Annotated in this window: 106 protein-coding genes, 1 tRNA gene and 6 pseudogenes (1 of these 113 cut by a window edge); 56 read left to right on the top strand and 57 right to left on the bottom strand. The window is 72.0% G+C overall.

All coding sequences use genetic code 11. The features are described from left to right. Together ACIQ6R_RS32110 and ACIQ6R_RS32115 are read left to right on the top strand one after the other, a co-directional pair. Positions 1-160, top strand: a 160-nt coding sequence (locus ACIQ6R_RS32110; protein ID WP_404225417.1) for a glycerophosphodiester phosphodiesterase, incomplete at its 5' end; no start/stop codon positions are given. Positions 161-286: 126 nt separating this feature from the next. Beyond that, complete coding sequence (locus ACIQ6R_RS32115) at positions 287-631, top strand: hypothetical protein (protein ID WP_404225419.1); 345 nt, start codon at positions 287-289, stop codon at positions 629-631. 114 nt (positions 632-745) lie between these two features. On the opposite strand, the gene ACIQ6R_RS32120 is transcribed toward ACIQ6R_RS32115, so the two are convergent. Beyond that, positions 746-1,714, bottom strand: a complete 969-nt coding sequence (locus ACIQ6R_RS32120; protein ID WP_404225189.1) for a Ku protein — start codon at positions 1,712-1,714, stop codon at positions 746-748. A 194-nt stretch (positions 1,715-1,908) separates the two neighbouring features. On the opposite strand from ACIQ6R_RS32120, the gene ACIQ6R_RS32125 reads away from it, so the two are divergent. The 3 genes from ACIQ6R_RS32125 to ACIQ6R_RS32135 all read left to right on the top strand — a co-directional run bounded on the left by ACIQ6R_RS32125 (position 1,909) and on the right by ACIQ6R_RS32135 (position 5,019). Next, complete coding sequence (locus tag ACIQ6R_RS32125; RefSeq protein ID WP_404225192.1) at positions 1,909-3,972, top strand: SpoIIE family protein phosphatase; 2,064 nt, start codon at positions 1,909-1,911, stop codon at positions 3,970-3,972. A gap of 95 nt (positions 3,973-4,067) precedes the next feature. Then, positions 4,068-4,739, top strand: a complete 672-nt coding sequence (locus tag ACIQ6R_RS32130; protein WP_404225195.1) for a CBS domain-containing protein — start codon at positions 4,068-4,070, stop codon at positions 4,737-4,739. Between the two features lie 124 nt (positions 4,740-4,863). Continuing rightward, entirely contained in the window at positions 4,864-5,019 is a 156-nt protein-coding gene (locus ACIQ6R_RS32135; RefSeq protein WP_404225197.1) for a hypothetical protein, read from the top strand. Positions 5,020-5,031: 12 nt separating this feature from the next. Here ACIQ6R_RS32135 and ACIQ6R_RS32140 read toward each other — a convergent pair whose 3' ends face one another. Further along, positions 5,032-5,979, bottom strand: coding sequence for a LysR family transcriptional regulator (locus ACIQ6R_RS32140; protein ID WP_404225199.1), 948 nt, complete (start codon positions 5,977-5,979; stop codon positions 5,032-5,034). A gap of 79 nt (positions 5,980-6,058) precedes the next feature. On the opposite strand from ACIQ6R_RS32140, the gene ACIQ6R_RS32145 reads away from it, so the two are divergent. Next, positions 6,059-7,372, top strand: a complete 1,314-nt coding sequence (locus ACIQ6R_RS32145) for an aspartate aminotransferase family protein (RefSeq protein WP_404225201.1) — start codon at positions 6,059-6,061, stop codon at positions 7,370-7,372. Positions 7,373-7,402: 30 nt separating this feature from the next. Here ACIQ6R_RS32145 and ACIQ6R_RS32150 read toward each other — a convergent pair. From ACIQ6R_RS32150 to ACIQ6R_RS32165, 4 genes and pseudogenes are all read right to left on the bottom strand, one after another. Further along, a pseudogene (locus tag ACIQ6R_RS32150) lies at positions 7,403-7,803 on the bottom strand (hydroxylase); the annotation flags it as partial. Between the two features lie 90 nt (positions 7,804-7,893). Next, positions 7,894-10,113 carry an MMPL family transporter gene (locus ACIQ6R_RS32155; protein ID WP_404225204.1) on the bottom strand — a complete coding sequence of 740 codons (2,220 nt, stop codon included), beginning with the start codon at positions 10,111-10,113 and terminating at the stop codon, positions 7,894-7,896. Positions 10,114-10,672: 559 nt separating this feature from the next. Continuing rightward, a complete protein-coding gene (locus ACIQ6R_RS32160) occupies positions 10,673-11,773 on the bottom strand; it encodes a winged helix DNA-binding domain-containing protein (RefSeq protein WP_404225207.1) in 1,101 nt (366 codons plus the stop codon). 178 nt (positions 11,774-11,951) lie between these two features. Next, positions 11,952-12,377 (bottom strand): VOC family protein, encoded by a 426-nt coding sequence (locus ACIQ6R_RS32165; protein WP_404225210.1) that lies wholly within the window; start codon positions 12,375-12,377, stop codon positions 11,952-11,954. A 141-nt stretch (positions 12,378-12,518) separates the two neighbouring features. On the opposite strand from ACIQ6R_RS32165, the gene ACIQ6R_RS32170 reads away from it, so the two are divergent. Next, positions 12,519-13,547: a helix-turn-helix transcriptional regulator gene (locus ACIQ6R_RS32170; protein WP_404225211.1), complete on the top strand. Its 1,029-nt coding sequence runs from the start codon at positions 12,519-12,521 to the stop codon at positions 13,545-13,547. A gap of 77 nt (positions 13,548-13,624) precedes the next feature. Here ACIQ6R_RS32170 and ACIQ6R_RS32175 read toward each other — a convergent pair whose 3' ends face one another. Beyond that, complete coding sequence (locus ACIQ6R_RS32175) at positions 13,625-14,194, bottom strand: TetR/AcrR family transcriptional regulator (protein WP_404225214.1); 570 nt, start codon at positions 14,192-14,194, stop codon at positions 13,625-13,627. Between the two features lie 93 nt (positions 14,195-14,287). Between ACIQ6R_RS32175 and ACIQ6R_RS32180 the strand changes: the two genes are divergently transcribed. Beyond that, entirely contained in the window at positions 14,288-15,154 is an 867-nt protein-coding gene (locus ACIQ6R_RS32180; protein WP_404225216.1) for a hypothetical protein, read from the top strand. A 51-nt stretch (positions 15,155-15,205) separates the two neighbouring features. On the opposite strand, the gene ACIQ6R_RS32185 is transcribed toward ACIQ6R_RS32180, so the two are convergent. Further along, positions 15,206-15,280, bottom strand: a tRNA-Leu gene (locus tag ACIQ6R_RS32185). Between the two features lie 43 nt (positions 15,281-15,323). Further along, complete coding sequence (locus tag ACIQ6R_RS32190) at positions 15,324-16,532, bottom strand: Cmx/CmrA family chloramphenicol efflux MFS transporter (protein WP_404182911.1); 1,209 nt, start codon at positions 16,530-16,532, stop codon at positions 15,324-15,326. A 418-nt stretch (positions 16,533-16,950) separates the two neighbouring features. Between ACIQ6R_RS32190 and ACIQ6R_RS32195 the strand changes: the two genes are divergently transcribed. From ACIQ6R_RS32195 to ACIQ6R_RS32205, 3 genes are read left to right on the top strand one after another with little or no spacing between them, the layout of a single operon-like run. Further along, complete coding sequence (locus tag ACIQ6R_RS32195; protein ID WP_404225218.1) at positions 16,951-18,297, top strand: enolase C-terminal domain-like protein; 1,347 nt, start codon at positions 16,951-16,953, stop codon at positions 18,295-18,297. Further along, positions 18,294-19,049, top strand: a complete 756-nt coding sequence (locus tag ACIQ6R_RS32200; protein WP_404225221.1) for an SDR family NAD(P)-dependent oxidoreductase — start codon at positions 18,294-18,296, stop codon at positions 19,047-19,049. The genes ACIQ6R_RS32195 and ACIQ6R_RS32200 overlap by 4 nt, the downstream gene beginning before the upstream one ends. 32 nt (positions 19,050-19,081) lie before the next feature. Further along, positions 19,082-20,074: an aldo/keto reductase gene (locus ACIQ6R_RS32205; RefSeq protein WP_404225421.1), complete on the top strand. Its 993-nt coding sequence runs from the start codon at positions 19,082-19,084 to the stop codon at positions 20,072-20,074. Between the two features lie 8 nt (positions 20,075-20,082). Here the strand turns inward: ACIQ6R_RS32205 and ACIQ6R_RS32210 are convergent. Next, positions 20,083-20,235 (bottom strand): annotated as a pseudogene (locus ACIQ6R_RS32210) (GntR family transcriptional regulator); the annotation flags it as partial. 74 nt (positions 20,236-20,309) lie between these two features. Beyond that, positions 20,310-20,702, bottom strand: a pseudogene (locus tag ACIQ6R_RS32215) (CatB-related O-acetyltransferase); the annotation flags it as partial. 110 nt (positions 20,703-20,812) lie between these two features. On the opposite strand from ACIQ6R_RS32215, the gene ACIQ6R_RS32220 reads away from it, so the two are divergent. Genes ACIQ6R_RS32220 through ACIQ6R_RS32230 form a run of 3 tightly spaced genes read left to right on the top strand, consistent with a single transcriptional unit; the run spans position 20,813 to position 23,208 of the window. After that, a complete protein-coding gene (locus tag ACIQ6R_RS32220) occupies positions 20,813-22,021 on the top strand; it encodes an MFS transporter (protein WP_404225223.1) in 1,209 nt (402 codons plus the stop codon). A gap of 37 nt (positions 22,022-22,058) precedes the next feature. Continuing rightward, positions 22,059-22,640: a sugar O-acetyltransferase gene (locus tag ACIQ6R_RS32225; protein ID WP_404225226.1), complete on the top strand. Its 582-nt coding sequence runs from the start codon at positions 22,059-22,061 to the stop codon at positions 22,638-22,640. 10 nt (positions 22,641-22,650) lie between these two features. After that, complete coding sequence (locus ACIQ6R_RS32230) at positions 22,651-23,208, top strand: TetR/AcrR family transcriptional regulator (RefSeq protein ID WP_404225229.1); 558 nt, start codon at positions 22,651-22,653, stop codon at positions 23,206-23,208. A gap of 51 nt (positions 23,209-23,259) precedes the next feature. Here ACIQ6R_RS32230 and ACIQ6R_RS32235 read toward each other — a convergent pair whose 3' ends face one another. The 3 genes from ACIQ6R_RS32235 to ACIQ6R_RS32245 all read right to left on the bottom strand — a co-directional run bounded on the left by ACIQ6R_RS32235 (position 23,260) and on the right by ACIQ6R_RS32245 (position 26,355). Continuing rightward, positions 23,260-23,502, bottom strand: coding sequence for a hypothetical protein (locus ACIQ6R_RS32235; protein ID WP_404225231.1), 243 nt, complete (start codon positions 23,500-23,502; stop codon positions 23,260-23,262). A gap of 122 nt (positions 23,503-23,624) precedes the next feature. Next, a complete protein-coding gene (htpG, locus tag ACIQ6R_RS32240; RefSeq protein ID WP_404182455.1) occupies positions 23,625-25,526 on the bottom strand; it encodes a molecular chaperone HtpG in 1,902 nt (633 codons plus the stop codon). Positions 25,527-25,755: 229 nt separating this feature from the next. Then, the gene (locus ACIQ6R_RS32245; protein WP_404225232.1) at positions 25,756-26,355 is read right to left on the bottom strand and encodes a GNAT family N-acetyltransferase; all 600 of its coding nucleotides are present in this window, start codon (positions 26,353-26,355) and stop codon (positions 25,756-25,758) included. Between the two features lie 297 nt (positions 26,356-26,652). On the opposite strand from ACIQ6R_RS32245, the gene ACIQ6R_RS32250 reads away from it, so the two are divergent. The 7 genes from ACIQ6R_RS32250 to ACIQ6R_RS32280 all read left to right on the top strand — a co-directional run bounded on the left by ACIQ6R_RS32250 (position 26,653) and on the right by ACIQ6R_RS32280 (position 33,952). Further along, entirely contained in the window at positions 26,653-27,525 is an 873-nt protein-coding gene (locus tag ACIQ6R_RS32250) for an SGNH/GDSL hydrolase family protein (RefSeq protein WP_404182461.1), read from the top strand. A gap of 30 nt (positions 27,526-27,555) precedes the next feature. Further along, positions 27,556-28,512 (top strand): GlxA family transcriptional regulator, encoded by a 957-nt coding sequence (locus tag ACIQ6R_RS32255; RefSeq protein WP_404182464.1) that lies wholly within the window; start codon positions 27,556-27,558, stop codon positions 28,510-28,512. 157 nt (positions 28,513-28,669) lie between these two features. Beyond that, positions 28,670-29,668, top strand: coding sequence for a type I glyceraldehyde-3-phosphate dehydrogenase (gap, locus tag ACIQ6R_RS32260; protein ID WP_404182467.1), 999 nt, complete (start codon positions 28,670-28,672; stop codon positions 29,666-29,668). Between the two features lie 49 nt (positions 29,669-29,717). Beyond that, positions 29,718-30,215: a peptidylprolyl isomerase gene (locus ACIQ6R_RS32265; RefSeq protein WP_404182470.1), complete on the top strand. Its 498-nt coding sequence runs from the start codon at positions 29,718-29,720 to the stop codon at positions 30,213-30,215. 149 nt (positions 30,216-30,364) lie between these two features. Further along, complete coding sequence (locus ACIQ6R_RS32270; RefSeq protein WP_404182473.1) at positions 30,365-31,843, top strand: glutamate-cysteine ligase family protein; 1,479 nt, start codon at positions 30,365-30,367, stop codon at positions 31,841-31,843. 50 nt (positions 31,844-31,893) lie between these two features. Beyond that, positions 31,894-32,736: a class II glutamine amidotransferase gene (locus ACIQ6R_RS32275; protein WP_404182476.1), complete on the top strand. Its 843-nt coding sequence runs from the start codon at positions 31,894-31,896 to the stop codon at positions 32,734-32,736. 277 nt (positions 32,737-33,013) lie between these two features. Beyond that, a complete protein-coding gene (locus ACIQ6R_RS32280) occupies positions 33,014-33,952 on the top strand; it encodes a TauD/TfdA dioxygenase family protein (protein ID WP_404225234.1) in 939 nt (312 codons plus the stop codon). Between the two features lie 53 nt (positions 33,953-34,005). Here the strand turns inward: ACIQ6R_RS32280 and ACIQ6R_RS32285 are convergent, their stop codons facing one another. From ACIQ6R_RS32285 to ACIQ6R_RS32300, 4 genes are all read right to left on the bottom strand, one after another. After that, the gene (locus ACIQ6R_RS32285; protein ID WP_404225236.1) at positions 34,006-35,829 is read right to left on the bottom strand and encodes a glycoside hydrolase family 2 protein; all 1,824 of its coding nucleotides are present in this window, start codon (positions 35,827-35,829) and stop codon (positions 34,006-34,008) included. A gap of 70 nt (positions 35,830-35,899) precedes the next feature. After that, positions 35,900-36,799, bottom strand: coding sequence for a carbohydrate ABC transporter permease (locus tag ACIQ6R_RS32290; RefSeq protein WP_404225238.1), 900 nt, complete (start codon positions 36,797-36,799; stop codon positions 35,900-35,902). A gap of 2 nt (positions 36,800-36,801) precedes the next feature. Beyond that, complete coding sequence (locus tag ACIQ6R_RS32295) at positions 36,802-37,752, bottom strand: carbohydrate ABC transporter permease (protein ID WP_404182488.1); 951 nt, start codon at positions 37,750-37,752, stop codon at positions 36,802-36,804. Positions 37,753-37,773: 21 nt separating this feature from the next. Continuing rightward, the gene (locus ACIQ6R_RS32300) at positions 37,774-39,147 is read right to left on the bottom strand and encodes an extracellular solute-binding protein (protein WP_404225239.1); all 1,374 of its coding nucleotides are present in this window, start codon (positions 39,145-39,147) and stop codon (positions 37,774-37,776) included. A gap of 201 nt (positions 39,148-39,348) precedes the next feature. On the opposite strand from ACIQ6R_RS32300, the gene ACIQ6R_RS32305 reads away from it, so the two are divergent. From ACIQ6R_RS32305 to ACIQ6R_RS32325, 5 genes are all read left to right on the top strand, one after another. Further along, a complete protein-coding gene (locus tag ACIQ6R_RS32305) occupies positions 39,349-40,404 on the top strand; it encodes a LacI family DNA-binding transcriptional regulator (protein ID WP_404182494.1) in 1,056 nt (351 codons plus the stop codon). Between the two features lie 224 nt (positions 40,405-40,628). After that, the gene (locus ACIQ6R_RS32310) at positions 40,629-42,116 is read left to right on the top strand and encodes an NCS1 family nucleobase:cation symporter-1 (RefSeq protein ID WP_404225240.1); all 1,488 of its coding nucleotides are present in this window, start codon (positions 40,629-40,631) and stop codon (positions 42,114-42,116) included. 46 nt (positions 42,117-42,162) lie between these two features. After that, complete coding sequence (locus ACIQ6R_RS32315; protein WP_404182500.1) at positions 42,163-42,888, top strand: aspartate/glutamate racemase family protein; 726 nt, start codon at positions 42,163-42,165, stop codon at positions 42,886-42,888. Between the two features lie 193 nt (positions 42,889-43,081). Then, positions 43,082-43,750 carry a GntR family transcriptional regulator gene (locus ACIQ6R_RS32320; protein ID WP_404225242.1) on the top strand — a complete coding sequence of 223 codons (669 nt, stop codon included), beginning with the start codon at positions 43,082-43,084 and terminating at the stop codon, positions 43,748-43,750. Between the two features lie 76 nt (positions 43,751-43,826). Continuing rightward, positions 43,827-44,267, top strand: a complete 441-nt coding sequence (locus ACIQ6R_RS32325; protein ID WP_404225243.1) for a hypothetical protein — start codon at positions 43,827-43,829, stop codon at positions 44,265-44,267. A 46-nt stretch (positions 44,268-44,313) separates the two neighbouring features. Here ACIQ6R_RS32325 and ACIQ6R_RS32330 read toward each other — a convergent pair whose 3' ends face one another. Genes ACIQ6R_RS32330 through ACIQ6R_RS32345 form a run of 4 tightly spaced genes read right to left on the bottom strand, consistent with a single transcriptional unit; the run spans position 44,314 to position 49,520 of the window. Continuing rightward, positions 44,314-46,290, bottom strand: coding sequence for a glycogen debranching N-terminal domain-containing protein (locus ACIQ6R_RS32330; RefSeq protein ID WP_404225245.1), 1,977 nt, complete (start codon positions 46,288-46,290; stop codon positions 44,314-44,316). Then, complete coding sequence (locus ACIQ6R_RS32335) at positions 46,287-47,651, bottom strand: MGH1-like glycoside hydrolase domain-containing protein (RefSeq protein WP_404225246.1); 1,365 nt, start codon at positions 47,649-47,651, stop codon at positions 46,287-46,289. Before ACIQ6R_RS32335 ends, ACIQ6R_RS32330 begins: the two co-directional genes overlap by 4 nt. Beyond that, entirely contained in the window at positions 47,648-48,448 is an 801-nt protein-coding gene (locus tag ACIQ6R_RS32340; protein ID WP_404225248.1) for a sugar phosphate isomerase/epimerase family protein, read from the bottom strand. Before ACIQ6R_RS32340 ends, ACIQ6R_RS32335 begins: the two co-directional genes overlap by 4 nt. A gap of 25 nt (positions 48,449-48,473) precedes the next feature. Continuing rightward, the gene (locus tag ACIQ6R_RS32345) at positions 48,474-49,520 is read right to left on the bottom strand and encodes a zinc-binding alcohol dehydrogenase (protein ID WP_404225423.1); all 1,047 of its coding nucleotides are present in this window, start codon (positions 49,518-49,520) and stop codon (positions 48,474-48,476) included. 175 nt (positions 49,521-49,695) lie between these two features. Here ACIQ6R_RS32345 and ACIQ6R_RS32350 point away from each other — a divergent pair, with 175 nt between their 5' ends. From ACIQ6R_RS32350 to ACIQ6R_RS32370, 5 genes are read left to right on the top strand one after another with little or no spacing between them, the layout of a single operon-like run. Further along, positions 49,696-51,099, top strand: coding sequence for an ABC transporter substrate-binding protein (locus ACIQ6R_RS32350; protein ID WP_404225250.1), 1,404 nt, complete (start codon positions 49,696-49,698; stop codon positions 51,097-51,099). A gap of 30 nt (positions 51,100-51,129) precedes the next feature. Beyond that, positions 51,130-52,146, top strand: a complete 1,017-nt coding sequence (locus ACIQ6R_RS32355) for a carbohydrate ABC transporter permease (protein WP_404225251.1) — start codon at positions 51,130-51,132, stop codon at positions 52,144-52,146. Beyond that, a complete protein-coding gene (locus ACIQ6R_RS32360) occupies positions 52,143-53,027 on the top strand; it encodes a carbohydrate ABC transporter permease (protein ID WP_404225253.1) in 885 nt (294 codons plus the stop codon). The genes ACIQ6R_RS32355 and ACIQ6R_RS32360 overlap by 4 nt, the downstream gene beginning before the upstream one ends. Positions 53,028-53,044: 17 nt before the next feature. Then, a complete protein-coding gene (locus ACIQ6R_RS32365; protein WP_404225425.1) occupies positions 53,045-54,244 on the top strand; it encodes an ROK family protein in 1,200 nt (399 codons plus the stop codon). A gap of 56 nt (positions 54,245-54,300) precedes the next feature. Then, positions 54,301-55,194, top strand: a complete 894-nt coding sequence (locus ACIQ6R_RS32370; RefSeq protein WP_404225254.1) for a Gfo/Idh/MocA family protein — start codon at positions 54,301-54,303, stop codon at positions 55,192-55,194. Between the two features lie 24 nt (positions 55,195-55,218). Here the strand turns inward: ACIQ6R_RS32370 and ACIQ6R_RS32375 are convergent, their stop codons facing one another. Next, positions 55,219-56,100 carry an SDR family oxidoreductase gene (locus ACIQ6R_RS32375; protein WP_404225256.1) on the bottom strand — a complete coding sequence of 294 codons (882 nt, stop codon included), beginning with the start codon at positions 56,098-56,100 and terminating at the stop codon, positions 55,219-55,221. 149 nt (positions 56,101-56,249) lie between these two features. Further along, on the bottom strand, positions 56,250-56,657 hold the full coding sequence (locus tag ACIQ6R_RS32380; RefSeq protein WP_404225258.1) for a RidA family protein: 408 nt from the start codon (positions 56,655-56,657) through the stop codon (positions 56,250-56,252). A gap of 100 nt (positions 56,658-56,757) precedes the next feature. On the opposite strand from ACIQ6R_RS32380, the pseudogene ACIQ6R_RS32385 reads away from it, so the two are divergent. Then, a pseudogene (locus tag ACIQ6R_RS32385) lies at positions 56,758-57,137 on the top strand (winged helix-turn-helix transcriptional regulator). A gap of 15 nt (positions 57,138-57,152) precedes the next feature. On the opposite strand, the gene ACIQ6R_RS32390 reads toward ACIQ6R_RS32385, so the two are convergent. Then, positions 57,153-57,629, bottom strand: a complete 477-nt coding sequence (locus ACIQ6R_RS32390) for a GtrA family protein (RefSeq protein WP_404225260.1) — start codon at positions 57,627-57,629, stop codon at positions 57,153-57,155. A gap of 198 nt (positions 57,630-57,827) precedes the next feature. Between ACIQ6R_RS32390 and ACIQ6R_RS32395 the strand changes: the two genes are divergently transcribed. Both ACIQ6R_RS32395 and ACIQ6R_RS32400 read left to right on the top strand, forming a co-directional pair. Then, a complete protein-coding gene (locus tag ACIQ6R_RS32395) occupies positions 57,828-58,412 on the top strand; it encodes a tellurite resistance TerB family protein (RefSeq protein WP_404182916.1) in 585 nt (194 codons plus the stop codon). Positions 58,413-58,471: 59 nt separating this feature from the next. Further along, positions 58,472-59,386 (top strand): aminoglycoside phosphotransferase family protein, encoded by a 915-nt coding sequence (locus ACIQ6R_RS32400; protein ID WP_404225262.1) that lies wholly within the window; start codon positions 58,472-58,474, stop codon positions 59,384-59,386. Positions 59,387-59,413: 27 nt separating this feature from the next. Here ACIQ6R_RS32400 and ACIQ6R_RS32405 read toward each other — a convergent pair whose 3' ends face one another. From ACIQ6R_RS32405 to paaA, 6 genes are all read right to left on the bottom strand, one after another. Then, positions 59,414-60,874, bottom strand: a complete 1,461-nt coding sequence (locus ACIQ6R_RS32405) for a hypothetical protein (protein WP_404225264.1) — start codon at positions 60,872-60,874, stop codon at positions 59,414-59,416. A gap of 135 nt (positions 60,875-61,009) precedes the next feature. Next, the gene (gene paaE, locus ACIQ6R_RS32410; protein WP_404225266.1) at positions 61,010-62,134 is read right to left on the bottom strand and encodes a 1,2-phenylacetyl-CoA epoxidase subunit PaaE; all 1,125 of its coding nucleotides are present in this window, start codon (positions 62,132-62,134) and stop codon (positions 61,010-61,012) included. Next, positions 62,134-62,649 (bottom strand): 1,2-phenylacetyl-CoA epoxidase subunit PaaD, encoded by a 516-nt coding sequence (gene paaD, locus ACIQ6R_RS32415; RefSeq protein ID WP_404225268.1) that lies wholly within the window; start codon positions 62,647-62,649, stop codon positions 62,134-62,136. The genes paaE and paaD overlap by 1 nt, the downstream gene beginning before the upstream one ends. Continuing rightward, on the bottom strand, positions 62,643-63,470 hold the full coding sequence (gene paaC, locus ACIQ6R_RS32420; protein ID WP_404225269.1) for a 1,2-phenylacetyl-CoA epoxidase subunit PaaC: 828 nt from the start codon (positions 63,468-63,470) through the stop codon (positions 62,643-62,645). The genes paaD and paaC overlap by 7 nt, the downstream gene beginning before the upstream one ends. Positions 63,471-63,479: 9 nt before the next feature. Then, positions 63,480-63,773 carry a 1,2-phenylacetyl-CoA epoxidase subunit PaaB gene (gene paaB / locus ACIQ6R_RS32425; RefSeq protein ID WP_404182535.1) on the bottom strand — a complete coding sequence of 98 codons (294 nt, stop codon included), beginning with the start codon at positions 63,771-63,773 and terminating at the stop codon, positions 63,480-63,482. Further along, positions 63,770-64,747, bottom strand: coding sequence for a 1,2-phenylacetyl-CoA epoxidase subunit PaaA (paaA, locus tag ACIQ6R_RS32430; protein WP_404182538.1), 978 nt, complete (start codon positions 64,745-64,747; stop codon positions 63,770-63,772). The genes paaB and paaA overlap by 4 nt, the downstream gene beginning before the upstream one ends. Positions 64,748-64,973: 226 nt before the next feature. On the opposite strand from paaA, the gene paaI reads away from it, so the two are divergent. From paaI to ACIQ6R_RS32445, 3 genes are all read left to right on the top strand, one after another. Continuing rightward, the gene (gene paaI, locus ACIQ6R_RS32435; protein ID WP_404182919.1) at positions 64,974-65,387 is read left to right on the top strand and encodes a hydroxyphenylacetyl-CoA thioesterase PaaI; all 414 of its coding nucleotides are present in this window, start codon (positions 64,974-64,976) and stop codon (positions 65,385-65,387) included. After that, a complete protein-coding gene (gene paaK, locus ACIQ6R_RS32440; RefSeq protein WP_404182541.1) occupies positions 65,384-66,730 on the top strand; it encodes a phenylacetate--CoA ligase PaaK in 1,347 nt (448 codons plus the stop codon). Before paaI ends, paaK begins: the two co-directional genes overlap by 4 nt. Before the next feature lie 133 nt (positions 66,731-66,863). Continuing rightward, a complete protein-coding gene (locus tag ACIQ6R_RS32445; protein WP_404225271.1) occupies positions 66,864-68,162 on the top strand; it encodes a flavin-containing monooxygenase in 1,299 nt (432 codons plus the stop codon). Positions 68,163-68,338: 176 nt separating this feature from the next. Here ACIQ6R_RS32445 and ACIQ6R_RS32450 read toward each other — a convergent pair whose 3' ends face one another. The 6 genes from ACIQ6R_RS32450 to ACIQ6R_RS32475 all read right to left on the bottom strand — a co-directional run bounded on the left by ACIQ6R_RS32450 (position 68,339) and on the right by ACIQ6R_RS32475 (position 73,548). Further along, positions 68,339-69,466 (bottom strand): tryptophan dimethylallyltransferase family protein, encoded by a 1,128-nt coding sequence (locus ACIQ6R_RS32450; RefSeq protein ID WP_404182547.1) that lies wholly within the window; start codon positions 69,464-69,466, stop codon positions 68,339-68,341. Between the two features lie 207 nt (positions 69,467-69,673). Then, positions 69,674-71,020, bottom strand: a complete 1,347-nt coding sequence (locus ACIQ6R_RS32455; RefSeq protein ID WP_404182550.1) for a cytochrome P450 — start codon at positions 71,018-71,020, stop codon at positions 69,674-69,676. 15 nt (positions 71,021-71,035) lie between these two features. Beyond that, on the bottom strand, positions 71,036-71,629 hold the full coding sequence (locus tag ACIQ6R_RS32460; RefSeq protein WP_404225272.1) for a GTP-binding protein: 594 nt from the start codon (positions 71,627-71,629) through the stop codon (positions 71,036-71,038). Next, complete coding sequence (locus ACIQ6R_RS32465; RefSeq protein WP_404182555.1) at positions 71,604-71,981, bottom strand: DUF742 domain-containing protein; 378 nt, start codon at positions 71,979-71,981, stop codon at positions 71,604-71,606. Before ACIQ6R_RS32465 ends, ACIQ6R_RS32460 begins: the two co-directional genes overlap by 26 nt. Continuing rightward, a complete protein-coding gene (locus ACIQ6R_RS32470) occupies positions 71,978-72,379 on the bottom strand; it encodes a roadblock/LC7 domain-containing protein (RefSeq protein ID WP_161164406.1) in 402 nt (133 codons plus the stop codon). The genes ACIQ6R_RS32465 and ACIQ6R_RS32470 overlap by 4 nt, the downstream gene beginning before the upstream one ends. After that, positions 72,376-73,548, bottom strand: a complete 1,173-nt coding sequence (locus ACIQ6R_RS32475; RefSeq protein ID WP_404182558.1) for an ATP-binding protein — start codon at positions 73,546-73,548, stop codon at positions 72,376-72,378. Before ACIQ6R_RS32475 ends, ACIQ6R_RS32470 begins: the two co-directional genes overlap by 4 nt. A 330-nt stretch (positions 73,549-73,878) precedes the next feature. On the opposite strand from ACIQ6R_RS32475, the gene ACIQ6R_RS32480 reads away from it, so the two are divergent. The 5 genes from ACIQ6R_RS32480 (at position 73,879) to ACIQ6R_RS32500 (ending at position 79,642) form a co-directional block, all read left to right on the top strand. Beyond that, a complete protein-coding gene (locus ACIQ6R_RS32480) occupies positions 73,879-74,631 on the top strand; it encodes a sulfite exporter TauE/SafE family protein (protein WP_404225426.1) in 753 nt (250 codons plus the stop codon). A gap of 188 nt (positions 74,632-74,819) precedes the next feature. Further along, entirely contained in the window at positions 74,820-76,229 is a 1,410-nt protein-coding gene (locus tag ACIQ6R_RS32485) for a cytochrome P450 (protein ID WP_404225274.1), read from the top strand. Between the two features lie 167 nt (positions 76,230-76,396). Beyond that, positions 76,397-77,125, top strand: coding sequence for a S1 family peptidase (locus ACIQ6R_RS32490; protein ID WP_404182564.1), 729 nt, complete (start codon positions 76,397-76,399; stop codon positions 77,123-77,125). Between the two features lie 126 nt (positions 77,126-77,251). Continuing rightward, on the top strand, positions 77,252-78,088 hold the full coding sequence (locus ACIQ6R_RS32495; RefSeq protein ID WP_404225276.1) for an ABC transporter ATP-binding protein: 837 nt from the start codon (positions 77,252-77,254) through the stop codon (positions 78,086-78,088). A gap of 588 nt (positions 78,089-78,676) precedes the next feature. Next, the gene (locus tag ACIQ6R_RS32500; RefSeq protein WP_404225278.1) at positions 78,677-79,642 is read left to right on the top strand and encodes a YihY/virulence factor BrkB family protein; all 966 of its coding nucleotides are present in this window, start codon (positions 78,677-78,679) and stop codon (positions 79,640-79,642) included. A gap of 45 nt (positions 79,643-79,687) precedes the next feature. Here ACIQ6R_RS32500 and ACIQ6R_RS32505 read toward each other — a convergent pair whose 3' ends face one another. The 4 genes and pseudogenes from ACIQ6R_RS32505 to ACIQ6R_RS32520 all read right to left on the bottom strand — a co-directional run bounded on the left by ACIQ6R_RS32505 (position 79,688) and on the right by ACIQ6R_RS32520 (position 82,629). After that, on the bottom strand, positions 79,688-80,563 hold the full coding sequence (locus tag ACIQ6R_RS32505) for an oxygenase MpaB family protein (protein WP_404225279.1): 876 nt from the start codon (positions 80,561-80,563) through the stop codon (positions 79,688-79,690). An 80-nt stretch (positions 80,564-80,643) separates the two neighbouring features. Then, the gene (locus ACIQ6R_RS32510; protein ID WP_404182576.1) at positions 80,644-81,009 is read right to left on the bottom strand and encodes a transglycosylase family protein; all 366 of its coding nucleotides are present in this window, start codon (positions 81,007-81,009) and stop codon (positions 80,644-80,646) included. Positions 81,010-81,280: 271 nt separating this feature from the next. Continuing rightward, positions 81,281-81,611 (bottom strand): annotated as a pseudogene (locus tag ACIQ6R_RS32515) (MFS transporter); the annotation flags it as partial. An 88-nt stretch (positions 81,612-81,699) separates the two neighbouring features. Continuing rightward, on the bottom strand, positions 81,700-82,629 hold the full coding sequence (locus tag ACIQ6R_RS32520; protein WP_404182579.1) for a dihydrodipicolinate synthase family protein: 930 nt from the start codon (positions 82,627-82,629) through the stop codon (positions 81,700-81,702). 220 nt (positions 82,630-82,849) lie between these two features. On the opposite strand from ACIQ6R_RS32520, the gene ACIQ6R_RS32525 reads away from it, so the two are divergent. Together ACIQ6R_RS32525 and ACIQ6R_RS32530 are read left to right on the top strand one after the other, a co-directional pair. Continuing rightward, entirely contained in the window at positions 82,850-83,056 is a 207-nt protein-coding gene (locus ACIQ6R_RS32525; protein WP_404225281.1) for a hypothetical protein, read from the top strand. Between the two features lie 98 nt (positions 83,057-83,154). Continuing rightward, complete coding sequence (locus tag ACIQ6R_RS32530) at positions 83,155-83,643, top strand: DUF5949 family protein (protein WP_404225283.1); 489 nt, start codon at positions 83,155-83,157, stop codon at positions 83,641-83,643. 86 nt (positions 83,644-83,729) lie between these two features. On the opposite strand, the gene ACIQ6R_RS32535 is transcribed toward ACIQ6R_RS32530, so the two are convergent. Together ACIQ6R_RS32535 and ACIQ6R_RS32540 are read right to left on the bottom strand one after the other, a co-directional pair. Next, positions 83,730-84,266, bottom strand: coding sequence for an isochorismatase family cysteine hydrolase (locus ACIQ6R_RS32535; RefSeq protein ID WP_404182588.1), 537 nt, complete (start codon positions 84,264-84,266; stop codon positions 83,730-83,732). 75 nt (positions 84,267-84,341) lie between these two features. Beyond that, entirely contained in the window at positions 84,342-85,166 is an 825-nt protein-coding gene (locus ACIQ6R_RS32540) for a restriction endonuclease (RefSeq protein ID WP_404225428.1), read from the bottom strand. A 143-nt stretch (positions 85,167-85,309) separates the two neighbouring features. Here ACIQ6R_RS32540 and ACIQ6R_RS32545 point away from each other — a divergent pair, with 143 nt between their 5' ends. Together ACIQ6R_RS32545 and ACIQ6R_RS32550 are read left to right on the top strand one after the other, a co-directional pair. Beyond that, on the top strand, positions 85,310-86,380 hold the full coding sequence (locus ACIQ6R_RS32545; protein WP_404182591.1) for a nitrous oxide reductase family maturation protein NosD: 1,071 nt from the start codon (positions 85,310-85,312) through the stop codon (positions 86,378-86,380). A 59-nt stretch (positions 86,381-86,439) separates the two neighbouring features. After that, complete coding sequence (locus ACIQ6R_RS32550) at positions 86,440-87,468, top strand: methyltransferase (protein WP_404182594.1); 1,029 nt, start codon at positions 86,440-86,442, stop codon at positions 87,466-87,468. Between the two features lie 85 nt (positions 87,469-87,553). Here the strand turns inward: ACIQ6R_RS32550 and ACIQ6R_RS32555 are convergent, their stop codons facing one another. The 4 genes from ACIQ6R_RS32555 to ACIQ6R_RS32570 form a co-directional block, all read right to left on the bottom strand. Then, positions 87,554-88,714: a SchA/CurD-like domain-containing protein gene (locus ACIQ6R_RS32555; protein ID WP_404182597.1), complete on the bottom strand. Its 1,161-nt coding sequence runs from the start codon at positions 88,712-88,714 to the stop codon at positions 87,554-87,556. 169 nt (positions 88,715-88,883) lie between these two features. Continuing rightward, positions 88,884-89,543, bottom strand: coding sequence for a class F sortase (locus tag ACIQ6R_RS32560; protein ID WP_404182600.1), 660 nt, complete (start codon positions 89,541-89,543; stop codon positions 88,884-88,886). 105 nt (positions 89,544-89,648) lie between these two features. Next, the gene (locus tag ACIQ6R_RS32565; RefSeq protein ID WP_404182602.1) at positions 89,649-90,218 is read right to left on the bottom strand and encodes a hypothetical protein; all 570 of its coding nucleotides are present in this window, start codon (positions 90,216-90,218) and stop codon (positions 89,649-89,651) included. Between the two features lie 490 nt (positions 90,219-90,708). Then, positions 90,709-92,604 (bottom strand): SpoIIE family protein phosphatase, encoded by a 1,896-nt coding sequence (locus ACIQ6R_RS32570; protein WP_404225285.1) that lies wholly within the window; start codon positions 92,602-92,604, stop codon positions 90,709-90,711. Positions 92,605-92,734: 130 nt separating this feature from the next. On the opposite strand from ACIQ6R_RS32570, the gene ACIQ6R_RS32575 reads away from it, so the two are divergent. After that, entirely contained in the window at positions 92,735-93,451 is a 717-nt protein-coding gene (locus ACIQ6R_RS32575) for a hypothetical protein (RefSeq protein ID WP_404225287.1), read from the top strand. 74 nt (positions 93,452-93,525) lie between these two features. Continuing rightward, positions 93,526-94,005 carry a GNAT family N-acetyltransferase gene (locus ACIQ6R_RS32580; protein WP_404182928.1) on the top strand — a complete coding sequence of 160 codons (480 nt, stop codon included), beginning with the start codon at positions 93,526-93,528 and terminating at the stop codon, positions 94,003-94,005. Between the two features lie 79 nt (positions 94,006-94,084). Here ACIQ6R_RS32580 and ACIQ6R_RS32585 read toward each other — a convergent pair whose 3' ends face one another. Then, entirely contained in the window at positions 94,085-94,525 is a 441-nt protein-coding gene (locus ACIQ6R_RS32585; protein WP_404182611.1) for an ATP-binding protein, read from the bottom strand. 439 nt (positions 94,526-94,964) lie between these two features. On the opposite strand from ACIQ6R_RS32585, the gene ACIQ6R_RS32590 reads away from it, so the two are divergent. Continuing rightward, entirely contained in the window at positions 94,965-95,933 is a 969-nt protein-coding gene (locus ACIQ6R_RS32590; protein WP_404225289.1) for a LysR family transcriptional regulator, read from the top strand. A gap of 29 nt (positions 95,934-95,962) precedes the next feature. Then, positions 95,963-96,199, top strand: a pseudogene (locus ACIQ6R_RS32595) (cytochrome P450); the annotation flags it as partial. Between the two features lie 43 nt (positions 96,200-96,242). On the opposite strand, the gene pgm reads toward ACIQ6R_RS32595, so the two are convergent. The 4 genes from pgm to ACIQ6R_RS32615 all read right to left on the bottom strand — a co-directional run bounded on the left by pgm (position 96,243) and on the right by ACIQ6R_RS32615 (position 100,322). Further along, positions 96,243-97,883, bottom strand: a complete 1,641-nt coding sequence (gene pgm, locus ACIQ6R_RS32600; RefSeq protein ID WP_404225291.1) for a phosphoglucomutase (alpha-D-glucose-1,6-bisphosphate-dependent) — start codon at positions 97,881-97,883, stop codon at positions 96,243-96,245. A gap of 195 nt (positions 97,884-98,078) precedes the next feature. Beyond that, positions 98,079-98,507, bottom strand: coding sequence for a hypothetical protein (locus ACIQ6R_RS32605; RefSeq protein ID WP_404182620.1), 429 nt, complete (start codon positions 98,505-98,507; stop codon positions 98,079-98,081). A 95-nt stretch (positions 98,508-98,602) separates the two neighbouring features. Then, positions 98,603-99,340: a Type 1 glutamine amidotransferase-like domain-containing protein gene (locus ACIQ6R_RS32610; protein WP_404225294.1), complete on the bottom strand. Its 738-nt coding sequence runs from the start codon at positions 99,338-99,340 to the stop codon at positions 98,603-98,605. 46 nt (positions 99,341-99,386) lie between these two features. Continuing rightward, the gene (locus ACIQ6R_RS32615) at positions 99,387-100,322 is read right to left on the bottom strand and encodes a LysR substrate-binding domain-containing protein (RefSeq protein ID WP_404182626.1); all 936 of its coding nucleotides are present in this window, start codon (positions 100,320-100,322) and stop codon (positions 99,387-99,389) included. 94 nt (positions 100,323-100,416) lie between these two features. Here ACIQ6R_RS32615 and mdlC point away from each other — a divergent pair, with 94 nt between their 5' ends. From mdlC to ACIQ6R_RS32630, 3 genes are all read left to right on the top strand, one after another. Continuing rightward, on the top strand, positions 100,417-101,997 hold the full coding sequence (mdlC, locus tag ACIQ6R_RS32620; RefSeq protein WP_404225296.1) for a benzoylformate decarboxylase: 1,581 nt from the start codon (positions 100,417-100,419) through the stop codon (positions 101,995-101,997). 76 nt (positions 101,998-102,073) lie between these two features. Beyond that, the gene (locus tag ACIQ6R_RS32625) at positions 102,074-103,528 is read left to right on the top strand and encodes a benzaldehyde dehydrogenase (protein ID WP_404225298.1); all 1,455 of its coding nucleotides are present in this window, start codon (positions 102,074-102,076) and stop codon (positions 103,526-103,528) included. A gap of 86 nt (positions 103,529-103,614) precedes the next feature. Beyond that, positions 103,615-104,868: an MFS transporter gene (locus ACIQ6R_RS32630; protein WP_404225300.1), complete on the top strand. Its 1,254-nt coding sequence runs from the start codon at positions 103,615-103,617 to the stop codon at positions 104,866-104,868. Between the two features lie 100 nt (positions 104,869-104,968). Here the strand turns inward: ACIQ6R_RS32630 and ACIQ6R_RS32635 are convergent, their stop codons facing one another. Further along, positions 104,969-105,724 (bottom strand): PepSY domain-containing protein, encoded by a 756-nt coding sequence (locus ACIQ6R_RS32635; protein WP_404225302.1) that lies wholly within the window; start codon positions 105,722-105,724, stop codon positions 104,969-104,971. Between the two features lie 74 nt (positions 105,725-105,798). Then, a complete protein-coding gene (locus ACIQ6R_RS32640; RefSeq protein WP_404182641.1) occupies positions 105,799-106,746 on the bottom strand; it encodes a LysR substrate-binding domain-containing protein in 948 nt (315 codons plus the stop codon). 230 nt (positions 106,747-106,976) lie between these two features. Between ACIQ6R_RS32640 and snpA the strand changes: the two genes are divergently transcribed. Next, positions 106,977-107,660, top strand: a complete 684-nt coding sequence (gene snpA / locus ACIQ6R_RS32645; RefSeq protein WP_404225303.1) for a snapalysin — start codon at positions 106,977-106,979, stop codon at positions 107,658-107,660. A gap of 159 nt (positions 107,661-107,819) precedes the next feature. Next, positions 107,820-108,080 carry a hypothetical protein gene (locus ACIQ6R_RS32650; protein ID WP_404225305.1) on the top strand — a complete coding sequence of 87 codons (261 nt, stop codon included), beginning with the start codon at positions 107,820-107,822 and terminating at the stop codon, positions 108,078-108,080. 11 nt (positions 108,081-108,091) lie between these two features. Here ACIQ6R_RS32650 and ACIQ6R_RS32655 read toward each other — a convergent pair whose 3' ends face one another. Continuing rightward, entirely contained in the window at positions 108,092-108,775 is a 684-nt protein-coding gene (locus ACIQ6R_RS32655; protein ID WP_404225307.1) for an adenosylcobinamide amidohydrolase, read from the bottom strand. Positions 108,776-108,952: 177 nt separating this feature from the next. On the opposite strand from ACIQ6R_RS32655, the gene ACIQ6R_RS32660 reads away from it, so the two are divergent. Next, complete coding sequence (locus ACIQ6R_RS32660; protein ID WP_404182653.1) at positions 108,953-109,303, top strand: hypothetical protein; 351 nt, start codon at positions 108,953-108,955, stop codon at positions 109,301-109,303. Between the two features lie 61 nt (positions 109,304-109,364). On the opposite strand, the gene ACIQ6R_RS32665 is transcribed toward ACIQ6R_RS32660, so the two are convergent. Together ACIQ6R_RS32665 and nsrR are read right to left on the bottom strand one after the other, a co-directional pair. Further along, complete coding sequence (locus ACIQ6R_RS32665) at positions 109,365-110,561, bottom strand: globin domain-containing protein (protein WP_404225309.1); 1,197 nt, start codon at positions 110,559-110,561, stop codon at positions 109,365-109,367. 108 nt (positions 110,562-110,669) lie between these two features. Further along, positions 110,670-111,082, bottom strand: the 3' portion of a protein-coding gene (nsrR, locus tag ACIQ6R_RS32670; RefSeq protein ID WP_404182659.1) for a nitric oxide-sensing transcriptional repressor NsrR. It continues 34 nt past the right edge of the window; the window shows 413 of its 447 coding nt (coding positions 35-447); the start codon falls outside the window, past its right edge; the stop codon is at positions 110,670-110,672.

Consider the following 111,082-nt stretch of genomic DNA (forward strand, 5'->3'; position numbering starts at 1 on the left):
GCACACCGTCACCGACCAGAACCTCGTCGACCGCATCCACCAACTCGGCATGGACATCAACGTCTGGACCGTCGACGAACCCGGCGCCATACGCGCAATGACCACCCTCGGCGTCGACGGCATCATCACCGACTACCCCCAAACCCTCACCCAGCGCTGACCGGGGCGTCCGGAAGTCACCGCGTTGACACACACCGCCATCGGGCGTTGACTACCAGTACGGCGCACAGCCAGGCCGCTCCGGGGAACCGGTGATCCAGACAACCCAGGAAAGCGGCACTCGATGATGTACGACCAGACGCGCGCACAGCAGCCGTCGGACCAGCCCTCGCGCCATGCCGAGCACCGGGCCGCGGCACCGGACGCGCTCCTGCCGTCGGACGAGCGGAACGCGGTCCTCCAGCGTCTGCGTCAGGCCATCAACACCTTCGCCGACGCCCCGCGTCAGGCGCTGGAGGAAGCGGAGGGCGCCTTCGACGACGCCGCCGCCCACCTCGCGGACGCCCTCGCGGAACGACGCCGTGTCCTTCATGAGAGCTGGCAGGACCGCGACCCCGAGACGCAGGACGAGGAACTCCGGATCGCGCTGCGGCAGTACCGGGAGATCACCCAACGGCTGCTGCGCACCTAGAGAGTCCGAGGTCTCCCACCGAGGGCCTGGCAGCGGTGTTCGCGGCCGACTGCGGGGCCACGGAACATCTCAGCTCTCAACTCCGCTCCCAGCTCCCAGCGCCCACGGCGAAAGCTAGGCACTCCTCGGTTTGCGGGCCGTCGTCTTCCTCGCGCTCGTCTTCCTCGCGCTCGCCTTCTTCGCGCTCGTCGCCTTCGACGCGGTCTTCTTCGCCCCCGTCTTTCCGGCGGGCGCCTTTCCCGCCGCGGCCTTCTTCTTCGGCCCGGGTAGCTCGTGCACCTCGGCGTGCCCGTCCTCGCCCCGGGACTCCTTCGCCTGCGACACGGACTCCTGCAGGGCGGCCATCAGGTCCAGCACCTGACCCGGCCGCTCCTCCTGCTCGGGCGCCGCCGGCGGCGCCCTGTGCTCGCGCTTCGCCTCGATCAGTTCCGCGACGGCGTCCGTGTAGGTGTCCCGGAACTCGTCGCCCTCCAGGCCGTCGCGGGTCATCGTGTCCATCAGCGCGAGCGCTCCCTCGATCTCCTCCTCGGCCACCTCGACCGGGGGCGGTGTGAGCGAGGAGGGGTCGCGGACCTCGTCGGGCCAGCGCATGGCGTGCAGCACGATCGCCTCGTCCCGCACCCGCAGCAGGCCCAGCCGTTCCCGGCCCGACCACGCGTACTTCGCCACCGCCACCTTCGACGACCGTGCAAGGGCCTGCCGCAGCAGCTCGTAGGGCTTCGCCGCGACCTGTCCGTCCGGCTGCAGGTAGTAGCCGTCGCCGATCCTGATCGGATCCACGGACCCCAGCGGGACGAACGCCACGATCTCGATGGCCTTCGCGGTCGGCAGCGGCAGGTCCCGCAGGTCCTCGTCGGTGACGGGAACGATCTGCGTCCTGGTCAGCTCGTACCCCTTGCCGATCTCGTCGGAGCGGACCTCCCGGTCCTCCAGCTCGCAGACCTTCCGGGTCCGGATCCTCCCCTGGTCCGCCAGGTGGTACCGGTGGAACCGGATGCTGTGGTCCTCGGTCGCGCCGACCACATGGATCGGCACAGTGACCAATCCGAACGAGATGGCACCGCTCCAGATCGACCGGGGCATGGACAAGCCTCTCCACGAAGAGTCCCCGAGCAGCACCAGAGTAGGAGGGACGCGGCGGGCCCGCACTCGCGCCACCGGCGCCGGCCGCGGCCCGAGGCCTCACGTGCCGTCACGGCAGGACGGGCGTAGTGTCCTCATATGCGTGATGCTCGGTGTGGTCGGCGTCGAGCAGCCCTGCCGGAGCCGGACTTCTGATGGACACCGCGATGGCCGCCGTGGTGCGGGAGAGCGGTGCGTTCGGAGGGCTGTTGTACGTGCTGCCGCCCGGCGACAACGCCCTGTGGCAGATTCTGGTGGCGGGCGTCCCCCAGGAGATCGCCGCTCCGTGGAGGCGGGTCGCGCTGACCGATCCGATGCCGGTGGCGGACGCCGTCCGCGAACGGCGCCTGGTATGGGTCGGCGGTCGGGAGGAGATGGCGCGCCGGTATCCCCGGCCGGCGCTGGTCCTGCCGTACGACTTCGCGCTGGCGGCCACCCCGCTCGCCTCGGGCACCACCGTCCGGGGCGGGCTGGTGCTGCTGTGGTCCGGGACTCATCCGGAGCGGCTGAGCCCCGAGGAGCGCGACGTCGTCCAGGACGGCTGTCGCCACCTGGGCGGGCTCCTTCAGCAGGCGGCGGACCGCGGCGACCCGCTGCTGCCCGCGGACGGGCCACGGACCCTGCCGCCGCCGGCCGGGCGCACCCCCTCCCCCGCCGAGGCGACCGCGGTGTCGGCCTTCGTCGACCGCCTGCCGGGCGGGTCCTGCGCACTGGACATGCACGGACGCATCACCTTCATCACCCCGGCCGGGGCCGACCTGGTCGGTGCCGACCGGGCGGACCTGGTGGGTGCCCTGCCGTGGGAGGCGCTGCCGTGGATGGACGTACCCCATGTCGAGGACCGTTACCGGGCCGCGCTGGTCAGCCGCCGGCCGCAGAAATTCAGCGTCCTGCGTCCCCCGGAGACCTGGCTGGCCTTCGAGCTGTACCCGGACGCCACCGGTATCAGCGTCCGCATCACCCCCGGTGGCCCGGCCGAGGGCGCTCCCCCGTCGCCGTCCGTGCCGACCGCCGGCCCCAGCCGCGCCACCGTTCTCTACCACCTGATGCACCTGGCCTCCACCCTGACCGAGGCCGTCGGTGTGCAGGACGTGGTCGAGCAGACCGCCGACCAGTTGCTGCCCGCTCTGGGTGCGCAGGCGATGGTGCTGATGACCGCGGAGAACGGCCGCCTGAAGATCCTCGGCTACCGCGGCTACCGCGCCGAACTCATGGACCGCTTCGACGCCGTCCCCCTCAGCTCGGACATTCCCGGCGCCCACGTCCTGGCCTGCGGTGTCCCGGACTTCTTCGCCTCCTTCGCCGAACTGCGGCACGCCTACCCCACCACCGAGCACGAGGACGGGATGGCCGCGTGGGCGGTCCTGCCGTTGATCGCGTCCGGTCGGCCGATCGGCTCCCTCCTCCTCGCCTACAAACGGCCGCACGTCTTCCCGCCCGGCGAACGAGCCGCTCTCACCTCACTGGCCGGCCTGGTCGGGCAGGCCCTGGACCGCGCCCGTCTCTACGACGCCAAACACCACCTCGCCCACCGCCTGCAGTCCGCCCTGCTCCCGCACACCCTCCCCCACGTGCCCGGCCTGCGGGTCGCCGCCCGCTACCTTCCGGCGGCCCGGGGCCTGGGTATCGGCGGCGACTTCTACGACCTCATCCGCCTGGACGAGCACACGGCCAGCGCCACCATCGGCGACGTGCAGGGCCACAACGTCGACGCCGCCGCGCTGATGGGGCAGGTCCGCACCGCCGTGCACGCCCACGCCACCGTGGGTGCGACCCCCGACGACGTCCTGGCCCGCACCAACCGCCTGCTCACCGACCTCGACCCCGGCCTGTTCACCAGCTGTGTCTACGTCCACCTCGACCTCGCCACGCACCGCGTCTGCCTGGCCACCGCAGGCCACCCGCCGCCGCTCGTGCGCCATGCCGACGGACGCGTCGAACTCCTCCAGGTGCCGCCCGGCCTCCTGCTCGGTATCGAGCCGGACGCCCGCTACTCGGTGCTGGAATGCGACCTGCCGCCCGGCAGTGTGCTCGCCCTGTACACCGACGGACTCGTCGAAGCCCCCGGAGTCGACCCCGACGACGCCACCGCGGCCCTCGCCGGGCTTCTCGAACAGGCCGATCCCACCGACCTCGACGCGATGGCCGACACCCTCATCCGGCACGCGCCCAGCCCCGGCGACGACATCGCCCTGCTCCTCCTCAGTACCCGTGCCTGACGCATGGGGCACTCCCACGACCGATAGATCGTTTACACAGGCAAGCAGGACTGACGCCGGTCGCCACAGGCCGGCAGCGGAGGAGAAGAACCTCGATGAAGCACCAGAAGGTGTGCGATCTGATGAGCGACGCCGTGGTCCGCGTCCAGCGCGGCACACCGTTCAAGGAGATCGCCCACCTGCTGCAGGAGTACGACATCACAGCGGTGCCCGTCGTGGACGAGGAGAACCGTCCCGTGGGAGTGGTGTCCGAGGCGGACCTCCTGCAGAAGATGTGGGGTGGCGACCCCGGCCGTTCCACGGACGACGGGGAGCGGTCCCGGCCGGACGTGGGCAAGGCGTCCGCCACGGACGCCGCCGGGCTCATGACCTCTCCCGCGGTCTGCGCGCGGGAGAGCTGGAGCGTGGTGGACGCCGCCCGGGTGATGGCCCGGCACGGCATCAAGCGGCTCCTGGTCGTCGACGAGGGAGGGCGGCTGATCGGAGTCGTCAGCAGAAGCGACCTGCTGAGGGTCTTCCTCCGCAAGGACCGGGAGATCCGCACCGAGATCATCGAGGAGGCCTTGGTCGGGTCCCTCGGTCTGGCTCCCTCGTCGATGCAGGTGGATGTGACACACGGTCATGTCGTCCTCAGCGGCCGCCTCCCCGGCGACGTGTCCGTCGCCGTGCTGGAGGAGCTGTGCCGGCGCGTCGACGGTGTCGTCGCCGTGGAGTTCAGGTCGGCGGGTGAGGCCGGCGCCGAGGGACCGGCTTCCGTCGGCCTCTGACCGGCCGCGCGGCTCCCTCGTACGGCCGTCGACCGGTCGGCCCGTGCCCGCCTCCGGGGAACATTTGGAACGCCTGCCCGCGAACGCACAGGGAGACCTACCGCCACCCGCGGTCTCCCTCTTCATGAGCGCGTGGGGGAACCTGCACAGCCTCCTCGTCCTGGAGGTCTTCGGGCACACCTCCTTCCTGGGCGACCATGAGGCCGAGATCTTCCGCACGTCCGTGCGGATCATGCTCAAGGACCTCCAGCGCCGGATTCCCGGGCCTGCCGCCGGCTGAGGGACATGGCCTTCACGGTTGTCGGGCGTCGTCCCGGGGCTCGGCCAGCGCCGGGATCTCCGGGTGCTCGCGCAGTGCGGCGATGACCGCGTTGACCGCGGCGCGCTGCGTGGTGCCGCGCCGCACGACGACGGCGACGTTGCGGTGCACCGGCGGGCTGAGCTCCCGGGTGACGACGGCGTGGTCCGGCGTGACGGCCAGGGCGGGCAGCAGGGCGATCGACCCGGAGGTCTCCACATGGCGCAGCAGCATCAGGTAGTTGCTGAAGCGGCATGCCACCCGGGGTTCGAACCCCGACTCGCGGCACAGCCGCACGGTCAGGTCCGCCATGTACGACTGCGGTCGGTCACAGGCCCAGGTCTCCTCCTTGCAGGCCGCGAGGTTCACCGCCGTCCGGGAGGCGAGCGGATGACCACGCGGCAGCACCAGCACGACCGGGTCGGTCCCCAATGACATGACCTCGAGGTCCGCGCCCCAGGAAAGGCCGGCGTAGTCGGTGGTGGTGACGATGACGTCCGCCTCCCCCGAGCGCAGGGCCGGTCCGCTCTCGTGCGGCTCCATCTCGACCAGTTCGACGTGCAGGTGCGGGTGGGTGGTGGCCAGGCGCGTCGCCGCCGGGACCGCGAGGGTGAAGATCGCGCTCTGGAACACCCCGAGCCGGACGGTGCCGATGGGCTCGTCGTTCAGGGCACGCAGTTCGGCCTCGGCCTCGGCCATCAGGTCCAGGATCTCCCGGCCCCGACGGGCCAGCACGAGACCGGCCGGGGTCAGCCGCACCCGCCGTCCGGTCCGCTCGATCAGCCGACATCGGGTCTCCGTCTCCAGCACCGCCAGTTGCTGGGAGACCGTCGAGGCGCTCAGATGCAGCGTCTCGGCGACCGCGCGGACGGTACCGAGGGTGTCCAGCAGGCTGAGCAGATGCAGCCGTCCCGAGTTGAGCACGTTCTCGACTGTACCCATCCGTGTACGGTTCTGCCGAACAGCGTCGTCGGTTCTGTGCGATGGACACGCGCAGGGGCGCGTCCCTAACGTCGGTCGCATGCCTTCCGAGACAGCCTTCGCCGACCCAGAGCGCCACCTCGTCCGCTACTCCGGCCACGCCCCCTTCTCGCCCGAGGTCATCCTCCGCGCCGCGGGCACCTCGGTGTTCACCGAGGGCGGCCGTGAGCTGCTCGACTTCACGTCCGGTCAGATGAGTGCGATCCTCGGGCACTCCCACCCGGCGATCGTCTCGACGGTGCGCGAGCAGGTCGCGCACCTCGATCACCTCCACAGCGGCATGCTGAGCCGTCCGGTCGTCGAGCTCGCGCGCCGGCTGGCCGGTACCCTCCCCGATCCTCTGGACAAGGCACTGCTCCTGACCACCGGTGCTGAGGCGAACGAGGCCGCGGTGAGGATGGCGAAGCTCGTCACCGGCCGCCACGAGACAGTCTCCTTCGCCCGGTCATGGCACGGCATGACCCAGGCCGCCGCGAACGCCACCTACAGTGCCGGGCGCAAGGGCTACGGCCCCGCCGCGCCGGGCAACTTCGCGCTTCCGGTGCCGGACCGCTACCGCCCCTCCGTCGTCGGCTCCGACGGCGCGCTCGACTGGCGTCGCCAGCTGGACCTGGGCTTCGAGCTGATCGACGCCCAGTCGGTCGGCAGCCTGGCCGCGTGCCTGGTCGAGCCGATCCTCAGCTCGGGCGGGGTCGTCGAGCTTCCGCCGGGCTATCTCGCGGCACTGGCGCAGAAGTGCCGGGAGCGCGGCATGCTGCTGATCCTCGACGAGGCCCAGACCGGGCTGTGCCGCACCGGCGACTGGTACGCCTTCCAGCACGAGGGGGTCGTACCGGACATCCTCACGCTGTCCAAGACGCTCGGCGCGGGGCTGCCGCTGGCCGCCGTACTGACCAGTGCGGAGATCGAGCAGCAGGCTCACGACCGGGGGTTCCTCTTCTTCACCACCCACGTCAACGACCCGCTGCCGGCCGCCGTGGGCAACACCGTCCTCGACGTCCTGGTCCGCGACCGTCTCGACGAGCGCGCGCGCCGGCTCGGCACGGCCCTGCGCGGTCGTCTCGACGGGCTCGCCGCCCGCCACGACGTCGTCGGGGACGTCCGCGGCCGCGGGCTGCTCCTGGGTGTGGAGCTGGTCGGGGACCAGGTCCTGGGCGACGGCGGCGCCGACCGTCTCGGCGCCGCCGTCACCCGGCGCTGCTTCGAGCTCGGGCTGCACATGAACATCGTCCAGCTGCCCGGAATGGGGGGCATCTTCCGCATCGCGCCCCCGCTGACCGCGAGCGACGACGAGATCGCCCGGGGCGTCGCCATCCTCGACGAAGCGCTCACCGACGCGGCTCGGGACCTCTGAGGACTCCGTCCCCGTCCAGCCCACCGCTGCCGCGGGGAAGGCGTCCGCGTGGTCGGCGGCCCACGGGGCGAAGGTGCGGGCCGGGCGGCCGGTGATCTTCTCGACGGTGTGGACGACCGTGCGTCCCACCTCGGGGGTGTCGCCGTACGCCGTCGAGCAGGAGGCCGATGACCTCCTGCGGGTGTCCCGCCGCCCGCCACTGCGCGACGGCCTGCTCCTCGGTGAGCACGACCGCCGCGACAGCGCCGATGTCGCCCTCGTGGAGGCGCTGAGCCAGGAGGCGAACGGCTCGTGCACTGCGCCCGATGCCGCGATCCGGTCCGCCCAATCCTGGGCGTTGGCCATGAACTCGACGGGCATGAGGACGGTCCAGTGCACCCGTCGTCGCCACGCACCGCGTCCTCCAGGAGCGGCGGTCCGCCGCCGTGCAGGGGGTCGGGGCTGTGCGACGGGGCCCGGTCCGGCCCGCGAAGGCCCCGGTGACCTGGCGGACCAGGTCACCGGGGCCTTACGCGTGGGTGTCAGACGCCGGCCGTCTCCGGCTCGCGCGCGGACTCCTCGGGTGCGGCGGTGTCACCGAGTTCCTTGTGCAGCTTCTCGCCCTCGACGTCGACGTTCGGCAGCAGGCGGTCCAGCCACTTGGGCAGCCACCACGCCTTGGTGCCGAGCAGGGCCAGTACGGCGGGCACGATGGCCATGCGGACCACGAAGGCGTCGAAGAGGACGGCGATCGCGAGGCCGAAGCCCATCATCTTGATCATGTCGTCGTTCTCCATGATGAAGCCGGAGAAGACGCTGATCATGATGATGGCGGCCGCCGCGACGACCCGGCCGCCGTGGGTGAAGCCCGTGGTGACGGACTCGGCGGCGGACGATCCGTGGACGTAGGCCTCCCGCATGCGCGTCACGAGGAAGACCTCGTAGTCCATGGCCAGACCGAAGACCACGCCGATCATGAAGATGGGCATCATCGACATGATCGGGCCCGGCTGGGCCACACCGAAGAGGTCGGCGAGCCAGCCCCACTGGAAGACCGCGACCACCGCGCCGAGCGCCGCGGCCACCGAGAGCAGGAAGCCCAGGGCCGCCTTCAGCGGGACGAGGATGGAGCGGAAGACCAGCATCAGGAGCAGGAAGGCGAGGCCGACGACCAGGGCCAGGTACGGAATGAGCGCGTCGTCCAGGGTCTGGGAGAAGTCGATGGTCATCGCGGTCGCGCCGGTGACCAGCATGGTCGCGCCGGTCTCGGCCTCGATGTCGCCGGACAGCGAGCGGATGTCCTTCACCAGCGACTCGGTGGCCGCCTCGCTCGGTCCCGTCTTGGGCACGACCGTGAGGAGGGCGGTGTCGCCCGCCTCGTTGAAGTTGGCCGGGGTGACGGCCGCGGCCTCGCCGAGGCCGGTGATCTCCTTGCCGACGGTGTCGGCGGCGGCCTTCGCGTCGTCCGCGTCCCGGGTGTCGATGGTGACCATCAGCGGGCCGTTGAACCCGGCACCGAAGGACTCCGACAGCATGTCGTAGGCCTTGCGCTGCGTGGTGTCGGGCGCGGAGCTGCCCTCGTCGGGCAGACCGAGCTCCATGCTCGCGGCCGGCACGGCGACGGCGCCGAGGCCGAGCACCGCGGTCAGCAGCACGGTCAACGGACGCCGCAGTACGAACTGCGCCCAGCGGGTGCCGAGCTTCGGCTTGGCGGACGCGGCCCGCTGTCCGGCGGGCGCCTTGCGGTCCTTGCGGCTGAGCGCCTTCTTGCCGGCGAAGCCGAGCAGTGCCGGGGTGAGGGTGAGCGCGATCAGTACGGCGATGCCGACCGTGGCCGCCGCGGCCAGGCCCATCTTGGTGAGGATCGGGATGTTGACCACCGCGAGGCCCGCCAGGGCCACGATGACGGTGAGGCCCGCGAAGACGACCGCGGAGCCCGCTGTGCCGACCGCGCGGCCCGCGGCGTCCTCGGGGGTGCGTCCCTCGGCGATCTCCGCGCGGTAGCGGGAGACGATGAACAGGGCGTAGTCGATGGCGACCGCGAGGCCGATCATCATGGCGAGCGTCGAGGTCGTGGCGGAGAGTTCGAGCGTGCTGCCGAGCGCCCCGATGGCGGAGATGCCGATGCCGACACCGATGATCGCCGAGAGCAGCGGCATGCCGGCGGCGACGAGTGAGCCGAAGGTCAGCAGGAGGACGATCGCGGCGACACCGATGCCGATCAGCTCGGCGGTGCCGCCCATCTCCTGTTCGGCCATGACCGCGTCGCCGCCGGTCTCGACGGTGAAGCCGTCGCCGCGCGCCTCGTCGGTCGCGGCGGTGAGCGAGTCGCGGGCCTGGTCGGTCAGCTCCATGGCGTTGACCTTGTACGTCACCGAGGCGTACGCGGTCGTACCGTCCTCGCTGACGGCGTCCGCCTTGAACGGGTCGGCCACCGAGGCGACCTGCGGGCCGTCGCCGAGGGCCGTGACCAGTTCCTCGACCTTGGCCTTGCCCGCCGGATCCGAGATCTTCCCGCCGTCGGGGGCGCGGATCACGACGCGTGCGGTGGCGCCCTCGGCACTGGCGGCCGGGAAGCGCTCGTCGAGGAGGTCGAATGCCTTCTGGGACTCGGTGCCGGGCATCGAGAAGGAATCTTCGGGCGGGGCGGGCGCCGTGGACGCGGCGACGCCGGCGCCCACGAGTATGGCCACCCAGAGCAGGGCGACGAGGCCGCGGCGCCGGAACGCGCGTCGGCCGAGTCGGTAGAGGAACGTAGCCACCTGGGACCAATCCGTCGGATGTCGGGCAGGACGAAGACCCGGCACATGGGGGGAAGGCAGAGGCGCTGACCGGGATACCTTTCCATGCTCACCCGGTCTCTCCCGCATTTGATCCGACCCTGGGGCTGGACTGACGTACTGCATCGGGTGTAGTGCGGCCCCGTGCTCCTCTCCCCCGGGTGTAGATCACGGCGATGGGTGTACGCCGCACTTCGTTGCCGCGGGCAGCCGACGCCGCGCGCATCCGGCCAGGGCTGCGTCTGCGTGGGGCCGGCCGCTGACCATCGGGGCGCTCGCGAAGGCGTCCAGGCTCGCGCCGAAGGCAATGCGCCTCTACGACGAACTGAGCGCCTGCTGACGCCCCCACCTGCGGGAGGACCGGTACCCGCGCCGCTCCGACGGCCTGTCGTCCGTGGTGCCGAGTCGAACCGGCAACAACGTCACGAAGATCGGGCTCCCGCGCATCCCGCACGGAGCCCGGAGCGCTCCCTCGCTGAACACGGCGCCCTAGGGGTGACTGCGCCGTCGTGGCCGGACCGGACCGCCGCTGGTGCGCCACTCAGCCGGTCGACGCGACGATCCGGACCCGGTCGCTGTCCCGGTCGGAGAGGAAGGACGCCAGCGCCCGCCCCTCCTCGGCGACACCGGCGCGGTCGGCCCGGGAGAGGCGGCGCAGCGGGGTGACGGTCACCGTGCTGGCCTCGACGCTCCAGGTCGCGGAGACCCGGCCGTCGACCAGGACGACACGAGCGCCGGCCACCGACAGACCTCGGTGGGCGTCGTCGATGATCCGGCTCCGGTCGTGGTAGCCGAGGATCGCGTTGTCGAACGCCGGCAGGAACCGCACCGGGGCGGGGCTGTCGGGGCCGGGGCGCGGCGCGTCGGGCAGGTCCAGCAGTTCCCGGCCGCGCTCGTCCCGGAAGGCGACCAGTTCCTCGCGTACCGCGGCGACCGCGGCGGGCAGTCCGGCGAGGCCGCACCAGGCGCGCAGGTCCGCCGAGGCGGCGGGTCCGAACGCGGCGAGGTAGCGCCGTACCAGGGCTTCGCCGACCGGATCGGAGCCGTGCGGGGCCGGCGGGTCGATCTCGCGGCCCAGCCATGAGGACAGCGGGACGTTGCGCACACCGGCCCTGGTGCGCCACAGCCCACGCGGTGGCAGCTGCACCATCGGGATCAGCGCGGCGACCAGCATCTCTCCCAGTGCCCGCGGCTCCGGCGCCGGCCAGCGATCGGCGAGCGCCCGCGCCAGCTCGCTCATCGAGCGGGGCTCGCCGTCGGCCATGACCGCCCGGCCCGCCGCGGCGAGTTCGTCGAGGTCCACGCCTTCGAGTTGGCGGCGGTAGGTGCCGAGGACCCGGCCGCGCAGCATGGCGTCGTGACGGGCCCGCCAGGCCAGGACGTCGTCGGCGGTGACGAGATGGACGGTCCGGCGCATGAGGTGGGTACGGACCACGCGCCGCCCCGTCAGCAGTCCCGACAGCGCGGACGGCTCGAAGCCACGCAGCCGCGACCAGAGGCCGACGAACGGTTCCTGGGGCTCCTGAGCCTGCATCCCGCCGAGGTGCGCGACGGCGTCGAGGACCGGCACGCCGGCACGGTCGAGCAGCAACTGCCGGGCCAGGGTCGCGCGATTGAGTGCCCGGGCGTCGAGAACGGTCATCGGGCCGAGACCTCGGGGGCGGTCGGCGAGGCGGGGTGGTGGTGCCGGTGCGGGTGGGTGGGGCGGTTCACTGTGGTCCTCTCTTCGTTCGGGTGGCGGACGGTGGCGGTCGGTGGCGGGCGTCCGCCGCCCGGCCGGGTGGTCGGTGGCGGGCGTCCACCACCCGGCCCTTCGGCGGTCAGGACGCGTCGTACTCGCTCATCACGTCCAGGACCCAGGTGACGCCGAACCGGTCCCGCAGCATGCCGTAGAGCGGCGCCCACTGAGCGGCCGCCAGCGGCTGCAGGACGGTCGCGCCGTCGGACAGCTTCTCCCAGTACGCGGTGATCTCCTCGGCCCCGTCCCCGCGGACCGAGACGAAGAACGCGTTCTCGCCCTGATTCCACGGCATGTGCGAGGGCACGTCGTAGGCCATCACGCACAGACCGCTACCGGCGGACAGCCGGCCCCACATCACCTGGTCGGCCTCGGAGGCGTCCCGGACGTTGCCCGCGTCCTGGTACGTCACCACGGCCACGTCCCCGCCGAACACGGACCGGTAGAACGTGAGTGCCGCGAGGGCGTCTCCGCGGAAGTTCAGGTGGGTCACGGCTTTGACGGTCACGACGGGCTCCTCGCCTCTGGATACGACCGGACAGCCCGGGGTGGGAGAGTCCGGCCGCGGGACCGCTCTCGGCCCCGCGGTTCCCACGGTGTCCCAGGTAGCGGTCAGGTTGTGGCCGCTACTCGGGGCAGCATGGGCGGCATGCGAAAGACCTCGGCACGGCTGCTCTCGCTGCTCTCGCTGCTCCAGGCACGCCGAGTCTGGCCAGGTGCACCCCTGGCCCGGCGGCTGGACGTGAGCCCGCGCACCCTGCGCCGCGATGTCGACCGGCTTCGCGAACTCGGCTACCCCGTCGTGGCCGTCAAGGGGCCCGACGGCGGATACCGGCTCGACGCCGGCAGTCAGTTGCCCCCGCTGCTGTTCGACGACGAGCAGGCCGTGGCCCTGGCCGTCGCGCTGCGGACCGTATCCGCCTCCGGCGCGGGCGTCGAGGACGGCGCGGCGCGCGCGCTGACCACCCTCCGACAGGTCATGCCCGCCCATCTGCGCCACCGGATCGACGCCCTCCAGGTCACCGCCGTCGATCCGTCCACGCCCCGGGCCGACAGCGGAGTCCTCATGGCCCTCAGCGCCGCCGTCCGCGCCCACGAGGTCCTGCGCTTCGGCTACGCGCCGCCGTATCCGGCGGACACCGGCGAAGACGCCGTGCCGCCGCGCCGGGTGCAGCCCCACCATCTGGTCACCCACGGCGGACGCTGGTATCTCGTCGCCTGGGACCTCGACCGGGACGACTGGCGCGTCTTCCGCGCCGACCGGATCACCCCGCGCACCCCCACCGGGCCCCGTTTCACGCCGCGGGAACTGCCCGGAGGAGATGTGGCCGCCTTCGTGACCGGCAGGTTCCGCGGCTCCGAGGGCTCCTCCGAATGGCCCTGCCGCGGGGAGGTCGTGCTCCACCTGTCCGCCGCCGACGTGTCCCCCTACGTCCTCGCCGGAACCGTCGAGGAGCTCGGCCCGGACCGCTGCCGGCTCACCCTCGGCTCCTGGTCGTGGACGGCCCTCGCCGCCACCGTCGGCGTCTTCGACACCGACATCGAGGTCATCGGCCCGCCCGCGCTCAAGGAGGCCTTCGCTCGCCTGGCCCAGCGTTGCGCCGACGCCGCGAGGAGTGCACCCGGCGCACCTCCCACGCCGCCGGAGGGCGTTCCACCCGACCGTCGAGCGCCGTGAACGGGCGTCCTTCGCCCCGTCGTCCCCGCGGGTGCGGCACGTCCGCGGACGCGTGAGCTCGCCCGCGTGCATACGGCTCAGCCCGTCGCGGGGTCCCCGGCCGTCCGGACCGTGCCACCCGCCAGCGCCCGGAAGGTCTCTTCGGGGTCGCTCCCGCTCAGCAGTCCGTCGAGGTTGCGGGAGAGCAGCAGCGTCGCGAAGCCGTGGGCCATCGACCAGGCCGCCATGAATCCGAGGGCCGGATCGGCGCCGTGGCCCTCCACGGCCGTGCGAAGCCGGGTCCGCGTCCGCTCGCGCGCGGCGAGGAGCTCCGGGTCGTCCGTGCGCAGCAGTTCCGGCCGGAACATGACCTGGAAGTGCGCCGGGTGCGCGGTGGCGAAGCGCACGTACCGGACGCCCAGGTCACGCAGGTCCTCCGCCTCGCCGAGTGCGGCGGCCAGAAGGTCGTGCCCCTCGGCCGCGATGGCCGTGAGGAGGCCCGCGCGGTCCTTGAAGTGATGTGCGGGCGCGGCATGGGAGACGCCCGCCCGGCGGGCCAGGTCCCGCAGGGACAGGGCGGCCGGCCCCTCGGTGGCGATGACGTCCAGGGCCGCGGCGAGCACGGCCCGCCGCAGGTCTCCGTGATGGTAGGCGCGTTCGGGGGTCATGAGAGCAGGCTAACGCAATCTAGTCATTGACAAGACGGTGCGTCGACCAGCAATCTAGTCGATGTCAAGATGCGACGCGGGCAGAGGGACGACATGGATATCGACAACGGACGCGTACGGCAGATGTGGCACCTTCTGGAGCCGCTGCACGCCGTCGTCTACTACGCGCCGCAGGTCTTCGAGGAGACCCGCTCGCTCGGTTACGACACCCACGAGCGCTGGCCGAGTTACTTCCCCTTGCGGGCGGCGCCGCTCGGGGCGCCGGAGACCCGTCTGGTGACATCGGCGTTCTACAGCTTCAGCCCGCGCATGGTGGCCGAGCACATCCCGGCCGCCTGGGAGGTCGCCGCACCGGACAAGGTGCTCGCCGCCCGCGCGCGCGGCGTCGACCGGGCGTACACCGCGCTCATCGGGGATCGGACGGGCAGTCCCGATCTCTCTGAGGCCGCCGCGCTGGCCCGCCGGGCGGCGGAGGCCGCGCCCACCGGAGGCCGGCCGCTCGCCGCCGCCAATGCCGGGCTGCCTTGGCCCCATGAGCCGCATCTCGTGCTGTGGCAGGCCGCGACCATCCTGCGCGAGCACCGCGGCGACGGCCATCTCGCCGCTCTACTGACCGCGGGCCTCGACCCCGTGGAGGCGCTGGTGTCCTTCGCGGCGATCGGCGCGGCACCGGCCGGCGTCTTCGCGAGCCGCGGCTGGAGCGAGCACGAGTGGGCGGCGGCCCGCGAACGGATCTGCGCGAAAGGCCTGTTGGAGGCGGACGGCACCGCGACCGACGCGGGCCGCGCCTTGCGCGCCGAGGTCGAGCGCCGTACCGACGAACTGGCCGCCGCTCCCTGGCAGGCGCTCGGTGCCGAGGACACCGCGCGGCTCGCCGAACTCCTCGGCCCGGTCTGGCTGGACGTGCTGGGCTCCGGCTGGCTGCCCCGCGAGAACACCCTCGGCATCGGGAAGGTCTGACCGGGGCGGCGAGAAGGGGCGGGGAGACGAAAGGACCGGGCGGCGAAAAGGGGCGGGGCGGCCGGATTCGAACCGGCGTCCTCCGAGATGCTGTCGCGGCGCACTACCTCTGTGCTACGACCCCGCCTTGTCGATGATGATAATGAACGCTTCCGCGCTTCGGTAGGTGTCACACCCGCTGGGTCCGCTCCGCACCCGCGGGCTCGGTGGCCATGCCTCCCATGACGATGCGCGACCGGCTGTGCAACCGCAGCGAGACCGCGACGAAGGCGATAGCGACCAGAGTCATCGCCGCGCCCGCCCAGGCGGTGGCGGCGTAGCCGAGGCCCGCGTCGATCACCGTGCCGCCGAGCCACGGGCCGCCGGTGTTGCCCAGGTTGAAGGCGGCGGTCGTCGTCGCGCCGGCGAGGGTGGGCGCGGCGCCCGCGACGTTGAACATGCGGGCGTTGAGCGCCGGTGCCGTGTAGAAGGCCGAGACGCCGAGGAGCAGGGAGAGGGCGATCACGACGGCGGGGCTCGACGCGAACAGCGCCAGCGCGGCCAGCAGCACGGTCGAAGCGGTGATGCCGGAGAGCAGCACGCCGAACAGGTGGGCGTCCGCGACCCGGCCGCCGATCGTCGTGCCGATCAGCGCGCCGAGGCCGAACAGGGCCAGCACGGTCGGCACCCAGCCGTCCGCCAGCCCGGCCACGTCGGTGAGCAGCGGCGCGAGGTACGAGAAGGCACAGAACACGCCGCCGGCGGCGAGTGCGGTCGCGACGATGGACAGCCATACCTGGCGGTCGCGGTAGATCGCCAGCTCGCCCTTGAGCCGGGGGCGCCGCTCGGGCAGGGGGATGCGTGGGATCAGGGTCACCACGCCCACGAGCGCGACGGCGGACGCGGCGCCCACCGCCCAGAACGCGGACCGCCATCCCAGGTGCTCGCCGAGGAAGGCGCCCGCCGGGACACCGAGGACGTTGGCGATCGACAGTCCGCCGATCATCACGGCCATCGCCCGGGCGCGTGCGGTCCTCGGCACCATGGCGATGGCGACGGCGGCGCCCACCGCCCAGAATCCGGCACACGCCAGCGCGCTCACCACACGCGAGACGAAGAGCACCTCGTACGTCGTCGCCAGCGCGCCCGCGACCTGGCCGAGGCCGAACACCGAGATCAGCGCGACCAGCGTGATCTTCCGTGGCAGCCGCAGGGTCGCGACCGCGAGCAGGGGCGCGCCGACCACCATGCCGATCGCGAAGGCCGATATCAGCAGCCCGGCTCGGGGTATCGACACGTCCATGTCGTCGGCGATGGGCGGCAGCAGCCCGGAGAGCATGAACTCGCTCGTGCCGAGGGCGAATACGGACAGGCCGAGGATGTATACGGCGAGCGGCATGCGGGATGCCGGGGGCCGTGCGGAAGAGTCGGGCATGACAGGTGTCAACGAAGCGCTTCTTCCCGCCATTCCCGCACGGAGGCTCGTCTCACGATGCGGCGGGTCCGTGGCCGGGGTCGTGGCCGGACCCGTCGCCGGGACCGTGGGCCAATGCCGAACAGCCCGGCGTCCGCCTCGCCACCCCCGACGAGTTCGCCACCCTCGTCGCCGGTCTCCTGGAGCGGGCCGAGCACGAGTGATGGTCCACGCCACCTGACGCATCCTGGGGGATCCGTCGGCCCTGCGACTGGAAGTCGATCGACGCAAGCGTCTTGACGAGGTGATCGAAACAGCCAGACCATCAGGAGCGACAAGGTCCTACAAGATCCTATTGGATTTCAGCTCTCCGGTATTCCGATACTCCAGTGGGGATCCGACCATGGCCGCGGCGCGCATCACCGACGTCGACGTGATCGACATCCGATTCCCCACCTCACGCGAGTTCGACGGCTCCGACGCGATGAACCCCGACCCCGACTACTCGGCCGCGTACGTGGTCCTGCGGACCGACGCGGGTGACGGGCTGGAGGGCCATGCCTTCACGTTCACCATCGGGCGCGGCAACGACGTGCAGGCCGCGGCGACGGCGGCGCTGCGCGACCACGTCCTTGGCCTGTCTGTCGAAGCGGTGTGCGCCGATCCCGGGTCGGTCGGCCGGGCCCTGACCGGCGACAGCCAACTGCGCTGGCTCAGCCCGGAGAAGGGCGTGATGCACATGTCGATCGGCGCCGTGGTCAACGCGGTGTGGGACCTGGCGGCCAAGCGGGCGGGCAAACCGGTGTGGAAGCTGCTCGCCGACGCCGAACCGGAATGGCTCGCGGACCAGGTGGACTTCCGCTACATCGAGGACGCGCTCACCCGCGAGGAGGCCGTGGCGCTGCTCCGGCGGGGCAGGGCCGGTGCCGTCGAGCGTGAAGCCCGCCTGCTGGCGATCGGCTACCCGGCGTACACCACCTCCCCCGGCTGGCTCGGCTACTCCGACGAGAAGCTGGTCCGGCTCGCCGAGCAGGCGGTCGCCGACGGTTTCACGCAGATCAAGCTGAAGGTCGGTGCCGACCTCGTCGACGACGTCCGCAGGCTGCGCGCGGCGCGCGCGGCCGTCGGTCCCGACGTCAGGATCGCCGTCGACGCCAATCAGCGCTGGAACGTCGCGGAGGCCGTCGAGTGGACCAACGCACTGGCCCACCTGGCCCCGTACTGGGTCGAGGAGCCCACCAGCCCCGACGACATCCTCGGGCACGCGACCGTACGCAGGGGGGTCGCCCCGGTCAAGGTCGCCACCGGTGAGCACGTCCAGAACCGCGTCGTGTTCAAGCAACTGCTGCAGGCGGAGGCGATCGACGTGCTGCAGATCGACGCGACCCGGGTGGGCGGCGTCAACGAGAACCTGGCGATCCTGCTCCTCGCCGCCAAGTACGGCGTCCCGGTCTGCCCGCACGCCGGCGGCGTCGGCCTGTGCGAGCTGGTGCGCCATCTGTCGATGTTCGACTACGTGGCGCTGACCGGGACGACCGAGGACCGCATGATCGAGTACGTGGACCACCTGCACGAGCACTTCAAGGATCCCGTCACCGTCGCGAACGGGCACTACTCGGCGCCCACGGCACCCGGCTTCTCCTCGGAGATGCACGCCGCGTCGATCGCCGCCCATCGGTATCCGGACGGTTCCTTCTGGGTCGACGACGCCACCGATCTCGCCGAACGGCGGAAGGGTACGACCCGATGAGCGAACTCTCCGGGCTCAAAGCCCTGGTGACCGGCGGCGCGTCCGGCATCGGCAGGACCGCCGCCGCCCTGTTGGCCGCCCGCGGCGCCGACGTCGCCGTGCTGGACGTCGACCCGTCGGCCGTAGGCGAGCCCCTGCGCGGTTACCTCGCGGACGTGTCCGACGACGCCTCCGTGCGGTCCGCCGTCGCCACCGCCGCCGAGGACCTGGGCGGCGTCGACATCCTGGTCAACAACGCCGGCATCGGCGCGGTGGGAACGGTCGGGGACAACGACGACGCCGAGTGGCACCGGGTCCTCGACGTGAACGTCCTCGGCGTGGTCCGCACCACCCGCGCGGCACTGACCCATCTGCGTGCCTCCGCGCATGCCGCCGTCGTCAACACCTGCTCGATCGCGGCCACGGCCGGACTGCCGCAGCGCGCCCTGTACAGCGCGAGCAAGGGCGCGGTGCAGTCCCTGACGCTGGCCATGGCGGCGGACCACATACGGGAGGGCATCCGCGTCAACTGCGTCAACCCCGGTACGGCGGACACTCCCTGGATCGGCCGCCTCCTCGACCGGGCGGCGGACCCGGCCGCCGAGCGGGAGGCGCTCGTCGCCCGGCAGCCCATGGGCCGGCTGGTCACGGCCGAGGAGGTCGCGGCGGCCATCGTGTACCTGGCGAGCCCGGCCGCCGCCTCGGTCACGGGCACCGCGCTCGCCGTGGACGGCGGCATGCAGGGGCTGCGGTTGCGGCCGGAGGCGCGGTGACGCGCCCGGACCCGAGCGGTGCGTGCCCGCCGCTGCCCAGCCGCGCCCTCGGCCGGAGTGACGTCCGCGTCACCGCCCTCGGTTTCGGCGCCGCGGCCGTCGCCGGTCTCTACGAGGACGTGGGCGAGGAGGAGGCCGCGGCAGCCGTGGACGCCGCCTGGGCAGCGGGCGTCCGCTACTTCGACACCGCCCCGCACTACGGCGTCGGTCTGTCGGAACGCAGACTGGGCGAGGCCCTCAGGGGCAGGCCCCGGGACGGCTTCACCCTGTCCACCAAGGTGGGCCGGGTACTCGTGCCCCACGACGGCGGCGGGGACGACCGCGCCCACGGCTTCGCCGTACCGGCCACCCACCGGCGGCGGTGGGACTTCAGCGCCGACGGGGTGCGCCGCTCGCTGGAGGACAGCCTCACCCGCCTCGGGTTCGACCGCGTCGACCTGGTCCTGCTGCACGATCCCGACGACCACGAGGAGCAGGTGTTCCGGGAGGCCTACCCGGCGTTGGAGGACTTGCGGTCGCAGGGGGTCGTACGGGCGATCGGCGCGGGAATGAACCAGACCCGGATGCTGACGCGCTTCCTGGAGGACACGGACGTCGACGCCGTGCTGTGCGCGGGGCGCTACACCCTTCTGGAGCAGGGCGCGTTGGACGCCCTGCTGCCCACCGCGGTGGCGGCCGGCAAGAGCGTGGTCGTCGGCGGCGTGTTCAACTCCGGGCTGCTGGCCGATCCGTCGCCGGGTGCCACGTACGACTACGCGGCCGCTCCCGCGCACCTCCTGCGCCGGGCCGTGCGGATGCGCGACGTCACCGAGTCGTGGGGAGTGCCGTTGCGTGCGGCCGCGCTGCGTTTCCCCTTCGGGCATCCGGCGGTCGCCTCCGTCCTCGTGGGGGCGCGATCGGCCGCCCAGGTCCGGGACGCGACCGAGCAGTTCCACCGGCCCGTCCCCGACGCCGTGTGGGAGGGGCTGCGGACGCGGGGCCTGCTGCCCGGTGAGGTGCCGGTGCCGGCCGGGCACGAGTCCTGAGCGCGTGGTCATCCTGGTCCGAGCCGGCCGAGGCGGCGCTCCAGGCTGTGGGTGAGGCGGTCCGCCATCGCCTCGGCGGCGCGTTCGGGCCTGCGGCGCGGGATCGCGCGGACCACCCGCTCGTGCTCCGCGAGGGTCGGGGCGCCCTCGCCCCGGCCGCGTCGTCGGAGACGGACGGGTCGTGTGCCGGCATCCGGGTCTCCTCAGTGCGCTGTGCGTCACGGCGGGCGCCAGTTCAACGAGGCGGGGCGGCCGCTTCGAGGACGGCGACGGTGCCCGACATGATGGTCCGCACATGCTCGGTGATGTGGTCCGCCGGCCAGTCCCACCAGGCCACCGCGAGCAGCCGGGCGACGTCCTCGTCGCCGTAGCGGGTGCGGATGAGCCGGGCGGGGTTGCCGCCGACGATCCCGTAGTCGGGCACGTCCTGGGTGACCACGGAGGCAGCGCCGATGATCGCCCCGTGTCCGATCCGTACGCCGGGCAGGACCGCCGCGCCGTGGCCGAACCAGACGTCGTTCCCCACGACCGTGTCACCCCGGTTCGGCAGGCCGGTGAGCAGGTCGAAGTGCTCGGACCAGGAACCGCCCATGGTGGGGAACGGGAAGGTGGAGGGGCCGTCCATCCTCGGGATCGCGTGTGGTCGATCGGCACGCACCATGGTCCTCGCGACACGGCTCGCGGGACGGCGGATTTTCGGAGTGTACGTTCGTACGCTTGCACCTGTAGGCTCCGCGCATGACTGTTGACGTACTGCGTCGGCCCGCCCTGGCCGAACGGCGGGCTCGGGTGGCCGTCGCCGTGCTGTTCTTCACCAACGGGGCCCTGTTCGCCAACCTCCTGCCGAGGTATCCGCAGATCAAGGCCGACCTCGGGATCGGCAACGCGGCCTACGGGCTCGCCGTGGCGGCGTTCCCGGCCGGCGCCATCGCGGCCGGACTCGCGGCCGGGATACTCGTCCGCCGGTTCGGCTCGGCACGGGTGGCGGTCGGCGGCACGCTGCTGACCGGGGTGGGGATCCTCGCCGCCGGTCTGGCGGACTCGGTGGTGCTGTTCGCGGGCGCCCTGTTCCTGGCCGGAGCGGCGGACGCGTTCACCGACGTCGCGCAGAACGCCCACGGTCTGCGGGTGCAGCGCCGTTACGGACGCTCCATCATCAACTCCTTCCACGCCATCTGGTCCATCGGCGCGGTCACCGGTGGGTCCATGGCCGCCGGCGCGATAGCTCTCGACGTCCCGCGGGGCGGTCACCTGCTGTTCTCCGCCGTGGTGTTCGCGGTCGCGGCGTGCGTCGCCCTGCGGTTCTGCCTGCCCGGCCCCGAGACCGAACCGGACGGGGAGCCCGACGCCGAGGGCCGGGCGCCGCGGCCGACGGGGAACCCGGTACCGGGACCGCGTACGAGCTACGTACTCACCGCGCTCGTCCTCATCGCCACGGCCGGCACGCTCGTCGAGGACGCGGGCAGTTCCTGGGCCACCCTCTACCTCTCCGACTCGCTGCACGCGTCGGTGGCGTTGGCTGCCTCCGGCTATGTCGCCCTGGTCGGGGCGCAGTTCGTCGGCCGGCTGATCGGTGACCGGCTCGTGGACCGGTTCGGTCAGCGCGCGGTGGCCCGCTCCGGCGCTCTCGTCGCCGCGGCCGGCATGGGTCTGGCGCTGGCCGTGCCGACGGTGCCCGGGACGATCCTCGGGTTCGCCGCGGCCGGCTTCGGGGTGGCGACCCTGGTACCGGCCGCCATGCACGAGGCCGACGAGCTGCCCGGCCTGAAGCCCGGCTCCGGCCTGACCATCGTCTCCTGGCTCATGCGGCTGGGGTTCCTGCTCTCCCCACCGATCGTGGGGCTGATCGCCGACGCGTCGAGCCTGCGGGTGGGGCTGCTGGTGGTGCCGTTCGCCGGGCTCCTCGTGCTCCTGCTCGCCGGAGTGCTGCGGCCCCGGCGACGGTGAGTGTACGTTCGTACGCTTCAAGGGTAGGATCGTGCGCATGCCGACGGACCACTTCGCGCAGGACCCCCGCACGAACCTCGAACGCATGGAGGCGGGTGACCTCTACATCGCCGACGATCCCGAGATCGCCCGCAGGCAGCAGCAGGCCGTGCGGCTTGCCGCCCGCTACCAGGCCGCGTACGTGGAGGACGCGGAGGCCGCGCGGCCGATCCTCGTGGAACTGCTCGGCTCCGTGGGCGCCGAGGCCCACGTGCGGCCACCCCTGTACGTCGACTACGGCAGCAACATCACGATCGGCGCGCGCACCTTCGTCAACTACAACCTGACCGCGCTGGACGTCGCGGCGATCACCATCGGCGAGGACTGCCAGATCGGGCCGGGCGTCCAGTTGCTCACCCCCACGCATCCCGTGGAGGCCGGGCCACGGCGGGACAAGCTGGAGGCCGCCCGGCCCATCACCATCGGCGACAACGTCTGGCTGGGCGGGGGCGCCGTCGTCCTGCCCGGCGTGACCATCGGCGACAACGCCGTCATCGGCGCCGGAGCGGTCGTCACGAAGGACGTGCCCGCGAACGTCGTGGCCGTCGGCAACCCCGCCCGGCCGGTGCGGAAGGTGTAAGCCTCTTCCCATGGCAACCGGACACACGGATCCGCAGCGGCGTGAACGCATCATCGCCGCCACGCTCGACCTGATCGCCGAGGAGGGCATCGCGCGCGTCTCCCACCGGAAGATCGCCACGCGCGCCGGGGTTCCCCTGGGTTCGATGACGTACCACTTCAGCGGCATCGAGGAGCTGCTGCGGGAGGCGTTCGGCCGCTTCACCGACCACATCGTCGCCGTGTTCGACGCCCACCTCGGCGCGGCGGCCGACCGCGACCAGGCCCGGGCGGCGGTCGCCGACCTCGTACACGAACTGTCCGAGGGGAGCCAGCGGGACCTGGTGCTCACCCAGGAGCTGTACACCCTCGCCGCGCGGCAGCCGGCCTACCGGGAACTCACCCACGAGTGGATGCGCCGCAGTCGCGTCCACCTGGAGAAGCACTTCGACCCGGACACGGCCCGCCAGCTCGACGCCCTCATCGAGGGCCTGACGCTGCACCGCGCGCTGGCCCGTGAGCCCCACGGGCGGGCCCTCACCGCGGAGGCCATCACCCGCGTCACCACCACGGCCCGGCGCGCCCCTTAGCCGCCCGTGCGGCACAGGCCTGACCCCTGTGCCGCACGGGCACCCCCTGTGTCAGCAGGCGCCGTCGCCCGGTTTGAGGTTGCCCAGCGCGCCCGCTCCGAGCACGGCCAGAGCGAGGGCACCGGCAGCGAGCGGCCAGGAGCCGCGGACGGCGCGGACCGCCGCACCGCGCGCCGAGGGCACCGCCCCGAGAGGCGGTGGGCACACCGCGTTCACGTCCTTGGTGACACCGTCGACCCGGTTGGTGAACCCGGTACCGGCTTCCGGGTCCAGGCCGCCGAGGCGGGCGATCACCTGGCCCCGGCCGGGGAGGCGTGCCGGGGAGGCGCACCCGGGGAGCGGGCAGGGCTCCCCGGGGGCGACGTGAGGCCCCGGAAGCAGGCGACCGCTCCGGGGCCCCACACGGGTCGGCGTGGCTACAGCGTGCGCTCCAGACGGTCCGCCACCAGCTTCACGAAGCGGGCCGGCTCCTTCGGCCGGCCTCCCTCACCGAGTACCGCCAGGGCGTGCAGCAGTTCGGCGGTCTCGGTCAGTTCCGTCCGGTCCTGCTGTTCCGTGTACGCCCGCTTCAGGGACTTCACCAACTGGTGCTCCGGGTTGAGTTCGAGGATCCGCTTGGCGTGGGGGACCTCCTGGCCCATGGCCCGGTACATGTTCTCCAGCGCGGGCGTGAGCTCGTTCGCGTCGGAGACGACACAGGCCGGGGAGACCGTGAGGCGGGAGGAGAGACGAACCTCCTTGACGTCCTCGCCCAGGTGCTCCGTCATCCAGCCGAGCAGCCCGGCGTACTCCTCGCTCTGCGCGTCCTTCTCGGCGTCGCTCTTCTCGTCCTCCGTGCCGCCGAGGTCGATCTCGCCCTTGGCCACCGAGCGCAGCGGCTTGCCGTCGTACTCCCCCACCGCGTCGACCCAGACCTCGTCCACGGCGTCGGTCAGCAGCAGCACCTCGACACCCTTGGCCCGGAACGCCTCCATGTGCGGGGAGTTCTCGATGGCCTGCCGGGACTCGCCCGTCATGAAGTAGATGTCGTCCTGGCCGTCCTTCATCCGCTCCACGTAACTCTTCAGCGTGGTCGGCTCGTCGGCGTCGTGCGTGCTCGCGAACGAGCAGGCGGCGAGGATCGCGTCCCGGTTGTCGGCGTCGGTCACCAGCCCCTCCTTCAGGACGGCGCCGAACTCCCGCCAGAACGTGGCGTAGCGGTCCGGCGCGGACGCCATCAGGTCCTTGACCGTGGCCAGGACCTTCTTGGTCAGGCGGCGCTGGATCATGCGGATGTGGCGGTCCTGCTGGAGGATCTCGCGGGAGACGTTGAGCGAGAGGTCCTGCGCGTCGACGACGCCCTTGACGAAGCGGAGGTAGGGCTGCAGCAGTTCCTCGCAGTCGTCCATGATGAAGACGCGCTTCACATAGAGCTGTACGCCGCGCTGGTAGCCCTGGGTGAACAGGTCGTGCGGAGCGTGCGAGGGCACGAACAGCAGGGCCTGGTACTCGAAGGTGCCCTCCGCCTGGAGCCGGATCGTCTCCAGCGGCTCGCGCCAGTCGTGGGCGATGTGCTTGTACAGCTCGTGGTACTCGTCCTCGGACACCTCGTCGCGGGGACGCGCCCACAGGGCCTTCATCGAGTTGAGCGTCTCGGCCTCGCGCGCCTCGGCGCCGTCCTCGGCCGGCTCCGGCAGCAGGCGGATCGGCCACGTGATGAAGTCCGAGTACCGCTTGACGATCTCCTTGATCTTCCACGCGGAGGTGTAGTCATGGAGCTGGTTCTCGGCGTCCGCCGGCTTCAGGTGGAGGGTGACGGAGGTCCCCTGCGGCGCCTCGGCGACCTTCTCCAGGGTGTACGTGCCCTCGCCGCGCGACGTCCAGCGGGTGCCCTCGGTCTCACCGGCGCGCCGGGTCACCAGGGTGACCTCGTCCGCCACCATGAAGCCCGAGTAGAAGCCGACGCCGAACTGGCCGATGAGCCCGTCGGCCCCGGCGGCGTCCTTGGCCTCGCGCAGCTCCTCCAGGAACTTGGCCGTGCCCGAGTTGGCGATGGTGCCGATGAGGTGCGTGACCTCGTCGTACGACATCCCGATGCCGTTGTCCCGCACGGTGAGGGTACGGGCCTCCTTGTCGACGTCGAGCTCGATGTGGAGGTCGGTCACGTCGACGTCGGGAGTGTCGTCCCGCAGGGCGGCCAGGCGCAGCTTGTCCAGCGCGTCGGAGGCGTTGGAGACGAGCTCGCGCAGGAAGACATCCTTGTTCGAGTAGACGGAGTGAATCATCAGCTGCAGGAGCTGACGCGCCTCTACCTGGAACTCAAACGTTTCGGTCGTCATGGCTGTTGGGTACCTCACAGGTCCTCGGTCGTCTGCACTGGCGGAAGTCACTCTAGAACAGCCCGGGTTCCCATCGCCGCCGGTCAGCCGTCCTCCGGTACGGCGGGCCTCCGCCGCCCGGTCCGTCCTCGAAGAGGGGCCGCACCGGCTCCAGGTGCGGCACCGACAGCGCGCCTGGCGGTCGGCGGACCAGGCCGCCCCCACGGCGGAGGTCGACGCCCGCGCTCGCTCAGCGGCCGGGCTCTCGGAGCATGCACCAGGTCAGCGGGCCGTCGTCCGGAAGGCTCACCTCCGCCGTCACTTCGAAGCCGAGACGTTCGTAGAACCGTACGTTGCCCGCCTCCGAGGTCTCCAGGAAGACGGGGAAACCCGCGCGCTCGGCCGCCTCCAGGCCGGGCCGGAGCACGGCGGTGCCCAGACCGGCGCGCTGGGCCCGCGGGTCCACGCCCACGGTGGCGAGGAACCACACCGGGCCACTCGGGCGGTGCGGCGCCAGCGCGCGCTCGGCGGACTCCAGGGCCACCGCCCGGTCGCCCGCCAGCTCGGCCACCTGGGGGCCGACCTCGGCGAAGGCGGGCCCCGGATCCCGCTCCGGGGTCGTCCAGGCGGCGACGGCACGGCAGTCATCGGTGACCCAGGCGCGTCCGTACACCATCGCGACCCGCACCAGGAACAGCTCCTGGAAGCGACGCACCCTTTCCTGGTGGTCGTCGGCCGCGACCACGTGCCGGGTGAAGGGATAGTCCGCGAAGGCGCGGGCCAGGGTCCCCACGGCGGCGGGTACGTCGTCGTGGGTCGCCTGGCGCACCCGATGCGCGGGGTGGGGCACGGTGTTCCTCCGAGTTCCGCGGGGGCAGAAACATGTCGTCGACAAAGATGATCTTGCCTTGTCGGCACATCCTCACCACACGTTCCGGCCGCGGGCAACGCCTTTTCCGCGGCGGCCCGTCGGCGGCGGAATCGATCGGAAGTCGACGACTCTCACGGGCCCGCCGCAAGAAGTTCCGCCAACAACGTTGACTCAAAGTCAGGGCACATGCACATTACTTAAAAGTAGAACCGACCGGTAACCAGCGGTCGCCCGCTCGCGCAACTCCCGCACCCGCACCCCGAGAAGAGAGACCCCATGCCGAAGCATGCCCTGCGTCGTGTCATGACCGCGTCAGTCGCCCTCGCGGGCACGCTGGCCCTCGGTCTCACCGACGCCACCGCGCACGCCACCCCCTCCCTGGACTACGTCGCCCTCGGCGACAGCTACAGCGCCGGCTCGGGTGTTCTGCCCGTCGATCTCACCAACCTGCTCTGTCTGCGCTCCACGGCGAACTACCCCCACGTCATCGCCGCCGCCACGGGCGCCCGCCTCAAGGACGTCACCTGCGGCGCCGCCCAGACCGCCCACTTCACCCAGGCGCAGTACCCGGGCGTCGCGCCCCAGGTGGACGCGCTCAGCGCCGGCACGGACCTGGTCACGCTGACCATCGGCGGCAACGACAACAACACGTTCATCAACGCCATCACGGCCTGCGGCTCCGCGGGCGTCCTCAGCGGCGGGAAGGGCAGTCCCTGCAAGGACAGACACGGCACGTCCTTCGTGGACCAGATCGAGACCAACACCTACCCCGCGCTCAAGGCCGCGCTGCGCCGCGTCCACGCCGAGGCTCCCAACGCCCGGGTCGCGGCCCTGGGTTACCCGTGGATCACACCGGCCACCGCCGATCCGTCCTGCTTCGCGAAGCTGCCGATCGCCGCCGGTGACGTGCCCTACCTGCGCGACATCCAGACACACCTCAACGCCGCCGTCGAGCGGGCCGCGGAGGAGACCGGCGCCACGTATGTGGACTTCTCCAAGGTGTCCGAGGGACACGACGCCTGCGAGGCCGCCGGCACCCGGTGGATCGAACCGCTCCTCTTCGGCCGGAGCCTCGTCCCCGTCCACCCCAACGCCCTCGGGGAACGGCGCATGGCCGAGCACACCATGAGTGCCCTGGGCCTGAGCTGACCCGTCCGCTTCCCCACGTACGCTGGCCCCGTGCCGTCCTCCCGCCTGCGTCGCGTCGCCGTCCTCGTGCTCGAGGGCGCGAAGCCTCTCGATGTCGGTATCCCGGCTCAGGTGTTCACGACGCGCGCGAGCATGCCGTACGAGGTGCGGGTGTGCGGCGCGGCGCCCGGCCTCGTGACCGGCGGTGACGGCCTGTCGTACCACGTCGCCCACGGCCTCGACGCGCTGGCGTGGGCCGACGTGGTCTTCCTGCCCGGTTACCGGTCCCCCGACCTCGACGATCCACCGCCGGCCGTCGTCGACGCGCTGACCGCGGCCCACACGAGGGGTGCGCGGCTCGCCGCCATCTCCACGGGCGCCTTCGCGCTCGCCGCCACGGGCCTGCTCGACGGCAGGCGCGCCACGACGCACTGGCACTACACGCGGGCACTCGCGGCGAAGCACCCTCTCGTACGGGTCGACGAGAACGTGCTGTTCGTGGACGAGGGCAGCGTGCTGACGTCCGCCGGCGCCGCCTCGGGCATCGACCTGTGCCTGCACGTCCTGCGCGGCGACCTCGGGGTGGCCGCGTCGAACCACGCGGCCCGGCGCCTCGTCGCCGCTCCCTACCGCAGCGGCGGTCAGGCCCAGTACGTGCCGCGCAGCGTGCCGGAGCCGCTGGGCGAGCGGTTCGCCGCCACCCGCGAGTGGGCGTTGCGTCGGCTCGGCGAACCATTGACTCTGGAGGCCCTCGCCCGGCACGCGGCGGTGTCGGCGCGCACGTTCTCGCGGCGCTTCGTCGACGACACGGGGTACACGCCGATGCAGTGGGTCATGCGCGCCCGTATCGACATGTCCCGTGAACTGCTCGAACGCTCGGAGCGCAGCGTCGAGCAGATCGCCGCCGACGTCGGTCTCGGCACCGGTGCGAATCTGCGGCTGCACTTCCAGCGCATCCTCGGCACCACACCGAGCGAGTACCGGCGCACCTTCGCCCAAGGCGAATAGCCCCGCGACCGCACTACGCAGCCGCAACCGCAACCAACCACCGTGTCCGGCGCTTGGCGCGATCCTTGCGAACCATGGCGATCACGCCGCTGCCGACGGCGGACGCCGCGCGAGAGTCTGGTGGTGCACCGCACGGCGAACCGAAGGGACACCTCACATGACTCGCATCGGCATCAACGGTTTCGGACGCATCGGACGCAACGTGCTGCGCGCCCTCCTCGAACGCGACAGCAAGCTCGAGGTCGTCGCGGTGAACGACCTGACGGAGCCCGCCACCCTCGCACGGCTGCTGGCCTACGACTCGACGGCGGGCCGGCTCGGCCGCCCGGTGACCGTCGACGGGGACACCCTCGTCGTCGACGGCCACCGCATCAAGGTGCTCGCCGAGCGCGAGCCGGCGCGGCTGCCCTGGGCCGAGCTCGGCGTCGAACTCGTGCTGGAGGCCACCGGCCGCTTCACCTCGGCCGACGCCGCCCGCGCCCACCTCACCGCAGGCGCGAGGAAGGTCCTGGTCAGCGCGCCGTCGAACGGCGCCGACGTCACCCTCGCGTACGGCGTGAACACCGACGCGTACGACCCGGCCGCGCACACGATCGTCTCGAACGCGTCCTGCACCACCAACGCGCTCGCGCCGCTGGCCGCGGTCCTCGACGAGCTCGCCGGAATCGAACACGGCTTCATGACGACGGTGCACGCCTACACACAGGAGCAGAACCTCCAGGACGGTCCGCACCGCGACCCCCGCCGCGCCCGCGCCGCCGGGGTCAACATCGTGCCGACCACGACGGGCGCCGCCAAGGCGATCGGCCTGGTGCTGCCGAACCTCGACGGCAAGCTGTCGGGCGACTCGATCCGCGTGCCGGTACCGGTGGGTTCGATCGTCGAGCTCAACACGACCGTCGCCCGTGACGTGACGCGGGACGACGTGCTGGCGGCCTACCGCACCGCCGCCGAGGGGCCCCTCGCGGGCGTGCTCGAATACTCGGACGACCCGCTGGTCTCTTCGGACATCACGGGCAACCCGGCCTCGTCGATCTTCGACTCGGCCCTGACCCGCGTCGACGGCCGCCACGTCAAGGTGGTCGCCTGGTACGACAACGAGTGGGGCTTCTCGAACCGGGTGATCGACACGCTCGGGCTGCTCGCCACACGCTGAAAGGACGGCCGGTGCGACATCACGGGGGTTCGCACGTCACAATGGTGCGATGAGCAATTCCAAGGTTTACTTCGACATCGACATCGACGGCCAGGATGCGGGCCGCATCGTCTTCGAGCTCTTCGAGGACGTCACCCCCAAGACCGCCAAGAACTTCCTCGAGCTGGCCACCGGCGAGCACGGCTTCGGCTACGCGGGTTCCCCGTTCCACCGCGTGATCCCGCAGTTCATGCTGCAGGGCGGTGACTTCACCCGGGGCGACGGCACCGGCGGCAAGAGCATCTACGGCGAGAAGTTCGCGGACGAGAACTTCCAGCTGAAGCACACCGAGCCCTACCTGCTGTCCATGGCGAACGCGGGTCCGAACACCAACGGCTCGCAGTTCTTCGTCACCACCGTCCCCACCCCGTGGCTGGACGGCAAGCACGTCGTCTTCGGCAAGGTCGTCGAGGGCACGGACGTGGTCGACAAGGTCGAGGGCTACGGCTCCTCCCCGGCCGGCCGCACCTCCGCCAAGATCACGGTGCGGGAGTCCGGCAAGCTCTGAGGGGCTGATCGGCCGCACGAGGACCTGAATCGACGGGGCTCATCGCACACGGTGCGGTGGGCCCCGTCCCGTCCCGTCTGGTGAGGGGCGCCAGGTGGTGCGACGCTGGGGTGGAGAGGCGTCCGAGGAAGGCAACCCCGGGAGGGCCGATGGGACGGGACGTCCCGGCGCTGGTCTTCACCCGCGAGGACCGCCGCCGGTACCGGAGCAAGATGCAGGAGTGCCTCGAGGCCTTCGCGCAGATGCTGCGCGAGTCACGGTTCGAGACCGAGCGGCCCCAGGTGGGGCTGGAGATCGAACTGAACCTGGTCGACGACGAGGCCGAGCCGGCGATGTGCAACAGCGACGCGCTCGAAGCGATCGCGGACCCCGCCTGGGCCACCGAGCTGGGCCGGTTCAACCTGGAGATCAACATCCCGCCCCGCCGGCTGACGGCGGGCGGCCCCGACTCCTGGGAGACCGAGATCCGCGCCGCCCTGAACCACGCGGAGGACCGCGCCAAGTCGATCGGCGCGCATCTGATCATGGTCGGCACCCTGCCCACGCTGCGCGAGACGGACGTGGGCGAGGCCGCCCTGTCGGAGAACCCGCGCTACCGGCTGCTCAACGACCAGGTGTTCGCCGCCCGGGGCGAGGACCTGCACATCGAGGTGGACGGCGTCGACCGCCTGCGGACCTACGCGGACACGATCACACCGGAGGCCGCCTGCACCAGCACGCAGTTCCACCTCCAGGTGTCCCCCGACGAGTTCGCCGACTACTGGAACGCGGCCCAGGCGATCGCCGGGGTCCAGGTCGCCCTCGCGGCCAACTCGCCGTTCCTGCTCGGCAAGGAACTCTGGCACGAGAGCCGTATCCCGCTCTTCGAGCAGGCCACCGACACCCGGCCGCAGGAGATCAAGGCGCAGGGCGTGCGGCCCCGTGTGTGGTTCGGGGAGCGGTGGATCAACAGCGTCTTCGACCTCTTCGAGGAGAACCTGCGCTACTTCCCGGCACTGCTGCCCCTGTGCGACGAGCAGAACCCCGCGGAGACGCTGGACCGCGGCGACATCCCCGAACTGGGCGAACTCACCCTCCACAACGGCACCATCTACCGCTGGAACCGGCCCGTCTACGCCGTCGCCCACGACAAACCGCACGTCCGGGTGGAGAACCGTGTACTGCCCGCCGGCCCGACCGTCGCCGACACCCTCGCCAACGGCGCCTTCTACTACGGGCTCACCCGCGCCCTGGTGGAGGAGGAGCGGCCGGTGTGGTCGCGGATGTCGTTCTCGGTCGCCGAGGACAACCTGCACACCGCGGCCCGGCACGGCATCGAGGCACGGCTGTACTGGCCCGGCGTGGGCGAGGTGACCGTGCCCGAACTCGTCCTGCGGCGGCTGCTGCCGCTGGCGCACCGGGGATTGGAGCTCTCCGGCATGGACGCGGCCTGGCGGGAGCCGCTGCTCGGCATCATCGAGCAGCGGTGCGTCACCGGGCGCAACGGCGCGGTCTGGCAGAAGGAGATGTTCCACCACATCGACGCCTCCGCCCGTCCGGGCCGCCACGAGGCCCTGCGCCGGATGACGCGGCAGTACATGGACTACATGCATCTCAACGCCCCGGTCCACACCTGGCCGGTCGACTGAGGGCCGGTGCCCCGCGCGACACGCGCCCAGGACCAGGGAGGCGGCAGACGATGTGCCGATGGCTTGCCTACTCGGGAACGCCCGTGCTGCTGGAGACCATCCTCTACCAGCCGCAGCACTCACTGATCGACCAGAGCCTGCACGCCCGGATGGGCGTCGAGACGACGAACGGGGACGGGTTCGGCGTCGGATGGTTCGGTCCGGAGATGACGACGCCCGCGATCGTCCGGGAGATCGGTCCGGCGTGGAGCAACCGCAATCTGCGGGAGATCGCCGGCCATGTCCGCTCGCCCCTGTTCTTCGCGCACATCCGGGCCTCGACGGGCAGCGCCGTGCAGCAGACCAACTGCCACCCCTTCCGCCACGGCCGCTGGATGTGGATGCACAACGGCGCGATCGCCGATTTCCACCGCGTCCGGCGCGACCTCGCCCTTGCGGTCGATCCGGGGCTCTTCACGCACATCGAGGGTTCGACGGACTCGGAGATGATGTTCTTCCTGGCCCTCACGTTCGGCCTGGAGGACGATCCTCCGACGGCCGTGGCACGGATGGCGGGGCTGGTGGAGGAGATCGGACACCGGCACGACGTGGAGTACCCGCTGCAGATGACGGTCGCCGTGACCGACGGGCTGCGGCTGTGGGCCTTCCGCTACTCCAGCCAGGCGGAGTCACGGTCGCTCTACTACAGCTCACGTGTGGAGAGCCTGCGTGCTCTCCATCCCGACCTGCCGTTCCTCCGGGAGGCGTCCGACGAGACCCGCCTCATCGTCTCGGAGCCCCTGGGCGACCTGCCCGGCGTCTGGAACAAGGTGCCCGAGAGCAGCTACGGCGTCGTCCAGCCCGAGGGCGACGCCATGCTCCCCTTCGCCCCGCGGCCCGTCCGGTCGCGTTGACAAGGGCGCGGGAAAATCACACAATCGATGCCATGACCACATACCGGTTCGGCACCACGGCGGAGTGTCCCCGCGTGCCCGAACGAACCGGATGTGAGCGCTCCGGCCGATAACGGCCGTCTTCGAACCGAGGGCCCGACGCGTACGGCGTCGTGAGCAGATCGGCATTCCTTCCGGCGAACCGTCCGGAACACCTTCATTCCCGGGCCGTCCGGCGTCGACGTCGTACCGCCATGGCCCGGTACCGCCCGTACCGCCACACAAGGGGAGGACTCCCATGACCGTCACGGCCGCCGTCCCGAGCACCGGCCTGCGAGAAGCACGCATTCCGCAGGACGGGATGTACGAGGGCCGGCGCGTGCTGCACCGGCTGCCCGCGGGGTGGGAGGAACGGCCCTACGAACTCTTCGAGGTCGTTCCGCAGGCGCGCACGATCGGCGCCGAGATCAGAGGCGTCGACCTCTCGCGCCCGCTCGACTCCGCACTGCGCGAGGAGCTGAACCGCGCCCTGCTGGAGTGGAAGGTGCTGTTCTTCCGCGCCCAGCACCTCACCTCCGACCGGCAGCGCCACTTCGCTGGCCACTGGGGCGAGTTGGAGACCAACCCCCTGCTCGCCGCCGGCGCCAGCGAGGACGTCGTCCGCTTCGACAAGGCCGACGGGGCCACCCCGACGTACGAGAACGTCTGGCACACCGACGTCACGTTCCGCGAGCGGCCGGCGCTCGGCGCCGTCCTCCAGCTGCGCGAGGTCCCGCCGTTCGGCGGGGACACCATGTGGGCGGACATGGCGGCCGCCTACGACAACCTCCCGCAGGAGGTGAAGGACCGCATCGACGGTGCCCGCGCCGTGCACGACTTCATCCCCGGCTTCGCGAGGTTCTACGGTCCCGAGCGGCTGATCCCCCACCAGGACCGCTTCCCGCCCGTGGAGCACCCCGTCGTGCGCACCCACCCCGAGACCGGGCGGCGCATGCTGTTCGTCAACACCTCCTTCACCACCCACATCACCGGCATGGACCGGGACGAGAGCGACCGGCTGCTGCGCTTCCTCTTCCAGCAGGCGCACGTCCCCGAGTACCAGGTGCGCTTCCGCTGGCAGCCCGGCGACGTCGCCTTCTGGGACAACCGCGCCACGCAGCACTACGCCGTGGGCGACTACGGCTCCGACCGCCGCGTCGCGGAACGCGTCGCCATCGAGGGCGACCGTCCCTTCTGACCCCGCGCGCCGGGCCGGAGGCGGCGATCCGCCGCCTCCGGCCCCGGAACCCGCTATGCCGGGTCCTGCTCCTCGATCGCGGCCGGGCGCAGTTGCGCGGCACGGACGCGGCCGACGTCGAGTTTCGGGCCGCGGTCGAACCGGTAGATGCCGTTCTGCTCCTGGAAGACGTCGGTCAACTGGGTGTAGCAGTAGCCGAACATGTCACGGTCCCCCAGCAGCACCTCGGTCAGGCCGCTGAACCGTTCGTGGAACTCGTCCTCGTTGCGGACCCGTTCTCCGTAGCCCCAGGACTCGGTGCGGTCCTCGCCGGAGCGGTCGGCGGCCGCCTCCGGGTCCCACCAGATGCCGCCGAACTCGCTGACGAAGTACGGCTGGCCGCGGTAGGGCTGCGAGTAGGGGGCGCCGTTGTCGTAGGCGTTGACGAAGGGGACGTCCTTGGCGAGGCCCGACATGAGCCGGCGGAAGGCCGCCGGATCCTGCTCGTAGTTGTGGGAGTCGTAGATGTCGGTCTCGGCGACCCGGTGGGCGTACCCGGAGGCGTCGATGACCGGTCGGGTGGTGTCCATGGCCTTGGTGGCGAGGAACATCGCCCGGGTGACGGCGTCGAGCTGGGTGATGCGGTCGTGCAGCTTCTGGTAGGTCTCGTTGAGCGGGCACCAGCCGATGACGGAGGGGTGCGAGTAGTCCCGTTCGAGGGCCTCCAGCCACTGGCCGACGTAGGAGGCGTCGGGCTGCTGGTTGTCGCCCGAGGAGCCGCCCGTCTCGCAGCCCCAGTCGCCGAACTCGCCCCAGACCAGGTAGCCGAGGCGGTCGGCGTGGTACAGGAAGCGCTCCTCGAAGACCTTCTGGTGCAGCCGGGCTCCGTTGAAGCCGGCCTCCATGGCCAGCTCGATGTCCCGGACCAGTGCCTCGTCGGTCGGGGCGGTCATCAGCCCGTCCGGGTACCAGCCCTGGTCGAGCACGAGGCGCTGGAAGAGCGGGCGCCCGTTGAGGGTGACGGCCTTGCCCCGCAGACCCACGGCGCGCAGCCCGGCGTAGCTCTCCGCACTGTCGACGACCTGTCCGGCGGCGTCGAGGAGTTCGAGGCGCAGGTCGTACAGGTGCGGGTCGTCGGGGCTCCACTCCCGCCGCCGCTCCTCCGGCACCGGCAGGTGCAGGCGCGGGGCGAGGTCCAGGTCGGCGCGGGCCTCGGCGCGGGCGACCTCGCCGTCGGTGTCGCTGAGGACGGCGCGCACGCGGTGGCCGGGCCGATTGCCGGACAACGGCAATTCGAGGTGGAAGGCCGAACCGGCCAGGTCCGGGGTGATCCGGGGGCGGCGCAGGTGGAGTTCGGGGACGGGCTCCAGCCAGACTGTCTGCCAGATGCCGGTCACCCGCGTGTAGTTGCAGTCGTGGTTGGCGTACCGCACGGCCTGCTTGCCGCGCGCCTGCGGACCGGACCTGGGGTCGCGGGCCCGGACGGTGACGACGACCTCCTCCCCCGCCCCGGCGATGTCACCGAGGTCGGCGCTGAAGGGGGTGAAGCCGCCGCGGTGCCGGGCGACCTCCTTGCCGTCCGCCCACACGGTGGTGTCGTAGTCGACGGCGCCGAAGTGGAGCAGTACGCGGCGCCCGGCCCAGGCGGTCGGCAGGGTGAGGGCGCGCCGGTACCAGACGGCCTCCAGGAAGTCGGTGTCCCCGATGCCGGACAGCTCGGACTCGGGCGGGAAGGGGACGAGGATCTCGTCGCGCAGCTCGCGGTCGAGGAGGCCGCGTTCGAGTCCGCTGTCGCCTCGGTCGGTCTCGAACTGCCAGGCGCCGTTCAGGTTGAGCCAGTCGCGGCGCGCGAACTGCGGTCGCGGGTACTCCGGGCGCGGTACGGAGTGAGTGGGCACACATGCTCCAGTCGATCGGTGGGCCGGCGCGCTGGCGCCGGGCCCGTGTGTACAGCGGGCGGGGCGAGGATCAGGAACCGCCGAGGCCGGTGGTGGCGACGGAGTTGACGATGCGGCGCTGGAAGAGGAGGAAGACCACGATCAGCGGCAGCGCCGCCAGCAGGGCGGAGGCCATGGACTGCGCGTACTGGACGCCATAGGCGTCCTTCACGGTGGCCAGGCCCACCGGGAGGGTCATCAGGTCCGGGTCGTTGGTGACGATGAACGGCCACATGAAGTTGTTCCACGCCCCGATGAAGACGAAGATCGCCACCGCGGCCACGATCGGCCGCGAGAGCGGCAGCACGATCGACCGGAAGACCCGGAACTCGGAGGCACCGTCGATCCGGGCCGCCTCCTCCAGCTCCCTGGGGATGCCGTCGAAGAACCGCTTGAGGATGAACACCATCATCGGCGCGACGACCTGGGGCAGGATGACCGCCGCGTAGGTGTCGACCAGGTTGAACAGGAGCATCTGCTCGAACAGCGGCACGACGAGCAGCTGCGGCGGGATCATGATGGCGGCGACGGTGACGGCGAGCAGCGCCCGGCGACCGCGGAACGTGCCGCGCGAGAAGCCGTACGCCGCGAGGGTGGAGACCACCACCGTGATCAGCGTGACCAGTGCGGCGATGAAGAAGCTGTTGAAGGCCCAGACGGTGACGTTCCCGCGTTCCAGGATCCGCTGGTAGGCGTCCAGGGTGAAGGCGCCCTTGAACGGCGAGAGGCCGGGGGTGGCGACGTCCTGCTCGCTCTGCGCCGAGGTGATGATCGCCCACAGGAACGGCACCAGCCAGACGACCGCCAGAACGGCCAGCGCCGTCCCGGCCAGGACGCGGGGCAGCCGGCCGTGGCCGAGGAGCAGAGGGGAGCCGGCCGCTTCACGAGGTGGACGGCGCCGTGTGCGGACGGTGGTGACGGTTGCGGACACGGTCAGTCCTCCTGGCGGAAGAGGCGGAGCTGCACGAGCGAGACGACGATGACGAGCGCGAAGAAGAGGTAGGAGATGGCGGAGGCGTAGCCGAGCCGGTAGCCGGTGAAGCCCACGTCGTAGACGTACTCGAGGACGGGGCGGGTCGAGCCGTTGGGGCCGCCCTTGGTGAGGATGTAGATCTGGTCGAACACCTTGAGCGACGCGAGGACCTGGAGCATGGCCACCAGTGCGGTGGTCCTGCGCAGTTGCGGCAGCGTGATCGACCACAGGCGGCGCCACGCCCCGGCGCCGTCGAGTGCCGCCGCCTCGTCGAAGGTCGAGGGCAGGGACTGGAGCGCGGCGAGGTAGAGCAGGAAGTTGAAGCCGACCGTCCACCAGACGGTGAGGGCGGCGACGGACCACATGGCGACGGACTCGTCGGACAGCCAGCCGACGGGGCCGAGGCCGAGCGTGGTGAGGAGCTGGTTGCCGAGGCCCAGTTCGGGCTGGTAGAGCCAGGTCCAGATGAGGGTCACCACGGTCACGGGCAGCAGGTAGGGGGCGAAGAACGCCAGCCGCCACGCCCACTGCCCGGCGAGCCCGCTGTGCACCAGCAGCGCCATCGCCAGCGCGACCAGCACCAGCGGCACGCTGGAGATGACAGTGAAGAAGACCGTGTTGCCGAGGCTGCTCCAGACGTCCGGGTCACCGAACGCCTCGCTGTAGTTGTCGAAGCCGACGAAGCTCGTGTCGCGCAAGGCTAGCGAGGTGTCGGTGAAGCTCATCCACAGCCCTTGCACGATGGGCCACACCATGAAGAGGGCGAAGACGAGCAGGAACGGCAGGACGAAGACGAACCCAGTGCTCGGGGTGGTGCGTATGCGGCGCAGGGCGGCTCGGCCACGGCCGCCGGTACGTGCGGCGGGCGGGGCGGTCTGCGCCTCGGCGCCGGGAGGTGCGGTGGTGGTCACGTCGGTCACTCCTTGTGCTGGTCAGGCCACCGGGTTGGGCTGCCGCAGCAGCGCGTCCGCTTCGCGGACCATCTGACGCACCGCCTTCTCGGCGGACGTGTTGCCCAGCAGCGCCGACTGGAGCGGCTGGCACATCCGGTTCTGGAAGTTCGAACCGGCGCCGACGAACCAGTTGGGCGGGTCGAGCACCGCCACCTTCGCGGCGTCCGCGTAGGAGGACTGCGGGTCGAGGGCCGCGTACTCCGGTTCCGCGAGCACAGGCTGGTAGGCGGGGATGTGGCCGGCGCTCGCCCAGGTGAGGCTCTGCTTGAGGATCTCCGCGACATACCGGTGGGCCTCACGTCGCCGCGCCGGGTCGGGGTCCTCCTGGTGCGGGAGGACGAAGCTGTGGCTGTCGGTGTAGACGGCCGGCTTGTCGAAGACCTGGGGGAAGGGGGCGGCGCCCAGGGGGATGCCGGACTGCTTCAGCGTCGGCAGCTCCCACTCCCCGAGCATGGCCATGCCGCCGCGGCCGCCCGTGAAGGCGGCCAGCGCGCCGTTGTAGTCGAGGTAGTTGGGGTTGGTCCGGCCGTCGAAGAGCTGCTTCATCAACGTCACGACGCGTACGGCGGCGTCGATGTCGATCTCGGGGGGTCCCCCGTCCGGCAGGGTGAACTCGGCACCGGTCTGCGCGTAGAGACCGGCGAACAGCCGCCAGTTCTGTGCCGTGTCGGTGACGTGACCGAAGAGGATGCCCGACTCCCCGGTCGCCTCGGCGAGGGCCTTGCCCGCGTCCAGCAGCGCCTCGGGCGAGCCCATCGGAGCCAGCTCCCCCGAGGAGTCCAGGAGACCGGCGGTGTCCGCGGCCTCCTGGTCGTAGAACACGATGAACGGGTGGACGTCCAGCGGGATCGCGTAGACCGTTCCGTCGTGCTGCGTCCGCGACCAGACGGCCGGCGTGAAGTCCTTCCGCGTGACGCCGAACTCGGCGAGCAGGTCCAGGTCGAAGGCGTCCACCAGGCCGCCGGGCGCGTAGCCCGCCAGCCGGGACAGATGCATGGCGGCCACGTCGGAGGCCCGGCCGCCGGCGGCGGACATGGCGAGTTTGGTGTAGTAGGACGGGCCCCAGTCCAGAATCGTGCGGTCGACCTCGAAGCCCTCGGCGCCCGCGGTCCCCTCGGACACGGCCTCGATCATGTCGTCCATCAGCATGCCGTCGCCGCCCTGGAACAGGTCCCAGACGCTCAGCGCGGACGCGCCCGAGGCGGAGGCCGGTGAGGCGCAGCCGGACAGCGGGCCCGCGGTGAGCAGGGCTCCCGCTCCGGCCATGGTGTGACGCAGGAGCCGACGGCGGCCGATGCGGCGTACCGGGTCGGACGCGGCCGGCACCCCCTGGGCAGGCAAACGGGAACTCATCGCGGACCTTTCGACGGCCGGACGCTGATGCGGTGGCTCGTTTTTACATCGATGTACATTGGCTGTAAAGAGCTGTGGACGAGAGATGGGCAGTGGCGGCGGCGCGAGCGAGTCACGCCGGGGCGTCACTCCGACCTGCGCTCGGGCCCGCGCGGTGCCGGACATAGACTCGGCTCTCGCGTGAGAGGCAGGGAGGTCTCGGTGGCACGGCCCAGGATCAAGGACGTCGCACGTCGTGCGGGTGTGTCGGAGAAGACGGTGTCCAACGTCATCAACGACTACGCCCACGTCTCCGACCGGACCAGGCAGGTGGTGCGCGAGGCCATCGAACAGCTCGGCTACCGGGTGAACCTGGCCGGGCGTCACCTGCGCAGGGGCCGCACCGGCATCATCGCCCTCGTCGTTCCCGAACTGGACATCCCGTACTTCGCCGAGCTGGCCCGCCATGTGATCCGCGAGGCCGAGCAGTGCTCCCTGACCGTGCTGATCCATCAGTCCGGGGCGGATCGCGACCACGAGCTGGCGGCGCTGGCCGGTTTCGGCTCCGCCTTCGTGGACGGGATCATCCTGAGCCCACTCGCTCTGACCGCCGAGGACCTGCGCGATCGTGCGGGCGCCCCGCCCACCGTGCTGCTCGGGGAGCTGCTGGAGGAGGGTGCCGACCACGTGGCCATCGACAACGAGAGCGCCGCGCGCGAGGCGACGAACCACCTGATCGGTCTGGGGCGGCGCCGCGTCCTCGCCGTCGGCGGGCGCGACGACTCGGGTCTGGGGACGGCCGAGGCCCGCACCCGCGGCTACCGTGCCGCGCTGTCGGAAGCGGGCATCGCCTACGATCCGTCCGCCCTGCTGCCGGTCGACTCCTTCCGGATGCCGGACGGCGCCGAGGCCGTGGCGCGGGCGCTGCGGGACGGCGCGCGCCCCGACGCGCTGCTCTGCCTCAACGACCAGCTGGCGCTGGGCGCGTTGCGTGCCCTGCACGAGCACGGCGTCAGGGTGCCGGAGGACGTCGCCGTCATCGGCTTCGACGACGTGGAGGGCGGGCGTTTCAGCGTACCGACGCTGAGTACGGTGGCCCCCGACAAGGCGGCGGTGGCCAAGGTCGCCGTGCAACTGCTCCAGCGCCGCATCGAGGAGGCGACGGCACCGGGCGACGCGAGTGACGGTGCCGGCCCGGGTGTGCTGTCGCCCCAGGACCGCATCGTGGCCCACCGGCTCGTCCTGAGGGAGAGCACGGAGGGCCACGCGCGGCGCTGAGGGGGCGGTCGGTGCGGCGGGCGCGGGCGGCGGGCCCACGACGGGCCCGATGAGGGCGGTGACGAGCAGGCCGAGGTGCGCCCGACTGCCCTCAAAATGGTATTCCATTTTGCCGCAGACCTCTTGACGGTGCCGTTTGGCGAAAACTACGTTCTGTTCATCGGAACGTCGCTTCCGCTTTGTGGAACTCTCCAACTTCCCGCACCTGATCCCAGGAGTCCCGTATGACTGCCCTGGAAGACCACCGCTCGCCCGCGGAGACCAGCGACACCGCCCCCAGCTCGGGTCTCTACACGTACGACCTGGCCCCGACGAAGAGGGAGGGGCGCCGCTGGGGTGCCTACAACGTCTTCACCCTGTGGGCCAACGACGTGCACAGTCTTGGCAATTACGCGTTCGCCATCGGACTGTTCGCCCTCGGACTGAACGTGTGGGGCATCCTCGCCGCCTTCGCGCTCGCGTCCGTCCTGCTCTTCCTGCTGCTGACACTGTCCGGGTTCATGGGACACAAGACCGGCGTCCCGTTCCCCGTGATGAGCCGCATCGCGTTCGGCATCAAAGGTGCCAAGCTCCCGGCCGCCGTTCGCGGTGCCGTCGCCATCGCCTGGTTTGGTATCCAGACTTATCTCGCCTCCGCGGTACTGAGCACCCTGCTGGTGGCGATGTTCCCCGGCCTCGCTCGCCTGGACACGAACTCCCTGCTCGGCCAGTCGACGCTCGGCTGGATCACCTTCCTGGTCCTGTGGGCCCTGCAGGTGGTCATCGTGAGCTACGGGATGCAGATGATCCGCCGGTACATGGCCTTCGCGGCGCCCACCACGCTGCTCACCATGTGCGCCCTCGCGGTGTGGATGTTCGTCCGGGCGGACGGCTCGGTCAGCCTCTCCAACGGCGACCCGCTCACCGGCGGCGCGATGTGGCTCCAGGTGCTGGAGGCCGCCGCCCTGTGGGTCGTGATCTACGGGACGTTCGTCCTGAACTTCTGCGACTTCACCCGGTCCGCGAGGAGCCGCGGCTCCATCGTCCGCGGGAACGTGATCGGCATCCCCGTGAACATGCTCTTCTTCGCCGTCATCGTGGCGGTCCTCAGCGGAGCCCAGTTCACTCTCGACGGGCACGTCATCACCAGCCCGACGGACATCGTCAGGACCGTCCCCAACATGTTCCTGCTGGCCGTCGCCTCGCTCGCCCTCATCGCCCTGACCGTGGCGGTGAACCTGCTGGCCAACTTCGTGGCACCGATCTACGCCCTGGTCGACCTCTTCCCGCACCGGCTCGACTTCCGCCGGGCCGGCCTCGTGAGCGCGATCCTGGGCCTGGTGATCACGCCCTGGAACCTCTACGACAGCCCGGTGGTCGTCAACTACTTCCTCGGCGGGCTGGGCGCCCTGCTCGGCCCCCTCTTCGGCGTGATCATGGCGGACTACTGGCTGCTGCGGAAGTCCCGTGTCAACGTCCCGGCCCTCTACACCGAGGAAGCGGGCGCCGAGTACCACTACCGCCGCGGCTACAACCCGCGGGCCGTCGCCGCCTTCGTGCCGAGCGCCGCCATCGCCGTCGTCGTCGCCCTGGTGCCCTGGTTCCACGCCGCGGCCGGGTTCTCCTGGTTCGTCGGCGCGATCATCGCCGCCGCGTTGTACGCGCTCATCGCCGACCGTGCCTCGCCGATCCGCGACGTGGACGGCGAGACCATCGCCGTCGCCGCGGAATAGCTCCGCCGTCGCCGCGCCACTGCCCACCCGAGCGGAAGGCCCGCCCATGCGCATCCTCGTGGTCAACGTCAACACCACGCAGTCCATCACCGACGCGATCGGCAAGCAGGCGGCCGGCGCGGCCTCCCCCGGCACCGAGATCGTTCCCCTGACGCCCGCCTTCGGCGCGGAGTCCGTCGAGGGGAACTACGAGAGCTACCTCGCCGCGATCGCCGTCATGGAGACCGTCCGCGCCCACCCGGAGCCGTTCGACGCGGTGATCCAGGCCGGATACGGCGAACATGGCCGGGAGGGACTTCAGGAACTGCTCGACGTCCCCGTCGTCGACATCACCGAGGCCGCGGCGAGCACCGCCCAGTTCCTGGGCCGCCGCTACTCCGTCGTCACCACCCTCGACCGCACGGTCCCCCTGATCGAGGAGCGGCTGGAGGTGGCCGGACTGAGCGCCAGGTGCGCCTCCGTGCGGGCCAGCGGACTTGCCGTACTGCAACTGGAACGAGACGAACAGGCCGCCGTGGACGCCATCACCGAGCAGGCCGCCCGCGCCGTCGAGGAGGACCGGGCGGAGGTGATCTGCCTGGGCTGCGGAGGCATGGCCGGCCTCGCCGAACGCGTGGTGGACCGTACCGGTGTCCCCGTGGTCGACGGGGTCGCGGCCGCCGTGACGATCGCCGAGTCACTGGTCCGGCTCGGCCTGTCCACGTCCAAGGTGCGCACCTACGCGCGACCGCGTCCCAAGCAGATCGTCAACTGGCCCCCGAGGGCGGGCTGAAACCGCCGCACCCCGTCCTTCTTCTCCCCTGCCCCGCGCCCCCGGTGGGCGGCCGCACACCAGCCGCGCGCCAGCCGCACGCCGGCCACACCGGCCGTACCGGCCGCGGGGTATTCTGACGGGCCGCCCGACCGACGCCCCGCACCGGCGCGGTCGGCGCGCCTCGGAACGGGAAGACAGACGAAGGACGGCGATGGCTGCGTCAGAGGGCTTCACGCCCGAGTCCGAGCGGGTCACGCGGCGGTTGCGCGACGAGATCGTCGACGGTGTGCGGCGGCCGGGCAGCCGCCTGGTGGAACGGGAGCTGGCCGAGGCGCTCGGCGTGAGCCGGCTGCCCGTCCGGGAGGCCCTCAAGACTCTGGTGTCCGAGGGCCTGGTGACGCCTCGACCGCGGTCCTGGGCGGTGGTGCGGGAGTTCACCGCGAGCGACATCGCCGATCTCGACGAGGTCCGCTCGGGCCTGGAGACCCTGGCGTTCCGGCTTGCCGCCCAGCGGCACACACGTTCCGGGCTGGAGAAGCTCCGCGCGACGGTGGACGCCGAGTTGGAGGCGGCCCGCGCCGACGACGCGGTGCGGGCCCGCCGGGCAGCCGCCGACTTCCACCAGACGGTCATCTCCCTGGCCGCCAACGAGCTTCTCAACGAACTCGAGCGCGTCCTGCGCAGCCGGCTGCGGTGGCTCATGGGCCAGCACGACGACCTGCTGGCCGTCGCGCTGGAACACGAGGCCCTCTACCAGGCCATCGCGGAGCGCGACGTCGAGCGCGTACAGACGCTCGTCCTCCACCACCTGGCGACGAGCCGCAGCGCGGCCCTGGGCCACCACGCGCGGGAACGGACGCGGGAGAACGAACAGCCTTAGCGCGGCTTTCGGTGGCGGACAGCGGGCATACGGATGTCCCGAGGCCCTCTCCGCCGCCGACCGACGGGAGTTCCCTGTGACGCCGAGCCTGCGCACCGCCCGCGCGTGCCGTGCCGCCGCCGCCCTCCTTCTCGTGGCGGCCGGATACGCGGCCACCCACCACCCCTGGCTCGCCCTGCCCGGCCTGTACGCCGCCGCCGTGTTCGCCTGGTGTGCCGCCCGCGCCCGGACGGAGCACCGGCTGGCGGTCGCGCGGGCACAGCGCGCCGAGCGGCTGGCCCGCCCCCGCCTGCCGCAGCCGCTCGCCGCGACGCTGAAGCCCTGCTGCGCGTTCTGGCAGCACTCCGACGGGGCCGTGCACGGCCCTGGATGCACCCGCCCCGCTGCCGCCCGCGTCCCCCTCCGCGACGACTGCTGCGAGCGGTGGTGGACCTCTCTGGGCGCACGGCACGACACGGGCTGCCGCCAACACGTCGGCACGCCGGAGCACGACCGGGCCCGCACGACCCCGCAGTAAGGCGGTAAGCACGTCACCGCCCGTGGGATCGCCCACCGCCGGGCCGTTACCGCCGTGCCTGCTCCAGTGCCGTCCGCAGGGCCGGCGGGGTGGCGGCCGCCCAGGCCTGCGGTGAGCAGGAGTGGGGATACGGGACCGGTCCGGCGGTCGCCGAGCGGTCGTAGCCGGCGAGGACCTCGGGCAGCCGGTGGCCGTGGTGGGCCGCCGCCGCGACGAGGCCCTCGGCGACGGTGCGCACCTCGGCCGTGAGTCCCTGGCGGGCCAGGCCCAGCGCGATGACCGCGTTGTCGTGCGGCCAGGCGCTGCCCCGGTGGTACGACAGCGGGTGGTACGGCCGCTGTCCCGCGGCGAGGGTGCGGATCGCCCAACCGGAGAAGAAGTCAGGCTCCAGCAGCCGTCGTCCCACCCGGCGGGAGCGCTCCGGGTCGAGGATGCCCGACCACAACAGGTGCCCGGCGTCCGAGGCCAGCGCGTCGACCTGGCGGCCGTCGCCGTCCAGGGCGAGGGCCGGGAAGTCCGCCTCCGGCATCCAGAAGTCCGCCGTGAAGCGGTCCCGCAGCCGGGCGGCGGTCTCACGGAGCCGGCACGCGTAGGGTTCGTCCCGCCAGATGTCCTCGGCCAGCCGGGCCGTGCGCAGCAGTGCGTCGTAGGCGTAGCCCTGCGCCTCGGAGACCGCGATGGGCCCTCGGGCCTGGGTCCCGTCGCGGAAGCAGATGGCGCCCGCGGAGTCCTTCCAGTTCTGGTTGACCAGCCCGCCCGGGTCGGGGGTGTACACGAGATAACCGTGCTTCTCCAGGCCGCCGTCGGTGAGCATCCAGTCGACCGCCTTCCGGGCGTGCCGCTCCAGGCGTCCGGCCAGGGAGCGGTCGCCGGTCGCCTCGTGGTGGGCGTGGAGCAGGACGAGGAAGAGCGGCGTGGCGTCCACGGCGCCGTAGTAGCGGCCGTACGGGACCTGCCGGAAGTGGGCGAGTTCACCGTGCCGGGTCTCGTGGACGACGCGTCCGGGCTGCTCGCCGCTGAAGGCGTCGTGGCGCTGCCCCTGGGTGGCGGCGAGCGCGCTCAGGACGGCGGCCGCCGTCGCGGGCCGGTACGGCAGCAGGAAGTACGACGTCAGCAGTGAGTCGCGGCCGAACAGGGTGAGGAACCACGGGATGCCGGCGGCCGGGACGTACACGTCCTCGCCGTCGACGCCGGGGACCGGGATGGTCAGGAGGTCGATGTCGGCGAGACCGCGCTCGACGGTGAGCGTCAGGTCGTCCGGCGCGTCCGGCCCGTCCGGCGCGTACGTCGTCGGTTCCTGCCGGTCCGGACGCCGTTCGGCAGCGCCAGCGGCAGTGGCAGCACCAGCCACAGCGGGTGCGGCGGGCACGGTGCGTCCGTGCGGGTGGGCGCGGACGGTCAGGTGCAGGTCGGCCCGGCCGTGGGCGTCGAGCGGCAGATGCCAGGTGAGCGTCCGCGCGGTGGACCCCGGTTCGGCCTCCGGGGCGTCGACCGAGTCCGGGGCGGGACGGCAGACGATCTCGGTCCGGGCCTGCCAGTCGGCTCGCCGGTAGGTGAGGAGCATCCCGTCCGCGGTCTCGCGGGTTCCGTGCTCCGCGCCGGGCTTGGCGTAGTGGCGGTCGTCGGCGCGGAGTTCGAAGAGGTCGGCGAAGTCGGCGTCGACGGCGAGGCGGAGGCGGGCGGTCACGGGGGCGGGGCGGTTGCCGACCAGGCTCAGGTGTTCGGTGAACGTGCCCGCGGCGACGCTCTGCCGCCGGAAGACGGTGTAGGCGGGCGGGTCGTCGCGGGTGCCTTCGGGGGTCAGTACGCAGGCGGCCGTGTCGTCGGTGTCCGCCGTGGCGGGCACCAGGGCGGCGGGCGCGCCGCCGTCGACGGTGAGTCGCCAGCGGCTGAGGTGCCGGGCGTCCTGGAAGAACAGTCCGTCGGGCGTCGACCCGCGGGTGCCGCTGATCTCCCCGTCGGTACCGAGCCGGACGAAGGTGGCGTCGCGCACCAGTTGGACGCGGGGGTCGGCCGCGGTCACGGCGTGGGCTCCTTCGGGTCGGCGCTCAGCAGGTCGAGGGTGAGGGCGGCGGTCCAGGAGAAGTGCCGGGTACCGCGGGCCTCGCCGGTGGACGGGTCGACGTACTCGGCGAATCCGGAGCGTCCCGCCCGGGCGAGGAAGTCGGCGCGCAGGCGTGCGGCGTCCTGCCCGAGGCCGTGGGTGCGCAGCCCTCGCTCGATCAGCCAGGCCGTGTTGAACCAGGCCGGTCCGCGCCAGTACCGGGTGGGGTCGAAGGCGTGGCCGGTCAGGTCGTAGCTCGGGACCAGGCTCGTGGCCGGGGCGGCGAAGCGCGGCCCGGTGAGCGTGGTGTGCAGGCGCCGGACGACGTCCCGCGGCAGGTGCGGCACGAGGAGCGGGACCAGTCCGCTGACGCTTCCCTCGTCGACCGGCGCGTCGGTGTGCAGGTCGCGCACGCGGAACAGGCCGGCCTCCTCGTCCCAGAGCCGGTCCGTCAGTGCCCGGGTCAGCTCGGCGGCCCGCTCGGTGTGCCGTTGTCCCGGCAGGCCCAGTTCGCGTGCCATGGCGGCCAGGGCGAGTTCGCTCACGACCAGAAGCGCGTTGAAGCACGGGTCCTCCACGGCGAACCGGTGCCGCACGACGCGGTCGTCGTAGCCGGCTTCCCGGTACTCGGTGGCCAGCCGGACGTACCGGCCGTAGTCGAGGTCGGTGGGCCGGTCGGCGGGGTGGCCGTGGTCGAGGTCGGCGCGCCGGAAGGAGTCGGGCGGGCTCGGCTCGACGCGCTGGAGGGCCCGGTCCCAGCAGGGGCTGTTGTCCATGCCGGGTTCCCAGGGGTGGACGACGGCGGCGAGACCCCCGCCGCCGAGGTCGCGGCGGGTGCGGAGGTAGTCGTGCCAGGCGGCGAGCCGGGGGTGGACGCGGGCGAGGAACCCGCGGCGCCGTGACTCCGCCGGGTCGGCCCGGTGCACGAGCCAGGCCGCCAGGGCGTGCACCGGCGGCTGGACGATGCCGGAGGTCTCGGCGGTGGGCGGTGCGCCCGCGGTACGGCCGGCCCGGGAGGACTGCCAGAAGTCGGGGCTCGGGAAATAGGCGTCGTGGGGCAGGGCGGGGTTGAAGACGATGTGGGGCACGCGTCCGTCGGCCCACTGCGCGGCCAGCAGGGACTCCAGTTCCCGCTGGGCGCGGCGCACCGAGAGGTGGCGCAGTCCGATGGCGACGAAGGCGGAGTCCCAGCTCCACTGGTGGGGGTAGAGGGTGCGGGAGGGAACGGTGGAGGTGCCGGTCCAGTTGTCGATGAGGACCCGCGCCGCACCGCGCCGCAGGGTCAGGTCCGCGGGCGCGGTGGGCGCGGGCCGGTCCAGGAGCTCCAGGGAGGACTTCACGCGCCCGACCTCGCGAGGAACGCGGGTACGGAGCGCACGGCCTCGACGGGGTCGCCGGTCAGCCGGCATTCGAGGGCGAGGTGGCCTTCGTAGCCGATGGTGTGCAGGGCGCCGAGCCAGGCGGGCCAGTCGAGGTGTCCGGCGCCGGGCTGGAAGCGGTTGGAGTCGGAGACCTGGGCGTGGCCGATGACGTCGGCGTGGGCGAGGATCGCGGCGGCGGGGTCGGTCTCCTCGATGTTCATGTGGTAGCTGTCGATGCCGATCCGGACCGAGTCCAGGCCGACGGCGCGGATCAGGTCGGCGGCCTGTTCGAGCCGGTTGACCATGTGGTCCTCGTAGCGGTTGAGCGGCTCCAGGAAGAGCGTGACGCCCTCGCGGCGGGCGTGCTCGCCGAGTTCGGTGAGTCCGGCGAGGAGCACCTCGCGGTCCTCCTCCTCGGTGCGCGGCGGCTCGAAGGGCGGCAGACGGCGGGAGAACATGCCGTACGAGGCGGGCGTCTGGGCACCCGTGCCGCCGATCTCGGCGATGACGGTGAGCTGTGACTTCATCTGGGTGAGGGCGTCGCGGCGCAGGTCCGCGTCGAAGGCGCCGAGGAAGTGCGGCATGTCGACGCAGACGGTGGGCATGACGACGCCGTCCTCGCGGGCCCGCTCGAGTTCGTCGCGGCGGGAGGCGAAGTGGAGGTCGCCCTTGCCGCGCAGTTCGATGGCGTCGTAGCCGGCCTGCTGGGCGAAGTCCCACTTGGCCTGGAGGGTGTCCCCGGGCAGCAGCTGTTCCTGGACGGCGGTCTTGAGCATGGGGGGCCTTTCGGAGAATCCGGTCTCAGAATTCCAGGACGACCTGCAGCGCCTCGGCGGGCCGCTCGTCCAGCAGTGCGTAGGCGTCGGCCGCGTCGGCGACGGGGACGACGTGGCTCACCAGGGCGTCGACGTCCACCTGTCCCTCGGCGACCAGGCGCAGGAAGGTCTGCTGGAGGCGTTCGACGGTCCAGCGGTTCGACAGCTGGGGCGGGACGCCGCCGATCTGGGAGCAGATCAGCTGGATCCGGTTGTGGTGGAACTCGTCGCCGAGCCGCAGGCCGGTGCCGTCGCCCTGGTAGAAGCCGGAAGCGACCACCCGGCCGCCGGCGGCGACCGAGCGCAGCGCCTCGTGCAGGGCCGGATAGGCGCCGCTGATCTCGATGGCGAGGTCGGCGCCGAGGCCGCCGGTGGCCTCGCGGACGCGTTCGGCGACGGCGTCGGTGCGGGCGTTGAGGGTGTGCTGGGCGCCGTATCGCTGCGCGGTCTCCAGGCGGCCGTCGAGGGCGTCGACGGCGGTGACGCGGGCGCCGCTGAGCCGGGCGAGGCGGGTGGTGAGCAGGCCGATGACGCCCTGGCCGAAGACGGCGACGTCCTCTCCGAGGTGGATGTCGCCGGCCAGGACGGCGTTGTAGGCGATGGCGCCGACCCGGGCGAAGGCCCCGGCCAGCGGTTCCAGCCCGGTCGGAAGGGTGTGGCCGATCATGCGCTCGGCGGGGACGATGCCCTCGCCGCGGTGGCCCCAGATCCCCCAGACCAGGTCGCCGGGGGCGGGCAGGCCCGCGGTGCCGGCGAGTTCCGGCGAGACCTCGACGACCTCGCCGACCTCGGAGTAGCCCCAGCCGGCCACCGGGTACTCGATGCCGGGTGCGCCGTCGCGGAAGATCCGCGCCTCGGGGTCCCAGGTCCGGGTCAGATACGGGTTGGTGCCGCGGTAGGCGGTCAGTTCGGTGCCGGCCGAGATGCCCGAGTAGCGGGTGCGGACCCGCAGATGACCGGGCGGCAGTTCGGCTCTGACGTACTCGGCGACCTCCACTCGGCGGGGGCCGGTGAACTGGACGACGCGCTCCACGGGCGACACGGACGACACGGATGACACGGAGGGCTCCGGAAGGGTTGCTGAGGCGGTCAGTGCTGCGGTCACTGAGTGGTTGCGTCGACAATATCCGCAACTTATGTCTTGTCAACCAGCAAAAGTAGTGCTGTGATGCGTGGCGAGCAGACGTAAGCCGGAACGAGGACACTCAATGCGCATCAGGACCCTGCGGTCGAGGACGACCGCGGTCGGCGTCACGGCAGCCCTGGGAGTCGGGCTGCTCTCGGGCTGCGCGGGCAGCACCGGGCCGGGCAAACCCGACCGTGAGATCACGGTCTGGTCCCAGGAGAACCTCCCCGACCGCGTCGCCGCGACGCGGAAGGTCATCGACGGGTTCGAGAAGAAGAGCGGGATCAAGGTCAAACTCGTCGGGGTCGACGAGGGTCAGATGCCGCAGCTGATCATGTCGGCGGCCGCGTCGGGCAAGCTGCCCGACGTCATCGGCGCCGCCCCCATGGGCCAGGTCTGGCAGATGTACACCAACGGCCTGCTGAACACCGACATCCCGAAGCGGATCGTCGGCGAACTCGGGCGGGACACGTTCAACCCCAACGCGCTGGAGCTGACCTCCGACGGCTCCACCAGCCTCGGCGTGCCCTCCGACGCGTGGCTCCAGCTGCTCGTCTACCGCAAGGACCAGTTCGCGCGGAAGGGTCTGGCGGCTCCCGACACGTACGCGAAGACGCTGGCCGCCGCCAAGGCGCTGACCACCAAGGGCCACGACGGCATCTCGGCGGCCACCGACCCCGGCGACGTCTTCACCTCACAGAGCTTCGAGAGCCTCGCCCTGGCCAACGACTGCCAACTGGTCGACGACCGGCACGAGGTCGCCCTCGAGTCCCCGCGGTGCGAGGCCGCCTTCCGCACCTACGACCAGCTCGCCCGCGCCTACGGCGCCCCGGGCACCCAGACCGTGGACTCCACCCGGGCCACCTACTTCGCCGGCCGGTCCTCCATGGTCATCTGGTCCTCGTTCCTGCTCGACGAACTCGCCGGCCTGCGCAAGGACGCCCTGCCCAGCTGCCCCCAGTGCGCGAACGACCCGCGGTACCTGTCGGACAACAGCGGCATCGTCACCGCGATGAAGGGGCCCGACGCGAAGGAGGCGGCCCAGTTCGGCGAGATCACGTCCTGGGTGACCACCAAGACGGCCGAGACCGCGGCGTCCCGCGAGTTCATCGAGTACATGATGGGCACCGGCTACGAGTCCTGGTTCGGCATGGCACCCGAGGGCAAGATCCCGGTCCGCACGGGCACCGCCGCCGAGCCCGACCGCTACCTCGACGCCTGGCGCTCCAGCGACATCGGGGTCGACACCCGCAAGCCCCTCGACGAGGTCTTCCCCGAGAGCCTCCTCGACCAGCTCGCCGACGGCGTCGGCGCCATGCGCCGCTGGGGCATCACCCAGGGCGAGGGCGCCCTCGTCGGCGCCACCAACGGCGAACTGCCCGTGCCGAAGGCCATCGGCGCCATGACCAGCGGACAGAGCTCGCCGTCCGAGGCGGCACGCGAGGCCGACGAAGAGGTCGCCGCCCTGAAGAAGTCCCTGCAGTAGCCGCCCGCCTGCACGTCACGAAGGTCCCTCATGACAACAGCCCCAGCCGGCGCGCCGCAGCGCCGGGACACCAGCCCCCGGCCCACGGACCGGCCCGCACCGGGCCGCCGTCCGATGACCGCCAGTCGGCGCGCCAACCGCGCGGGCCTCGCGTTCGTCTCCCCCACCTTCCTCGTGGTCCTCGTGGTGGTCGTACTGCCCATCGCGTGGACCGTGCTGCTGGCCTTCCAGAAGGCCAAGCTCGTCGACATCCAGGGAATGGGCCTGTTCGGCAACTGGTCCCTGGACAACTTCGCGCAGGTCTTCGAGTCGGCCGGCTTCTGGTCCAGCCTGTGGACCACCCTGCTCTACACGGCGGGTTCCACGCTCGGCTCCGTCGTCCTCGGCCTGGTCGCCGCGCTCGCGCTGCGCAAGCCGTTCAAGGGGCGCGGGCTGCTGCGCGCGGCGATGCTGCTGCCGTACGTCGCGCCCGTCGTCGCCGTGGCCTTCGTCTGGGAGGTCGCGCTCAGCCCGCAGTACGGCGTGGTCAACGACTGGGGCCGGCGGCTGTTCGGCTGGGACGACCCGATCGCCTTCCTGTCCACCCGGGAGTACGAAGTCCACCTGCTGGGCCTGCACTTCGACATCCCGCTGGCACTGCTGACCGTCATCGTCTTCGAGTGCTGGCGCTACTTCCCCTTCGCGTTCCTGTTCATCCTGGCCCGGCTGCAGGCGGTGCCGGACACCCTGGAGGAGGCCGCGCTGGTCGACGGCGCGACGATCACCCAGCGCTTCCGGCACGTCCTGCTGCCCCAGCTGATGCCGGTCATCGCGCTGCTGTGCGTGCTGCGCTTCATCATGACGTTCAACAAGTTCGACGACGTCTACCTGCTCACCGGCGGCGGCGCCGGCACCGACGTGGCCGCGGTACGCGTCTACGACTTCCTCACCGCCCGCTACGACGTGGGCGCCGCGGCCGCCCAGGCGCTCGTCCTGGCCCTCGTGCTGATGATCCTGCTGGGCCTCTACTTCAAGTTCTTCGGCGACAAGGTCCAGGAGGAAGCGTGACCCAGAAGGCGGCCCTGAGCCGGGCCCGGTTCGAGGAGCGGTTCTTCGGCGTCGCGCGGTGGATCGTCATCGCGCTCCTCGCCGCGATCACCCTCCTGCCCTTCTACTACATGGTGCTGCTGTCGCTGAAGCCCATCGACGCGCTGCTGCTCGACCCGGGCTCCCTGTGGATCTCGGCGAAGGACCTCACCCTCTCCACCTACCAGGACGTACTGCGCTCCACCGACGACGGCGGCCAGGGATTCCTCGAGTTCCTGGTCAACTCCGCGCTGGTCTCCCTGGGCACGGTGGCGCTGACCCTGGTGGCCGCCGTGCCCGGCGCCTACGCCGTCAGCCGGCTGAAGTTCTTCGGCCACCGCCAGGTCAGCGCGCTCTTCCTGGCCGTGTACATGTTCCCGGCGACCCTGCTGGCCGTGCCGCTCTTCGTCATCTTCGCGAAGATCGGTTTGTCCTCCAGTCTGGTCGGCCTCGCCATCGTCTACGTCGCCCAGACCGTGCCGGTGTCGATCTACATGCTGAAGAACTACCTCGTCACCATCCCGGCCTCCATCGAGGAGGCCGCCGCACTGGACGGGTGCTCCCGGCTGCAGACCGTGCGCAAAGTGATCCTGCCGCTCGCTCTGCCCTCCCTGATGGCCACCGGCCTGTACGTGTTCATGATCGCGTGGAACGAATTCCTGTTCGCGCTGCTGTTCCTGGCCGCCGACCCCGGCCAGTGGACGGTCTCCCTGGGACTGGCCCAGCTCTCCAACGGCATCGAGGTGCCGAAGACGATCCTGATGGCCGGTTCCGTGGTGCTGACGATCCCCGTGGTACTTCTGTTCTTCGCCGCCGAACGACTGCTCACCGAGGGTCTGACCAGCGGCGCCGACAAGAGTTGAGCCCTGGGGGACACATGATGACGTCGAGTCAGGCCAGCGCGGGCGCGCTGCTGCAGCTGATCCGCAGCGGCCGCGCCAACACCCGGGCCGACCTCCAGAGCGCCACCGGGCTGTCCCGGTCCACCGTGGGGCAGCGCCTCGACCTGCTCAACCGCGCCGGGTGGCTGCGCCACACCTCCGGCGAGTCCACGGGCGGCCGACCGTCGCACCGGATCGCCTTCGATCCGGCCCACGCCTCGGTCGTCGCCTTCGACCTGGAGACGCGGCACGCCCGCGCCGCCGTCCTCGACCTCGCGGGCACCATCCTGGCCGAGCACACGGGACCCATGGACGTGGCCGAGGGACCCGACCACGTTCTGGACCGGCTGGCCGAGTGGTTCCCCGACCTGATCGCGGCGGCCGGCATCCCGGCCTCCCACGTCACGGGCATCGGACTGTCCGTACCGGGCCCGGTCGACTGGGAGTCGGGGCGGGTGATCGAGCCGCCCATCATGCCGGGCTGGGACCGGTACCCCATCCGGGAGCGGCTCCAGAAGGCGTACGCGGCGCGGACGGGCCTGGACGCGGCGGCCGACCCCGTTCCGGTGCTGGTGGACAACGACGCGAACCTCATGGCGCTGGCCGAGCACCAGGCCAACCACCGCGACTGCTCGTCCTTCCTCCTGCTGAAGGTCTCCACCGGCATCGGCGCGGGTGTCGTCATCGGCGACAGCCTCTACCGCGGCATCGACGGCGGCGCCGGCGACATCGGGCACATCCGCCTGCACGACCGGGCCGATGCCCTGTGCATGTGCGGCTCCCACGGCTGCCTCGCGGCCGTCGCCAGTGGGCGTGCGATCGCCAAGGAGCTGGCCGCCCTCGGCCTCGACACCGCCTCGGGGCGAGACGTCCGGCGGCTGCTCAACGAGGGACAGCCCGACGCCGTACGGCTGGCCCGGGAGGCCGGGCGGCGGGTGGGCGAGGTCCTGGTCACCGTCGTGACCCTGCTCAATCCCGGTGTACTCATGATCGCGGGTGAGCTCTCCGGGGTGCCCTTCCTGACCGGGGTGCGCGAGCTGGTCTACCAGCGCGCGATGCCCCGCGCCACGGCCGGCCTCCAGGTCGTCACCTCGCGCCTCGGCGACCACGCGGGACTCGTCGGGGCCGCCGCCATGGTCGTGGAGCACCTCTACTCCCCCGCCGAGGCCGACGCCCGGCTCGACCGCCTCGCGCCGTGAGCGCACCGCCGACCCCTCCCGCACCCCACCGAAAGCACCAGGAAGACAGGAACACCGTGACCGCTGCCCCCGCCCCCTGGACCGGCCGGCCCGTCGAGGTCGGGCTCGTGGGCGCCGGCCCCTGGGCCCGCACCATGCACGCCCGGGTACTGGCCGCCGGACCCGAGACCCGGCTGGCCGCGGTCTGGGCCCGTCGTACGGAGGCCGCCCGCGAGACCGCCGCGCCCTACGCCGCCCATGTCGCCGCCGACTTCGACGCGTTGCTGGACCGCTGCGAGGCCGTGGCCTTCGCCGTGCCGCCCGCCGTCCAGGCCGAGCTGGCACCGCTGGCGGCGCGGCGGGGCAAGGCCCTGCTGCTGGAGAAGCCGCTCGGGCCCGATCTGGCCTCGGCCCGCCGGGTGGCCGACGCGGTCGCGGAAGCCGGTGTGGTCTCCCAGCTCGTGTTGACCAAGCGCTACCACCCCGCCACCCGGGCCTTCCTGGCGGCCGCACGCGCCGTCGACGTGGCCGGGGCCCGCTCCTGCTACCTCCACGGCGCCTTCCTGCGAGGCGAGTTCGCCACCGGCTGGCGCCTCGAACACGGCGCCCTGCTCGACCTCGGCCCTCACCTGCTCGACCTGCTGGATGCCGCGATCGGCCCCATCACCGGCCTCCGCGCCTCCGGCGACCCGCGCCGCTGGGTGGAACTGACCTGCGAGCACGAGAACGGAGCCGTGAGCCAGGCCTCCCTGTCCGGCTCGGTAGCCGTCCCGCGCACACTCACCCGCGTCGAACTCTTCGGCCCCGCGCACCCCCTGGTCTACGACACGGCCGGCATCGACCACGAGGAGTGCTGGCCCGTCCTGCGCCACGACTTCGCGACGGCCGTCCGCACCGGCACGCCGACCCCGGTCGACGCGCAGCGCGGCCTGTACCTGCAGAGCCTCCTCGACCGGGCGGTACACGGCTGACCGACGGGCGCGACGGGCCCGCGTTCAGCGAGTGTCCGTCAGACCGCCCGTGACGGCGACGACCTCGCCGACGGTGAAGCTGGAGTCGGCGTCCGAGGCCAGATACACGTACGCGGGGGCCACCTCCTCCGGCTGGGCGACCCGCCCCATGGGGGACGAACTGCCCAGGTGGGTCAGGTAGTCGTCGGGGAACCGCTGCCCCGCCAGGTTGAGCACCGTCCAGGTGGGGCCCGGGGAGACGATGTTGGCGCGGATGCCGCGCTCGGCGAGGTGAGGGGCGATGGACTTGGTGAAGACGACCTGCGCGGCCTTCGAGGCGGCGTAGTCCATCATCATCTCGCTGCCCTTGAGCGCCTCCTCGGACGCGGTGGCGATGACGGCGTCACCGTGGGAGAGGTGCGGCAGGGCCGCCATCACCAGGTGGAAGTAGGCGTAGACGTTCGTCTTGAAGACCCGGTCGAAGTCCTCGGCGGTCAGGTCGGACAGGCTGTTCTGGCTGTTGAGGTAGGCGGCGTTGCTGACCAGGACGTTCAGAGCGCCCAGCTCCGCTACGGTGCGTTCGACGACGTCCGCGCAGAAGCCCGGGTCGCACAGGTCGCCCGGCAGCAGCAGACAGGTGCGGCCCTCCTTCTCGACCGCCGCCCTGGTCTCGTCGGCGTCGTTCTGCTCCTCGGGCAGGTGGACGACGGCGACGTCGGCTCCCTCGCGCGCGTAGAGCACGGCCACCGAACGGCCGATTCCGGAGTCGCCCCCGGTGATCAGCGCGACCTTCCCGGCGAGCTTCCCGGAGCCCCGGTAATGGGGGGCGAGGTAGCGCGGGCGCACTTCCATCCGCTCTTCCAGACCGGGGCGCTGCTGGCGCTGGTATCGGTACGGCGGAGAGAGCTCCGCCTCCTCCTGGGGCATCGCCGGACGGTCGAGCGGTCCGCCGCCCGTTCCGTTCCTCTCCACCATTACTGGCCTCCACACGTTCATGTACGCGGTCGGCGCCGCCGGCCGGCGGCGCCCAGCCATCGCGTGTCCGAAGCCCAGAGCCTCAAACGGCTCCGCCGGATTCAGTCGACGACCGCGGTGGCCTCGACCTCTATCAGGTGCTCGGGCACGTCCAGCGCCGCGACGCCCAGCAGTGTGGCCGGCGGTGCCGCGGTGACCCCCAGCTTCGCGGTCGCCCGGCCGATGCCGTCCAGCAGCAGGGGCATCTTGTCGGGGGTCCAGTCGACGACGTGCACGTTCAGTTTCGCCACGTCGGCGAAGGAGGCGCCGGCCGCGGCCAGGGCGGTGGCGACGTTGAGGTAGCACCGCTCGGCCTGCGCGGCGAGATCGTCCACGCCGACCGTGGCGCCGTCGGCGTCCCACGCGACCTGTCCGGCGACGAAGACCAGCCTCGATCCGGAGGCGATCGACACCTGCCGGTAGACGTCGATCTCCGGCAGTCCCTCGGGGTTCACCAGGGTGATGGCCATGACGTGTCTCCTTGCGTTCACTCTCCAGTGGTTACTCGGGAACCGTAGGAGAGTGAACGCTGACATGGAAGAACGCACTTTTCAGTGACTGGGGAACCCGATGGTTACCAAGCAGTTCGCGGGCTCGCCCGACGACGCGGACCTGACGCGCGCGGACTCCCTGGCACGGGAGATCTTCTCGGACATCGCCGACAAGTGGGCGCGCCCGCTCATCGAGGCGCCGGGCGACCGCACCCTGCGCTTCAGCGAGTTGCGGGACGAGATCGAGGGCATCGGCCACAAGGTGCTCACGCGGAACCTGCGCATGCCGCAGCGCAACGACTGGTGGAGCGGTACGTGCACCCCACGGTGCCGCCGCGGGTCGAGTGCTCCCTCACGGAGCCGGGGCGGGGACTGCTGAAGACGACACATCACATGGGCGACTGGACGCACCGGTACCTGGGCCACATCGAGGCCTCCCGTCGCGGCTTCTGGGCCTGACGGGCGCCGCCCGGTTCAGCGTCGTCGGCGAGCGGGGCCGCGGAAGACGGCCAGCCGCAGGACGACGAAGCGCACGACGGTGACGGCGACGGACGTGGCGGCGAGGACCCCGGTCTCGGCGGCGGGCGAGGCGCCGGGCTCGGCATGTCTGAACCACAGCACGGCACCGGACGTGACCAGGTAGCCGAGCAGGAAGAGGCCACCGGCTCCCAGGTGGGCGCGGGCCGCCCCCACGGCAGTGTGCCGGAACGTCAGCCGCCGGTTCGCCTCGGTGTTCAGCACGGTCAGCACCAGCAGGGAGACCAGGTTGGCGGCGGCCGGCGGCCACCACAGGCGCAGCACCCAGTACAGCAGCGCCTGCCCGACGGTCGACACGACGCCGATCGCGACGAACCAGCCCACCTCCCGCGACCACACCGTGCGCCGCGTGGCGGGAGGACGGAGCGGCTCGGGGGGCTCGGGAGTGGCCGGTGACGCGTTCAGCCGAGCCACACGTCACGCCTCCACCCATGCCGACCGACCGTCAACTCCTGGTCGCGCAGCCTACTACGCCACCGTGAGACACTTTGCCCGGCCTTTGCCTTTCGGGAACCGAGCGGCCCCCGGGTGCGTTCATCCTGATAGCCGCGAGAGATCGCGACCGAGGACCAAGACGGACACGCAGCAGCAACAGAAGCCGAGGTGGCACGAGTGGCGATGTGGGACAAGATCAAGGACCAGGCCAAGACCTTCCAGCAGTCCCAGGGCACTCGAGGAGCGAGCGGACCCGGGCAGGGACCGCAGGGGTATCAGGGGCATCAGGGATCCGGCCGGCCCGGCTCCTCCTCCGGCGGCTCCAAGGCCCAGCTGATCGGGCTGTTCAAGACCCAGCTCGCTTCGGTCAAGACCGAACTCAAGAGCGGCGCCTACCGGGACGCCAGCATGGCCATGTGCGCCTTGGTCGCCGCGGCCGACGGACAGGTGGAGCCGGCGGAGCGGCAGCGCGTGGAGGAACTGATCGTCTCCAACGAGGTCCTGCAGAACTTCCCGGCGGACCAGCTCCGCCAGCGTTTCAACCAGCACGTGGACAAGCTCGTCGCCAACTTCGAGCTGGGCAAGAGCGAGGCCCTGCAGGTGATCGCCAAGGCCGCCAAGAAGCCCGCGGAGGCCCGGGCGGTCATCCAGACCGGCATGGTCATCGCCGGAGCCGACGGCGTCTTCGAGCCGTCCGAGCAGTACGCGATCCGCGAGGCCTGCACCGCCCTCGGCGTGGCGCCCTCGGAGTTCGGCGTCTGACCGACCTCGCCGCCGGCGGGCGGGAAAGCGTTTGACGGCCGTCGGCGTCGGGGGATCGGATGAGCCCCATGAGCTCAGCAGGGCAGACGCGGCAGGGCCTTCGTCCCCTCGACGTCCGTCTCGTACGGCGCCTGGTCGCCGGGCAGTTCCCGCGGTGGGCGGGACTGCCGGTCGAGCGCTTCCCGTCCGGTGGCACGGTCAACGCGATGTACCGGCTGGGCGACGACCTGGTCGTACGGCTGCCGTTGATCGAGGGCGGGGTCGGGGACGTGCTGGTGGAGCGGGAGTGGCTGCCCCGCCTCTCGCCCCTGCTGCCCACCGCCGTCCCCGAGGTGCTCGGGGACGGCCGGCCCGGCGAGGGGTATCCGTGGCCGTGGTCGGTGTACCGATGGCTGCCCGGAGAGCTTCCCGAGGCCGGAGCGCTGAGCGAACCCGCGCTGCTGGCCCGGGATCTGGCCGGGTTCGTGGCGGCGATGCGGAGCGTCACCCTGCCGGGCGCGCCGCAGGCCCATCGCGGCGGCCCGCTCGCCACCCTCGACGAGGAGACCCGGTCCGCGATCGAGGAACTGCGCGGCCTCCCCGAGGAAGGTGTCGACTGTGATGCCCTGGCCGCCGTGTGGGAGGACGCCCTGCGGGCCCCGGCCTGGGACGGACCGCCGGTCTGGCTGCACGCCGATCTGATGCCGGGCAACCTGCTGGTGAACGACGGCAGGCTGTCCTCGGTGATCGACTTCGGGTGCATGGGAGTGGGCGACCCGGCCTGCGATCTCTTCCCGGCCTGGAATCTGCTGCCGGCCGGCGCGAGGGAGGTCTTCCGCGAGGCGCTCGGTGTGGACGACGCGGCCTGGCGGCGCGGCCGCGGACGGACGCTCTCCCAAGCTCTGATCGCGCTGCCGTACTACCGCGGGACCAACCCGGCGATGGCCGGCAACGCCCGCCACGTGATCCGGGCGGTGCTGGCGGAGGGCGGCTGAGCGGTCACCCGCCCCACCTCGCGAGAGCTAGGGCGCGATGCCCACACCGTCGATCCGGCTCCACGCCCGCTCCTGCGCGGCGGTCATGGCGGGCCAGCCGAGTCCGCCCGGCCGGGGCCGCACCCGCGAGGCGTACGGCGCGGGACGGAATCCCGGGTCGTAGAAGCATCCGCTGCCGTAGGTCGCGTCGAAGGCGCCGCAGGAGGCCGCGATCGAGCGCGGGGTCGGCTTGCGGCCGGAGCGCGCCCAGGTGTCCAGCGCGGAGATGGAGTTGGCGTACTCGGAGTCGCTCAGCGAACTGTGCTCGGCCTCGTTCGTGAACGTCTGGACGAGGTTGCCGCCCCGGCCGGCGCCCTGGACGGTGGCGCGGTAGGCCGCCTCGTGCTCCACGAAGGCCGTCGGGTCGTCGATCGCGTGCAGGGTGAGGACGGGGAGGGACACCCTCCCGGTGAGGTCGCTGTCGTAGGAGAGGTCACGACGTGCGGAGGGGTCGGCCGAGAAGCGCTCGACGCCCGCGTTGAGCGCCTTGTCGTCGTGGGAACCCGAGTACCGCACACCCCGGTTGCTCCACGGGTTCCGGCCGCCGAGCCGGTTCGTCACGATGTCCCGGAAGGTGAAGGTCGCGAATTTGAGATGCGACTCCAGGGTGCGCTCCGGGATGCGGGTGACGGCGAGGATGTCGTCGAGATTGCGCTGCTGGAGCACGGTCCGATCCTCGGGTTCGGAGGAGTACCCGGTGCACTCCTGGAGACGGGCGCGGAGCCCGGCCGTCGTCATGGTGGAGTCCGGGCGCAGCCCCTGCCACAGCGGGTACTGCGGCTCGGTCGGGCGGGGGTGGTTGTGGCAGTAGTACTGGTAGACGGCCCGCAGGTCCACGCGGTAGTCGTAGCCGCGCGAACCGCCGCCGAGGACACCGTTGGTCAGCAGCACTCCGTCATAGGCGCCGGGTCGCCTGCCATAGGTCTCCGCGACCTTGGCGGCGACGTCGCCGCCCCAGGACTGGCCGTGGAGGTAGGTCCGCTCCGGCCGGCCGAACCGCTCGGTGAACAGGCGGCGGACGTTCTCCGTGTCGGCGGCCGCCATCCGGGCTCCGTAGCCACCGCGGCGGTAGGCGGAGCCGGCCCACGCGTACCCTTCGTCGACCATCACCGCCCAGCGCTCCAGGTCGTCGGTGCTCCGAGACGGGTCGGAGGACTCGCCGAGGTCGGGGCCGCCGTGGGCGTGCACGACGAGCGAGCCGTTCCAGTCCTCCGGCACGGCCATCGTGTAGTGGGCGCCGTTCGCGTCCTGGCCGGCGTAGCACCGCGCCTTGCCTGCCAATTCGGGTGGGCAGGGCGTTGGCGCGGGCGAGGCGGGCCGCGCGTGGGCGGCCGGTGCGTTGCCGAGCGCGCCGAGGAGGACGGCGGCGAGGACGGCGGCCACCACCGCCGGACGGCGTCGGCGGCGGGAGGCCCAGGGGACACGGGTGGACGCGTCAGGTGTGGTCACGAAGCGGCTCCTGTACGTGCTCGGCGCGAAGTTGCGCTGCGAGCCGGGATGTTAGGAACCCGCCGAGGCCGGGGCCATCCCTTCGATCATTGCGTTCATAGTGTTCGCCCCCCCGCACCGGAGGACGCTGCGGGCTCAGCTGTCGTAGTCCACGGTCAGCTTCTCCGTGACCGGGTACGACTGGCAGGTCAGGACGTAGCCGGCGTCGACCTCGGCCGCTTCGAGCGCGTAGTTGCGGCGCATGTCGGCCCGGCCGTCGGTGACCAGGGCGCGGCAGGTGCCGCAGACGCCGCCCTTGCAGGCGAAGGGCAGGTCGGGCCGGGTCTGCTGGGCGCCGTCGAGGATGCTCCGCTCCCGGGACAGGGACGAGGTCGTGGAGCGGCCGTCCAGGGTGATGGTGACCTCGCTGACGGGTCCCTCGGGGCCGACATCCTCGTGGCGGACCTCCCGCACGGGTTCGTCGTCGGCGAAGAACAGCTCCCGGTGGACGCGGTCCGCCGGGACGCCGAGGCCGGTCAGCACCTGCTGGGCGTCGGCGACCATGCCCTGCGGGCCGCACAGCCACCAGTGGTCCGCGCTCTCCACGTCCACCAGCGAGTCGACCAGCGCCGAGAGCCGCTCCGCGTCCAGGCGGCCGGAGAGCACCTCGGCCTCGCGGGGTTCGCGGGAGAGCACGTGGGCCAGGTGGAAGCGGGTGGGGTGGAGATCCTTCAGGTCGGCCAGTTCGTCGGCGAACATCACCGTGTCGGTGCGGCGGTTGCCGTAGAACAGGGTGACGGTCGAGCGGTCGTCGGCGGCCAGCACCGACTCGGCGATGGACACCATGGGGGTGATGCCCGAGCCGGCGGCGATCAGCACGTGGTGGCCCGGGGTGGTCAGGTCGGGCGTGAAGAAGCCGGTGGGGGCCATCACCTCCACCGTGTCGCCCGGACGCACCTCGCTCACCAGCCACGACGAGAACAGGCCACCCGGCACCACCCGGACCCCGATGCGCGGCACCGTACCGGCCGGTGCGCAGATCGAGTACGAGCGGCGCTCGTCCCGGCCGTCGATCTCGCGCCGCAGGGTGAGCGACTGCCCCGGCGCGAAGGCGAACTCCTCGGCCAGTTCGTCCGGGATCTCGAAACTCACGGCCGCCGCGTCCGCGCACAGCCGCTGGACGTCGGCGACGCGCAGGCGGTGGAAGGCGGGACGGCGGCGGGCGCGCGCCGGCGGTGCCGAGGCGGACGCGGTCGCCGAGGCGGGTGCGGTCGGGGCCATCAGATCTCCTTGACGTACTCGAACGGCTCGCGGCAGGCCCGGCAGCGCCACAGCGCCTTGCAGGACGTGGCGGCGAAGCGGGAGGTCTCCTCGGTGTCCGCCGAGCCGCACCGGGGGCAGGGCACCGCGGGCCGGGTGGGCGACAGGACGAGGGAGACCGGGCCGCGGGGCGCGGCGCCGGGCGGGGCGATGCCGTGCTCGGCGAGTTTGCGGCGGCCGGCCTCGGTGATCCAGTCGGTGGTCCAGGGCGGGTTCAGGACCGTGCGGATCTCCACGCGCGCGTACCCGGCGTCCCGCAGCCGCGCGGCCACGTCCGCCCGCATCTCGGCCATGGCCGGGCATCCCGAGTAGGTGGGCGTGAGGCTCGCGACCACCGTGCCGTCGGCGGTCACCTCGACGCCGCGCAGCACGCCGAGGTCGGCGAGGGTCAGCATGGGCAGCTCGGGGTCGGGCACCTGCTCGGCGACGTGCCGGGCGCGGCGGGCGTCCGGAGCCGCGAGGCCACCGGTCACCATGTCGCGTCCGGGTGTGCGCGGGCGACGCCCTGCAACTCCGCGAGGAGCGGCGCCAGATGCTCGGTGTGCTCGCCCGCGCGGCCGGAGCCGGGCAGCGGACGGTACACCGGCAGGGGCAGCCCTGCCGCCTCGGTGACCTGGCGCAGGTCGTCGGCGACCTCGTCCCGTACGTCGTACGCCGTGTGCAGTTCGCCGAGGTACGGGGCGACCCGGTCCAGCGCCGCGCGCATCCTGCGGTGGGACTCGTCCGTGCCGTCGCCCAGGCGCACGGCCCACTCGGCGGCGTACTGCCGGTGGTACGTCAGCTCCTTGACGCCCTTCGCCGCGACCGCCGCGAGGACGGGGTCGGGATGGGCCACCAGCCGCTGGAAGTGGGCCAGGCGCCAGCTGGAGAGGACCAGGAGCCGCACGACGGCGAAGGCGAAGTCGCCGCCGGGCAGTTCGGCCAGGGTCACGTTGCGGAAGTCGCCGGCGTCCCGGAAGTAGGCGTAGGCGTCCTCGTCGCGGCCGGTGCCGTCGACCTGACCCGCGCGCGAGTAGAGCAGCCGGGCCTGGCCGAGGAGATCGAGGCCGATGTTGGCCAGCGCCACCTCCTCCTCCAGCTCCGGCGCACGCGTGACCCACTCGGCGAGCCGCTGCGCCGAGACCAGGGCGTCGTCGGCGAGCGCCACGCAGTCCGCGGCCAGTTCACCGGCGTCGACACCCTCGGGCACGGTGGTGTCGACGCCGTGCAGGGGGTCCTCGAAGCCGGTGCCGTAGGCCCAGCGGGAGTCGTCCTCGTGTCCCTCGGCCAGGGTCAGGTAGACGTGGTCGTCACTCATGCCCTGCTCCTAGATGTGGGGGACGTCGTCGGGGATGTCGTAGAAGGTCGGGTGACGGTAGACCTTGTCGGCGCTGGGGGCGAAGAAGGGGTCCTTCTCGTCGCGGGTGGAGGCGGCGATGTGCTCGGAGCGCACGACCCAGAGGCTCACGCCTTCGTTGCGCCGGGTGTAGAGGTCGCGGGCGTGGGTGAGGGCCATCGCGTCGTCGGCGGCGTGCAGCGAGCCGACGTGGACGTGGTTGAGGCCGCGCTTGCCGCGCACGAACACCTCGTACAGCGGCCAGCCCTGCTTGTCGGAGGTCATGCCGCCGTTCCCCTCTCCGTACGGGCCGCCTGCTTGGCCGCGTGGGCGGTGGCCGCCTCGCGCACCCAGGCGCCCTCCTCGTGGGCGGTCCGCCGCCGCTGGACCCGCTGCTCGTTGCACGGGCCGTCGCCCTTGATGACGCGCATCAGCTCGTCCCAGTCCGGGGTGCCGAAGTCGTGGTGCCCCGTCTCCTCGTTCCAGCGCAGGTCCGGGTCGGGCAGGGTGACGCCGAGCTTCTCGGCCTGCGGGACGGTCATGTCGACGAAGCGGCGGCGCAGCTCGTCGTTGCTGTGCCGCTTGATCTTCCAGGCCATCGACCGCGCGGAGTTGGGCGAGGCGTCGTCGGGCGGGCCGAACATCATCAGGGACGGCCACCACCAGCGGTCCACCGCGTCCTGGACCATCTCCCGCTGGGCGTCGGTGCCGCGCATCATGGTCATCAGCAGCTCGTAGCCCTGCCGCTGGTGGAAGGACTCCTCCTTGCAGATGCGCACCATCGCGCGCGCGTACGGCCCGTACGAGCTACGGCACAGCGGTACCTGGTTGCAGATCGCGGCGCCGTCCACGAACCAGCCGATCACGCCGACGTCGGCGAAGCTCAGCGTCGGGTAATTGAAGATCGATGAGTACTTCTGGCGCCCCTCGATCAGTCGCTCGGTGAGGTCGTCGCGGTCCGCGCCGAGGGTCTCGGCCGCCGAGTACAGGTACAGCCCGTGGCCGGCCTCGTCCTGGACCTTGGCGAACAGGATCGCCTTGCGGCGCAGCGACGGCGCGCGGGTGATCCACTCGCCCTCCGGCTGCATGCCGATGATCTCCGAGTGGGCGTGCTGGGCGATCTGCCGGACCAGCGTCTTCCGGTAGCCGTCCGGCATCCAGTCGCGCGGTTCGACGCGCTGGTCGTGCGCGATCGTCGCGTCGAAGTGCTCCTGCAGCCCGTCCGGGGGCGGCGCCTCGGCGGTGTGTGTCGTGGTCATCGTCACCAGCTTCCCAACCGACCATTCGTTCGGTATCAGTGTGACGTGTTTCCCGGTGCCGGGCAAGACCCGGGCCCTGGCCGGCCGCACTCTTGACAGGGCGGCCGCGCGGCTGGATTACTGGGCTCTGCCATGCACTAACCGAATGGTCGGTCGGGAGACAGGGTGGTGGGACCACGTGGTGGGAGAGGTGTCGCGGGCCACTGAGCCGACGCCCACGGAGGTGATGTTCTCCGCGGACGAGGCGTCCCGGCGACTGGGCATCGAGCTGGTCGAGCAAGGCGAGGGAAGCGCCGTACTCCGTATGACCGTGACCCCGGCGATGGTGAACGGACACGGGGTCGCCCACGGCGGTTACCTGTTCCTGCTCGCCGACACAGCCTTCGCCTGCGCGTGCAACAGTCACGGCCCGGTGACCGTGGCGGCGGGTGCCGACATCGTGTTCGTCGCACCGGCCCGCGAGGGCGACGTGCTCGTGGCGAGCGCCGAGGAACGCGCCAGGTTCGGCCGCAGCGGCGTCTACGACGTGACCGTGCGGCGCGCCGGAGAGGTGATCGCGGAGTTCCGCGGACGCAGCCGCAGCGTGCGGGACACTACGGCGCGCGAGACGCCGGGCACGACGACGAAGGAGTCGCGATGAGCAGCGAGCCGACGACCGGGGCGGCCCCGGCGCCCCGCCGGGGAGAGCCTCTCCCCCACGACCTGCTGGACGACGCCGAGCGGCTGTCCCGGGAGCAGCTGGGGGAACTGCAGCTCGACCGGCTGCGCACCACGCTGCGGCACGCCTACGAGAACGTGGAGCTGTACCGGAAGAAGTTCGACGCCGCCGGGGTGAAGCCCGAGGACTGCCGCAGCCTCGCGGACCTGTCCAGGTTCCCCTTCACCACCAAGGCCGACCTGCGGGACACCTACCCCTTCGGTATGTTCGCCGTCCCGATGGCCGACGTGCGGCGCGTGCACGCCTCCAGCGGCACCACCGGCCGTGCCACCGTCGTCGGTTACACGGAGGGCGACCTGTCCATGTGGGCGGACGTCATCGCCCGTTCGATCCGGGCCGCGGGCGGCCGTCCCGGCCACAAGGTGCACATCTCCTACGGCTACGGGCTGTTCACCGGAGGCCTCGGCGCGCACTACGGCGCCGAGCGCGCCGGATGCACGGTGATCCCGGCCTCCGGCGGCATGACGGCACGGCAGGTGCAGATCATCCAGGACTTCCGGCCCGAGATCATCATGGTCACCCCCTCCTACATGCTCACCCTGCTCGACGAGTTCGAGCGCCAGGGTGTCGATCCGCGCACCAGCTCCCTGAAGGTCGGCATCTTCGGTGCCGAGCCGTGGACCGAGGAGATGCGCCGCGAGATCGAGGAGCGCATGGACATCCACGCCGTCGACATATACGGGCTGTCCGAGGTGATCGGCCCCGGCGTGGCGCAGGAGTGCGTCGAGACCAAGGACGGGCTGCACGTGTGGGAGGACCACTTCTACCCCGAGGTGGTGGACCCGCTCACGGACGCCGTGCTGGCCGAGGACGAAGAGGGTGAGATCGTCTTCACCTCGCTCACCAAGGAGGCGCTCCCGGTCATCCGGTACCGTACGCGCGACCTGTCCCGGCTGCTGCCGGGCACCGCGCGGCCCGCCTTCCGCCGGATGCAGAAGGTCACCGGCCGCTGCGACGACATGATCATCCTGCGCGGGGTGAACGTCTTCCCCACGCAGATCGAGGAGATCGTGCTGCGCACGCCCGGCGTCGCCCCGCACTTCCAGATCCAGCTCACCGAGCGCGGCCGCATGGACCACATGACCGTGCGGGTCGAGGCCCGCCCCGACGCCGGTCCCGAGCGGCGCGCGGCCGCCGCCGGGGCGATCCGACAGGGCGTCAAGGACGGCGTGGGCGTCACCGTGGAGGTGGAGATCGTCGACCCGGAGACCTTGGAGCGCTCGCTCGGCAAGCTCCGCAGGGTGAGGGATCTGCGCCAGGCGTGACCGTCGGCCGCTTGAGGGGCGAAACGTGAGCACCGACACGTCTGTTCACGCCACGTAGCGGTGTGCCGAGGGATGCGGATGGGCAGTCAATGCGTGATCGGGGGAGGTTGAGTCCGTCCTGGGGGGAATATCCGTGCGTGTGTGTGTGATCGGTGCAGGTCTGTCGGGGTTGGCGGTGGCCCATGCCCTCAAGGAGCGTGGCATCGGTTTCGTCTGCCTGGAGAAGGCTGCCGACGTCGGCGGGATCTGGCGTCAGCCGGAGGCGGGCGAGCGGGGCCCCGGCTACCTGTCGCTGCACCTCAACACCGCCAAGCAGCTGACCGGTTACGCCGGCTTCCCGATGCCGGACTCGTATCCGCTCTACCCCCGGCACAGCCAGGTCGCCGCCTATCTGCGCGACTTCGCCGACCGGGCCGGCCTGCGCGACCACATCGAGCCGCGGACCGAGGTGGTGTCCGTGGCCCAGGACGCGGACGGCATGTGGACGGTGGTCAGCCGGGACGCGGCCGGTGCGATGGCGTCCCGACGGTTCGAGCAGGTGATCGTCGCGTCGGGACACCACACCGACCCCGCACTGCCGAACCCCCTTCCGGCAGGTTCCGAATCCTTCGCCGGAACGATTCTGCACTCCCTCGACTACCGCGACGGTGGCGACTTCGCAGGCCGGCGCGTCGTCGTGGTGGGCCTCGGCGCCTCGGCGGTGGACATCGCGGCGGACCTCTCCCGGCATGCCGCCGAGACCGTGCTCTCGGTGCGCCGGGGACTGCACATCGTGCCCAAGCAGCTGTACGGGAAGTCGCTCGACGAGATCGCCGAAGCACCGTGGTGGAACGACATGTCCTTCGCCGAGCGGCGCAAGTGGGCCGAGCAGGCCCTCCTCGTCGCGCGCGGCAGGCTGGCGGACTACGGCCTGCCCGAGCCCGACCATCCGCTCTTCTCCTCCGCCACGACCCTCTCGGACGAGATCCTCAGCCGGATCCGGCACGGCGCCGTGACCCCGAAGCCCGCGATCGCCTCCTTCGACGGCGACCGGGTCGTCTTCACCGACGGCACCCGGATGACGGCGGACGCGGTCGTGTACTGCACCGGCTTCCACATGACCTTCCCCTTCCTGCCCGCCGGTTGCCCGGTGGCGGCGGACGGCTCGGTCGAGCTGTACAGACGGGTGGTCCCGGCCGACCGGCCGGGCCTGTACTTCGTCGGACTCGTCCGTCCCGTGGGAGCGATCACCCGGCTGGTGGAGGCTCAGGCGCGGTGGGTGGCGCGGGTCATCGACGGCGAGGCCGAGCTGCCCGCGGCGGACGAGATGCGCGAGGAGATCGGCACGTACCTCGCCGGCATCGTCCAGCGCTACGGCCGGACCCGGGGCGCCTCGATCCAGGTCGACGTGGGCCCCTATCTGGCGGAGTTCCAGGAGTCGCTGCCCGTCTAGCCGTCCCGCCGGATGCCGTCACCGGCGCCCGGCCACCCCGACCACGACCAGGGCTCCCGGTGCGTTTCACCGGGAGCCCTGCGGTGTCCGGAGGGTCCGCCAGGGGGTGTCGTTCGGATCAGGCCGGCTCCGAGTGACGGCGCCTTGCAGCACGACCCCGGCAAGAGCCGAACGACCTAGGGCACCGCCACCGGGTGGCGGACGACCTCCACGACCGGCGGCCTGACCGCGTACGCCTCCGAGGAGAGGTAGGCCGTCACCCGCGGCGGGTGGTCCTGCTGGTGGGCCAGTGCCAGGTAGGCGATCAGCCCCACGCCGTCCTCGGGCCGCCGGTCGGTGATCGCGGCCAGGGCACGGACCAGCGCCGAGGCGTCCATGTCGTGGTGACGCAGCACGCTCGCCGCCCGTGTCAGGGCCTCCCCGTCGTGCCTGGCGTAGTCCCTGACCGGGATGTGCAGGGTGAAACCGCTCGGCCGGGCGGTGGCGGTGTCGGTGAAGGAGTGGCAGGACAGGCCGGGCCGCCTGCTGAGCCCGGTCACGTCGGGGCCGAGGCCCGCGGCCGTACGGAAGAATCCCTCGATCGCCGCTGGACCGGGTCCCGGGGACATCCGGGACAGCCGCCCGGCCTGGCCGGCCGTGAGGTCGTCGTGGCGCACGTAGACCTTCGCCCGGGGCTGCTCCCAGTCCCCCAGGTCCAGGGCGAGGAAGGGGTACCCGCTCCCCGGGGGCAGGTGGTCGAAGGCCTGCCGGTGGCCCAACCGGTGCAGCGCCTCGCGCACCGTCCCGGCGGAACGTTTCGCCCCGTTCGCGGCCGGGTTCAGATAGACCTTGACCTTGGGCACACCGCCCGGTCTCAGCTCCAGGGCGCACCACAGGGCCAGGGCTCCCCGCGGGAAGGGCGGAAGGAACAGGTCCGCGAGGTCGTCGAGCGGTCCGGTGGTGAAGTGCCAGCGCCGGGCCATCGCCCGGATCGCCTCGAGTCCGACGCGGCCGCCCTGGGCCAGGCTGTCTGCGCCGCAGCCCGGTTCCAGGAGCACCCGCAGAGCGGGAGCCGCGTCCGGCTGGAAGGAGAGCGAGAACTCCACCGGGGTGTGGTCGTCCGACAGGAACGTGCGGTTGGGGGGCGGGAGGTTCAGCGGTCGCTCGGCGACCGGGCCCAGCGAGTCGGTCAGGACATGGGCGTAGGTCTCGACGTCGGCCTCGGACAGGCCGGCGACCGCGCCGAGTCTTCGCAACTGACCGCTGGTGTGGGCGCCGAGCGTCGGTGCGCCCGGCAGGACCGCGTCCGTAGGGGCGGCGGTCACCGGCCCGTCCCCGGCCGGAGCCGCACAGCGAGATACCCGCCTGGAGAGGCGGGTATCCGGGGGTTCGGCGGCGGGAAAGCGGCGTTCGTGGATATGTGGTCCACGACACCTCCTTTTACTCGTAAGCAACTTGAATGCCGCGTTGCTCACTACCCGTGCCGTTACGCCTTCATGCGGAAGGGGCATGTTGGGAGGGTGTTGTGCATGTCACCGTGTGAGCCAGTTGAGGAACTGGCTCCACATACCGCTGCGTTCGGCCGGGCGGGGTTGGCTCGCCGCCTTCTCCTGCTCCGCCCCGGCGCCCGCCCGCGGGTCACCGCGCCGCCCGGACCGCACCGGGGTGAAACGGGCCGGGAGGGTGGCCAGGGCCCGGTTGAAGGGACCCGGACGCCACGTCAGGCTGTCCTCGGGGACGGCCAGTTCGACATCGGGCAGTTCGTTGAACAGATGCTCGATGGCGGTGACCGTGATGTGCCGGGCCGGTTCCTTGGACGGGCAGGCGTGCGGGCCCGCGCTCCAGGCCAGGTGCGCGCGGTTGCTCCCGGCCTGGCGCGAGGCCTTCAGGGCCGGGCCGGTGTTGGCCGCGGCGAAGCTGACCAGGACCAGGTCGCCCGCCTGCAACTGCTGTCCGGCGAGTTCCGTGTCGGCGGCCGGGTAGTGCGGCGCGTAGTTCGACATCGGCGGGTTCTCCCACAGGGTGTCGTCGAGGGCCTCGTCGATCAGGCCGCCCTCGCGCGCGTACCGCTCGTGGGTGAGGAGCCGGTGCAGGGTGTTGCCGATGAGGTTGCGCAGCGGCTCGGCGCCCGCGCCCAGCAGCAGGGCGAGCTGGTGGACCATCTCCTCGTCGGTCAGCCGGGCCTCGTGCCGCATCAGCCAGGAGGTGACGTCGTCACCGGGCTTGCTCCGCTTGAGCGCGACCAGCTCCCCCACCGCCTGGAAGAGCACCGCGGTGGCCTTGTCGGCGTTGACGCCGTCGAACATGCCGGAGATGCCGAACAGCACCCGGTCTCCGATGTCGGCGGGGCAGCCGAAGAGTTCGTTGAACACGAACAGCGGCAGCTGCTTGGCGTAGTCGCCGAGCAGGTCGGCCGAGCCGCGGCCGCCGAACTGGGAGATGAGGTAGCCGGAGATCTGCTCGGTGCTCCGGCTCAGCCGGCGGGTGTCCACCTTCGCCATGCTGTCGGTGACCGCCTGGCGCAGGCGCAGGTGGTCGGCGCCGTCGGCGAACATGCAGTTGGGCCGGTAGGCGAGCAGCGGTGCGACGGGGCTGTCCGGGCCCACCTTGCCCTCGTTGAAGGCCCGCCAGCGACGCGCGTCCTTACGGAAGGACCCGGAGTCCTGCAGCAGTTGGAGCGCCGCCGCGTAGTCCGTGACCAGCGTCGCCTCGACCCCCGGGGCCAGTTCGACGGGCGCGGCGGCCCCGTAGTGGCGCAGGTACTCGTAGTACGCCTGTGGGTCGGCGGCGAACTCCGGCCCGTGCAGCGGCACCCGGGCGCCTGAGCCGTGGGCCGGGCACCCGGGCGGCGGCACCGGGGCGGTGTCGTGGGCGTTCATGTCTGCTCCCAGTTCCTAGCGGGTGCGGTCCAGCAAGTAGCGGACGAGGGTGGTCAGTGCGGCGGCCGAGGACTTCTCGTCGCGGGCGTCGCAGGTGACGACGGGGGTGTCGTCGAGCAGGTCCAGTGCCTCGCGCAGCGCCCGCTCGTCGCGCGGTGGCGCGCCGTCGAAGTGGTTGACGGCGATGGCGTAGTCGAGTCCGTAGTGCTCGATGAGGTCGATCACGGGGAAGGAGTCGGCCAGCCGCTCGGGGTCGACCAGTACCAGGGCGCCGAGCGCGCCGCGGGCCATGTCCTCCCACATCTGCACGAAGCGCTGCTGACCGGGCGTGCCGAACAGGTAGAGCACGACGCGGTCGCTGATGGTGAGGCGGCCGAAGTCCATGGCGACCGTGGTGGTGGTCTTGCCCTGGACCCCCTTGAGATCGTCGACCGCCTCGGCGGCCTGCGTCATCGTCTCCTCGGTGGACAGCGGCTCGATCTCGGAGATGGAGCCGATGAGGGTGGTCTTGCCCACCGCGAAGTGCCCGACGACGAGGATCTTCACCGCGGTCTGGGTCGCTCCGCCGCGTACGTAGTCCCGCTCATCCAAACTTGGCGCGGAGCCCATTGAGCACCTCCTCCAGGATCTCCCGGTCGGCCAGGCGCGCGGGGGCCACCGGCGGGCGGGTCATGACGTAGCCGCCTTCCATGAGGGATGCCAGCAGGATCCGCACCACACCCAGCGGGAAATGGGTGTGTCCGGCGATCTCGGCGACCGAGAGGTAGCCGGCGGAGCAGAGGTCCAGCAGGCTCTGCTCCTCGGGGGACAGCCGGGTCGGCCGCCGCGCGTCCTCGGCGGAGGCGGTGACCAGGGTGATGAGGGAGAGGTGCTCCTCGTCGGGCAGGCCGCGGCCCTTGGTGATGACGTACGGCCGTACTAATTCGGCGGCCTCCGGCTCCCAGCCGTCGCGGCCGGTCATGAGCGGGCGCCGAGGTTCTCGCGCGGCGGTGTCGTCAGCCGCTTGCCGAGCTGGGCGACGAGCTGCTGCATCCGGAAGGTGATGTCCGCCATGTCGACCTCCGGTGAGGCGGAGACGCCGAGGTAGGCGCCCTCGCCGGCGGATATCAGGAACACCCAGCCGCCGTCGAACTCGACCAGCGTCTGCCGCCACGCCTGGTGCGGGTCCTCACAGAAGAAGGCGAGGGTGCGGCTGAGCGACTGCACACCGCTCATCGCGGCGGCGACCCGGTCCGCGTCGTCCTTGTCGAAGTCCTGTGTCCGGGCCATCAACAGGCCGTCGGCGGAGATCAGGACCGCGTGCAGGGCCCCGGGAATCTCCAGGGCGCTGTCGAGCATCCATGACAGATCGTCGTTCACGAGTCCTCATGTCCTTCTCTGCTTGCACCAGGTGTTCTGCTCGTCCGGTCCGTGTCGTCCGGCCGGGTGACGCGGCCGGTCTGCGTGCCCCGCTGGAAGGCACCCATGATCTGTGCCTGCTCGGAGTCGGAGCGGCCCGCCCCGCGCGGGGCGGAGGAGCTGCCGGGCACGATGGCCATCGGGCGCTTGCGGCGCCGACGGGGCAGACCGTCGTCGGTCTGGGACGTGGGGAGCGCGGTCTCCGGTCCGCCGTCGGGGCCGGGCCGGGCAGCGCCACGGGCGGCTGGGGCGGGTGCCTTCCTCTCCGGCATGGCGGTGAGCAGTTCGTGCGGCAACAGGACCACCGCGCGTACACCTCCGTAGGGGGAGGAGGAGTCCACCGACACCTCGAAGCCGAAACGCTCGCACAGCAGGCCGATGACCGCGAAGCCGAACTGGGGTGGATTGCCGAGCCCCGCCACGCCCGAGGCACGCTCGGTGGCGAGCAGTTTGTCGGCGCGGGCGCGTTCCTCGTCGCTCATGCCGACACCGGCGTCGTCGACGACGACGCAGATGCCCTTGGGCACGGTCCGGATGTTGATCTCGACGACGGTGTCCGGGCTGGAGTAGCTGGTGGCGTTGTCCAACAACTCGGCGAGGGCCAGGGCGACGGGTTCGACGGCCCGGCTGGTGATGCCGAAGTCGACCTGGGAGAGGATCTCCACCCGGCGGAAGTGCCGGATCCGGCCCTGGGCGCTGCGCACCACGTCGTACACCGAGGCGGTGTCGCGCCGGCCGCCGAGCCAGCCGTCGCACAGGACCGCGATGGACTGGGCGCGCCGGCCGAACTGCGAGTTGGTGTGGTCGATCTCCAGGAGGTCCTGCAGAAGCGCCGAGTCGCCGTACTTGTTCTGCAGCCGGGAGAGCACCAGTTGCTGTTCGGCGGCGAGGCCCTGCAAGGTCCGCATGGCCGATTTCAGGACGGTCTTCGTCTCGTCCTCGGCCCGCTCCTGAGCCGCCTGCACGGACTTCCCGTAATCGTTCTCCAGCTCCGTGTAATGCTCCCTGAGCCCCTGGACCTGCTGCCGCAGAGCTCGCGCCGCCCTGCGCTGGCGGCTGATGAACGCGGCGGCGGCGACGAGGGCGACGAGAAGGACCCAGAGCAATGGGTTCCCTATGTATTCCGTCATAAGACTCTCTTCAGGCGACTGACGGCCGGATTGCTGCATTCCCGTCTACGCGGGCGGCCCGGTGGACTGCCCGCACCGGGTTGCTGCCCGGGCTGTCCCTGAAGTCGGGGATGCCGTCTCTCACCCATCCGCCCGCTCCGCAAACGCGGTGATCGTATCACCGCGTGATCAGGTGAATTTCCGTCAAGAAGTGTCCGGTCAGGACCGGTTGGGACCGGCTCCTGTCTCGTCTTCGGCGATGGGTACAGTCGGCCCCGTGAAAGATGCACAAGGCACCTTCCGGCCGCTCCAGGGCCCGGCGCGGGAGCGCACGGCGTGACGCCGGAGGCCATGGCCGCGGTGTTCGCCGCGGGCATCGGAGCCGGCGCCATCAACAGCGTCGTCGGCTCCGGAACGCTGATCACCTTTCCCGTACTGCTGGCCACGGGGCTCTCCCCCGTCACCGCCACGGTCTCCAACGCGCTCGGCCTCATCCCCGGCTCCGTCAGCGGCGCCATCGGCTACCGCAAGGAGCTGGCCGGCCAGCGTCGGCGCATCCTGAAACTGGGCTTCGGGGCACTGATCGGCGGCCTCGCGGGCGCCACCCTGCTGCTCGCCCTGCCGGCCGACGCGTTCGAGACGATCGTGCCGGTCCTGGTGGGTCTGGCTCTGGTACTGGTGGCCCTCCAGCCCCGGATCGGCAGGCTGGTGCAGCGCCGCCGCGCCCGCACCGGCGCCCGGCCACGCCGTGACGGCGGCCCGCTCCTGTTCACCGGTCTGACGCTCGCCAGCGTCTACGGCGGCTACTTCACCGCCGCCCAGGGGATCATCTACCTGTCCCTGATGGGCATGCTCCTCGACGAGCCCCTGCAACGCCTCAACGCCGCCAAGAACGTCCTGGCCGCCATCGTCAACACCGTCGCCGCGCTCTTCTTCCTCTTCGCCGCGGACTTCGACTGGACCGCCGTCGCGCTCATCGCGGCCGGCTCGGCCCTCGGCGGATACCTCGGAGCCAAGGTCGGGCGCCGCTTCAGCCCGCTCGTCCTGCGGATGGTGGTCGTGTCGGTCGGCACCGTCGCCCTGGTGCAGCTGCTGCTCCGCTGACCCGGGCGGGCGGCCCGAGGCCGCCGATCGCTCCGAGGCGCGGCACTCCGAGGCGCGACGCTCCGAGGCTCCGCCAAAAGCGGAGCCTGCCCCACCACTTGTCCTCCCACACCGTGTTCGCGTCGGCCGGGCACGTGGCATACACCACGCCGTCGCGCGGATTGCCCCCGGGAACGATCGGGGAAGCCATGGGGGCGCCCAAGATCGACTCGAAGGGACGCACCCTCGTGACGCTCGTAGCGCCTCCCCCCATACCCAGGGCAGCGGGCTCGCTGCCGCTTCTGGGTCACGCGATACAGCTCCTGCGCGACAACCTCGGCTTCATCGCCTCCCTGCGCGCCTCCTACGGACCCCTCGTCGAGATAACCCTCCAGCCCGGCACCCGCACACTGGTCGTCCAGGACCCCGACCTCATCCGCACCATGCTGACCGACCTCGGACCGAGCCTCGACAAGGGACGGTTCTTCGAGAAGATGGGCCAGTTGCTGGGCGACTCCGTCGTCACCGCGGCCGGCCAGGTCCACGTCCGCAAGCGACGCCAGCTCCAACCGGCCTTCGCCCGCGACCGGATCGCCCGTTACGTCGACACCATGCGCGGTGAGACCGAGGCCGCCGTCGACGGCTGGGCCCCGGGCCGCAGACTCGACGTGCGCGAGGCCATGGTCGGGCTCAGCCTGAACATGCTCGCCAAGACCGTGTTCTCCGGCAGCCTCGACGACGCCACGTTCCGCCGGCTGCGCGCGGACCTCTCGGTGGTGATGAACGGAGTCGGCGCCCGGGTCATGCTGCCCGACTGGGTCGAGCGCCTGCCGCTGCCCGTCAACCGCCGCTTCACCGCCGCACGCGACGCCGTTCGGGCCACCATCGACCGGGCCGTCACCGACCTCCAGGCTTCCGGCCACGACACCGGCGACATGCTCTCCCTGCTCCTGCGCACCACCGACGAGGAGACCGGCCGGCCGCTGACCGGCCACCAGATCTCCTCCGAGATCCTCACCCTGGCCGTGGCGGGCACCGAGACCACCGCCTCGGTGCTGTCCTGGGTGCTGTACGAACTCGCCCGGAATCCCGGTGCGCAGGCGCGGGTGCTGGACGAACTCGACGAGGTGCTCGGCGACCGGCCGGTCACCTTCGACGACCTCGGCCGGCTGCCGTACCTGAGGCGGGTCGTCGACGAGACCCTGCGGCTGCACCACACCGGGTGGCTGGTCACCCGCCGCACCGTCGCCGAGACCCGGCTCGGTCCGTGGACCGTGCCCGCCGGGACCGAACTCGCCTACTGCCAGCACGCGCTCCACCGCGACCCCGAACTCTTCCGGGATCCGTTGAGCTTCGACCCCGACCGCTGGCTGGACAGCGGCCAGTCCCGGCCCACGCACGCGTTCCTGCCCTTCGGCGCGGGCAAGCACAAGTGCATCGGCGACCGGTTCGCCCTCACCGAACTCGTCACCGCCATCGCCACGATCACCCGGCGGGTGCGGCTGGAACTCGCTCCCGGTCAGACGGTGCGACCCGTCGCCGCGGCCACCGTGCGGCCCCGGACCCTGCTGATGAGCGTGCACGACAGAAGGCACTCACCGGCCCCGCCCGCCGGCTGAACCGACACACCGGGCCGGCCGGCAGGCTCCGCCGGCCGGCCCGGGCCCGCCATAACGGCGCGTTATGGGAAGTCGGGATTGGTGGCCCCGCAACCGCGCCGGACATGCTGAGCGGCACCCCACACATCAACACGCGCCCCCACGCGTGTCGTCGGAATCGAGGAGCCTTGCGCATATCCAGACTCGTCCCCACCTTGATGGCCGCCCTCATGGCAGCCCTGCTGTCGGCTCTCGCGCTCGCGCCCACCGCCTCCGCGGCGGAGCCCCGGCCCGGTGACGGCGGCCCCCAGCCGATCATCGGCGGCGGCTACGCACAGAACGCCCCCTGGGCGGCCCGACTGTTCTCCAACGGAAGCCAGACCTGCTCCTCGACCATCATCTCCCCCACCTGGATCCTGACCGCCAAGCACTGCGTGAGCGGCGGAAACCTCTCCTTCCGCATCGGCAGCCTCGACCAGAGCTCCGGCGGCACCGTGGCCAACGGCGTCCAGACCGTCACCCATTCCTCGTCGGACCTCGCGCTGGTCCGGCTCGACCGCTCCGTCTCCGCCTCCTACGCACAGCTCGGGCAGCCGGGCACGGTGCGGGTCGGCCAGGGCGTGCAGGTCTACGGCTGGGGCGCCACCTCCCGGTGCGGCTCGGAGATCAACTGCCAGTCGCGGTACCTGAAGGTCGCCAACCTGACCGTCACCCGCGGGTGCTACGACGCCTACTACGGTCAGGCGATCTGCGCCCGCCCCGGTGACGGCATCACCGCGGGCGGCGACTCCGGCGGCCCGATGATGGCCGCCGGCGTCCAGGTGGGCGTCGCCTCGACCAGCGACCGGCAGACCACCACCGCGTACACGAACGTGACCGCCTACCGCTCGTGGATCCAGTCGGTGGCGGGCGTCTGACACCTTTCCGCTCTCCGCCGTGGAGCGGGCCGGGCCGTCCAGGAAACGGACGGCCCGGCAGGCGCGTGGTGGATGCATCTACCGTGCACCGTGAACGATCGGTGTCCCGCGCGAAGGAGCTCCGGTATGGCCGGGCAGACAGACACGTCACGGGTGGACGAGCACGGGGCGGCCGTCCTGCGGCTTCGGGACGTGAGCGTCCGACGCCACACGACGGACCAGCTGATCCTCGACGGGGTCGACTGGACGGTCCGGCCGGGAGAGCACTGGGCCCTGCTGGGAGCCAACGGCGCCGGGAAGACCACCCTGCTGCGGCTGCTCGGCGCGCTCATGCACCCCACGACCGGCACGGTCGAGGTCCTCGGCAGCCGGCTCGGCCGGGTGGACGTCCGTGAGCTGCGGGCACGCATCGGCCAGGTCGGTTCCGCCCAGCGGGTGCCGCAGGACCTCACCGCCCACGCGGTCGTACTCACCGGCCACAGCGGCACCGTGCAGCCCCTGTGGCGGACGTACGACGACGAGGTCCGGCTCCGGGCCCACGACCTCCTCGTCGAACTCGGCGTCAAGGAACTGGCCGACCGGCCGTACGGTGTCTGCTCGGGCGGGCAGCGGGCGCGCATCCTCATCGCCAGGGCGCTGATGGCCGACCCGGCCCTGCTGCTCCTGGACGAGCCGTTCAACGCCCTGGACCTGCCGTCCCGCGAGGATCTCGTCGAGGCCATGCACCAACTGGCCGAGGGACGGCGGCAACTGGCCACCGTGACGGTCACCCACCATCTGGAGGAGTTGTTCCCGGCCGTCAGCCACGGCCTGCTGCTGCGGGAGGGCCGGGTCCTGTCCCAGGGGGCCGTGGACGGTGTCCTGACCGACTCCCTCCTGACCGCCTGTTTCGGCCGCGACGTCACGGTGTCCAGGCGCGACGGCCGCTGGTCGGCCTACTCCGGCGGCCGAGGTCACGCCTAGCGGCAGGCAGGACCGGTACGCCGTTCCACGGCTGCCGGGTTCGGCTCGGCCCCCGTGTATCCACACGTATGCGACACGGGGTTCCGTGAACGCGGCCGCCGTCCCAGGATCCCTGCGGGGACGCACGGGACTGGCCCGAGGCGCCGGCGCCGCTCGGCCCCTCGGTCCCGGTTTCCGTCGCCGGGGCGGTGCTCCTCAGCTGTGGGTTCCTCGGTGTGCGGATGAGTGAACACGCTGCCGAACCGGCCCGCCTCCACGAACTCGCCGCCCGGGACAAGGGCCAGGCGGACGCGTAGCCCCTCCCGCGGGGCAAGCGGTGCGAAGGCGGCCCCGGACGCATCGGCACTGGACGTCCGGGACCGCCGTCGGCTCCCCCGCCGGGGGAACTGCCCGACCGCCGGCCGGTGAAAACGGGCGGCGGGGGTGGAGGGCACGAGTGCGCGCCCACGGGTTACCCCGGTCAACACGGTGATGCCGTCGGGGTGCGACGTCCTCCCGACCGCGCTGCCGGCTCGTTCACGGGGCATGCGCACGGGTGGAGGACCTCCGCCCCGCCCGTCCCGCCCCGACACGAGGAGCAGCCGCATCGTGGGAACCGCCGTCCACGTCCCGCAGACCCGGGACATGCTCGGAGACGAACTCTCCGGCGACGAAGCCCTGACCGCCCTGCGCCGGTACGGCGGACTGCGGCTGCTGACCGACTCCTTCACCCGGTTCCGCTACGCGGACGGCTTCACCAACGCGCGGGCCCTCGCCTTCCAGGTGGTGATCGGCCTGGTCCCGTTCACCATCGTGCTCGTCGGCCTGGCCACGTCGGTGCACACCGAGGGCGTGGGCCGGGTCATCGAGCTCACCCTCGGCCGGATCGTGCCGGGCGCCAGCGCGGACGTGGTGGAGAAGGCGTTCGAGGGCACCCGGCGCAGCGCCGACAGCGACGCGTGGAGCACGCTCGCGCTGTGGCTGGGCCTGGCGTTCGCCGTACTGAACCTCGCTTCGGCCATGGGCCAGATCGAGCGGGGCGCCAACCGCATCTACGGCATCGAGCGCGACCGCCCCTTCCCCCGCAAGTACGCGAGGGCGCTGGTGCTCGCGCTCACCGCGGGCCTGCCCATGGTGCTGGGGTTCCTCGTGCTCGTCGCCGGCGAGGCCGTCGGGGACGCCGTGGCCCGCTCCGTCGGCGACCGGGACGGCGGCACCGGGTGGTGGGACGTGCTGGAGGTGCCGGCGGGGCTGTTGCTGGCCTGGGTCGCCTCGGCGGTGATCCTGCGCTGGTCGCCCCGCCGCGATCAGCCCGGCTACACCTGGCTGGCCTTCGGCTCGGCGGTCCACCTCGTGCTGTGGGTCTCGGCGACCTGGCTGCTCGCGCTGTACGTCGGGCACAGCGGCGCCTTCGGTGCCGTCTACGGTCCGCTGACCGCCTTCATCGCGCTGCTGCTGTGGGCGAACCTCACCGCCGTGGCCCTCTTCCTCGGCATCGCGTTCGCCGCGCAACTGGAAGCGGCCCGGGCCGGCATGCGTACACCGGTGCGGCCGGATCCCGGGCCGGGGGCCTGACGGTCGGGCCGGTGACCTTCCCGCGGCCTGACCCGCCGCACGGTTCTAGGCCGGATCGCGGGGCGGGGCCAGTGCCCAGCGGATCCCCGCGGTCACGGCCACGCCGAGCGGGCGTACGCACACGCCCTCGGCCGGGGGAACGCGCGGCAGCCACAGGGCGCGCGAGGCCCAGCCCGGCAGGAGCGAGACCGCGTTGGCGGCGATGACCGCGTACGGGAGGCGTGCGAGCAGCGGCACGGGCAGATTGAGCAGCAGGAACCGCGCGGTGCTCCGCGCCTCGCCGGTCGCGCGCAGTTCGCCGCGGTAGGCGGCCAGCCGCTCCGTGAGTCCGGCGCGGTCCACGGGCGGGTCCGGGACGCCGAGCGCGGTGGCGATGCGCGCCGCGTCGGCCACGTACGCGTCGCACTCGTCGTCGTCGAGGGGCCGGGCGCCGTAGCGCTGGTGGGCGCGCAGGAAGCTGTCGACCTCGGCGACGTGCACCCAGCACAGCAGGTGCGGATCCGCGGCGGCGTAGGCCTGCCCCTCGGAGGTGGTCCCGCGCACGCTGTCGTGGACGGCCCGCACCCGCTCGCAGGCCTCCCGCGCGCTGTCGGCCGGTCCGTAGGTGGTGACGGCCAGGAAGGTGCTGGTCCGCTGCAGCCGCCCCCAGGGGTCGCCGCGGAATCCGGAGTGCGCGGCGACGGCTGCCATGGCCAGGGGGTGGAGGGACTGGAGCAGCAGGGCGGTCAGGCCCCCGATGAACATCGAGGCGTCCCCGTGCACCCGCCTGATCGGCCGCTCCGGCCCGAACCAGCGTGGGCCCGGTGTGTCGTGGATGCGGGCACTGTTTCCGGGCCCCTCCGGCCCCGCCACCCTGGAGAAGATCATGTCGCCGAGCCATGCGCGCGGGTCGGGACGGCTGTTCCCGGGGAGAAGTCCCATGGCTGCCGAGCCCTCCTTCACCCTGGTGCGGACGGGCGGCTCACATGACTACTTCTGCCCGGGTCCGCCGGGCGGGAACGTCAGGCGCAGCCCCAGGCCGACATTCCCTGAAGACGGGCGAGGCGCTTGGCCACGGCGATCTGCTCCCCGCGGGTGGCGAGATCGGCGCGCGGGGCGTACTTGAGACCACCGGCCGCGATCCAGCTCGACCGCGCGAACTGCAGGCCGCCGTAGTAACCGTTGCCGGTGTTCGCCTTCCAGTTGCCGCCGGACTCGCATGCGGCGATGGCGTCCCAGTCGGTGCGCGGGGGGACCGACGGCGAGGCCGCCGCTTCGGTGGCCGTACCCAGTGCGGTCGCGGCGAACAGGACCACCACGGCGGTCCGGATCCTGCGCCCCTGCGAACTGCGCACGTCGCTCTTATGAGCATTTCGTCTACAGATCATACAGAGACTGTTACACCACGTGACGACGAGGTGCCGCGCCGACCCGCCGCTCCCCTACGCCGGTCGGAGTACGCGATCCACCCCGGACGCGGCCCGTCGCTGACCTGCGCGGGGGTGAAGCCGAACGCGATCGGGCAGGACGCCTCGACGGCCGAGAGGACGGGCACCGCCCCGGCGCCGAGCGGGTGAACACCGCGAAGAGCGAGCCGGTGGCGACGACGGCGAGCACCGGGTTGGCCGTGTCCCGGCACCACGTGCTCGTAGGGAGCCCGTAGGTGGCGCTGGCGCTGTGCTCGCCGGCCCTACCCATGCCGATCAGCGGTCGGGCGGTGAACAGGCTGGTGCAGTCCCAGGCGAAGCCGCGGGCGAAGGTGCCGTTCGCGTACAGCAGGGTGCCTGCCACCATGGCTTTCTTGCGGCAGAAGCGGTCGCCGAGCACGCCGAGCACGGCGCCGCCGAGCCGGCGGGTGATGAAGGCCCCGGACGAAGTCGAAGCCGTCGAGGAGGGAACCGATCCAGGTGGCGAAGAACGACTTCCACTTCTCCCTGGAGATCTCGCGGTACCAGGGCAGGGCGGTCGGGGTGGTGCGCGCGGACGGCATGACGGATCCACTGCGGGTGGGGGGGACGCGCGTCGGACTGGAGGGGCGGGGCCGGGGCGGGTCGGTCTCCCCCGGCCGGGCCCCGGTGTCACAGGAGGCCGGCCTCGGCAAGCCGGCCGCGGATCCGGGCCAGGGCCGGCTCGTCGAGCGGTACCTGCGGTGCCGCGGTGGCCGCGCAGGCGATGTGGCCGAGCAGATGGGCGGCGGCCTTGAAGGCGCCGAGCGCGGCGGAGCTGGGCCCCATCAGCGCCGGGTCGCCCGCCTCGGTGAGGGCGAACAGGAGGGCGAGCCGGTCCTGCTCGGCCCTGGCGGCGGCCCAGTCGCCGGCGCGGGCGGCCTCGTAGAGCCGTACGTAGCCGTGGGCGTCGACGTTGCCCAGGCCGGGCACCACTCCGTCGGCGCCCGCGAGCAGCGCGCAGTCGACGGTGAGTTCGGAGCCGGTGAGCACCGAGAAACGGGGTGCGTGCCGGCGCAGTTCGACCAGGAGGCGGCGCAGGGAGCCCTCGTCGCCGCTGGAGTCCTTGAGCCCGGCGAGGGTGCCGTCGCCGGCCAGGTCGAGCACCACGTCGCGGGGCAGCTTGGTGTGCACGGCGACCGGGATGTCGTAGGCGAACAGCGGCAGGTCGGCGCCCGCGCGGAGCCGCCGGAAATGGCCGGCGATCTCGACGGGGTGCGTGCGGGTGTAGAAGGGCGCCGTGGCCACCAGTGCGTCGGCACCTGCCCGCACGGCGTCGGCCGCCCGGTCCAGGACCCGGGCCGTGGTCGTGTCGATGATCCCGGCGAGCACGGGGACGCGGCCCGCCGCGGTGTCCACGGCCGTCTCCAGGGCGGTCAGCCGCTGGGCGTCCGTGAGGTAGGCGGCCTCGCCGCTGGACCCCAGCAGGAACAGGCCGTGCACACCGGCCGCGATCAGGTGCTCGGTGAGCCGGCGCACCGAGGCGGTGTCCACCTCCCCCGCCGGGGTTAGGGGGGTGATGACCGGGGGGACGACGCCTCGCAGCGGCGCGGGGAAGGGCATGCGGTACTCCAGGTCGTGCTGTTTCCGCCCCGGACGGTGCGGTCGGCACCTCGCCTCCCACCCGATGAGCGCGGGACGTAGGACGTCCTACGTCCTGGGGGAGTGACACACGGCAGCGCGGGGGCTGTCAAGGTCGAGAGGGGCCGGCACATGCGATCGGTCGCCGCGGACGCCGAGGAGAAGCTCAAGGAACTGATCGTCGATCAGGGACCCGGCCCTGGTGCCGACGATGCACACGGAGGTGCACGAGGCGGGCGAGATCGCGGCCCGGACCGACCGCGCCTTCCACCGGATGCTCCACCGTTCGCTCGCCGACGAACCGCTCAGCGCACGCGTCGACGCCGTCCGGGCGGGTGACGCGGAGACCGCGGAGACGGCCGTGCACCGGCCTTTCGACGACATCCGCAGCCGGCTGTCGCGGCACTGAGCGCGCACACCCCTCGTTCGTGTGAAGAAACGCGACACCGTCCGCCAGTCGGGTGAGAGCCGGGCGGGTGTGCCCCGGCGCGCCCTTACGGTTTCGCGGTGACCTCGATCTCAACTGACACGCGCCCCCTGCGAACCGCCGAGCTCGGCACGCTCGTCATCATGTCCTGGAGCCGTGAGACCCCCGACGGCGACGTCCCCTTCCTCCTCGCCTGCTCCCTCGGCGACGGCGAGGGCGGCCCGGAGGCGTCACCGGCGGCCGTCGAACGGCTGTTGCGGCACTCCGGGCTCTCCGTGGGCGATCGCGTCCTCGACGCGACGCGCCTGCCGAATCTGCCGGTCAGCCTGCTGGTCGTACCGGGCGCGGCGGCGCTCACCATGCCGGGTGTCAACGCGCAGTTCGTGCCCACGCCTCAGTGGCGGACGGCTGTCGACAAACGCGGGTACTCCTGCCTGATCTTCACCACGCGTCCCTGGTCCGGCGGCGAGCCCGGCGACGGCGAGGCGGTCGCCGCCTTCGCCAACGACAAGGAGACGCTCACGTCGGCCGCTCAGGTCATCGTGCCCGCGCGCAGCCTCCGGAGCTGACGGGGCGGCAGCGGCGGGCCCACCGGTCAGCGGGGGTGCGGGCATGCCGTCGGCGCAGGGCCGGGTGCCCGCGTCGGCGGATCGCCTCACGTCCACAACTCGCCGCTGTCGCACAGCCGGGCCCCCATGTTCCGCTCCATCATGCGCAGCGCGGCATCCGCGAGGTCGGCGTGGATGTGGGCGACCGCGTCGCGCGGAACGATGACCTGCAGGTGGCGGATGTGGGCGTCGAGCGCCGAGTAGAGCACACACTGCTCGGTCACCTGCCCGCACAGCACGAGCCGGTCGATCCCCTGCTGGTGGAGCAGATAGGTCAACGGGGTCTCGTAGAAGATCGAGTGGCGTGCCTTGACCACGAAGAGTGATGCGTCGTCGGGACGCAGTGGCTCGACGAGGCGGGCGTGCGGTCCCTTGAGGGCCTTGTCGAGGATCTCACCGTGGTGCGAACGCCACTCGCCGAAGTTGTCGTTGACGTAGATCACGGGGACGCCCTGCCGCCGCGCCCGCTCCAGCAGGCCGGTCTGCGCCGGCAGCACGGATTCCACGGCGGGGATCAGCGAGTCGGCGTCCTCGTGATCGTAGGTGTTGATCATGTCGATGACGATCAGCGCGGTATTGCCCATGCTGCCCAGGTTGCCACTGAGCGGCGGAAAATCCGCCCTTCCCTGGCCGACGGCGGGGCGGGAGGACACCGAAGATCACCGGGAGTACCGGTTCGGGGGTTCCGGCGCTTCCTCCACGAGGTCGCTCAGCGCCCAGGGCCCCGGCACCAGTCCCTCGCTCCAGTCGCGCAGTTGATCCTCGTTCATGCAGAGTATTCCGCAGTGTTCGGCGTACTCGGTGGCCGGAGCGGTGAAGTCGCTGCTGGTGACGAGTATCGCGACGTCGGCTTCGTGGACGGTGAAGCAGGTACCGCCGAAGCGTTGGAGGTCCTGGGAGCCGACCTTGTTCTCGTCGCCGTAGTGTTTGCACTGGATGACGACGCGGCGGCCGTCGGGAGCCACCGCCACCACATCCGCGCCGAGGTCGCCCGCTCCGCCCACGACCTCCACCTCCGTGCAGCCGTCCCGTACGCAGAGGTCGGCTATCGCCTGCTCGAACTCGTAGGGGGTGAGCTGCTCGTAGTCGACGACCACCTCCGTGGCGGGCTCCCCACGGTCCATGACCGCCTCCATGGCGGGCTCCTCGACGGGGTGCGCCTCCCCAGTCGGCGCGGCCGTCGGCGTCTCCAGTGCGTCGAGGGCGGTGGCCGTGGCCGCCTCCAGGGCTCCCGTGGTCCGGCGGGCCAGCCTCCTCGGGGAGAATCTGGCTCTCCTGCGCACACAGACGATGCCCGCCACTCCCCCGAGCACCAGGACGACGGCCCAGGCGGGACGCCGCTCCGCGACGTCGAGCGCCATCCGCACGAGCCATCCCACGACGATCAGGGCGACGGCGGCGATCCCGAAGAACACGGCCGTCGCGCGGAGGTCGAAGCGGCGTCCGGGGCGTCGCGGGCGTATGCGGCGTTCAGGCACGGTCACGTTGGTCATTCCTCCCTGCGGCCGACATGAAGATCACTTACGCCCGTCTGCCCGCGAACCACCGGTTCACCGTCGGTTCATGACACGCCGTCGGATGGCTCATCCCTCCCGTGTGAGAATCTTTCGGGCTTAACGTGCGGAATATGAAGAAATGCCATGTCGTGTACCTGGTGTGCACCGCAGCGATGATCGGAACGGGGCTCGGTGCGGCTCCGGCGTCCGCCGGCCACATGACCCACGTGGTCCACCCCGGCGAATCGATCCAGAAGGCAGTGGACGCTGCCGGCCCCGGCGACACCGTTCTCGTCACCCCCGGCACGTACCACGAGAGCGTCAAGGTGAGCACGGCCGGGCTCACCCTGCGCGGCCTGGGCCGCGGCGCGGTCATCAAGCCGAGCACGCAGAAGGCCACCGACAACACCTGTGCCGAGGGCGGCAACGGCATCTGCGTGATCGGGACGAAGGACGAGAACGTCAAGGGCGTCACCGTCGCCAACCTGACCGTGACCGGCTTCAAGCGCACCGGCCTGTTCTCGATGGCCACCGACGGGCTCACCGTGCGGAACGTGACGGCGGTGAAGAACGGCGTCTGGGGCATCGCCCAGGAGCGGTCGATCCACGGCACCTTCCGGGACAACACCGCCCGCGACAACGGTGACGCCGGTATCTTCCTCGCCAACACCATCAAGGCCGAGGAAGGCGCCGCGGACACCCAGGGCACGGTCGTCGAGCACAACCGGGTCGAGGGCAACCGGATCGGCGTCACCGTCCGGCGCCTGCGCAACCTCGCCGTCGCGGACAACTACATCGGCGGCAACTGCGCCGGCGTGTTCGTCGTCGGCGACGAGAACAAGCCCAAGGCCGGCGACCTGGTCGTGCGCGACAACTACGTCGTGCGCAACAACAAGTCCTGTCCGAAGACCGACCGGCTGGAGGCGCTCCAGGGTTCGGGCATCGTGCTGACCGGCGTCGAGAAGGTCCTGGTCGCCGACAACACGGTCGAGGGCAACGCCGGCAAGTCGTCGATGTCGGGCGGCGTCGTCCTGGCCAAGAGCGTGGTGGGCACCGGCAACTCGAAGAACGAGGTCACCGGCAACAGGCTGCGCGACAACTCCCCCGCCGACCTCGTCCAGGCCGAGACCGGGGACACCGCCAAGACCAACACCTTCGAAGGCAACACCTGCGGGGCCTCCAAGCCCGCGGGGCTGTGCTGACCGGCCGGCCGTAGCCACCCATGGAACGAAGTGGACCGAAGTAGGAAGGAAAGCGGCACATGACGACCGCACAGACTGCCCCACCCCCGCCCATGCGGCTGAGGGAGCTCGTGTTCGGGGCGGCATGTGCCGCCGCCCTCCGCGCGGCCGCCCGGCTCGGCGTCGCCGACGCACTCGGCGACACCCCCATGGCCGTGGAGGATCTCGCGGCCGCGGTGAAGACCGAACCCAGGCCGCTGCGCCGGCTGCTGCGCGCCCTGACCTGCTACGGCGTCTTCGCCGAGCGGAAGGACGGAACCTTCGCGCACACCGACATGTCGCTGCTGCTGCGCGAGGACGACCCGCACAGCCTGCGCTACATCACGCTGTGGTGCACCGAGCCGTGGACCTGGGACGCGTGGCCCCAGCTCGACGAGGCGGTGCGTACCGGCCACAACGTCGTCGAGGGCCTGTACGGCAAGGAGTTCTTCACCTACCTCAACGAGGACGCTCCCGAGTCGGCCGAGGTCTTCAACCGCGCCATGACCACGTCCAGCCGGCAGTCCGCGCAGGACGTCGCGGCGCTCCTCGACCTGTCGGGGAGCACGTCGGTCGCGGACATCGGCGGTGGCCAGGGGCACGTGGTGGCGAGCCTGCTGGAGAAGTACCCGTCGATGCGGGGCACCCTGCTCGACCTGCCACGAGTGGTGGAGAACGCCGACCCGCGGCTGCGCGAGGGCGGATCGCTCGCGGACCGGGTGCGGATCGTGCCGGGCGACTGCCGGGTGGCCGTCCCCGTCCAGGCCGATGTCTACATCATCAAGAACATCCTGGAGTGGGACGACGACAGCACCGCCCGTGCCCTGCGCAACGTCATGGCGGCGGGCGGGCCCGGGGCCAGGGTCGTGGTCATCGAGAACCTCGTCGACGACACGCCCTCGATGCGGTTCAGCACCGCCATGGACCTGCTGCTGCTCCTCAACGTCGGCGGCGCCAAGCACACCACCGACAGCATGGTCGGCCGGCTGACCGACGCGGGCCTCGTCATCGACGACATCCGTCCGGTCAACCCCTACCTGCACGCGTTCGACTGCACCGTGCCCGAGTGAGCTGACCGGGAGACGCGGCACGTCGGCCGCCGGACCGCGATCTGCGGTCCGGCGGCCGACGTGTGCGCGCCGTGAACGGTGCGGATCAGGCGTCCGGCGAACGGCGGTCGGTGACGAGCTCCATGCGAGCGCCCTCGAGAGCGCGGGCGAGGTCACCGCCGCCCGCGGGTGCGGAGCCGTCCGTACCGGCCGGGTCGTCCAGGAGTGTCGTCAGCTCGGCCACCTGGCCGGGGTCCGTGAGCCCGAGGGACACCGCCGGGTCGCCGGCGTCGAGTCCGCCTCGTACGTCGACCAGCCGGACCACGACGTCGTCGCGCTGGAAGATCGTGCTGCACAGGACCGGGCTGCGCGGATCGTCCGCGGCCGCCTCGTCGCGGTCGGCGAGCAACTGGGCCAGCCGCATGCCGCGGCCCGGCCTCGCCGGGTACGACAGGGCGTGCCGCCGCGCCGCCGGATCCTCCTCCCCCGCGGTCACATGGTGGACGGCGGGCAGCGCCGCCCGTGTGTAGAACACCCGGGCGGACTCCGGGTCGCCGAGGTCCCGGTCCTGCTCCAGATACGGGTTGATGGCCTCCTCGACGGCCCGCACCTCGGGCTGCTCGGCCACGTGCCGCAGGGCCGCGAGCAGGTCGCCGCGCACCTCGATGGCCCGCACCACCCGGTTGCCGTGCAGGAACAGGGAGGTGCGGCACAGCCGTGTGGTGTCGTCGACCCGCGGCTCGGGCGAGGCGTAGTCGGCGAGGATCTTGCCGACCGCGTCCTCGCTGCCCGGCTTCACCGTGAAGGTGAGCGCGTGCCGGATCACGCCGTCACCGATCCGGGGCGCCGTCTGGAGCCCGCCCCGGGCGGTCCCGTCCCCCGTCGCGGGGTGGCTCGTCTCACGGACGACGTGGAAGCGCAGCGACCTGGTGTCCCGGACGCAGCTGTGCAGCGGCTTCACCATCCGCACGTGCTCTTCGCTGCTCACCCAGTTCAGGAAGGGCGGGGCGCTCTCCCACTCGCTGGTGATGAGCCACTGGGAGGGGTTCTCGATGGACTGGCACAGCTGCTCACCGAGGTGCCCGGGAACGGACTCGACGTGACTGCGCAGTTGCTCGTACGTCTCCAGGAACTGCTGCTGTGCTCCGTCGTAGACCTCCACCAGCAGGACGACCCGGAGTCTGGAGCCGTCGAACACCGACTGGGAGACATGGTGCGACACCTGTCGCGTCAGCGGTTCGGAAGCAGGGGTGGATGTGGTGGTCATCCTGCGCACATCTCCTTCGCGGGGGCGGAACTGAACGTCGGCCGCGGTGATGCGACGCCAGCGTGCCTCGATCCTGTGCCCGGCCCCGCGGGCGCGCGACTCGTATGCACTGCGCGGGTGACCGGGCGGCACAGGGCGGCGGGTGCGGCTGGTGCGGCGCGTGCGGCACTCAGGTGAGGTGCGCGAAGACCACCAGGTTGTCCGTGTAGTCCTTGGCCTTCCGGTCGTAGTCGCCCGCGCAGGTGATGAGGCGTACCTCGGCCCGGTCCCCGTCGCCGTACACGCGCTTGCTGGGGAAGTCGTCCTTGTCGAAGGTCTCCACGCCGTCGACCACGAACGACGCCTTCCGTCCGTCGGCTCTCTCGACGTGGAAGACGTCGCCCTCCTCGAGTTGGCCGAGGCGGGCGAAGACAGCCGGCGACGTCTTGGTGTCCACGTGCCCGGCGATGATCGACGTGCCCTCCTCCCCGGGGGAGGCGCCCTTGGCGTACCAGCCGACCAGGTTGGTGTCGTCGGGCGGCGGGGCCTGGAGCTGTCCGTTCGCGCCGATGGCGAGGTCGGTGAAGGGGGCGTCGACGGAGATCTCCGGGATGTGCAGGCGTACCGGCTTCGACCGTGGGAGGTCCGCCTCCGGCTCGCCGACGGCGGACGGGGCCGACGCGCCGGGCTGGGGGGCGAGCGGTGGGCCGGAGGAGTCGGCCGAGGTGTCGTTGCCGCCGATCAGGCTCACCGCCAGGACCAGAAGCGCCACGGCGCACAGCAGCGTCAGGCCCGAGCGGGACCCGGTCGGCGCCGGCTCGTCGTCGGCGGGGGAAGGAGGGACTGCCATCGAGGACCACCTCACTGGGTCACGGGCGGAGGGGGTGGGGGGAGCGAGCCGGGCCGCCGCGCGGTGCCTGGGCGGCGGCCCGACTGCTATCGCGCCCGGCACGGCTCAGGCCGTTCCGTGCGCCGACTTCCTGCGCCGGACGGCGTACAGACCGGTCCCGGCGACGGCCAGGACGGCCAGTCCGCCCGCGGTCGTGGTCGGCGTGTCCAGTCCGCCGCCTCCGGTGTGCATGCCGCCGCGCGGCTTCTCGTGCTCGCCGCCCCAGGACTTCTCACCCTCGTCCTGCTTGTAGGTCTCCGAGCCCTGCTTGGAGCCGCCGCCCTCCCAGTCGCCCTCGTTCACCGCGGTCAGGGCACCACCGCCCGTGTGCATGCCGCCGCGCGGCTTCTCGTGCTCGCCGCCCCGGGACTTCTCGCCCTCGTCCTGCTTGTGGGTCTTCGACTCCTGCTTGGAGCCGCCCTCCCAGTCGCCCTCGTTCACCGCGGTCAGGGCACCGCCACCCGTGTGCATTCCGCCGCGCGGCTCCTCGTGCTTGCCTCCGTTGTCGTGCTCCTTGCTGTAGGAAGAGTCGTCGTGGTCCCAGTCGCCTCCGACCGCCGCGTAGGCGCCGGGGGCGCCGAGGACGAGGACGGCCGAGGCCGCCGCTGTGGTCAGGAGCATGTGAGCAGAACGCATCTGAGGTTCCTTCCGTCACGACCGGGCAGCTGGTGCTTCGTCAGCTGAGGTGACCCGGCCCCGACGTGAATTACCGTCAGCCAGTCGTTCCTCTCGCACCACTCAAGGCGCTCAGCCGGGTGATGCCCGCCCGGCGCGGGAGCCCTCGTACTCCCCCGGCCACCGACCGGCGGACGGCCGGTACCACCGGACACCTTCGCTCCGTCAACTCCCTGTACCCGTACGGCAGTCGATGTCGGTGGCCCAGGGATGACGGACCCGCGTGTCGGCGCGGCCGGCCGGGCACGGGCGCAAGCGACGAACCAGGGAGCGGGTGCCGATCTCCGCCCGTTCGGGTGCCCCGGACGGGCGAGCGGCCGTGCCGCTCGGGTGAGCGAGGCGCGGCCGGTCGCGGGTCGGGGTCACCTCTCGAGGAACGGACGAGTACGTGGAGCAGGGCGGGCACGTGGAGCAGGGCGGCCACGTGGACGCGGCGCCGGCGCCCTTCCCTCTATTCGGCCGGGTCGACGTGTGTCGGGTCCCGCACCTCGGGCTGCTGGCGGCGTGAGCCGGGAGCGGCCCGGTCCGGGGCGGCCTCGCTGTGCGTGGACTGGGGCGGTGGCGGCGGTGCGGTGTCACCGGGGGCGCCGACACCGGCGGCGGGCAGGCGCAGGGCGAGCAGGGCGACGTCGTCGCCGCGGGGTGCGAGGCGGTCGAGCAGCTCGTCGCAGTACTCGTCGATGCCCCGTCCCTCCGGCCGGCGGGCCAGGACGCCGGCGTGGTGGCGGAGCTTGGCCATGCCGAGGTCGATCGGGCGGTCGCGGCTCTCCACCAGACCGTCGGTGTAGAGCAGCAGGAGGCTCTCCGGCGGGAGTTCCTCGCGCGCGTCGGGCCAGCCGAGGCCGAGGCGCAGGGTGGCGCTCATGCCGATCAGAGGGCCGTGTCCGCCCTCCAGGAAGCGGGTCTCCCCCTCCCGAGTGATCAGCAGCGGCGGCGGATGTCCGGCGTTGACCCAGTGGAACCACCAGGGGCCGCCTTCGGGGCCTTCGACGCGGGCGAAGACGAGCGTGGCCATGGGGGCGTCGCTGGTGTTGGTCACGGCCTCGTCGAGGCGTCGCATGATCACGCTCGGCGGCTCCCGATGGTCCCAGGCCAGGGCGCGCAGCATGTTGCGGACCTCGGCCATGTGGGCGGCGGCCTGCAGGTCGTGCCCGACCACGTCCCCGATGACCAGGGCCATGACTCCGTCGGCGAGCAGAAAGGCGTCGTACCAGTCCCCGCCGACCTCCATGGCGCTCTCGGCGGGCCAGTACCGGGCCGCCATGCGCAGGTGGTCGACCTGCGGGAGAGGTGTCAGCAGCTGGCGTTGCATGGTCTCGGCGACGTTCTGCTGCTCGTGGTAGAGCCGGGCGTTGTCGAGGACCAGTCCGACCCGGCGGCCGATGTCGGCCAGCAGGGCGACCTCGGCCTCGGTGTGGGCGGGGCGGTCCCCCGCGCTTGCCACGGTCAGGGTCCCGTACGACCGTTGCCTGGTCCGGAGCGGGACGACGACGGCCGAGTGTCCGCCGAGCCGTTCGAACAGCGCCCGGTGGGTGGCGGCGAGGGGGTTGTGCGGGTCGTTCAACAGGTCCTCGGCGCTCAGCGGGGCGGGGCGGTCACTGTTGATCAGCCGGGTCAGCGCGGCGCGGGCCGGGTCCGGCAGCGAGGTCATCGGCCCTCGCAGCCGCCCCGCACGGTGCGGGTGGGTGCTGCTGCGCACGGCGACCCGCTCCAGGACGTCCGACTGCCCCTGGTAGACGTCGGCCGCGGCCCACTGGCCGAGTTCCGGCACCAGCAGCCGCAGGAGGCGGCGAAGCGTGGTGGAGGCGCGGTCGCTGGGGATCAGCACGGTGGAGATCTCGGCCACCAGGTGCAACTGGGCGGTGAGTGCCTCCAGGGCTGTGGTACGCGCCTTGAGCTCCTCGGTGGCACTGCGGTGCAGGCTGAAGTCGTGGAAGACCAGCGCGAGCCCGTGTCGGCCGTTGTCGCCGACCAATGGGGTGGCGGCCCAGATGATCGGAACCGTGGTGCCGTCGGCCCGCTGGAAGTACTCCTCGCTGCCCTCCTCGGAGGACGCACCGTACAGGGGGTTGCGCAGCCCGCACCGCTCGCGCGGCACGGGGCTGCCGTCGGCATGCCGGTGCAGGAGGTCGTGCGCGTCGTGACCGATCATGTCCCGCGCCGGCCGGCCCAGCAGGTGCTCGGCCCACGGGTTCACCGAGGTGATGCGGGCGGACGGGTCGAGGGTGAGGACGCCGGCGCCGAGAGCGTGCAGGACGGTCCGGGCGAAGTCGGGCGCCGGGGCGCCGTCCGCTCCTTCGTCCCCTGGCTCGTCGCCCTCCCGGTGGCCCGCCCAGCGTGATGTCACGACCCTCACAGCCTTCCGATGCCGTCCATCCCGCCAGGTTCCCTCAGCGGCCGGGGATGAACCGCTTCGGAGGGCCGAAGGAGGGAGGTCGGGTAGGCTCCCGGTGCTGATCATGTACCTGGAGGGTTGCGTGCGGACGAAGACCACGACCACGGTGTCGACCGTGCTGACCTGCCTGCTGGCCGGAACCCTCCTGGCGGGGTGCGGCAGCGGTGACTCCGGCAACAACCAGTCCGCCGACGACATGCTCGAGGACGCCAACGCCGCGATGCGGGCGCTGAAGTCCGTGCGGGTCGACTCGACCAGCACCGCGGCGCAGGGCGGTACGGTCACCGTCCGGCTCGTGACCGACCTCGAGGGCCGGTGCACCGCGAGGACCACGTTCTCCCAGGGCGGCACCCTCGACCAGATCCGGATAGGCGGGACCGACTACGTCCGTCCCGACCGCGCCTACCTGGAGAACCGGAAGCCCGGTGGCCTCACCGGCGAGCAGCGGCTGTGGATCAAGAAGCCCGCCGACGCGGCACAGCCCGGTGACGGGCTCTCCTCCTGCACCCGCCCCTTCGAGTCCTTCGGTACGGCGAGGAAGGGGAAGGCCACCCGCGTCGCCGGCCGGGAGGCGGTCGCGCTGACCGTGACCGACAAGGCGGACGAGGCGGACGAGGCGAACAAGGGCGGAACCTACACCTTCTACGTCGCGACGAAGGGCAAGCCGCACCTGCTCAAGGCGGTCTACAAGGGCGCCGAGTACGACACGTCCACGTCCTTCGCCGACTTCGACGAGCCGCTGGACATCCGGCCTCCAGAGCCGGCCGAGGTGATCACCGGGGAAGACGTGACGCCGTGAGCGACTCCGGACTGCGAACCGGTCGCCTCCTGCTCCGCGAGTGGCGGACGTCCGATCTGGCCCCGTGGGCGGCCATGAACGCCGACCCGGTGGTCCGTGAGTACTTCCCCGGGGTGCTGACCCGGGAGCAGAGCGAGGCGTCCGCGGCCCGTTTCCAGGCCGACCTGGAGCGGCGGGGCTGGGGTTGGTGGGCGGTGGAGGTCGCCGCCACCGGTGAGTTCATCGGCTTCACCGGGCTCGATCCCGTGGAGGACGGCATGCCGTTCACCGGGGTGGAGGCCGGCTGGCGCCTGGCCCGTCCGGCATGGGGGCACGGTTACGCCACCGAGGCCGCGCAGGCCGTGGTGGCCCACGCCTTCGAGGTGCTGGAGCTGCCGGAGGTCCTCGCGGTGACGACTGCCACCAATCTCCGCTCGCGGGCGGTGATGCGCCGCCTCGGCATGATCCGTGACCCGGCCGACGACTTCGACGACCCGGAGGTGCCCGAAGGGCCGCTGCGCCGCAGTGTGGTCTACCGGCTCCGGGCCGGGGACCGGCGCCCCGCCGTTCGGTAGGGGCGGCGGAGCGCGCCACGTCCGGCGGTGCCGCCATCGTCCCGTCGGGCTCGATGCGGGCGGCCCACCGCCGTGCCGTTCACGCGTCGGCGAGCCTCACCGCGGCCCTCATGCGCTTGCCGACCGGTTCCCGGTGCACCTCGAAGCTCTGGCAGACGGCCATCACTATCTCCAGCCCGTGCCGGCCGATGCGGCCCGGGTCCGTGGTCTCGGCCACCGGCAGCACCGGGTCGCTGTCCCACACCGTGACCTCCACCCGGTCCTCGGCCAGCTCCAGGTCGACCAGTGAGGGGCCGGGCGCGTATTTGCAGGCGTTCGTCAGCAGCTCGCTGACCACGAGCTGCACCAGGTCCGTCGCGCGGTCCGACACCAGGGGGCCTTGCTCCGCCCGCACCCGCGCCAGGAACCGGCGTGCCAACTCACGGCCACGGGCGATGTCGCCGGGCATGCCCTCGAACTCCCCCGAGACCCTGACCAGCCCGTTTCTCAGCTGGTCCCCATTTTGGGCAGCCACGTCCATCCGATCCGCCCTCTTCCTGAGCCTTGACCGTTACGCCAGCCGTCTACCCACAAAATCCGGGAACACCGGAGAACGGCCCGTCCGATCACCGGACCTCCGTGGTTCTGCCACTCAGTCGCCCACTCAGTCGCCCGTCGGGCGCGGGACGAGGCAGAGGAAGCCCATCGCGGCCCGGTAGACCCGCGGCCATCCGTCGCGGTGGGTGGTGGCCGCCTCCAGTGCTTGCGCGCTGTCCGGTAGGACGTCGGGTACTCCGAGTGGTTGTGCCGGTGGACGGATGAGTCCGGCACGGGTGGGTCACCTCCGGGAGGGCGCGTGCGGCCGACCCTGTCGGCGTCGCCGTTGACCTGAGCCAACGGAGCGAGCGCCGCGGTGCGGGATCGAACAACCGATTCACCCGTCATGCACAACCATCGGTTGTGTTCTTAGGATGGCCGCCGTGGATCTCATCGCCGTACGCACCTTCGTCGCCGCCGCGGAGGCTGGGCAGTTCCAGGTGGCCGCCGCCGAGCTGGCGATCACCCAGCAGGCCGTCTCCAAGCGCGTCGCCGCGCTGGAGCGGGACCTCGGTGTGCCGTTGTTCACCCGCACCGCGCGGGGGGCCCGGCTCACCATCGACGGGCAGGCCTTCCTCCCGCACGCGCGTGCGCTCCTCGCCGCCGCGGAGCGGGCCGCCGCATCGGTGCGGCCCGGGCGGCGCCCGCTGCGGGTCGACGTGATCGGCAGACGGCTCTCCATGGCCGGGGTGCTGCGCGACTTCCACCGCGCCCATCCCGAGGTCGACCTCGACGTCGTCACTCTCTTCCACGTCGACGCGGACGCGGCCGTGACCGCCATCCGCTCCGGGGCGATCGACGCGTCCTTCCGCTGCGTCACCATGCCGGGAAGCACCCTTCCCGACGGTGTCCGGGCCACGCCCGTCTTCGACGAGCCGCTCCAGCTCTTCACCGGGCCCGCCCACGAGTTCGCCAAGGCCCGGGCGGTGACCCCGGCCCAGCTCTCCGGTCATCGCATCTGGATGCCCGGCAACGTCCCCGGCACCGAGTGGTCGGCCTACTACGACGCGCTCGCGGCCGAGTTCGGGCTCGCCATCGACGCGATCGGCCCCGACTTCGGCGTCGAGGGGCTCCTCGACACGATCGCCGAGTCCTCGACGATCGCGACCTTCCTCAGCGAGCAGACCCCTCTCGTCTGGCCCGCCGTCCACGATCTGCGACGCATCCCCCTGCGCGGCCCGACGCCCGTCTACCCGCACTCCCTGCTCTGGCACGCGGACAACCCGCACCCCGCGCTGACCGTATTGCGCGCCTACCTCGCCTCCCGGCCGTCCGGTCATCTCGACACGGAGGTCTGGACACCGGCGTGGGCCGTGCGCTCCCACCCACGGGGCGATCGCGCCCGGCCGTGATGCGGGCGCCGCGCCCGACTCGGCGTTTCCCGGGGGTGGTCCGGCCCGGCCGCGTCGCGGAGGCCGGTGCGGGACTCTCCTTCGGCGACGGGCCGCACCGGTGTCCCGGGGCACACATCGCCCTCCTGGAGACCGATGTCTGCCTCAGCCGCCTGTTCGCCCTCGACGGCGTCCGGATGAACGGGGAACCGCGCGTCGCCTTCCCGGAGGCGATCGGCGGTTACGAGATCCGCGGGCTGCGCGTGGCTCTCCCCCGGGCCGGTCGTCGCCGACCGGCCCGGGGCCCGGTTCGAGGGGGCCGGTACGGCGTCAGCCGCCCAGGGCGCCGAGGACGACGAGTTTGGCCTCGTCCTGCACCTGCCGGAGGTGGTCCGCCCCGAGGAACGACTCCCCGTAGATCTTGTACACGTCCTCGGTGCCGGAGGGGCGGGCCGCGAACCAGGCGTTCTCGGTGGTCACCTTGATGCCTCCGATGGGCGCGCCGTTGCCCGGTGCCTCGGTGAGCACGGCGGTGACCGCCTCCCCGGCGAGGGTGTCGGCGGTGACCTGGGCCGGGGAAAGCCTGGCCAGGCGGGCCTTCTCCTCACGGGTCGCGGGCGCGTCGATGCGGGCGTAGGCGGGTTCGCCGAAGCGGGCGGTGAGGGCGGCGTAGTGCTCCGAGGGGGTCTTGCCGGTGACGGCGGTGATCTCGGAGGCGAGCAGCGCCAGGATGACGCCGTCCTTGTCCGTGGTCCACACCGAGCCGTCCCGGCGCAGGAAGGACGCCCCGGCGGACTCCTCGCCGCCGAAGCCGAGCGAGCCGCCGAGCAGTCCGTCGACGAACCACTTGAAGCCGACGGGTACTTCGACCAGCCGTCGGCCGAGGTCGGCGGCGACCCGGTCGATCATGCCGGAGGACACCAGCGTCTTGCCCACGCCCGCGTCGGCGGGCCACTCGGTGCGGTGGGCGTAGAGGTAGGCGATGGCGGTGGCGAGGTAGTGGTTGGGGTTCATCAGCCCGGCGTCGGGGGTGACGATGCCGTGCCGGTCGGCGTCCGCGTCGTTGCCGGTGGCGATGGTGAAGCGGTCGCGCTGTTCGATGAGCGAGGCCATCGCGTGCGGCGACGAGCAGTCCATGCGGATCTTGCCGTCCCAGTCCAGCGTCATGAACCGCCAGGTGGGGTCGGTGAGCGGGTTGACCACGGTCAGGTCGAGGCGGTGCTGCTCGGCGATGCGGCCCCAGTACGCGACGGAGGCGCCGCCCAGCGGGTCGGCGCCGATCCGTACGCCTGCCGACCGGATCGCGTCGAGGTCCAGGACGCTCGGCAGGTCGGAGACGTACGTGTCGAGGAAGTCGTAGCGGCCGGTGCCGGGCGCGGCGAGCGCCCGGGCGTAGGGGACGCGTCGTACGTCCTTCAGTCCGGCGGCGATGATCTCGTTGGCCCGGTCCTGGATCCAGGAGGTGGCGTCGGAGCCCGCGGGGCCGCCGTTCGGCGGGTTGTACTTGAAGCCGCCGTCGGCGGGCGGGTTGTGCGACGGGGTGACGACCACTCCGTCGGCGAGGCCCGAGGTACGGCCGCGGTTGTGGGTGAGGATGGCGTGCGAGACCGCGGGGGTGGGGGTGTAGCCGTCCGCGGTGTCGACGAGGACGGTCACGTCGTTGGCCGCGAACACCTCCAGTGCGGTGATCCTCGCCGGCTCGGACAGGGCGTGCGTGTCGGCGCCCAGGAAGAGCGGGCCGTCGGTGCCCCGCGCGGTGCGGTACTCGCAGATGGCCTGGCTGGTGGCGGCGATGTGGTCCTCGTTGAACGCCGCCGCCAGGGACGATCCGCGGTGCCCGGACGTGCCGAAGGCCACGCGCTGCCCCGGCTCGGCCGGGTCCGGGTGCAGGGCGTAGTACGCCGTCACCAGCCGGGCTACGTCGATCAGGTCCTCGGGGCCGGCCGGCTTTCCGGCTCGGTCATGCTGCATGCGCCCACTCCTCCGCGTCGGTCGGCATTCGCTCGCGGTCCCATCTTCCCCCGTCGGGGGAGCGGTACCGGACGTTCCGGCCGAGGTCCGGCGAACGCCGTACCGAGGTGGAGGCACCGCGGCGGCTGGGCCCGCCCGTGCGCCGGCCGACCGGGTGCCGTGGCGTCGGCGCCGGGACGTGACCGCCGGGCCGTGTCAGATCCGGCCGCCGGTGAGCCGGGTGAGGGGACCGTGCGTGTGGCGGCCGGCGCGGCGTCCCACCGCGTACGAGGCGGCGCTCAGCGCGGTGATGCCGGCTCCCACGCCCGCGGCGACCAGCTTGCGGTGGGCGATGACCGTCCACGCCGTCTTGGCCGTGGCCGCCACCTGGCCCGAGGTGTTGATGACCGCCTGACGGCCGGCCTCCACACCCTTGGCGGCCGTCTGGACGGCGCCGTTCGCGGCTTCCGCCGAACGCTGGGCGCCGGCCTTGGCCGCTGACGCGGCGTCACCGGCCTTGCCCGCGGCGGTCTGTCCGGCCCGCGAGGCGGGGGCGGTCGCCTTGTCCGCGGCGTCGCGGGCCTTGGACTCGGCGGTGCGTGTGGTGTTGGGCTTCTGGTTCGTGTCCTTGTTCGGATCGCTCATGGACACCGCTTTGCCTCTCACCGCGGTGGCAAACACGTACGGCGCCCGCCGCCCGCCCTCATCCCCGAGGAGAACGGGAGACCGAGGACCGGCTTTCACGTCACGCCGGGCAGCTTTCGCGGCTCGACGCGCTCCTCCACCGCCGTGTCGCCCTCGCGTACGACCACGTAGGCGCCCTTGCCCGCGACCTCCGTCACCGCCTCGACCAGCTCGGTGCCGCGGTAGACGAGGCCCACGCCGTCGTCCGTGCAGTGGGCCTCGGGCAGGGTGCCGTCGGCGACGAGCCGGTGGGTCAGCGGGCGGCGGCCCTCGTCGGCGTCGTAGTGCACGCCGTTGCCGTAGGGCAGCAAACCCAGGGCGTCGGTGACCGGGCGCAGCTCGGGACCGTAGGAGTCGGTCGCACCGCCCCGGAACCAGCAGAGGGACCCCGCGCTCACCCCGCTGAGCACGACGCCGGCCTCCCAGGCCCGGCGCATGACGCGGTCCAGTCCGTGCACGCGCCACACGGCCAGCAGGTTGGCGACCGAGCCGCCCATGACCCAGACGACGTCCTGGGCGAGCACGGTCTCCTCGATGTCCTCGACGTTGGGCATGGGGAACAGGTGCAGCGGTGTCAGGTCGAACCCGGCGACGCGGGCCGCCTCCGTCATGCGGGCGGTGAAGTGCTCGGCGTCCCCTATGGCGGTGCCCACGTAGAGGACGCGGGGGCGGCGGCCGTGCGCGCCCGAGAGGTCCACGGCGTGATGGACCAGGGCGTCGAAGGTCACCATGGTCCGGCCACCCGCTCGGTGGCCGCCGGAGGTGGCGAGGATGGTCGGTTCCGGTGCCGTCATGGGGGTGATCCTAACGACGACCCGTCGGTGGCTCCTTGACAGTCCGTCACCGGGCCGCGGTCGGCGGCAGCTGGGCCGCGCTCACCTGCTCGCCCAGCACCTGGGCCATGAACCGCACCAGCCAGCGCTGTGCCGGGCTGCGCGAGGACTCGTGCCGCGCGTACAGGGCGATCTCGATCGGCTCGGTCTCGAAGGGCAGCCGGACCAGGCGCACCCGGTGGGAGGCGGTGAAGACCTCGCCGACGTACTCGGGGACGATGGCGATCAGGTCGGTCTGCTCCAGCAGGTAGGGCAGCATCGAGAAGCGGGTGGCGTCCACGGCCACCCGTTCCAGCAGCCCGTGCGCGGCCAGCACCGCCCGGGGCGCGACGTGCCCGCTCGGCCCGAACACCGTCGCGTGCTGCTCGGCCGCGAGGTCCGGCAGCGTCACCTCGTCGCCCCGGACGCGCGGATGGTCGGCGGCGACCATGAGGACGTAGCGCTCCCGGAAGAGCGGGATCCGCACGGTCAGGTGGGAGGTGATCACGGGGGTGGCCACGAACGCGTCGAGGTCCCCGCGGCGCAGCTGGCTCTCGGCGTCCTCCACGTCGAACGGGCGGACGGTGAACGACACCGCCGGCGCACGCTCGCGGGCCGCGGCGAGGAGCCTCGGCAGGAGGGTCGCCTCGCCGAGGTCGGAGAGGGCGATGGTGAAGCGGCCCGACATGGTCCCGGGGTCGAAGGCGTCGCCCTGCCGGACCGTCCCGTCGATCTCCGCCAGGGCGCGCTGGAGCGGCTCGTACAGCCGTCGGGCACCGGCCGTCGGCGTCAGTCCGCGCCCGTTGCGGCGGAACAGCTCGTCGTCGAAGTGCCGCCGGAGCTTGCCCAGGCTGTAGCTCACGGTGGGCTGGGTGACGTGGAGCGTCTCCGCGGTGGCCGTGACGCTGCCGGTCTCGTACAGGAGGACGAAGACACGGGCCAGGTTGAGGTCGAAGGTGCCCATATAGACCGACTCTATATCGGCGTGCCGAAACATCTATTGGTGCCCATGTCGCGGGGTGCCTAGCGTGTCGGACGTCACTTCGAAAGGAACGTCCGTGCCATCCGTGCGTCGTGTCTCCCACGATTTCCTGGAGCGCCAGGGGCTCACCACCGTCTTCGGCAATCCGGGCTCCAACGAGCTGCCCTTCCTCGCCGAGCTGCCCGACGGCTTCCGCTACGTCCTCGGTCTGCACGAGGGCGCCGTCGTCGGCATGGCCGACGGCTACGCCCAGGCGTCCGGCCGCCCGGTCCTGGTCAACCTGCACGCCGCCTCGGGTTCGGGCAACGCGATGGGCGCGCTGACGAACGCCGTGGCCTCGCGCACCCCGCTCGTGGTGGTGGCCGGCCAGCAGGTGCGGCCCGCGATCGGCCCGGAGGCCAACCTGGCCAGCGTCGACTCGCAGACCCTGATGAAGCCGTTGGTCGGCTGGGCGGCGGAGCCGGCCTGCGCCGAGGACGTGCCGCGCGCGCTCGCCCAGGCCGTCTTCGAGGCGCGGCTCCAGCAGCGGCCGACCTATCTCTCCGTCCCGTACGACGACTGGTCGGCCGAGGCCGGCGACAACGCCCTGGCCGTGCTCGACCGGCGGGTCGAGCGGGCCTCCGTGCCCGGCGGTGAGCACGGCCGCCGGCTCGTCGAGCAGGTCGCCTCCGCACGGCGTCCCGCGCTCGTGCTGGGCGGCGACATCGACTCGGGCGGCCTCTTCGACGACGCCGTCCGGCTGGCCGAGCGCCTGGGCGGCCCGGTGTGGGCGGCTCCCTCGCTCTTCCGGCTGCCCTTCCCCAACCGGCATCCGCAGTTCCGGGGCGTGCTGCCCGCCGGGATCGCGCCGATCTCCGAGGCCTTCGAGGGACACGACCTCGTACTGGTGCTGGGCGCGCCGGTGTTCCGCTACCACGAGCACCTTCCCGGCCGGTATCTGCCGGAGGGCACCCGGTTGATCCAGGTGACCGAGGACGCGTCGGCCGCCGCGCGGGCGCCGATGGGCGAGGCGCTGGTCGCCGACCCCGGGGCCGTCGTCGACCTGCTCCTGAAGGCGCTCGACGCGCCCGGCACGCCCGCGGGCCCCTACCGGCCCGCGCCCGAGCCGCTCATCGCCGAGGGACCCGGCCTCCACCCCGAGCAGGTCTTCGCGGCGCTGCGCGACGAACAGCCCGAGGACACGGCGTACGTCGTCGAGTCGACGTCCACCAACTCCGCGTGGTGGCGCCAGATGGACCTGCGCCGTCAGGGCTCGTACTACTTCCCGGCGGCCGGCGGTCTCGGCTTCGGCCTGCCCGGCGCGGTCGGCGTCGCGATGGCCCAGCCCGACCGGCCGGTCGTCGGCGTCATCGGGGACGGCTCGGCCAACTACGGCATCACCGCCCTGTGGACGGCGGCGCAGCACCGGGTCCCGCTGACCGTTGTGCTGCTGCGCAACGGCACGTACGGGGCGCTGCGCTGGTTCGGCGGCCTGCTCGGCGTGCCGGACGCTCCCGGCCTCGACATCCCGGGGCTGGACTTCACCCGCATCGCGGAGGGCTACGGCGTCCGGGCCCGGCACGTCGGCGGTGCCGAGGAACTGCGCGCCGTGCTGGCCGAGCGGCCGGACCACCCCCGTCTGATCCAGGTGGACACGGCGCTCACCACGCCCTCCTGACACACGACTTGACCGGCCGGGCGCACGGAACCGCCGACGCGCCCGGCACCCGAGGATCCCGAAGAAGGGGAAGACGATGACACTCCTGGACAGCGACGTCTGGAGCGGGAAGTTCTTCAGCGACGGCTGGCAGGACTCCCCCACCGAGCAGCCCGTGACCGAGCCCGCCACCGGCGACCGGCTCGGCTCGGTGGGCCTGGCCACCGCCGAGGACGTGAACCGTGCCGCCATGCGGGCCGCCGAGGCCCAGCGCGAGTGGGCGGCGACCTCGCCGCAGCGGCGCGCCGCCGTGCTGCGGCGCGCGGGTGAGCTGTTCACCGAGCACGCCGCCGAGATCGAGGGCTGGCTGGTGCGCGAGGCCGGCTCGGTGCGGTCCAAGGCGGGCTTCGAGGCGGGGCTGGCGATCGGCGAGTGCTTCGAGTGCGCCGGCCTGCCGACGCATCCGCAGGGTGAGGTGCTCACCTCGGAGGAGGCCCGCTGGTCACTCGCCCGGCGCCGCCCCGCCGGTGTCGTGAGCGTGATCGCGCCCTTCAATTTCCCGCTCATCCTGGGCCTGCGTTCCGTGGCCCCGGCGCTCGCCCTCGGCAACGCCGTGCTGCTCAAGCCGGACCCGCGCACCGCGGTGAGCGGCGGCGTCGTCATCGCCCGGATCTTCGAGGAGGCCGGGCTCCCCGCCGGTGTCCTGCACCTGCTGCCGGGCGACGGCTCGGTCGGCCGGGCGGTCGTCGAGGCTCCTGAGGTCCGGGTGATCTCCTTCACCGGGTCCACGCCGGTCGGGCGGGCGATCGGCGAGCAGGCCGGGCGGCTGCTGAAACGGGCCCATCTGGAGCTGGGCGGGAACAACGCGCTGGTCGTGCTGCCCGGAGCGGACGTGCGCAAGGCCGCCTCGGCGGGGGCGTTCGGCTCGTACCTGCACCAGGGGCAGATCTGCATGACGACCGGCCGGCACATCGTGCACGAGTCGCTGGTGGAGGAGTACACCGCCGCCCTCGCCGCGAAGGCCGAGGCGCTGCCGGTCGGTGACCCCGCCCGCGAGGACGTGGCGCTGGGCCCGATCATCGACCGCCGTCAGCTGGAGCGCGTGCACGGCATCGTCACCGACAGCGTCGCGGCGGGTGCGAAGGTCGCCGCGGGCGGCGAGATCGACGGCGCCTGCTACCGCGCCACCGTCCTGACCGGCCTGACGACCGAGATGCCGGCGTGGCGCGAGGAGATCTTCGGCCCCGTCGCCCCCGTCATCTCCTTCTCCACCCTGGAGGAGGCCGCGCGGATCGTCGACGACTGCGAGTACGGGCTGTCGGTCGGCATCCTCGGGGACGTCGGGACGGCGATGAAGCTCGCCGACCGGATCGACTCCGGCAAGGTCCACATCAACGAGCAGACGGTGAGCGACGAGCCGGGCGCCCCCTTCGGCGGGGTCAAGGCCTCCGGTACCGGGTCCCGCTTCGGCGGCGCCGCGGCCAACGTCGAGGCGTTCACCGAGACCCAGTGGGTCACGGTCCGCCCGGACATCGCCGACTACCCGTTCTGACCCTTCCGGCCGCCCCAGGCCGACCCGGCCACCCCGGCCGTTCCGGTTCCGCTCACTCACACCCGTCCCCCGGGGGGAGAGTCATCATGGCTTCCGCCACCACGTCCGGCGCGCCCGCGAAGACAGACCGCGCCGGCAACGGCACCTGGACGGTGGTCCTGTGCTGGATCACCGTTCTGCTGGAGGGCTACGACCTCGTCGTCCTCGGCGCCATCATCCCCACCCTGCTCAAGACCCAGCACCTCGGCATGACCGCGGGCGACGCGACCACCATCGCGACGCTCTCGCTCGTGGGCGTGGCCATCGGCGCGGTCTGTGTCGGTCCGCTGGCCGACCGGCTGGGGCGTCGCCGCCTGCTCATCGGCTCGGTGGTGCTGTTCTCGCTGTTCACCATCGTGGTGCCGCTGGCGAACTCCGTCGCGATGTTCGCCGCGCTCCGCCTGATCGCCGGTCTGGGCCTGGGCGCCTGCATGCCGGTCTCGCTGACCATGATGGCCGAGCACATGCCGGCCAGCCGCCGGGCGCGGGCCAGCACACTGACGATGACCGGCTACCACACCGGTGCCGTGATCACCTCGCTGCTGGCCCTCCAGGTGACCGACAACTGGGAGATCCTCTTCTACCTGCTCGGCGTCGTCGGTCTCGTGGTCGCCGCCGTCCAGTGGTTCAAACTGCCGGAGTCGGAGGCCTTCGTCCGGGCCAGGCAGGACGGGGACCGGCGGGTGCCGTTCACCGAACTGCTCAAGCCGGCCTACCTGCGGGCGGGCATCGGCATCTGGGTCGCCTCGTTCATGGGTCTGCTGCTGGTCTACGGTCTCAACACCTGGCTGCCGAAGCTCATGAACGACGCCGGCTACCCCGTGCCCACGGCCGTCACCCAGCTTCTCGTGCTCAACATCGGCGGTGTGGTCGGCCTGGTCCTCGGCGGCTGGGTCGCCGACCGGCGGGGCATCAAGGGCACCACGATGGTCTGGTTCGCCGTCTCGGTGGTCATGCTCGCGTGCCTGAGCGTCAAGATGGAGAGCGACCTGCTGCTCAACGTCATCGTCTTCTTCACCGGCGTGTTCGTCTTCTCCGCCATGGTGCTCGTCTACGCCTACGTGACGAGTTTCTACCCGGCCTCCGTGCGGAGCACCGCGCTCGGCTCGGCGTCCGGGATCGGCCGGATCGGCTCGATCGTCGGCCCGTCGATCACCGGTGCCCTGGTCGCCTCGGGGATCGGTCATCCGTGGGGGTTCTACTTCTTCGCCGCGGTGGCGGTCTGCGGCTTCCTGGCCGTGCTGACGCTGCCCCGCACGACGGCGAGCGGACGGACGGAGGCGGTGGAGCCGGCCGCCTGAGCCCCCCCCGGCGCACACACGGCGGGAGCAGCCGGGCGACTCCACCCGGCTGCTCCCGCCGTGCTGCTTCGGTTCTCGTCGCGGTGTTCGGGGTCGGCGCTCAGTCGCGGTCCACGTGCTCGCGCAGGATCTTGCCGTTGGTCGCGTCGACGTCCACGGTGGTCTTGTTCCAGTTGTCGGTCGACACCACGTCGACGCCCCACAGGAGCTGCTGGTCGTCGTTCTCGTCCAGCTCGATGCCGGTGACGGTGCCCTCGGCCTTGTCGGTGGCCACCTTCACGGCCTGCTCCGGCGTCTGGGTCGCCTTCTTCAGCCAGTCGGCGATCTGCTGCTTGTCGTCGGCGTCCTGGTCCTCGACCTGGGTGCGGAAGACCTTGCCGGAGACCGCGTCGACGTCGATCCGGTGCACGGTGCCGTCGGGGGCGGCGACCTTGGCCTCCCACTCGGGGGCGCCCTGGCTGGGAGCCGGGTTCGGCATGCTGGGGCTGGGCGAGCCGGTCGACGCGGTGGCCTCGGCGGACGTGGGCTTCAGTTCGAGGTCGACGAGCTTGCCCTCGGGGACCTCCTTGACGGCGGTGTCGACCGCCTTGTCCCAGGTGACCTTCGCCTTGGGGACCAGAGCCTGGCGCTCGGCCTGGTCGTCGGTCAGGGACTCGGAGGGAGAGGGGGAAGCGGTGTCGGTGGCGGAAGCCGTGTTGGTGGGGGACGTGGTGGGGGGAGTGGTCTGAGCCGCCTCGGCGACACTGGAGCGTGTCGTGTCGGCGTTCGTGCAGCCGGTCATCAGGAGGACGGAACTGCCCAGGGCGCAGATGACGGCCATCGAACGAAGAGGCGGAAGACGTCGCACAGAGCTCATACACCTCTCCGTAACCATATGACCTTCTCGCCATACCGGTTCGGGTGGATAACCACCGAATTGGCCGATACGTCTCAGGGAGCCGGTACGAGGCGGGGCCCGGTGAGCCCGGTGCGTTCCAGCCACTCCCGGTACGCGGTGGACTGACGCGCCACCTCCCAGTACGCCTCCTCCAGCGCCGGGTAGACGGCGTCCAGCTCGGCCCGGGTGCGCGCGGCGAGCAGCAGGCGTACGCCGAGGGGGTCGCCGTACAGCCGCCGTACGGCCACGTCGGGGCGGGACTGGGAGCTGGGCTGGCAGACGGTGACGACCTCGCCGGTGGCGACGAGGGACGCGGCGGTGTGGTAGTCGCCGTGCAGGACGCGCGGGTCGAGGCCGACGGCGCGCAGCATGCGGTGCACGCCGTCCCACTCGCCGTCGACGGTGGGGTCGACCATCCAGCGGTCGTCGGCCAGGTCGGCGAGGCGGACGACGGACCGGGTGGCCGCTGGGTGGTCGGCGGGCAGCATGACGAACTGCGGTTCGCGCTCGACGAGGACCCGCAGCCGCAGCCCCTCGGGGACGTGCAGCGGGCAGCCCTCCACCTCGTGCACGAAGGCGACGTCGAGCTGGCCGTCGGTGACCTGGCGCAGCAGGGCGTTGGCGGAGACGTCCATCTGGAGCGTCGGTTCCAGGCCCGGCTGTCTGAGCCGGCGCAGCCAGCCGGCCAGGGCACGGCTGGCCGTGGAGCCGACGCGCAGCCGGCTGTCGCCGCCGGCCGCGGCGGCGCGGGCCTCGCGGACCAGGGTGCGCATGTCGGCCAGCAGCGGACGGGCCCGGCCGAGGACCGTCCGGCCGAGCGGGGTGGGCCGGCAGCCGGTGCGTTCCCGAGTGAACAGGGGGCCGCCCAGGGCCTGTTCGATGCGGTTCAGCTGAGTGCTCAAGGTGGGCTGGGCGACGCCCAGTTGGCGTGCCGCACGGTGCAGGCTGCCGGCGTCGGCGATGGCGCACAGTGCGCGTAGGTGCCTCACCTCGAGCTCCATGCAGGGAGCGTAGGGCGGAACAGTTGGTTGCGCCAGGTGAACAAAAGGCGGCGGAACAGGGCGAGTTCTGCACTCCGGTCGAAGCTTCTTCCGTGGCGGCCGCACGGCGGTGGCCCCGTGGGTGATAGCCCCGCCCTATCGCCGGTTGCCATCATCACAGCGGGCTCATGGGCGCTCCACACTCACCGGTGACGACTTCTCTCCCCACTCCCCCACACAAGGAGTCATCGATGCGTATCAGCCTGCCCCTGCTGTCCAGCGCGGTCGGCCTCGGCCTGACGGCGGCCGTGCTCGGCACCGGTCCCGCCGCGACGTCCGCCGCTCCCCAGGCGCCGGACCGGACCGCTCACGTCGGCTACCAGCCCGCCGCCGGCTCGGGTGAGGACGCCGCCGCCAACCGGGCGTTCTTCGAGGCGGTCATCAAGTCCGTCGCCGAGAAGCGCGCCGCGAACCCGGCCTCGACCGCGGCCGTCACCGTCTACTACAGCGCCGCCAACGCGCCCAGCTTCCGCTCGCAGATATCCCGCTCCACGCAGATCTGGAACAGCTCGGTGTCCAACGTGCGGCTCGCGGAGAGAAGCTCGGGGGCGGACTTCGCGTACTACGAGGGCAACGACTCGCGCGGCTCGTACGCCTCCACGGACGGACACGGCAACGGCTACATCTTCCTCGACTACCGGCAGAACCAGCAGTACGACTCGACCCGCGTGACCGCTCACGAGACCGGGCACGTGCTCGGTCTGCCCGACCACTACTCCGGCCCGTGCAGCGAGCTGATGTCGGGCGGCGGCCCCGGCCCCTCCTGCACCAACGCCTACCCGAACGCCAACGAGCGCGGCCGGGTGAACCAGTTGTGGGCGTACGGCTTCAAGGCCGCTCTCGACAAGGCGCTGCAGAAGGCCTCTCAGCGCTGATCGCCCTGGGCGGGCGCGTGTGTGGGGGCGGCCCGGTCCGGGACGCCCCCACACACGCGCGACCACCCTCGCCCGTGCGGCGACGACCCTCGCCGCTTGCGCAACCTCCCCGCGGGTACCCGGAGTTCACTCTCCAGCGATCTCCCGAAGGAGGCCGACGTGAACGAGCGACAGGCACCCACCGGCAGCGGTCTCGGCGATCTGGAACCGGGCACCCGGCAGCGCGCCCAGTTGCGCACCCGTCTCGCCGACGTGGCCTGGACGGCGCTGTGCGTCGTACTGGCGCTGTGGGCCGTGTGGAGCGCCGTGGATCTCGCGCGGGGCTCGACGGCCTGGGCGTACTGCGCCGTGGCCTGGGTGCTGCTCGCCGTGGCGCTGGCCCTGCGGGTGGTGGCGGTGCGGCGCCGGACCTCGTTGTGACGGACCCCGGCTCACGGGCCGGTGGGCAGCGCGGAGAGTACGGCCCGGTGAACCGCCCGGGCCAGCCGGGCTCCCCACTCGGAGCGCGGGCCGGCGAAGGCGTGGAGCCCGGCTCCGGGCTGTTCGGCGCGGGCGGCGACGCACACGGCGTCCGTGGGCGTACCGGAGCAGTCGAGGCCCGCGTCCAGCAACGCCTGGACCTTGGCCTCGGTCGCCGTCATCACGGCGTTGACCAGGGCTGCGTCGCTCAGCGCGACCGGCAGCGCGGCGATGATGTTGATCGTCCCCGGTGCGGCGGGCGCGACGGCACCCCGCTCGGGTGAGGCCGCCCATCCGCGTACCGAGATCCCGGCGGTCACCACGGCTTCAGCGCCGCCGTCCCGCGCCCGCGCTGAGGCGGACACGTCGGCGGCCGTCATCAGACCCACCCCGGTCCCCCGGGCGCCGGCGGCGCGAGCCAGGTCGGCCAGGTGGCGCGCCGGGTCGGTTCGCCGGTAGCCGTGGGCGACCTGGGCGTTGAGCACCCATGCGCGGTCGGCGATCCCCCCGCCCAGCACGGCGCTGCTGGCCATCCGCCAGCCCGGTCCCGGGGACCACAGCAGGGCGTGCAGCCGTTCGCCGTCCTCCACCCGCGTCAGCCGCTCCGGGTTCAGCAGGCGGGGCCCGGTACGGGGCGGGGGCAGGAGGGCGGGCAACGGTCGGGGCTCCTTGCGTCGGTCGGGGTACGAGGGTCGGCGGCGGACCGGACGATCGTACTCAGTGCCGTGTGCACGGTCCCGGCCGGCCGGTGCGGAGGCGGCGCGTTGCGAACGCGGTACCGGGCACCTTCACTGAACACAACTTCGCCGCCAGGCGTCGGATCGGAGGCCGCAATGCTGTCCCACACCCTGGAGCATGGGGTCCTGGTCATCACGGTGGACCAGGACCCGGGAATCGACGGGCGGGCCACGCTGACCACGCACATCACCAACCTGGTCGACGCCCATCAGCCGACCCCCGTCGTCATCGTCCTCGCCGACCGGGCCGCCGGCCACGCCGCGGCCAGTGCCGTGCTCAGGGCCCACCAGTGGTGCGTCCGGCTCGGCGTCCTGATGTGCGTCGTCACCCACAGCGCGCCCGTCCGCCGGCTGTTGGAGGACAACTCCGACACCTCGGGCCCGCGTCTGGTCGTGCACGCCCGCGTCGACACCGCGATCACCACCGCGTTCACCGCAGCGGCCTAACGCGGGCAGGGAATCCCGCGGTGGGCCGTTGCCCGGCCCGGGAAGCGTGAACGCCTCCCCGCTACTGCTCGCCGAGCCAGAGATCGGGTCCGAAGACCTCGTAGTGGATGGCCTCCGCGGGCACACCGCGGCGCAGCAGGTCGCCGCGGACGGCGCGCATGAAGGGCACCGGGCCGCACAGGTAGACCGTGAGGCCGTCGGGCAGTTCGAGGCCTGCGAGGTCGGCGCGGCCGGCCGAGGCCTCCGGGGCCTGGTCGCCGGGCTCCTCGTACCACAGGTGGAGCCGGGCGCCGGGCAGCTCGCGTATCAGGTCGAGCTGTTCCCGTCGGTGGGCGTGCGAGGCGGGGTCGCGGTCGGCGTGGACGACGGTGACCGGCCGGGTGGCACCGGTGGCGGCCAGGTGGTTCAGCATGGCCAGCATGGGGGTGACGCCGATGCCGGCGGAGGCCAGCAGCAGCGGACCGTCGCCCTCGTCCAGTACCAGGTCGCCGAACGGCGCGGACACGGTGAGCACGTCGCCCTCGCGGGCGTGCGCGTGGAGCCAGGACGAGACCTCGCCGTCCGGCTGCCCGTCGCCCCGCACGCGCTTGACGGTGATGCGCCGGTCGGTCCCGTCCGGCGCGGCGGACAGGCTGTACTGGCGGATCTGCCGGGAGCCGTCGGGCAGCAGGGACCGGACGCTGACGTACTGGCCCGGGCGGAACGGGCTCGTGGGCAGGTCGTCGGCCGGCCGGAGGACGAGGGAGACCGCGTCGGGGCTCTCCTCACGCCGCTCGACGACCTCCACGCGGTGCCAGACCTCTCCCTCGGCGACCCCTGCCTCCCGGTAGAGGCGGGCCTCGATGGCCACGAGCGCGTTGGCCATCAGCCAGTAGACCTCGTCCCAGGCGGCGGCGACCTCGGGGGTGACGGCGTCGCCGAGCACCTCCGCGATCGCGGCGAACAGATGACGGTGGACGACCTTGTACTGGTCGGAGGTGATGCCGAGGGAGGCGTGCTTGTGCGCGATCCTGGAGAGCAGCGTGTCGGGACGCGCGTCGGGGCGTTCCACCAGCAGGCCGGCGAACGCGGCGATGGAGCCCGCCAGGGCTCGCTGCTGCTCCCCGTTGGCCTGGTTCCCGCGGTTGAACAGGTCCCGCAGCAATTCGGGGTGGGCGTCGAACAGCTTCCGGTAGAACAGCGTGGTGATGTCACCGATGGCCGCTCCTACCGCCGGAAGGGTGGCCCGGACCACGGGGACGGACTGTTCGGAGAGCACAGCGACTCCTTAATTGGTAGATGATATTCGTGTTTTCGTGCGCGGTTCGACGGCCTCACCGCCAAGGGGGCGGCCGGTCGCCCGTCAGCGCGACAGCCGGGCCGCCCGTCACCCGGAAGGGCGGTCCGGCAGTCCGAGCAGGACCGGGCCGGTGGGCGAGGCCACCAGGTCGGCCACGGTCAGCGGGTCGAGCGCGGCGTAGAACGCCTCCTGCGCGTTCCGCAGGGCGCCCCGCAGCCGGCAGGCACCTCTCAGTGGGCACGGAGGATCACCCTCGCAGGCGACCACCTCACCGTCGCCTTCGAGCTCGCGCACGAGCCAGCCCACCGAGGCGCGCCGCCCCAGGCCGGTCAGCGTCAGCCCGCCGCCGCGACCGCGCCGCGCCTCCACCACGCCGAGGTGCCGCAGGCGCGTGATGGTCTTCGCCGCGTGCGTGTACGGCACATCGACGGCCTCGGCCACCTCGCGGGTGGTCAGTGGGTCGTCACCGTCTCTCACGACCGCCAGGCGCATGACGGAAC

Source organism: Streptomyces sp. NPDC096048 (assembly GCF_044763415.1).
GTDB lineage: Bacteria > Actinomycetota > Actinomycetes > Streptomycetales > Streptomycetaceae > Streptomyces.

Bases quoted from the DNA above. Each gene is read 5' to 3' on its own strand.
- ACIQ6R_RS32115 (WP_404225419.1), top strand. From the start codon at position 287: ATGTACGACCAGACGCGCGCACAGCAGCCGTCGGACCAGCCCTCGCGC.
- ACIQ6R_RS32120 (WP_404225189.1), bottom strand. From the start codon at position 1,714: ATGCCCCGGTCGATCTGGAGCGGTGCCATCTCGTTCGGATTGGTCACT.
- ACIQ6R_RS32125 (WP_404225192.1), top strand. From the start codon at position 1,909: ATGGACACCGCGATGGCCGCCGTGGTGCGGGAGAGCGGTGCGTTCGGA.
- ACIQ6R_RS32130 (WP_404225195.1), top strand. From the start codon at position 4,068: ATGAAGCACCAGAAGGTGTGCGATCTGATGAGCGACGCCGTGGTCCGC.
- ACIQ6R_RS32135 (WP_404225197.1), top strand. From the start codon at position 4,864: ATGAGCGCGTGGGGGAACCTGCACAGCCTCCTCGTCCTGGAGGTCTTC.
- ACIQ6R_RS32140 (WP_404225199.1), bottom strand. From the start codon at position 5,979: ATGGGTACAGTCGAGAACGTGCTCAACTCGGGACGGCTGCATCTGCTC.
- ACIQ6R_RS32145 (WP_404225201.1), top strand. From the start codon at position 6,059: ATGCCTTCCGAGACAGCCTTCGCCGACCCAGAGCGCCACCTCGTCCGC.
- ACIQ6R_RS32160 (WP_404225207.1), bottom strand. From the start codon at position 11,773: ATGACCGTTCTCGACGCCCGGGCACTCAATCGCGCGACCCTGGCCCGG.
- ACIQ6R_RS32170 (WP_404225211.1), top strand. From the start codon at position 12,519: ATGCGAAAGACCTCGGCACGGCTGCTCTCGCTGCTCTCGCTGCTCCAG.
- ACIQ6R_RS32175 (WP_404225214.1), bottom strand. From the start codon at position 14,194: ATGACCCCCGAACGCGCCTACCATCACGGAGACCTGCGGCGGGCCGTG.
- ACIQ6R_RS32180 (WP_404225216.1), top strand. From the start codon at position 14,288: ATGGATATCGACAACGGACGCGTACGGCAGATGTGGCACCTTCTGGAG.
- ACIQ6R_RS32190 (WP_404182911.1), bottom strand. From the start codon at position 16,532: ATGCCGCTCGCCGTATACATCCTCGGCCTGTCCGTATTCGCCCTCGGC.
- ACIQ6R_RS32195 (WP_404225218.1), top strand. From the start codon at position 16,951: ATGGCCGCGGCGCGCATCACCGACGTCGACGTGATCGACATCCGATTC.
- ACIQ6R_RS32200 (WP_404225221.1), top strand. From the start codon at position 18,294: ATGAGCGAACTCTCCGGGCTCAAAGCCCTGGTGACCGGCGGCGCGTCC.
- ACIQ6R_RS32220 (WP_404225223.1), top strand. From the start codon at position 20,813: ATGACTGTTGACGTACTGCGTCGGCCCGCCCTGGCCGAACGGCGGGCT.
- ACIQ6R_RS32225 (WP_404225226.1), top strand. From the start codon at position 22,059: ATGCCGACGGACCACTTCGCGCAGGACCCCCGCACGAACCTCGAACGC.
- ACIQ6R_RS32230 (WP_404225229.1), top strand. From the start codon at position 22,651: ATGGCAACCGGACACACGGATCCGCAGCGGCGTGAACGCATCATCGCC.
- htpG (WP_404182455.1), bottom strand. From the start codon at position 25,526: ATGACGACCGAAACGTTTGAGTTCCAGGTAGAGGCGCGTCAGCTCCTG.
- ACIQ6R_RS32250 (WP_404182461.1), top strand. From the start codon at position 26,653: ATGCCGAAGCATGCCCTGCGTCGTGTCATGACCGCGTCAGTCGCCCTC.
- gap (WP_404182467.1), top strand. From the start codon at position 28,670: ATGACTCGCATCGGCATCAACGGTTTCGGACGCATCGGACGCAACGTG.
- ACIQ6R_RS32265 (WP_404182470.1), top strand. From the start codon at position 29,718: ATGAGCAATTCCAAGGTTTACTTCGACATCGACATCGACGGCCAGGAT.
- ACIQ6R_RS32270 (WP_404182473.1), top strand. From the start codon at position 30,365: ATGGGACGGGACGTCCCGGCGCTGGTCTTCACCCGCGAGGACCGCCGC.
- ACIQ6R_RS32275 (WP_404182476.1), top strand. From the start codon at position 31,894: ATGTGCCGATGGCTTGCCTACTCGGGAACGCCCGTGCTGCTGGAGACC.
- ACIQ6R_RS32280 (WP_404225234.1), top strand. From the start codon at position 33,014: ATGACCGTCACGGCCGCCGTCCCGAGCACCGGCCTGCGAGAAGCACGC.
- ACIQ6R_RS32300 (WP_404225239.1), bottom strand. From the start codon at position 39,147: ATGAGTTCCCGTTTGCCTGCCCAGGGGGTGCCGGCCGCGTCCGACCCG.
- ACIQ6R_RS32310 (WP_404225240.1), top strand. From the start codon at position 40,629: ATGACTGCCCTGGAAGACCACCGCTCGCCCGCGGAGACCAGCGACACC.
- ACIQ6R_RS32315 (WP_404182500.1), top strand. From the start codon at position 42,163: ATGCGCATCCTCGTGGTCAACGTCAACACCACGCAGTCCATCACCGAC.
- ACIQ6R_RS32320 (WP_404225242.1), top strand. From the start codon at position 43,082: ATGGCTGCGTCAGAGGGCTTCACGCCCGAGTCCGAGCGGGTCACGCGG.
- ACIQ6R_RS32340 (WP_404225248.1), bottom strand. From the start codon at position 48,448: ATGCTCAAGACCGCCGTCCAGGAACAGCTGCTGCCCGGGGACACCCTC.
- ACIQ6R_RS32350 (WP_404225250.1), top strand. From the start codon at position 49,696: ATGCGCATCAGGACCCTGCGGTCGAGGACGACCGCGGTCGGCGTCACG.
- ACIQ6R_RS32355 (WP_404225251.1), top strand. From the start codon at position 51,130: ATGACAACAGCCCCAGCCGGCGCGCCGCAGCGCCGGGACACCAGCCCC.
- ACIQ6R_RS32365 (WP_404225425.1), top strand. From the start codon at position 53,045: ATGACGTCGAGTCAGGCCAGCGCGGGCGCGCTGCTGCAGCTGATCCGC.
- ACIQ6R_RS32375 (WP_404225256.1), bottom strand. From the start codon at position 56,100: ATGCCCCAGGAGGAGGCGGAGCTCTCTCCGCCGTACCGATACCAGCGC.
- ACIQ6R_RS32380 (WP_404225258.1), bottom strand. From the start codon at position 56,657: ATGGCCATCACCCTGGTGAACCCCGAGGGACTGCCGGAGATCGACGTC.
- ACIQ6R_RS32400 (WP_404225262.1), top strand. From the start codon at position 58,472: ATGAGCCCCATGAGCTCAGCAGGGCAGACGCGGCAGGGCCTTCGTCCC.
- paaE (WP_404225266.1), bottom strand. From the start codon at position 62,134: ATGGCCCCGACCGCACCCGCCTCGGCGACCGCGTCCGCCTCGGCACCG.
- paaD (WP_404225268.1), bottom strand. From the start codon at position 62,649: ATGGTGACCGGTGGCCTCGCGGCTCCGGACGCCCGCCGCGCCCGGCAC.
- paaC (WP_404225269.1), bottom strand. From the start codon at position 63,470: ATGAGTGACGACCACGTCTACCTGACCCTGGCCGAGGGACACGAGGAC.
- paaB (WP_404182535.1), bottom strand. From the start codon at position 63,773: ATGACCTCCGACAAGCAGGGCTGGCCGCTGTACGAGGTGTTCGTGCGC.
- paaA (WP_404182538.1), bottom strand. From the start codon at position 64,747: ATGACCACGACACACACCGCCGAGGCGCCGCCCCCGGACGGGCTGCAG.
- paaI (WP_404182919.1), top strand. From the start codon at position 64,974: ATGTTCTCCGCGGACGAGGCGTCCCGGCGACTGGGCATCGAGCTGGTC.
- paaK (WP_404182541.1), top strand. From the start codon at position 65,384: ATGAGCAGCGAGCCGACGACCGGGGCGGCCCCGGCGCCCCGCCGGGGA.
- ACIQ6R_RS32455 (WP_404182550.1), bottom strand. From the start codon at position 71,020: ATGAACGCCCACGACACCGCCCCGGTGCCGCCGCCCGGGTGCCCGGCC.
- ACIQ6R_RS32460 (WP_404225272.1), bottom strand. From the start codon at position 71,629: ATGGGCTCCGCGCCAAGTTTGGATGAGCGGGACTACGTACGCGGCGGA.
- ACIQ6R_RS32465 (WP_404182555.1), bottom strand. From the start codon at position 71,981: ATGACCGGCCGCGACGGCTGGGAGCCGGAGGCCGCCGAATTAGTACGG.
- ACIQ6R_RS32475 (WP_404182558.1), bottom strand. From the start codon at position 73,548: ATGACGGAATACATAGGGAACCCATTGCTCTGGGTCCTTCTCGTCGCC.
- ACIQ6R_RS32480 (WP_404225426.1), top strand. From the start codon at position 73,879: ATGGCCGCGGTGTTCGCCGCGGGCATCGGAGCCGGCGCCATCAACAGC.
- ACIQ6R_RS32485 (WP_404225274.1), top strand. From the start codon at position 74,820: ATGGGGGCGCCCAAGATCGACTCGAAGGGACGCACCCTCGTGACGCTC.
- ACIQ6R_RS32495 (WP_404225276.1), top strand. From the start codon at position 77,252: ATGGCCGGGCAGACAGACACGTCACGGGTGGACGAGCACGGGGCGGCC.
- ACIQ6R_RS32505 (WP_404225279.1), bottom strand. From the start codon at position 80,563: ATGGGACTTCTCCCCGGGAACAGCCGTCCCGACCCGCGCGCATGGCTC.
- ACIQ6R_RS32510 (WP_404182576.1), bottom strand. From the start codon at position 81,009: ATGATCTGTAGACGAAATGCTCATAAGAGCGACGTGCGCAGTTCGCAG.
- ACIQ6R_RS32520 (WP_404182579.1), bottom strand. From the start codon at position 82,629: ATGCCCTTCCCCGCGCCGCTGCGAGGCGTCGTCCCCCCGGTCATCACC.
- ACIQ6R_RS32535 (WP_404182588.1), bottom strand. From the start codon at position 84,266: ATGGGCAATACCGCGCTGATCGTCATCGACATGATCAACACCTACGAT.
- ACIQ6R_RS32545 (WP_404182591.1), top strand. From the start codon at position 85,310: ATGAAGAAATGCCATGTCGTGTACCTGGTGTGCACCGCAGCGATGATC.
- ACIQ6R_RS32550 (WP_404182594.1), top strand. From the start codon at position 86,440: ATGACGACCGCACAGACTGCCCCACCCCCGCCCATGCGGCTGAGGGAG.
- ACIQ6R_RS32555 (WP_404182597.1), bottom strand. From the start codon at position 88,714: ATGACCACCACATCCACCCCTGCTTCCGAACCGCTGACGCGACAGGTG.
- ACIQ6R_RS32560 (WP_404182600.1), bottom strand. From the start codon at position 89,543: ATGGCAGTCCCTCCTTCCCCCGCCGACGACGAGCCGGCGCCGACCGGG.
- ACIQ6R_RS32565 (WP_404182602.1), bottom strand. From the start codon at position 90,218: ATGCGTTCTGCTCACATGCTCCTGACCACAGCGGCGGCCTCGGCCGTC.
- ACIQ6R_RS32580 (WP_404182928.1), top strand. From the start codon at position 93,526: ATGAACGCCGACCCGGTGGTCCGTGAGTACTTCCCCGGGGTGCTGACC.
- ACIQ6R_RS32585 (WP_404182611.1), bottom strand. From the start codon at position 94,525: ATGGACGTGGCTGCCCAAAATGGGGACCAGCTGAGAAACGGGCTGGTC.
- pgm (WP_404225291.1), bottom strand. From the start codon at position 97,883: ATGCAGCATGACCGAGCCGGAAAGCCGGCCGGCCCCGAGGACCTGATC.
- ACIQ6R_RS32605 (WP_404182620.1), bottom strand. From the start codon at position 98,507: ATGAGCGATCCGAACAAGGACACGAACCAGAAGCCCAACACCACACGC.
- ACIQ6R_RS32610 (WP_404225294.1), bottom strand. From the start codon at position 99,340: ATGACGGCACCGGAACCGACCATCCTCGCCACCTCCGGCGGCCACCGA.
- ACIQ6R_RS32615 (WP_404182626.1), bottom strand. From the start codon at position 100,322: ATGGGCACCTTCGACCTCAACCTGGCCCGTGTCTTCGTCCTCCTGTAC.
- ACIQ6R_RS32625 (WP_404225298.1), top strand. From the start codon at position 102,074: ATGACACTCCTGGACAGCGACGTCTGGAGCGGGAAGTTCTTCAGCGAC.
- ACIQ6R_RS32630 (WP_404225300.1), top strand. From the start codon at position 103,615: ATGGCTTCCGCCACCACGTCCGGCGCGCCCGCGAAGACAGACCGCGCC.
- ACIQ6R_RS32635 (WP_404225302.1), bottom strand. From the start codon at position 105,724: ATGAGCTCTGTGCGACGTCTTCCGCCTCTTCGTTCGATGGCCGTCATC.
- ACIQ6R_RS32640 (WP_404182641.1), bottom strand. From the start codon at position 106,746: ATGGAGCTCGAGGTGAGGCACCTACGCGCACTGTGCGCCATCGCCGAC.
- snpA (WP_404225303.1), top strand. From the start codon at position 106,977: ATGCGTATCAGCCTGCCCCTGCTGTCCAGCGCGGTCGGCCTCGGCCTG.
- ACIQ6R_RS32660 (WP_404182653.1), top strand. From the start codon at position 108,953: ATGCTGTCCCACACCCTGGAGCATGGGGTCCTGGTCATCACGGTGGAC.